This is a genomic window from Actinomadura litoris, assembly GCF_009733595.1.
Lineage (GTDB): Bacteria > Actinomycetota > Actinomycetes > Streptosporangiales > Streptosporangiaceae > Spirillospora > Spirillospora litoris.
In genome coordinates, this window is the sequence record NZ_WOFH01000002.1 from 283,002 (window position 1) to 394,889 (window position 111,888).

Consider the following 111,888-nt stretch of genomic DNA (forward strand, 5'->3'; position numbering starts at 1 on the left):
CATCGAAACCTTCGACGTGCCGAGCAAGGGCGGGCGGCTCGTCTACCTGAACCCCGAGGACCGAACGATCGCCGCGAGCTGGGACATGCCGGCGACCGACCAGGGAAGCACGCTCGGCCTGGCGAAGGTCCACAAGCGGATCAGAATGTTCAGTTAGGCGGGTAGCGGTACGTCACCACGGGGCCATGGTCGCGCCGGAACGGCGGACCGAGGATGGGCCCGTGGCCAAGGACGGGGACCGCCGTCCCCGCGAGTGCGGCGCCTGCCAGGGCGAGGGCGGGCACTGTGCCGACGACGGCAAGGACGAGGACACGGCCCGCGTGGAGCGCTCCTGGGTGAAGTGCCTTACGTGCAATGGGGCCGGGTTGGTCTGATGCAGGACTGGGACGCTTCCGCCTGCGAGCACTGCGGCGGCACCCGGCGGCTGCTGATGGCCGGCCGCAACGGGCGCTGGATCGAGGTGGACTGCTGGCACTGCGGCGGCACCGGCGACCAGGGCGGTCGGCCGCCGGATGCCGGGCCGCCGGATCTGAGCGCACCGCGTCCGCCGGTCGGCCGGCACGCCGTCGTGGAGGAGTCCGGACTGTGTCCGGGCTGCCTCGGCGCGCGGGAGGTCGTGAGCCTTCAACCGGGCATGCGCGGCCGGGCACCTTGCCCGCGATGCGCCGGCCCCGGTGGCAGGGTGCCCCACGCTGTCCTGGCCCGCGCGTCCTTGGGAAGGGCTGTACCGCGTCGGCGCGGCGGCCGTTGGAGGGCGCGGCAGCGGCCGTCCATGTGCGGCTGGACGTCCGACACAGGGATCGCCGTGGACCTGGCCGCATCGGCCCGGACCCGCCGCCCGCCCGGGCATCGTCGTCTCCGGGCGGGCGGCTTTGTCCTTCCTTCCGTAGCCGTGCCGCCGCGTCTTGGAAGCGGGCAGAGACGGGGCGGCGCCGCAGGCTTGATGACCGGCATCGTGCCTCGCCGCCGCCCCGCCCTGCTTCGTGCGGGCCGCTCTCTTATGGGCGAAATGGGCCTTTATCGCGTTGGGCTTAGTCGGGGACGCGGGTGTAGTCGCCCCTTCTGCCGTCGGGGGTGGTGACCGTCAAATGTTTTCCGTCCGAGGATACGATGCAGGTACTGGCGCCCCTGCTCGTTCCGCAGTCGAGGATGGCCCGGTAGGTTCGCTGCTGTTTCTCCGCTTTGAAGGTTCCAATGCAGCCTAGGCTCCCGCCCTGAGCGGACATGGTGCCGTCGTCGCGGAACTCGGCCGTTATCTGGTCGCCCTCATCGCCCTCGTCGCGCCATTTGCCGACGATGGGGCCGGGGCTGTTGGAGCACCCGGAGACCAGTGTGATCATTATTGCGGTGAGCACAAGTAATCCGCGCGGCATCAGACCTCCTGAAATCGGTCCTAGCAGCGTGCCCTATTGGACGGGCGGCCTCAACGAGTTAGCGAAAGTTCATCGTGCGGCGGTAGGGCGGGAGAGGGCCCGCGTTGTTGAGGATGGCGGTGCAGGCGGTGTTCGCCGCGCAGGCCTGGGCCGGATTCTTGGGGTTCAGGAGGGTGTTGTCGGTGAAGGTGAGGTCGTTGGGGTCGCCGCATTCCTGTTCGGCGGTGGGCCAGGCTCCGGGGAAGGTGCGCCGGGCGACCCAGGAGGGGACGGCGTCGTCCCAGAAATTGCCTACATAGCGGACGTTCTGGACTGGGCGGTCGCCCCATACCTCGCTGCATCCGCCGATCGCCGCCGCGTAGTCGAAGGTGGCGTTGCGGTTCACGGTGACATAATTGGTGCTGTCGTCGGTGTAGATTCCGACGTTCCATTCGGGGTGCTTGCTGTCGTTGACGGCGTTTCCGCTGATGACGGCGCCGTCCGCGAACGAGGTGCCCTGTTCGCCGCGCAAATAGATGCCGCCGCCGTCCGGTAGTGCGAGGTTGGTCTGGAAGATCCGGTTGTTCAGAATCCGGTTGCGGTGCATGATCCCGCGCAGGTCGTCGCTCGGGCCCGAGAGGATGCCGCTGTAGGGGACGTGGTCGACCTGGTTGTGGGCGAGCGTGGTCTCGGAGGTCGCGGTGTCCCAGATACCGGACGAGGCGCGGTAGTCCACGCCGATGTGGTGGATCCAGTTGTTGGTGATTCGGTTGCCCCGGTTCACGCCCTTTTCGGCGGGCGGGACGACGCCCAGCAGCACGCCGCCGTCGGACACGTCGGTGATCACGTTGCCGTCCACGACGTTGTGCGAGCTGTTGTCGGAGATCTCCAGGGCCTGCCCGCCCAGGTGCACGAAGCGGTTGCCCTCGAACCTGATCCGCTCGGCGGTGTGGAACGCGAGGTTGCCGGGGACCGTGCGCAGGCCGTCCGGTCGCATGTACATGCTCCAGGCCGACGCGAACCCGGCGGGTTCGCTGGGGGCGAGCCAGGTGGCGTGGGCGAAGGTCAGGCCCCGGAAACCGATGTCGTGCAATGGGCGTCCCGGGCTTCCGGCGCCGTTCACCAGGGATTCCAGGACGGGTGCGACCACGTCGGCGCGCCGCATGTCCTGGTTTTCGCGCGGCATGTACAACAGCGCATGGTGTCCCGGACGGGAGCGGTCGAGATACCAGCCGCCGGGCTCGCGCAGGAAGGTCGGCGAGTTCTCGACTCCGGATACCTCCGCCATTGCTTCGGCCCCGTACAGCTCCTTGGCCAGCGACCAGCAGGGCTCGTCCATGGTGATCGTGGAGTGTTTCGCGTCACCGGTGATGCCTGCTATGCCGCAGCGGCCCTCGGCGTAGCCGTATTCGTAGAGGACCTCTATGTCCCGGGGTGATTTCCACGTCTGCGGGACGGTGCTGTCGGTCTCATAACCGGTCCTGGTCGCCTTGAAATCACCGGGAAGGCGTTTTCTGACGGTGGTGCGGGTGGCGCGCCGGCCGTCCACATAGAGCTGCCGGGTGTCGAGCGAGCCCACCTCGGCGCGCCAGACGCCCTTGAGGCCCGGGTCCGGCCGCCAGTTCGTGATCTTCCGTCCGCCGCTGACGGCCACGGGCTCCTGGTGTCCGGTGCCGTAGCCGGCGGCCTGGTAGATCACGCGGTGCCCGCCGCTTCCGGAGTCGCCCGCCTCCTCCGTCATCCGCAGCGGCGCGTCCAGGGTGTAGGTGCCCGCGCGCAGGTTGACCACCAGGTCGGCCTTCATGCGGGACGTCCGTTCGCGCACGGCCCGCTGAGCCCGCTGGAGGGTCGCGAAGGGCTTCCCGGCGGTGCCCGGACCCGCGTCCTCGCCCCAGGGGGCCACGTACAACTGGTCCGGGCCCGGTTCGGCCCACGCGGGCGGCGGCGCCACCGCGACCAGCGCGCCCGCCGCGAACACCGCTGCGGCACCCCGTTTGACCATCGTCAAGGCTCCTCCTCGGTCGGTCTCGTGCCGCCACTGTCCCGCCGGACGCGCCGGGGCCGCGTCGTCCGAACGTCGATCACGGCCTTCTTTGGTCGCGTACGGGACACGACCATGGTCGAGCCCGCCGACGGGGCGGGGGCGGGCGCTGTGATAGGCGTGATCCCATGGACCTGGAGACCGAACGACTCGTGCTGCACCCCCTGACCATCGCCGAGGCCGAGGGGCTGACCGAGGGACGGCCGTCCGGCGCCGGATGGGCGCCCGGATACCCCACCGACAGCGACCTCGCCGGGGCCCGGCGGTACCTGGCGACCTGCGTGCACGCGGGCGACCCGCAGCCGTTCGGCGCCTACGAGATCCGGCGGCGCGAGGACGGCCTCGCCATCGGCGGCCTCGGCTTCCACGGCGCCGCCGACGAGCGCGGCGCCGTCACCATCGGCTACGGGCTGATCCCGGCCGCGCAGGGGAAGGGCTACGCGACCGAGGCGCTGCGGGGGCTGCTGCGGTTCGCGCGCGACAGCGGGGTCACCGCCGTCGAGGGCGACACCGACCTCGGCAACGTCGCGTCCCAGCGCGTCATGGCCGCCGTGGGCATGGAGTTCGTCGGCGCGGACGACCGGCTGATGTACTACCGCATCACCTGGGAAAACCGGTTGCGCGCCCCCCATACGGTTGAAGCATGAGCGACTTGGAGATCCGGGACATCCCGTTGGCCGACGTCGACCAGATGATGGACCTCGCGGACCTCGTGTTCCACCACCGCACCCCGGCGGAGGACCGCGAGCGCGAGCTGTGGGCCGCCCGCCGCGCCGAACGCCTCGCCGCCTATGTCGATGACGTCAGCGCAGGCCAGGCCGCTGTTCTGCCGATGCGGCTGGCCGTCCCCGGCGCGTTCCTGGACTGCTCGGCGATCACCTTCGTCGGCGTCCTGCCGACCCACCGGCGGCGCGGTGTGCTGACGGCGATGATGGAGCGGATGCTCATGGACGCCGCCGCCGCGAACCGCCCGGTCGCCGCCCTGTGGGCGTCCCAGAGCGCCATCTACGGACGGTACGGATTCGGCCTCGCCGACCGCGCGATCAGCCTGGAGATCGACACCTCCCGCCCGCTCGCGCTGCGCACCGAGCCCGACCCTCGGCCGCTGCGGCTGATCGACCGCGACTCCGCCCCGGAGATCCTCGGCCCCATCCATACCCGCGCCCTCGCGCGGCGGCCCGGCGGCCTCGTCCGCGACGCCGAGTGGTGGGACAAGAACATGCTGCCCGCCGTCGACGATGACGACGAGGACTTCACCGAACCCCGCGTCGCCGTCCTGGACGGCGAGCCCGGCGGCTACGTGATCTACCGGACGCACGGGGAGGGCACGGGCCACGTCCGTATCGACGACCTCGTCGCCGACACCCCGCAGGTCGAGGCCGCGCTGTGGCGCTACCTCGCCTCGATCGACCTCACCACCAAGATCAAGGCGCCGTCCCGCCCGGTGGACGACCTGATCCCGCACATGGTCGCCGACTTCGACCGCGTCGAGGTGACCGGTTCGCACGGCGCCCTGTGGGTGCGCCTCGTCGACGCCCCGGCCGCGCTGCGCGCCCGCTCCTGGGCCACCGGTGACTCGCTGGTGATCGAGTTGCTGGACGAGCGCCTCCCCGCCAACCAGGGCCGCTGGCGCCTCGCCGCCGGAACCTGCGACCGCACGGAGGACGCGCCCGACCTGACGCTGAGCGCTTCTGATCTGGGCGCCGCCTACCTGGGTGGGACGAGCGTGAGCACGCTGGCGCGGATCGGCGTCGTCACGGAGCACACGCCGGACGCGGCCGCACGCCTGGACCGTGCCTTCGCCGTACCGCTGGCCCCGTACACCAACGACGATTTCTGATGGCGGTCAGGATTGGTCCTCGTTGAGGAAGTCGACGTCGATGTCGTAGAACGCCTTTCTGGCCCAGGGGCGGAGATGTTTCGCGTCCTTGATTTCTGTGGCGAACCTTTCGACCACCCTCGCTCGCCACTCCCTGGGCAGTAGGGGCGCCTCCGCCGCGAGTTGGCGGAGCAGCGCGTAGAGGACGAAGTACTCACCGACGAAGTTGAAGCAGGTCTCGTAGGCCTCCACGAGGGAGTCGTTGTCTCCGTCATGGGCATCCGGCCGGCGGTTCCAGAGGTTCAGCAGCGCGTGGGTGATCGAGACGTACCGGTCGTCCCCGACCTTGACGAACGTGGTCGTGTCGAAGTCGTATCCGGCGTAGCCTTCGCGGTTCATGGGTGCCAGGGCGTGGAGCAGTACGTCCTCGGTCTCGTCGCATACGAACTGCGCTGACGCCCGCATCTCGTCCACACCGGGGAACGCGAAATTCGTGATGTCGGGACGGTGGTCGAACGTCCATGACGCGGAGAAGTGCTCAAGGGTCAGCGTCGGGGCCGGGCTGGAGAGCCGGACATCGCGCGTGCCGTGCGCGGCTCGGATGCGGTTCACGCGGATGGCTCCGATCAGGCTCGACCAGCCGGACCTGTGGAGTTGCGACTGCATCAGGCGGGCGCAGCGCCACCATGGGCCGACCGGGTCCCCTTCGCCCGGGAACAGTTCACTCCCGGTCACCGAGCCCTTGATGACCGTCGTGAGGAAGAGGGTGTTCGCCATATAGACGGCGTGGTGGGCGGTGACCGTCTGCCGGACTGGCCTGTAGGCGCTGTGGCCGTCATGCGGTTCCAGCGCCGTGTGGAAACACCCGAGGACGAAATCGCCCATGGCCCGCCGTATCTCGTCCGCGACGCGGGAGAGGAGTTGGGCCAGGAAGTCGACGATCGGTTCGCGCACGGTGAGCGGCGCGTAGGAGATCAGCGCGCGGAGGAACGCGTCGTCCACCACCACATGGCGGGAACGGGCGAGCGTGGCGCGGGCGAGTTCGGTCAGTTCGCGTACCACAAGCCTGGCGACAAGGAACTCGCCGAACGTGGCATGCAGGAACTCGTAGGTGCTCAGCCTGGTCTCTTGGGTCGGCGCCTGCGACTGGTGCACGAAGAAGAAGCGCCCGATGACGGCCTGGCCGGGGGTGATGCGGGCCTTGAAGCCCGCGTCGGGCCGACCGGGGCGGCCCGGGAACAGGGCGGCGAGGTCGTCGGTCAACTCCTGCTCGGTCGTCCATTGGCGTCCCCGGTTGAACATGGCGAAGGCGGTGATGGAAAGCCGGAGCAGTTCCTCGTCCACCGCCTCGGTGAACGCTTGCTCGCTCAGCCCCCGCTCGGTCTTGCCGACCTCACGCCCGGCGAAGCGGTAAAGGAGTCGCTCGTAGAGTTCGGCGAGGTCGAGGGTGGCGTCGCCGTTCTGGAGCGCGTTCGTGTCCGCGTCGTAGAGGGCGAGCATCAGGAGCAGGAGCGGCTGGCGCGCCAGTGCGTCGTGGGCGAGGGCGGTCGCGGCGGGAAGTGGGCGGAGACCTCGACTCGCCAGATACGCGGAATTGGAGGTGTTCCACGTGTGCAGCCACTGGCCGACCTGTCCGTCCGAGAATGGTTCGAGGCGGATCGCGACCACACCGCCGGGCGGGATACGAGCACGGTCCGCGACGGCGGTCCGGCTCGTGACGATGAACGCGACGGGGCGTCCCTGGTCGGACTCGCGCTCCTGGAACCGGACGACCTGCTGAAGGTAGTCCGACTGGTTGACGCCCGTGGCCTGGAGCAGTTCGTCGAAGCCGTCCAGGATCACGACGGGGAGCGCCCCGCCCGCCGTCCGCGCGAGTTCCGGCCAGCTCATCGTCTCGCCGGTGGCGTCGCGGACGGCGTATTCGATCTGCCCCTGGAGGTCGGCGTCGGCCGGGGTCTCGCGCAGGACGACCCGGACGACCATGAAGTCGTTCGCGGGGAGCCGCCCGGCGAGTACCTGGGTGAGCACGGATTTGCCCGACCCCGGCTGGCCGAGCAGCAGAAGTGGCGCCCGCGTCGCATCCGGTGCGGTGAGATGCCCGATCAACGTCTCCTGGAGATCGTCCCGGACGGGGACCACCTCCTCCCACCAGCTCTCACTCGTCAGCTTGTCGGCGTGAACGGCGAACTCTTTGCGGTAGCGCGGATTGACGTAGGCGTCTTGAAGCGTGGGGATGACCATTCCCGTGGGCGCGTCGCCCGACTCGGAGAGCGGACGGCCCAGCCGCGCACAGTAGTGGCGGGACAGCGCGGCACGCCGGTCATCGGGGAGCTGCCGGGCGGCCATCTCGTCCAGGAATCGCTGAAGCCCGGCGAGGCCCGTCCGGATTTCGAGGATCTCAGCGCGGGTCGCCTGGTGGTCGATCCGGTCCACCCAGAACCCGAGTTCGGGGAACTCGCCGGCGAGTCGCTGGAGGTACTCCTCGAATCGCCGGGTGGCGGCCCGGGGCACCGGCTCCAGGAGCGTGTCGGTGAGTCGGTCCTGGTCGGTGGTGCTCAGCCGGTCCCAGACGGCCAGCCCCGAGATGAACCGGACCAGCTCGCGGCTCAGCTTTCGATCGAAGAGCATCACGTCACCGAGCAGGTGCTCGTACGGCCTCGCCGGCGTGATCAGCGGTACGTCCGTGCCGGTCAGGCCCTGGACGAGCAGGGGGGCGGCGGACGGGTCGCCGCCCGCCATCGCCACCTGCTCCGCCTTGCCGATCCGCAGCTCCCGGACGTCGAACGGAAGGTCCACCTCCGCGACCACCTCGAAGAACGCCGTGACCACGAGGACCCGCTGGGCGGCGGCCAGCAGCTCGGTCCGGTCGGTGCGGCCGAGGCCGCGCTTCTTCGCCACCAGTTCCCGGACGAGGTCGTGCCCGTGGCGGAACAGCTCGCCCTTGGCGTCGAAGAGGCTGAGGGCGAACGTGCTCCCGCCGCCGGTCGCGGCGAGCAGCAGGCCGCCGGTCAACCGGTCGAGCGCGGTGACGATCCTGCTCTCGCCGCCGCCGAGCAGGCGGACGGCGTCGGCGTAGGTGAGTCCACGGGCCACGGGTGCTCCAGGGGGACGGGGGAGGAGGGCAATCGTCCCATCGTCCCGAAAACGTCCCCCGCGAGCCCCGCGAATCCGCGATCGCCCCCCCCCGGCCGCGTTCCGCCGCGCGCGGGCGGGCCTCTAGGTCAGGTGCTGAGGAGGGTGGTGACGAGGGCCACCACCACCGACGCGGTCGTCGCCAGGAGGGACAGCACGGTCATGATGTGGCGGAAGCGCTTGTCGAGGTAGGCGTGGGTGACCTGGTCGCGTTCGGCGGCCGTGATGCGGTCGTCGAGTTCGCCGATGTGGCGGATGTGTGCGCGGGCTTGCTGTTCGTGCAGTTCGTTGCGCTGCAGGAGCAGTGCGAACTGGCCTTCCAGGTTGGCGATCTGGACGTCGTGGTCGCGGCGCAGTTCCGACAGCGCCAGCTCCAGGGTGAACGGTCCATCCTCGGTCACGGCGATCCCGCCCCTTCCTCTCGGGGTCCCGCCGCCGGCAATCCGGTCCGCCGGCGGCGGACCCACTCCCCAGACTAGGAACTTACCGGTAATTTATCAAGAGAGAACCGGTAAGTTATAGAAATCTTCGTGCGAGAAAGTTTCTGCCTGTGATTACTGGATGTTCCATAATGTTTCCGTCATGCTGGGCAACATGGCTGGAGAGCTGGACCGGGAGCGGGTCGCCAAGTACGTGGTGGCCCGGCGTGGATCGCTCGGCCTGACCCAGGAGCAGCTCGCCGAGCGCGCCGGGGTCACGGTCAAGACGATCTACAACCTGGAGGCGGGCGACCGCTGGCCGCAGGCGCGGACCCGGAGCGCCATCGAGGAGACCCTTCAGTGGCGGGGCGGTGACCTGGTGCGCATCGGGGAGGGACTGGAGCCGCTCGGCGTGCCGGACGGCGACGGCCCGGACGAGGCGCTCCGCGAGCTCGCGGAGCTCAACGCCTACTTCGCCGACCTGCGGGCCGACGCGGGGGACAAGCGGCGCATGGCCCTGGCGTTCCTGCGCGCGCTGTACGGGGAGCCCGGCGGGCGCTAGGTTTTACGTCGCCGCTGGGTATTTCCACTACTGACCGGTTGTTGCGGATGCGGGGCCGTGGGAACACTAAGGATGTCGGGGCAGGTCAGAACGGTCCCCGGCTTCCCGTGAAGGAGGGACGGCGATGCGCTCCACCCGTGCCCGTGGTGTCACCGGTGCCCTCGCCGCCAGCGTCGTCGCGGCCGGTGCGGGCGCCGCCGCCGTCGCCGTGCTGGGCGGCCGGACGGAACTGCTCGTCCTGATCAACACCGGCCTCGTCATCGCGGTCGCCGCCGTGGCGCTGTCGGCGGCGCACCTGGTCCGCGACGTCCGGGAGCAGCAGCGGCAGATCCTGCGGCATCTGGAGATCCAGACCCGGGTCATCCGCGACGCCGCCCGCGCCGCCCACGCCGCCGACCACTCCGACGAGCCCTGGTGACCGGGCCGGGCCCGCGGGGCCGGACGACCTAGTCGGGCATGTCGTCCTCCTTGGGGGAGACCGCCGTGGGGAAGCCCTCCGTGGGGGAGACCGCCGCGGGGGAGACGCCGACGCGCCACTGGCCGTAGTCGTGGTCCATGGCGCGGTCGTAGTCGACGCCGACGCCGTTGATCTCGTGGTCGTTGGAGTACTGCTGGAGCTGGGCGCGGGCGTCCCACCTGCCGCCCGACCAGGCGTAGGTCTGCCATCCGTAGGTGATCTTCCCGGCGTCGAACGCGCGGCCGACCGGGCCGTGCCCCGCGTAGACGCCGACCCGGTCGCGGCCGAGGACGGACGCGGCGCCGTCCAGGTAGGCGTTGATCTCGTCCTGCTGGTCGGACGTCGCGTCGAAGTCGACCGCGAAGTAGACGGGACGGTCGTCCGGCATGTCGAGCGCGGCGGCCTGCTCGGCGGCGGCCCTGGCGTCCGCCTCACCGGCCTCGCGCCCGCCGAGCGCGCGCGAGGCGGTGGACTCCCAGACGACCACGAGCCACAGGCCCGCGTCCGACAGCTCCTCCGCTTCGGGTCGGGTCAGGTTCTTTCCGGTCTTGTCATGCGAGAGGTAGCGGCACACGAACTTCACGCCGGCGTTGCGCAGCGCGTCGGCGCCGGGGCGTCCCCACGCGTAGTCGACGCCGAAGACGGCCATCTGAACTCCATGGTCGGGAACCGGGTCATCAGCGAGTCAAGGGGCGGTCACTCTACGTTCGCAGCGCGCTCCGTGCGCTGTCCCGTCCTCCCGCCGCCACCATCACGATGCGTGACGACACGCCGACGTGGCGCTAGCGCCAGGGCCGGGCGGTCGCTACAACGGACATCGTCAGCGAAACCGCAGGTCATCGGGGGGAACATGTTCGGGAAGGTGAGGGAGCGCGCCGGGGCACGGGGTCTCGTGCTGCTGGCGGCGACTCCGCTGCTCGGAGTCGTTCCGATGCAGGACGCGAACGGCGGGACCCGCGCTGAGGGGCCCGTGCCCGCCGCGCACGACGGGCGCGCTGACGACCAGCGGTCGGCGCCGGCGAAGCCCGGACCTCCCGCCGAGCCCAAACCCAAGACCGACATCAAACCCAAGGCCAAGCCCAAGACCAAGCCCGGACCCAAGCCCGCGCAGGACGCCGACGCGGTCGTCAGGCTCAGCATGGTCGGCCCCGGTAAGACGGTCGTGCCCGGCCGGACCTACGACTGGCCCTTCGCGGTGACCGTCCAGGCCCCCGCCAAGGGGCGGGCCAGGGCGCATCGCGCGGTGCTCCGGGTGACGTTCCCGAAGACGCTGAAGTTCGTGTCCGGCCAGTCGAACTGCACGTCCGGCAAGGGCGGGAAGGTCACTTGCCGCCTGGGCGTGGTCAAGCCGGGGCGGACCGTGCCCGGGGTGCTGCGGGGGAAGGTGGCCCGGCACGCCGGGGCCGGGCGGACGATCATGCCCGGCGCCACGGTGACCTGGGGCACCGCGCGGGCGAGGCGGATGTTCCCGGCGTCGCGCGTCGCCCGCACGGCCGACCTCGTCATGTCGAAGAAGGCGCCCGCGAAGGCGCGGGCCGGGGCGGTGATCCGCTACGTGATGCGGGTGCGCAACCTCGGGCCGTCGACCGCCGAGAACGTGGTCGTCCGGTCGCGGGGGCACGCCAGGCTCATCGGGCCGGACAACGCGTGCGCCGGGCGGGGCGCCGGGTACACCTGCGCGGTCGGCTCGTTGCGCCCCGGCGAGTCGCGGACGCTGCGCACCAGGGTCAGGCCGGACGCGAGCGCCAGGGCCGGGACCACGCTGGAGTCGCCGTCCACGGCCACGACGTCCACGATCGACGTCAACCCCGCGAACAACCGGGCGGTCGCGCGCACCAGGATCACCGGCGGGTCGACCGGGAAGGGCCGGCCGACCCCCGCGGACGGATCGACGGGCGCGAGCAGGCCCACCGGCGCCCACGGCACCCACGGCGCCCACGGCAGCGGTACCGACGGCCCCGGGGCGACCTCGCGGGCCGTGCCCCCGGCCGCGCGGGAGGGCATGGCCGTCCGGCCGCTGGCGTACGCGCCCGAGGGGCGGGGGCGCCCGGCGGAGGCCGCGGGCGGGACGTCGCTGACCGGGACCCGCGCCGGCACGGTCGTGGAGATCGCGGTCGCGATGGTCGGGGCGGGGTTCGTGCTGACCCGGCTCGGACGGCGCCGCCGCCGGAGCCGCGCGGACGACCGGGGCTGATGGAACGGCCGCGTTCGGAACGGCCGCGTTGACGCACGGGCGCGGGTTCGTACGAGGATGGGCCCATGCGACTTCGGATTTTCACAGAACCCCAGCAGGGGGCGAGCTACGAGACCCAGCTGGCGGTCGCGAGGGCGGCGGAGGACCTCGGCTTCGACGCGTTCTTCCGCTCCGACCACTACCTGGTCATGGGCGGCGGCACCGGGGAGCCGGGGCCGACCGACTCGTGGGTCACGCTCGGCGCGCTGGCCCGCGAGACCAGCCGGATCAGGCTCGGCACGCTGGTGACGGCGGGGACGTTCCGGCTGCCCGGCCCGCTCGCGATCGCGGTCGCGCAGGTCGACCGGATGAGCGGCGGCCGCGTCGACATCGGGCTCGGGACCGGCTGGTACGAGGCGGAGCACACCGCCTACGGGATCCCGTTCCCGAGCCTCGGCGAGCGGTTCGCGCGGCTGGAGGAGCAGCTCCAGGTGGTGACGGGGCTGTGGCGGACGCCGCCCGGCGAGAGGTTCTCGTTCTCGGGCGAGTACTACACGGTGGCCGACTCGCCCGCGCTCCCCAAGCCCGTCCGCCCGGAGGGGCCGCCGGTGATCATCGGCGGGACCGGCGCCCGGCGGACGCCGCGGATCGCCGCCCTGTACGCCGACGAGTACAACGTCCCGTTCCACGTCCCGGAGGACACCGGCGCGGCCTACGAGCGGGTGCGCGAGGCATGCCGGGAGCAGGGGCGGACCAGGCCGCTCGTCTACTCGGTCGCGCAGGTCGTGTGCTGCGGGCGCGACGAGGCGGAGGTCCGGCGCCGCGCCGACGCCATCGGCCGGGACGCGGACGACATGCGGCGGGAGGGGCTCGCCGGGACGCCCGGCGAGATCGTCGACAAGATCGGCCGGTTCGCCGAGCTGGGCGCGGAGTGCGTCTACCTCCAGGTCCTCGACCTGGACGACCTGGAGCACATCGAGCTGATCGCCGCGGAGGTCCTCGCCAAGGTCTGACCCGGCGGCGCACGAGAAGGCCCCCGCCACGGGCCGTTCCCCTTCCGGGGTTGCCGGGCCGGGGGTCTCCGGTACCGCCGGGGGCCGGAGACCATCGGGCCGGGAGCCGCCGGGAGCCGCCGGGAGCCGCCGGGAGCCGCCGGGAGTCCCGGAGGCCGCCGGGGGTCAGGCTCCGGTCGGTGCCTCGACTCCGGCCGCGCGGGCGTCGGCGGGGCCGCCCTCGCCGTCCTCCTCCAGGCGGGCGCGCCGGGGGAGCAGGAAGGCCACGACGACCGTGAGGGCCAGCAGGCCGACCTCGATCCACAGCGTGATCTTCATGGCGCCGCCGAAGCCGGTCTTCGCCGAGCGCTCGGCCTCGTCCGCGACCGCCTTCTGGACGGCGCCCGCCGACTGCGGCGCGGCGGCGACGGCCGCCCTGACCTCGCCCTCCAGCCGGGCGCAGGACGCGGGGACCGCGACGGCGTCCTTGGCGGTCGCGCGGTCGCGGCCGCAGTCGCGCAGCCCGGTGACCACCCGGTCCTGGAGCGGCGCCGGGACGGAGGCGGCGGCGAGCCGTCCGCGCAGCCCGCCCGCGCCGTCGTCTGCGGCGGCGGCCACGTGCCCGCCGAGCAGGCCGAAGAAGATCGTTCCGAGGACGGCCGCGCCGAGCGCGCTGCCGAGCTGCTGGACCGCGGTGAGCGTGCCGCCCGCCGAGCCGGTCTCCTCCGGCTCGACGCCCGCGAGGACGGTGTCGAAGAACGGCGCCATCAGCAGCCCCATGCCGAGGCCGACGACGAGCAGCGCCGGGGTGAGCTGCCACGGGGTGACGTCGATGCCCGCGGCCTGGAGCGTCCCGACCATGCCGGCGACGCCCGCGGCCATGATGAGCGCGCCGCCCTGGATGACCTTGCGGCCGAAGCGCTGCACCGGCTGGGAGACGGCGAAGCCGACGACGATGCCCGCCGACCAGGGGATCTCCGCGAGTCCGGCCTTGAGTGGCGAGTAGCCGAGCCCGAGCTGGAAGTACAGGGCGAGCACCAGCGCGATGCCCGCCATGCCGGTGAAGAACACCACGCCGACGACCAGGCCGCCGGTGAAGCCGCGCTTGCGGAACAGGCTCGGGACGATCAGCGGGTCGCCGCCCGCGCGCTGCTTGCGGGTCTCGTACCAGGCGAACACGGCCCAGACGGCGAGCGAGGCGGCCAGCATGGCGAACGTCCAGGCGGGCCAGTCCAGCTCGCGGCCCTGGACGAGCGGATAGATCAGGAGCCCGGCGCCGGCGGCGGCCAGCAGCGCGCCGACGAGGTCGAGCCGCGTCGCGTGGTCCGAGCGACCGGCCGGCAGGAACTTCATCCCGGCGAGCACGGCCGCGAGGCCGAGCGGCAGGTTGATCAGGAAGATCATGCGCCAGCCGGTGCCGAAGAGGTCGGCGTCGATCAGCCAGCCGGCCAGTACCGGGCCGCCGACCGACGACAGGCCCATGACGGGCCCGAACGTGCTGAACGCCGCGCCCATCTCCTTCGGCGTGAACATCTGCTTGATCATCCCGATGCCCTGCGGCAGCATCAGCGCGCCGAACAGGCCCTGCAGCACGCGGGAGCCGACCAGCATGCCGGGCGATCCGGCGACGCCGCACAGCAGCGAGCCCACCGTGAACCCGGCGGCGCCGATGAGGAACATCTGCTTGCGCCCGTAAAGGTCGCCGAGGCGGCCGCCGGTGATGAGGCCCACCGCCATGGCGAGGGTGTATCCGGCGGCGAGCCACTGGATCGTGCTCGCGGAGCCGCCGAGGTCGGCGCGGATCGTGGGGGACGCGATCGTGGTGATCAACGCGTCCAGCATGTCCATGACCTCCGCGGCGAGGATCACGAAAAGGGCCACCCAGCGCCAGCGGTAGCCCGCCTCCGCGTTCGGCGTGGGCGCCGGTGTCTCGGTCATGGTCGCCTCCGGGGGGAACGGTGTTCGTTAGCTGCGAACACTGTTTTATAGACGAACGACGTTCGTGTCAAGTACGATGTTCGTGTTCGTACCATCAAGACGATATATCTCGATTTTCGGCTGTCAAGATGTATCGCGAGTTTGGAGGCCGCCGTGGGCACCGACATACCGACGCCCCCCTGGCGCAAGCAGCGCAGGGCCGGGCCGGTGCGGCAGCCGCTCACGCAGGAGGTCATCGTCGCCACCGCCGTCCGCGTGCTGGACGGCGAGGGGCTGGAGGCCGTCAGCATGCGCCGCGTCGCGCAGGAGCTCGGCACCGGCGCCGCCTCGCTCTACGCCCACGTCTCGGGGAAGGAGGAGCTGCGCGAGCTGATGCTGGACGCGGTCTTCGCCGAGGTGGAGCTGCCCGAGGTCGACCCGTCCCGCTGGCAGGAGCAGCTCAAGGAGCTGGCGCGCGAGGTCCGCCGCGTCTACACCTCGCACCGCGACATCGCCAAGGTCTCGCTGGGGCTGATCCCCACCGGCCCCAACCTGCTGGCCGTCGCCGAGGTGCAGCTCGCCCTCATGCGGGCGGGCGGCGTGCCGCCGAGCATCGCGGGCCTCGCCGTCGACACGTTCGGCATGTACCTGGACGCCGACGCGATCGAGGACACGATCTACGTCGGGCGGACCCCGCCGGGCGAGGACCCCTGGGAGCACTTCCAGGAGCGCTTCGAGCAGATCCGCGCGTTCATGAAGGCGCTGCCCGTCGACCGCTATCCGCACATCGTGGGCATGGTGGACGACCTGACCGGGGGGTCGGGCGACGACCGCTTCGAGTTCGGCCTCGAAATCCTGATCCGCGGCATCGCCTCCTACGTGCCGGACGCCGACGCGGACCCCTGACGTCCCCGCCCGCCGCCGCCCACGCCGACCTGTGCGCGGTCGGGCCGGCACCCTGCGTGATCGCTCTCCGTGACGTCCAAGTTGTGGGGATTTGCCTCTTACCTGCGCATTGTCGAGAAAAGATCATTTTCTCCCGGGTATCTGGCATGCTGTGCACCGCCATGCCGCCTCCGAGATCACAATCGGGCCGCCGCCGGGCCACGTCCCATCGCCGGGACCCCCGGCCGACGCCCCCACCGCAACCGCCGCCCCCGCCACCGCCAGCGCGGCGCCCGCCCGCGCCGCCGCGGCCGGGGCCGCCTCCGCCCCCGCCTCCGCCCGGCGGACGCCGGCCCGGGACGGTCGGGGGGATCAGCGCCGAGCTGGACCGGGAGTTCGAGGGCGCCCGGCGCAGCCGGACGCGCGGCGTCATCCTCGGGGTCGCGTCCCTGCTCGTGGTGGTCGTACTGGGGATCGGCGGGGTGGTCGTATGGCAGGTCTCCTCGGATTCCACGTCCACCTCGTCCAAGCCGAAGGGCGCCCCGGACCAGAACAGGATGGAGTCCGAGGCGCCGCTCGCCACCCCGAAGAAGCAGCCCTACATCCCCGCCAAGGGGACCGGGAAGTTCATGCGCCCACCGGCGGGCGGACGCGTGTACGGGCACGGCAGGCTGATGCGCTACATGGTCGAGGTGGAGGGCGGCCTCAGGCAGGACCCCGCGGCCTTCGCCCGCAGCGTCGACAGGATCCTCGGCGACAGGCGCGGCTGGACGGCGGCCGGGAAGTGGTCGTTCAAGCGCGTCGACTCCGGCCCCTACGACTTCGTGGTGCAGCTCGCCGCGCCGGACACGGTCGACAAGATCTGCGGCTCCTACGGCATGACCACCGAGGGCAAGGTCAACTGCAGCGGTGGCAAGCAGGTCGTGGTCAACCTGAAGCGCTGGCTCCTGCTCACGACCTACTACAAGGGGCAGCCCGACGCCTACCACGCGCTGACCATCAACCACGAGGTCGGCCACCGGCTCGGGTTCGGGCACGCGACCTGCCCCGGCCGCGGCCGTCCCGCGCCCGTCATGCAGCAGCAGATCTTCGGGATGAAGGGCTGCGTGATCAACGGCTGGCCCTTCGACCGCCGCGGCCGCTACCTGACCGGGCCGGCCGTGCCCTGATCGGGGAGCCGGCGGGCCCGCCGCCGAAAATGGATGGGGGCGCTTCGCCCGTTCCGCCACACTTGAGCCGTGCTTCTGACGATCACCACGACCCTGGACCAGGCGACTGACCTGGGCTTCCTCCTGCACAAGCACCCCGACCGGGTGCACCGGTTCGAGCAGTCCTCCGGCACCGCGCACGTCTTCTACCCCGACGCGGACGAGCGGCGCTGCACGGCGGCGCTGCTGCTCGACGTCGATCCGGTCAAGCTCGTCCGGACGCGCGGCAAGGGCACGCCGGACTTCTCCCTCGGCCAGTACGTGAACGACCGCCCCTACGCGGCGTCCTCGCTGCTGGCCTCGGCCATGGCGAACGTCTTCCGGACCGCCATGCGCGGCCGGTGCGCGGCCCGTCCCGAGCTGGCGCGGACCCCGATCCCGCTTGAGATCGTGCTTCCGGCGCTGCCGTGCAGAGGCGGGCCGGGGCAGGCGGAGCGGTTCTTCGGCCCGCTGGGCTGGGAGGTGTCGGCCGTGCCCGTCCCGCTGGACCCCGAGCACGGCGAGTGGGGCGACTCCCGCTACGTCACGCTCACGCTCACCGGCGAGGTCCGGCTCACCGACGCGCTCAACCAGCTCTACGTGCTGCTGCCCGTGCTGGACGACGCGAAGCACTACTGGGTCGCCTCCGACGAGGTCGACAAGCTGATCCGGGCGGGGGAGGGGTGGCTCGCCGCGCATCCGGACCGCGCCGCGATCACCCGCCGCTACCTGGCGAACCGGCGCGCCCTCGTCCGCGCGGCCCTCGGCCGGCTCGCGGACGCCGACGGCGCGCCCGAGGACGCCCTCGACCCCGTCGAGATCGACGAGGAGCTCGCCGCCGAGAGTCCCGAGGAGAGCACCCAGGAGAGCCCCGCCGAGACCGCGGTCCCGCTGTCGGAGCGGCGCGCCCTGTCCGTGCTGGCGGCGCTGCGCGAGGAGAACGCGCGCCGGGTCATCGACCTCGGGTGCGGGTCGGGCAAGCTGCTCGCGCGGCTCCTCCGCGACGAGTTCTTCAGCGAGATCTCCGGCGCGGACGTCTCCCACCGCGCGCTCGGCCACGCCCGGCGGCGGGTCCGCTTCGACGAGCGACGCGAGGGGTCCCGCGTCCGGGACGTCTTCCAGGGCGCCCTCACCTACGCCGACGAGCGGTTCCGCGGCTACGAGGCGGCCGTGCTCATGGAGGTCGTCGAGCACGTCGACCCGCCGCGCCTGGGCGCGGTCGAGCGCGTCGTGTTCGGCCACGCCGCACCGCGCGTGGTCGTGGTGACGACGCCGAACGCCGAGCACAACGTCCGCTACGAGGGGCTCGCGCCGGGGGCGATGCGCCACCCCGACCACCGCTTCGAATGGACCCGCGCCGAGTTCCGCGAGTGGGCCGACCGGGTCGCCGCCGCGCACGGCTACCGCGTCCGCCACGTGCCCGTCGGGGACGACGACCCGGAGGTCGGCGCCCCGACGCAGATGGGGGTGTTCACCCGATGACCGACGACACACGTGATCACGACAGGACCGTGATCAGGCTTCCGGAGATGGGACTCGTCGTGCTGGTCGGCGTGTCCGGGTCGGGCAAGTCGCACTTCGCGCGCAAGCACTTCGCGCCCACGCAGGTCGTGTCCTCCGACGCCTGCCGCGCGATGGTGTCGGGCGACGAGAACGACCAGTCCGCCACCGCCGACGCGTTCGACCTGCTGCACTACATCGTCGGCAAGCGGCTGCGGCGCGGCCTGCTGACCGTCGTGGACGCGACCAACGTGCAGAGCAGGGCGCGGCAGTCGCTGCTCCAGCTCGCCAAGGCGCACGACGTCCTCACGGCCGCGATCGTCCTGGACGTGCCCGAGCACGTCGCCGTCGAGCGCAACGCCGCCCGCCCCGACCGCGACCTGCCCGAGCACGTCGTGCCCCGGCAGCGCCGCGAGCTGCGGCGCGGGCTGCGGAGCCTCGGCCGCGAGTTCCGCCGCGTCCGCGTGCTGACGGGCACCGAGGAGATCGACGCCGCGACGATCCGCTACGACCGGTCGTGGAACGACCGGCGCGACCTGACCGGCCCGTTCGACGTCGTCGGCGACGTCCACGGCTGCCGCGCCGAGCTGGAGGACCTCCTCTCCGGCCTCGGCTACGAGATCGTCCGGGACGCCTCCGGCCGCGCCGTGGACGCGAACCACCCGGGCGGGCGCACGGTCCTGTTCGTCGGCGACCTCGTCGACCGGGGCCCCGACTCGCCCGGCGTGCTGCGCCTGGCGATGGGCATGGTCGCGTCCGGGAACGCGCTGTGCGTGTCGGGCAACCACGAGGCGAAGCTCGTCCGGGCGCTGCGGGGGCGCAAGGTCCGCGTCGCGCACGGGCTCGCGGAGTCGCTGGAGCAGCTCGCCGCCGAGCCGGAGGAGTTCCGCGCCGACGCGCTGCGCTTCATGGACGGCCTCATCAGCCACTACGTCCTGGACGAGGGGCGCCTCGTCGTCGCCCACGCCGGGCTGAAGGAGGACTACCACGGGCGCGCCTCCGGGCGGGTGCGGTCCTTCGCCCTCTACGGCGACACCACCGGCGAGACCGACGAGTACGGGCTGCCCGTCCGGTATCCGTGGGCGCGCGACTACCGGGGCAAGGCGACGGTCGTGTACGGGCACACGCCCGTCCCCGAGCCGGAGTGGGTCAACAACACCATCTGCCTGGACACGGGCGTGGTGTTCGGCGGGAAGCTCACCGCGCTCCGCTACCCCGAGCGCGAACTGGTCTCCGTCCCGGCCCGCGAGGTCTGGTACGAGCCCGTCCGGCCCCTGGACGCGCCCGCGTCCGCGGGGTCCGTCGCGGGAGGGCACCGGGAGAGCGACGTCCTCCGCATCGAGGACGTCATGGACAACAGCGGCGTCGAGACCCGCCTCATGGGGCGCGTCACCGTCCGGGAGGAGAACGCGCTGGCCGCGCTGGAGGTGATGAGCCGGTTCGCCGTGGACCCCCGCTGGCTGGTCTACCTGCCGCCGACCATGTCCCCGGCCGCGACCTCGGCGCTGCCGGGGTACCTGGAGCACCCCGCCGAGGCCCTCGCCGCCTACCGGGACCGGGGCGTCGCCCGCGTCGTGTGCGAGGAGAAGCACATGGGCTCGCGGGCCGTCGCGGTCGTCTGCCGCGACGAGGCGGTCGCCGCCGCCCGCTTCGGCGTGGACGACGGGACGACCGGCGCCCTGTTCACCCGCACCGGGCGCGCGTTCTTCCGCGACCCCGACCGGACGCGCGAGGTGCTCGACCGGGTCCGCGCCGCGATCGGCGCCGCCGGGCTCTGGGACGAGCTGGACACCGGCTGGCTCGTCCTCGACTGCGAGCTGCTGCCCTGGTCGGCCAAGGCCATGGACCTCATCCGGACGCAGTACGCCGCGACCGGCGCCGCCGCCCGCGCCGCCCTGCCGATGGCCTCCGGCGCGCTCGCCCGCGCGCAGGCGCGCGGCCTGGACCTCGGCGGCCTGCGCGAGCACGTCGACCGGCGCGCCGCCAACGCCGCCCGGTTCCGCGACGCCTACGCCCGCTACTGCTGGCCGGTCGACGGGCTGGACGGGCTGCGGCTCGCCCCGTTCCAGGTGCTCGCGGGCGACGGCACGGCGTGGGCGGCCGCCCGCGACCACGACTGGCACCTCGACATCGCCGGGCGGCTCGCGGACGCCGACCCCGGCGGCCTCATCCGGCGGACCGGCTCGATGGTCGCCGACCTCGCGGACGCGGCGTCCGAGGAGGCCGTGACCGGCTGGTGGGAGGGGCTGACCGCGTCCGGCGGCGAGGGCATGGTGGTCAAGCCGCTCGGCCCGCTCCCGGAGGGCACGAAGGTGCAGCCGGGCGTCAAGTGCCGGGGGCGGGAGTATCTGCGGATCATCTACGGCCCCGACTACACCGAGCCGGAGCACCTCGACCGGCTGCGCGGCCGGTCGCTCGGCCGCAAGCGGTCACTGGCGATGCGCGAGCACGCGCTGGGCCTGGAGGCCCTGGACCGGCTCGCCGCGGGGGAGCCGGTGTGGCGCGTCCACCAGGCCGTGTTCGCCGTGCTGGCGCTGGAGTCAGAGCCCGTGGACCCGCGGCTGTAGCGGGATTCGGACGCGGTCGTGCGGCCCGCCTCGCCCGGGGCGGGCCGCCACGCGGTCGTTCCGACCGGTCAGGTCGAGAACAGCATGTGGAAGACGCTCCCGTGGTGGGGGCGGTGGTGGTGCCCACCGTGGTGATGGTGGTGCACCGCCGGGGCCGGGGTCCCCCAACCGGGCGCGGCGGCCGGAGGGGCCGCCCGGTACTGGGACTCCATCTGGCTCAGGGCCTCAAGCTCGCCGTAGTCGAGGAAGATGCCCCGGCAGCTGTCACATTGCTCGATGTGGACGCCGCTGCGGGTGTAGGTCCGCATCACGCCACGACACTTAGGGCAGTGCATCGCCTTGTCGTCCTTCCGGTATGGATCCCCAGGTAGAGGCTAAATGTAGGGCAGGTTCGCCGCCACGTCATGCGGGCGTGCCCGCCGCGGCGATTCTCGCGCAGGCGTCCACCACCGCCTGCTCCGCTCCGTCGAGCGGCCGATCATCCCTCCCCGCGGATATGACGCAGGTGGCGGCGATCTGGATCGCCAGAGTTCGCGCGGGGACCTCCAGCGCCGCCCACGGATCTCCGCCGGCGGGCACCGCCGGGCCCCCGGCGCGTGTGTAGGCCCCCAGGAACCGCCCCCACTCCTCGGGGCTCAGGACGCCCGCCGAGAACAGCGCGGCGGGCCGCGCCAGATCCCACGCCGGGACGCCCGTCCCGAGATCCTCGATGTCTATCAGCCGCCACCGACGATTTCCATCAGGGGCGCCGGGGAGGCGGACCATCTGGCCGAGGTGCCAGTCGCCGTGGATCAGGTGGGCGTGTCCGGGCGGCTCCGGCGCCTCGCCGCGGATCCAGGCGGGCAGCGTGGCGAACGCGCGGCGCACCACGTCCTCGGCCGGGCCGTCGCCCAGCCGCGACACCAGGCGGGCCACGCGGGTGGGGCGCCCCCAGGACGGCGCGTCCGCGGGAACGGGCGTGGAGTGCAGCGCCGCCAGCAGGCGGGCCCCCTCTTCCCAGGGGAGTTCCTCCCGCGGGTCCACGGGTTCACCGTAGGGGGAGACGGTGACGGTGCGCCCGTCCACGTCCACGGGCGGGCCCAGCGGGCCCACCAGGAGGTGCGGCAGGGCTTCGGCCAGGCGGATCCGCCCGAGAAAGGGAACCCCGTACTCGCGGTCGGGCTGGTGCGCCTTCACGGCCACGTCCCCGACCCGCACCACGAGCACGCCGTGCCGGTCGTACAGCACCTCGGGCGCCGCGGACGGGTTCGCGGCGCCGGCCGGGCCGCGTCCGATCTCGGCGAGCCGGGCGAAAAGCCCGGACGGGGCGGTCTCGGTGTGCACGCGCACAGTCAACCACCTCGGCCGTCATCCGTGCCGCGCGACGGGACCGGCGGCCTCGTCCCGGAGCCGCCGCCGGACCACCTTCCCCCGCTCGTCCCTGGGCAGATCCGCCCGGGGGACGAACGCGCCGGGCACCTTGTAGCGCGACAGGTGGCGCTCGCAGTGGCGGCGCAGCTCGTCCGCCGAGAAGAGGTAGGCCGGGTGCTCCACGACGTACGCGACGACCCGCTCGCCGCGCCGCGCGTCGGGGACGCCGACCACCGCGCACTCGTGCACCGCCGGATGCCGCCGGAGCACGCCCTCCACCTCGGCCGGGACGACGCTGAACCCGTTGACCTTGATGAGGTCCCGGTGGCGGTCCAGGAGGGTGAGGAAACCGTCCTCGTCCATCACCGCGATGTCACCCGTGCGGAGCCAGCCCTTCGACAGCACCCGCGCGGTGGCCAGCGGCGCGTTCCAGTACCCCGCGAACACCTGCGGGCCGCGCACGACCAGCTCGCCCGCCTCGCCCGGCGGCAGGATCCGCGTCGGCCGCTCGGCGTCGACGACGACGGCGTCCGTCATCGGCAGCGGCAGCCCGACCGGGAGGTCTCCTCCCGGACCCGACCGGCGGCGAGTGTCCCCGAGCGGGTTCGCGGCGACGGCGGGGGACGCCTCGGTAAGGCCGTAGCACTGGATCAGCCCGCGCGCGCCCAGCCGCTCCAGCCGCTCGGCGGTGGCCCTCCCGAGCCCCGCCGCGCCCGAGATGAGGACCCGCGCCGACCGCAGGTCCGAGGGGCGGAAGCCGGGGCTGTCGATCATCCGGTCGTACAGCGCGGGCACGCCCGGGACGATCGTCGGCCGGTGCCTGCGCAGGGCCGCCAGCACCTGGCCGGGCTCGAAGCGCGGCACCAGCACCACCGCCCCCGCCGCCAGCACCGGCGCGACCAGGCAGCTCATCAGGCCGAAGGAGTGGAACAGCGGCAGCACGCCGAGCGTGACGTCCCGTCCGGGCCGCCCGCCGGGGTCCCACGCCCGCTGCTGGCACGCGTTCGCGACGAGGTTGCGATGGGTCAGCATCGCCCCCCTGGGACGCCCCTCGTCCCCGCCCGTGTACTGGATCACCGCCAGGTCCCGCGCGGGCTCGACCGGAAGCTGCCGGACGCGCCACGCGGGCCGCTGCAACTCCCGGAACGCGATCACCCCGGGCCCGTCCGGGACCTCCGCCGCCGCACGCTCGCGCCAGGTCCGCGCCCGCGCCGCCGCCCGCCGCGCGGCCGGGAGGTAGTCGGCCAGGGACGTGACGACCACCTGCTCCAGCGGCAGCCCGTTCCGGACGGACCGCACGGTCGGATAGGAACGATCCACCACGACCGCGACGCGGGCGCCGCAGTCCGCGAGCCGCAGGCGCATCTCCTCCGGCGTGTGCCGGGGGTCCTGCGGCACCGCGACCGCCGCCCGGCGCAGCACGCCGAAGAACGCGATGACCTGCTGCGGGCAGTTCGGCAGGACCAACGCGACCCGGTCGCCCGGCTGCACGCCGAGCCGGTGCAGCCCGTCGGCGAACCGGTCCGCCGCGTCCCGCAGCTCCCGGTACCCGATCCGCCGGCCGTAGAAGATCAGCGCGGGCCTGCGCGGATACCGCTCGGCGGCGTCGTCGAGCAACCGCGTGAGCGGGACGTCCGGGACGGTGATCTCGGTGGGAACCCCCGGCTGGTACCAGCGCCGCCATGGACGTGATCGTTGTGACGAGGGCCACATGACCGTGAATTCAACCACCGTCCGGCCGCGCGCGCCCCCCGAACGATCACCTCACCGCGCGCGGGCGGAGGATTCAGCCCGCGGTGCGGTAGTGGTAACCGCAGATTTCCTTGAATCCCGCCCGTCCGTAGAGGGCGAGCGCGGCGTCGTTGCGCCGTTCCACCTGCAAATACATGCGGTCGGCGCCTTGCGCGCGGGCGAACCCGGCCAGTGCCGCGAGCACGGTGCGGGCGGCGCCCCTCCCGCGCGCCCGGGGAAGCGTGGCCATGCCGAACAACCCCGCCCAGCCCGTGTCGGCGACCGCGCGGCCCACCGCGACGACCTCGTCCCCGAGCATCGCGCCGGCGTAGGCGCTCGGCCGCTCGACGCGCGCGAGCATGTCCCGTTCGTGGCGGGCGTCGTCGCCGTGGCCGCTCGCCGCGGCCCAGACCTCGAACCAGGCGTCCGCCGGTCGGTCGTCCAGCCGGACGCGGAGCGGGCCCGGCCGCACCAGCTCCAGGACGCGCGCGGTCGGCGCGCCCTGGAGCGACATCGCGTCGTGCCGCCGGTAGCCGCGCCCGGCCAGGATCGCGTCGAGCGCGTCCGCGCACGCCGGGGGGCTGATCTGGAACCGGGCCGCGACGCCGTGACCGGCGTAGAACGCCTCGGCCGCGGCGATCCCGCGCGCCAGCTCGTCCGGCGCGGCGCCGCCGTGGGGCAGCGCCGACCGCACCCACCACGCGCCGCCGCGGGCGTGGCGCAGCCACCACCCTCCGGCGTCCTCGACCAGCTCCGCCGGGAGGGCGCGGGCCGCCCGCTCGTGCAGGCCCCTGAGCGACTCCGGGCTCACCGCCATGCCGGGGTCAGTGGCCCGTGGCGCCGTCGATGCGCTCGCGGAGCATGTCGGCGTGGCCGTTGTGGCGCGCGTACTCGACGAGCATCGCCTGGTAGACCCATCGGAGGCTCATCTCGGTGCCGCGCCGGGGGTCGAGGTAGACCTCGTCCAGCGCGTGGCCGGACGTCGCGCGGCGGCACAGCTCGACCTCCCGCCGGTAGGTCGCGAGGTCGCGTTCCGCGTCGGCGCCGTCGAGGTCGAACTCCGCGGTCATGTCGTCGTCGGTGCAGTACAGGTAGCCGGGGGTCTCACCGGCGAACCTCGTCCGGAACCAGTCGCGTTCGACCTCGGCCATGTGCCGGACGAGGCCGAGCAGGGACAGGTTCGACGGCTCCACGCAGCGCAGCCCGAGCTGCTCCTCGGTCAGCCCGCCGCACTTCCAGAGCAGCGTCTCGCGTTGCAGGTCGAGCCACGCCTCGGTGAGCGCGCGCTCGTCCGCGGTCGGCTCGCTCAGCGGCGCCAGGACACGGTCGATCGTCGGGGCGGTCCACACCATGACGGCAGTATGTCGGACATGTGCCCGCCGCGCGGGTCAGATGGGCTGCCGGGAGCCCTCGATCCGGCCCCGGACGAGGCGCGGGTGGAAGTAGCTGATGCCGACCCGGGCCGTGCCGGTGACGCAGAAGATCTGGTAGCCGTTGCGGCCGTCCTCGTCCGGGACGGCGAAGTCCTCGGGATCGAACATGCCCTCCGCCGTCATCGCCGCGAACCAGCGGCCGAGCGCGTACTCGTCGGCGAAGCTCTCCAGCCCCGTGCCGCGGCGGCCGAGCGTGTAGCGGACCTCGTAGGAGCAGCCCTCGGGGGGGAACCTCATATGCGCCCCGCCCCGCGGCAGACGTTGCACCGCACGCCCGTGGCGGTGCTGGTGCCGGTGCCGTCGCAGCCGGGACAGGGCCGCGTCGCCGGCTTGGTGTGCTTGCCCATCCGCGCCATCGTAGGGCCCCGACCGGCGGACCGCCGCCGTTTCGCGGGCGATCCGCCGGGCGCGGGTCAGGCGTCCGCGAGCTTCAGCACGAGGTCGGTGACCCAGTCGTCCGGGTCGGGCACCTCCGCGGGGTGGGTCTTGAACACCTCCAGGCGGCAGGCCCACCGCTCGCCCTGGTCGGTGTGCTCCATGTCCCAGGCGAGGCCCCGGGAGGTCCCCCACGCGAGGACGGCGGCGGTGATCTCCACCAGCCGTTCGGGATGCCCCACGTGGGTGTAGGTGACATAGCGGCCCGCGGGGAGCGTGGCCGGGTGGATCTCGCCCTCGCCCTCGACGGGCGCCGCGAGGGGCACCCCCGCCTCGACGCCCAGGGTGCCCGGCATGTCGATGATCTCGTAGCGGAGGAAGGGCGCCCCCGCCGCCGCGACGCCCCGCGCCGCGAGCCACCCGAGGATCACCGGGACCCGGTCGGCGATCTCCGCGAACGTGGCGGGTGTGACGTTCCTCCGCACCGCGACGTAGGGGACGGCGGGTCGCTTCTCGACGGCCGGGTCCACCGGCAGGTTCGTGGTCATGGACAGGTGGACCGCCGCGTCCTGGGAAACTCATCGCCGTCCGCCCGGCGTGCGCCGTGCCTCGTGCGGGGCCGGGATCTCCTATCCTCGGCTGACGGCGCCGGTCCCCGGGGAGCGGCGCCGCCCCTACGCTGATTTTCTTGATCGATCCGGGAGGCCCGCACCGTGGTGACGACGGGCGGTGCCGTGCCCATCTCCGTGAGCCCCGACCGCAGGAGCCCTACCGTGCAGACGACCGTGCCGACCACCGCGCCGATGGCCCTCACGACGTCGATCCGCTCCTACGACTGGGGGTCGGCCACCGCACTGCCGGAGCTGCTCGGCACCGCGCCGACCGGGCGCCCGCAGGCGGAACTGTGGGTCGGCGCGCATCCGGCGGCGCCCTCGTCCGCCGACGGGACGCCGCTCACCGAGCTGATCGCGGCCGACCCGGAGGGCATGCTCGGCGCGCCCGCGGCGGAGCGGTTCGGCGCGTCGCTGCCCTACCTGCTGAAGATCCTCGCGGTCGAGCGGCCGCTGTCGCTCCAGGTCCACCCGACGGTCGCGCAGGCCGAGGCCGGGTTCGCGGCGGAGGAGGCGCGCGGCATCCCGATCGACGACCGGGCCCGAAGCTACAAGGACCCTTACCACAAGCCGGAGATGATCTGCGCGATCACCGATTTCCACGGCCTGTGCGGGTTCCGCGAGCCGTCGGCCACCGCCGACCTGCTCGAAAATCTCGGCGTGGACGACCTGCTTCCGTGGGCCGCGATGCTCCGCGAGGAACCGGCGGAAAAGGCGCTGCCCACCGTTCTCGCGGAGATGCTGGACGGCAGGGTCCCGGTGTCCCGCGTGGAACGCTCTCTCGGACCCGTCCACGCCGGTATCGCGCGTGCCCACCCGGACGACCCGGGAATTCTCGCGGCGCTGCTGCTGAACCATTTCACGCTGCGGCCCGGCCAGGCGATCTTCCTGGACGCGGGCGTGCCGCACTGCTATCTCGGCGGCCTCGGCGTCGAGGTCATGGCGAACTCCGACAACATCCTGCGGTGCGGCCTCACCGGCAAGCACGTGGACGTCCCCGAACTGCTGCGCGTCGTCGACTTCGCCCCCACGACCCCGCATCAGGTGGCGCCGGACGCCGGGCCGGGCGGCGAGTTCCGCTACAGCCCGCCGGTCCGCGACTTCGCCCTCGTCCGCCACGACCTGGACGGGACGGCGCACGAACTCCCCACCGGCATTCCGCAGGCGCTCCTGTGCGTGCAGGGCGAGGCCCGCCTCACCGGCCAGACCGGCGCGCTGACTCTGCGTCCGGGTGAGGCGGCCTTCGTCCCGGCGAACGCGTCCACCCCGAAGCTCACCGGCGAAGGCACCCTCTACCGCGCCGTCCCCGGCGACCACTGACCCCCGGGGGGCCGCGTTCACCGATTCGAGTGGCCTCCCCGTCGCTGTCGCGCGTACATGGTCATTTTCAAGCCGAGATATGCGAGCCAATACCCGCAGAGCGCGCCGATGGCCAGGACGATGTACACGACGATGTTTCCGCCGGGAGTCGTCCCGGTGGCGGACGCCGCCAACATCATGGTCAGAGCAACGGCGGCCAGAAGGAACCCGGCCATGAAGATGGCATACCGGTATGTGGGCATCAGTGCGGAGTCGGGGATCTCGCGCTTCGGGCGCCACCGGGCCATGGTTTCATCCTTTCATCGAGGGTGAGGGGTTCGGTCCGGCCATGTGGATACCGCCGCAAAGACCTAGGCGGCTTTGGTTAGGCGAGCCTCGCCTCTGTTTCTCCTTCCCCTTCCCGTACCAGACGTCGACGGCTATTCCGCCTACGCCGAACGGTATTCCTACGGTGGTCGGCCAGGCGGGTATCGAGTGACCTCGCGCGTTGTACGCGGAGGGCAGGGGCACCAGAACAAAGCGGATGATCGCCACGGCAGCGTAAACGGCTTCGCGCATTGGTCACCATCCGTCACTCTGAGGTAAGGAGGGGTGCGCTGTTGTGTCCGCAGCGGGCATTTGCCCGCGGAGCGGCCGGTTAATCTGATATCGCTTCCGCTGTCCGCCGCCCGCCGGGAGCCGGGTGCGGCATCAGCGGGGAGATCGGGTGATGCGGGCGCAGTCTTCGCAGGCCCGCACGATGGTGCCGTCGGGCAGGGTGCCGACCGGCACGCGGGGCAGCGGGAACCGCTTGTGGCACACCACGCAGGCCCGGCCGAGGCGCTGGCGGGCCGTCAAGGACGCGGGGTCGATGATCACCGGATCGGCGAGCCGCACGGGACGGCCCGGCCCCGAGTGCCGACGGCGATGGGGAGCATTCTTCCCGGTCTCCTGTTCTGCGGGGTCGCAGGCGGTGGCCGCTGAACGGCCAAGGATCGACTGCCAAGATCATGAGGTACGGTCCCGCACCAGTAAAGACCCTTTTCGGTTATCGAAGGCGACGGAGAGTCAAGTGGGGAGTGCGTGTCGCGCGGTATTGAATAACCGAACGGTAAACTGTGCTGATCATGGTGAGAATTTCGCCGAAGCGGGCGCTTTGTCGGCCCGGACGACGGTGGTCGGCGCCTGGGCGGTGTGATACGCGCCACAGCGCTGTCGTCAGGGTGAGCGATCCTGCTCGGCCCGCCTCGGCGGCGCTGGACGGGCCCTCGGCTTCCCGGCTCTGCGTTTGCGCAGGTGGGTGGTTGCCGGGGGGCGTGGTCGGGGCCGTTCCTCAACGCTTCCTTAACGGGGGCATAAGCGGCGCGCCCTGGGTGGCGGGGGGTGCGACGTTCGAGGTGTGGCACTGCGAATGGGCAAGGAGACCGCTTCGCCCGCGTCCCGCGCCGCGGTCGTCCGGGCGTTGCGGGCGCTGCCGCCCGCGCACCGCGAGATCCTCGCCGAGACCGTCTTCCGGGACCGGTCGGTCAACGAGGCGGCGGCGGCGCTGGGGGTGCCGGTGGAGGTGGTGAAGGACCGCGTCTACCGGGCGCTTCGCGCGCTTCACGGCGCCCTGGGATAAGTGTGCGGAAAAGGTGTTGCCGATGGTGGTCCGGGCTGTCAGGGTTGGTCTCGAACAGGGTTGGTCTCGAAAGGGACGCCGGGGTGAGAGGAGCGGGGTTATGAGTCGCCATCGACGGCACAGCCGAAGCCGCTCCGGTTCCGGGAGCCGCCGCCGGACGTGATTCCCGCGTTCTGACGGCGACCGCCCGCGGACCCGAGGTCCGTCCGGGCGGTTTCGTGTTCTTCTCCGGAGGGTTGGCCGAGCGGAAAGGCATCGGCTTGCTAAGCCGTGGTCAGGGGTCACCCTGCGCGAGTTCGAATCTCGCACCCTCCGCGAGCATGTCTCCGTGGCGCAGCGGAAAGCGCGTCGGGTCGCGGACCCGGAGGGCGCAGGTTCGAATCCTGCCGGAGACACGGCGTCCGTGGTGTGGTGGCCTGCACGTCAGGTTGTGATCCTGAAGGTTCCGGTTCGATCCCGGGCGGACGCCCTTTTATCGTGCCCTGTGCGGCGATGGCGCAGGATATTGCGCACGCCAGATATTGCCCGCGGGATTACCTTGCGATGGGCCGATTCCGGAAACACCTCGCGCCATGGACTTCTCTGCCGCCAAGGCCGTGCGCCGCCGGTTCCCGGCGTTCGGCATGCCGGTCGCGTTCGCGCTGACCCTGGCCGGCGCGCCCCTCGACGCGAGCGCCGCCCCCGTGCCCTACCTCGATCCGGCGCGTCCCGTGGTGGAGCGGGTCGAGGACCTGCTCGCGCGGATGAGCCTGGACGACAAGATCGGCCAGATGACGCAGCCCGAGCGGCGGTCCATCGCGCCCGCGGAGGTCGCCCGGTTCAAGATCGGGTCGGTGCTGTCGAGCGGGGGGTCGGCGCCCAGCCCCAACAACGCGCGGACCTGGGCGGACATGTACGACGGGTTCCAGAGGGCGGCGCTCGGCACGCCGCTGCGCGTCCCGATGATGTACGGCGTGGACGCGGTGCACGGCCACAACAACGTCGTCGGCGCGACGATCTTCCCGCACAACATCGGGCTCGGCGCGACCCGCGACCCGGCGCTGGTGCGGCGGATCGGCGCCGCGACCGCCGAGGAGATGACCGGCACCGGGGTGGACTGGGACTTCGCGCCGTGCGTGTGCGTCGCCCGCGACGACCGGTGGGGACGGACGTATGAGTCGTTCGGCGAGGTCCCGGGGCTGCCGTCCGGCATGACGACGCTCATCGAGGGGCTCCAGGGGAGCAGGCTCGGCGCCGGTCCGACGTCGGTCCTCGCGACGGCGAAGCACTATGTGGGGGACGGCGGCACGGCCGGCGGCGACGACCAGGGCGACACGCGCGGGTCGGAGGCGGAGCTGCGCGCCGTCCACCTGCCGCCGTTCCGGGAGGCGGTGCGGCGGGGCGTGGGGTCGGTGATGGCGTCCTACAGCTCGTGGAACGGCGTGAAGCTGCACGGGAACCGCTACCTGATCACCGAGGTGCTGAAGCGCGAGCTGGGGTTCTCCGGGTTCGTCGTGTCGGACTACAACGGCATCGACCAGATCGACGGCGAGCCCGGTTTCACCCGCGCGGAGGTCGCCGCCGCGGTCAACGCCGGGATCGACATGGTGATGGTGCCGGAGAAGTGGCGCGCGTTCATCGACGACCTGCGCGCGGCGGTACGGGCCGGCGAGGTGCCGATGGCGCGGATCGACGACGCGAACCGGCGGATCCTCGCCCAGAAGTTCCGGCTCGGGCTGTTCGAGCGGCCGCTGGCCGACCGCCGCTACCTGGACACGGTCGGCGGCGCCGCGCACCGCGCCCTCGCCCGGCGCGCGGTCGCCGCCTCGCAGGTGGTGCTGAAGAACGACGACGACGTGCTGCCGCTCGACCGGGACGACGAGAAGATCTTCGTGGCGGGCCGCAGCGCGGACGACATCGGCCGCCAGTCCGGCGGCTGGACGATCACCTGGCAGGGCGCGCCCGGGGCGACGACGCCCGGCACGACGATCCTGGAGGGCATCCGGCGGGCGGCGGGCAGGTCGCGGACCGTCACCTACTCCGAGGACGGCAGCGGCGCCGACCCGTCCTACGACGTCGCAGTCGCCGTCGTCGGCGAGCGCCCGTACGCCGAGTACAAGGGCGACCGCACCGACGACCTGCGGCTCACCGGAGCCGACCTGCGGACCATCGCGCGGCTGCGCGGCGCCGACGTCCCGGTCGTGGTGGTGCTGGTCTCGGGACGGCCGCTGGACGTGACGTCCGAGCTGCGGCACTGGGACGGGTTCGTCGCGTCCTGGCTCCCCGGCACCGAGGGCGCGGGGGTCGCCGACGTCCTGTTCGGCACGTCCGCGCCGTCGGGGCGCCTGCCCGTCACCTGGCCCCGCTCCGCCGCGCAGGAGCCGATCAACCTGGGCGACGGCAAGCGCCCCCTGTTCCCGATCGGCGCCGGCCAGACCTACGACGATGACGACTGACCGGCGCGACCGGGGCCCTCAGCGGGCGAAGACGCCGAGGGCGTCGAAGACGTGCCAGGAACCGGTCCTCTTCCTGATCACCACCGCGTTCCTGCCCTTGCGCATCGCGGCGCGGGGGAGCGCCAGCTCGACGTAGGACGGCTTGAGCAGCGTCCCCGGCACGGTCGCGTCGCCTTCGAGCGACCCGCGCGTCGCGCCGTTCTCCAGCTTCACCTCCGGGACCGCGGTGCCGTTGGCCGAGATCAGCAGCGACCCCGGGAGCGTCGCGTGCGTGTCGATCAGCCAGATCGACAGCCACGTCTCGGCGGGCACGGTGTCCAGGTTGAACCGGAACGTGGTGCTGCTCTCCCGGTTGCCCGCCCACCCGTCGGCCGGGCCCGGCTGGATGTAGGACCAGTCGGTCTCGGGCTTGCTCGTGCCGTAGGTGTAGTCGACGCCGTTCGGGAACCGGTCCTTGTACTGGGCGTATCCGGCGGGGGCGAGCGCGAACCCGAGGCTCCTGTGGTCGTACTTGCCGACCCGCGCGATCGGCTTGGCCGACAGCGCCACCGACTCGGCGCTGTGCCCCTCGACCAGCGCGGACGGTTCGCTCCGCGCGCCCGAGGCGTCCACCGTCACGATGCGGTAGTACCAGTCCTGCCGGTGGCCGCCCTGCCGGTCGTGCAGGAACGAGGCGTAGACGGTCTTGGTGAGCAGCGTGTCGGGGCCGACGGTGAAGTCCCTGGACCGCGAGGCGTAGAGGGCGTAGTGGTCGACGAGCGGGTGGTAGGCCTCGCCCTCCCAGGTCAGCCGGACCCGGCCCACCTCGGCGGCGGCGCGGATCCGCTCCACCGGGCGCGGCTCGTCGGCCGCCGCCGCCCTGCCGGAGGCGGCGAGGACGGCCGCGGGGACGGCCGCCGCGGCGGTGCCGAGCGCGGCGCGCCGCGAGAGCGGTCGCGAGATGGAGTGGGACATGGCTCAGACCTCCCGGTTCAGACCGGGGCGTCCGGCCTCGGTGACGAAACGCGCCGCGGTCGCCAGCGGGGCGCCGGGCCTGCTGACGTAGGGCACGGTCATGAACTCCGACGTCAGGGCCGTCGGGGTCATGCGGCAGCGCAGGTAGCCGCGCCGCGCGTTGTAGAGCTTGACGTGCGGGTTGGCCAGCCAGACCTTGGCGCTGGAGTCGGTGTCGGCACCGTCCCCGTCGGAGGCGGCGGAGCCGCACACCAGTTCGGTGCCGACGGTCGCCGACGCGGGGTTCTCCCAGGTGGCCTTCAGATCGGCGGCGACGTGCCGGTGGATGTCGCCCGACAGCACGACCGGGTTGGCGACGCCGTGGCGCTTCCACGCGGAGAACAGCCGGTCGCGGTTGGCGGGGAAGCCGTCCCACATGTCGTTGCTGAACGTGGAGCCCGCGCCGGGGGTCCGGTCGATCTGCGCCATGACGACGCCGGTGACGTGCAGGTTCCAGGTCGTGTCCGAGACGCGCAGCCCGTCGTAGAGCCACTGCTCCTGGCGGTCGCCGAGGATCGAGCGGCGCGGGTCGTGCCGCTCCGGCGAGTCGTCGACGACCTGCCCGGCCGGGTACTTGTCGCGGTACTGCCGGTTGTCCAGGAGGTCGAGCTGCGCGAGCCGTCCCCACCGCCGCCGCTGGTAGAGGTCGATGGCGGGGCCGTTCGGAAGGGACGCGGCGCGCAGCGGCAGGTTCTCGTAGAGCGCGCGGTAGGCGACGGCGCGGCGGCGCAGGAAGTCGGCCGGCGCGATGCCGGTCTCCGACCAGTCGTCGGCGTAGTTGTTCTGCACGTCGTGGTCGTCGGTCGTGAACACCCACGGCGCGGCGGCGTGCGCGGCCTGGAGGTTCGCGTCGGACTTGAACAGGGAGTACCGCAGCCGGTACTGCTCCAGCGTCGTGGTCTCGACGGCGTGCTCGGGGCCGGGCAGCGGGACGCCCTCCCGCCACATGTTCGTGCCGGTGATGCCGTATTCGTAGATGTAGTCGCCGAGGAAGACGACGAGGTCGGGGTCCTCCTTGGCGAGGTGCTCGAACGCGGTGAAGTGGCCGTGGTACCAGGCCGCGCACGACGCGGCGACGAAGCGCAGCTCCGCGGGGCCGGACGCCGGGTCGGGCGCGGTGCGGGTGCGGCCCACCGGGCTCAGCTCCGTCCCGGCGCGGAACCGGTAGAAGTACTCCCGGTCGGGGCTGAGCCCGTTCACCTCGGCGTGCACCGAGTGGCCGAGCTCCGGCGAGGCGACGGCCTGCCCGCGCTGGACGACGCGGGCGAACCCCGCGTCCTCGGCGACCTCGTAGTCGACGGTGTAGGGGCTGCGCGGCATGCCGCCGTGGCCGTCGGGGGCGAGCGGGCGCGGGGCGAGCCGCGTCCACAGGACGACGCCGTCCGGCAGCGGGTCGCCGGACGCGACGCCCAGCGTGAACGGGTCGGCCGGGACCTTCCCGCCGACGGTCTCCTTGGCGGCGGCGTGCCCGGTGCCGAGCGCGAACGCCGCGGCTCCGGCACCGGTCGCCGCCAGGAACGAGCGGCGCGCGGGCAGGGGGGATCTCATGGGCGGTGCTCCAGAATGCGGGGAGGGGGGAAGGGGGTGGACGGTCAGTCGGCGAGGGCGGTGAGCGCCTTCTGCAGGTCCTCGGCGGCGCGGTCGACGCTCTTGCCGCCGGTCAGCGCGGCCGTGACCTGCTCCTGGACCGCGACGCTGACCTCGTTGTAGCGGACGACGACGGGGCGCGGCCGGGCGCTCTCCATGCCCTCGCGCAGCGTCGGCAGGTAGGGGTACTTCTTGATCATCCCGGGGTCGTCGTAGAGCGCGGCGAGCGACAGCGGGAACGACTGCGCCCGCCCGTACTCGCCCTGGACGGACGGCGACACGATGTAGGCGATGAAGTCGCGGGCGCTCGCCTGGTGCTTGGAGAACGCCGACACCGCGAGGTTGTTGCCGCCGAGCACCCCGGAGCCGGGGCCGTGCTCGCCGGGGATCGGCGCGACGTCGAACCGTCCGGCGACCTCGGAGCCGTCCTTCTCCGACGCGAGCGCGTACACGTAGGCCCAGTTGCGGTGGAAGAGGAGCGACCCCTCCTGGAAGGCGCGGCGTCCCTCCTCCTCCTTGAACGTGACGCCCTTGCCGGGGATCGTGCCGTTGCCGAAGCCGTCCACGAGGAACCGGAGCCCGGCCTTGGCCTGCGGCGTGTTCACCTGCGGCTTGCCCGAGGCGTCGAACACCTGCCCGCCCGCCGACTGCACCGCCTCCGCGTAGTTGACGGTGAGGCCCTCGTACTTGGCGTACTGGCCCGCGTAGCAGTCCACGCCCTTGCCCTCGGGCAGCCGCTTCACCTTCGCGCAGTCCTCGCGCATCTCGGCCCAGGTCTTCGGCGGGGCCTTCACGCCCGCCTTGGCCAGCAGGTCCTCGCGGTAGTACAGGACGCCGGTCCCGGTCAGCCACGGCTCGGCGTACAGCCGTCCCCGGTACATGCCGGTCCGCAGCGCCGCCGGGACGAGCGTGCGGGCGTCGGCGAGGTCCTTGGGCAGCTCCTGGATCCAGCGGCGGGCGGCGAACTCCGCCGTCCACACCGCGTCCAGCCGCACGACGTCGTAGGCGTCGGACTTGATCCGCATGTTCTGGACGAGCTGCTGCCGCGCCTGGTCGCCGTCCTCGGGCAGCTCGACCAGCCGGGCCCTCTCGTTCGGGTGCGCGTCGTTCCACCGCGCGACGAGCCTCGGCACCGTCCGCGTGAGGTCCTTGCCGAGGGCGAGCGTGATCGGGCCCCGGGCGTCGTTCCCGGCCGGGGCCGCCGCCTTGCCGCCGTCGTCGCCGGAGCCGCACGCGGCGAGGCCCACCGCGCCGAGGGCCAGGACGAGCGCCGCCGCGCCGGCCCGCAGGGATCTGGTCGTCATGGGCGGACCGTGCCTTTCGCCTGGGGGTGGATGGATGGTGCGGTCGGCTCGCCCGAGGTCAGCTCCACGACCGTTCCGCTCCGGCGGGCGTGCTCGGCGGCCCAGACGACGCGGTGCGAGGCGAGGCTCTCCCGGCCGCCCGAGTGGAGCGCGGACGGGTCGCCGGTCGCGATCGCCTCGACGAACGCGTCGGCCAGCACCTCGTCGGCCTCGTCGTGCCGCCCGTCGGGCGGCGGGTCATCAGGGCTCTTCCGGGGGGCGTGGGGGGCCGTCCCCCCATGGGACACCGCGCCGGTCTCGGTCTCGATGACCTCCAGCCCGCCGGTGCGGAAGTCGCGGACCGCGAGCCGCGTCCCGTCGCCCTCGACGCTGCCGAGCGTCCCGAAGATCCGGGTCTGGCGCGGCGCGGCGGCGGCGAACGCGGTCATCGTGAACACCCCGGTCGCGCCGGACGGGAACTCCATGTTCACGACCTGGTGGTCCACGACGTCGTTGTCGCAGTCGTAGACGCAGCGGCCGTAGGGGCCCTCGCGCAGCGCCCGGAGCACGCCGTCCTCGGTGTGGTCGTGGGTGACCGCGTCGAGCGGCCACACCTCCAGCCTCGGATCGCCCAGGCACGACAGGTAGAGCCGCTTCGCCGAGTACGGGCAGGACGCCTCGACCGGGCAGTCCAGGCAGCGCGCGGCCGCGCCCTCCGGACGGTTCTCGGGGCGGAAGTGCGACAGCCGCCCGAACGAGCCGACCCGCGCGGGCACCTCGCCCATCACGTGGACGAGCCAGTCGATATCGTGGCAGGACTTCGTCATCAGCATCGGCCCGGACTCGTCCTCGCGGCGCCAGTGCCCGCGGACGTAGGAGTGGGCGTGATGCCACCACCCGACCGGCTCCAGGTGCTGGACGCTGACCGGCGTGCCGATCCGCCCGGCGCGGATCAGGTCCCGCAGCGCCCGGGTGTAGGGGGTGTACCGCAGGACGTGGCACACCGCGAGCATGACCCCGGCCCGCTCGGCGGCCTCGACGACGCGGCGCGCGTCCTCCTCGGACGTCGCCATCGGCTTCTCCAGCAGGATGTGGCAGCCCAGGCCCGCGAAGGCGATCGCGGGCCCGGCGTGCTCGGCGTCCTGGGTCGCGATGATCACCCCGTCGGCGATCCGGCCGGCGGCGGCCATCTCGCGCCAGCCGGGGAACGTCCGCTCCGGCGGGACGCCGTGCTCGGCGGCGAACCGGGCGCGCCGGCCGGGGTCGGCCTCGGCGACCGCGACGATGCGCCCCCGGCCCTCGCGGGCGATGCGCCGGGCGTAGGCCGCGCCCCGCAGCCCGGCTCCGGCCACGGCGATCGCCGGTCCCGTCATCTCCAACTTGGGTGCCTCCTGACCTGGGTGGATACCCTGGAACCGGTGCTCGTCCGGACTTAAGAAAACACATTTCATAAGTAGATTTGGCAATAATGTCGTCTGTCCGCCGATCTCTGTCAAGAGGTGCCGTGTCCGAACACTCCCTGCACGGGGGCGACCCGTCGGTCCTCCGCCGCCTCAACTCCGCCGCGATCCTGCGGGCGCTGCGCGAGGGCGGCGAGTCGACGCTGACCGAGGTCGCGAACCTGGTCGGGCTGTCCCGGCCCACCACCGAGGGCGTCATCGGCGCGCTCGCCGAGCGCGGCCTGGTCGCCGAGGCCGCGCCCCGCCAGGGCACCGGCCTCGGCCGGCCCGCCCGCCGCTACCGGTTCCGCGCCGAGGCCGGGTACGCGCTCGGCATCGAGATCGACGCGCACCGGGTGCGGCTCATGGTCGCCGACCTGGCCGGGGAGGTCGTCGGCGGGCACCGCGCCGACCTGGACGTCGCCGGCACGCCCGCCGAGCGGATCACCGCCGTGCGCGCCGCCGTCAAGGCGTGCCTGGCCTCCACCGGCATCGCGCGGCACGACCTGCGCGCGGTCGCCGCCGGGACCCCGGGCGTCGTCTCGCCGGACGGCACGATCGCGTTCTGCACCGTCGTCCCGGGCTGGGAGGGCGTCAACCTCGCCCGCGAGCTCGCCCGCTCGTTCAGCTGCCCGGTCATGGTCGACAACGACGCCAACCTCGCCGCGCTGGCCGAGCGGTGGCGCGGCGCCGCCCGCGAGGCCGACGACGTCATCTGCGTCCACGCGGGCCTGCACACCGGCATCGGCGCGCTCATCGGCGGACGGCTGCACCGGGGCCGCTACGGCGCCGCCGGGGAGATCGGCATGCTGCCCGAGCTGGGCCTGCGCGACACGACCGCGGGCCTCATCACCGGCTCGGACGTGGGCCCCGAGGCCGCCCTCGCCGCCCTCGCGGGGATCGCCGCCGCCGGTCCCGCGCTGGACGACGCCGAGCGCGTCCTCGCCGTCGCCGGGTGGGGCGGCGCCGAGGCGCAGGCCGTCGTAGAGCGGCTCGCCGGGCGGATGTCGCGCGGCATCGCGGCGATGGCGCTCGCCCTGGATCCCGAGGTCATCGTGGTCGGCGGGCCGCTGATCCGGGCCGGCGACCTGCTGATCGCCGAGCTGCGCCGGCAGGTCAGGCCGCTGTGCCTCAGCCCCGTCCGGATCGAGGCGTCCGAACTCGGCGACGAGTCGGTGGGGCTCGGCGCCCTGCGGCTCGCGCTCGACCGCGTCGACGAGGACCTGTTCCGCCTCGACCCGAGGACGGAGGCCGGAGAGGTCCGCCGCACCGGCGACGCGCGCCGCACCGGTGACACGCGGCGCGCGGGCGAGGTCCGCCGAGCGCGGCCGTCGCGGTCGGCATGAACCGCCCGGCCCCGCTCGACGACCTCGACCGCGCGCTCTATCCCTTCGCCCGCGTCCGCAACCCGGGCTGGAACACCCTGCACGTCGACCACGCCGTCACCGGGGTCGGCGACACGCCGAATCCAGTCCGTCCCGAATACCGGGTCCGCGCCGATACTGGATACAGCCACACCACCATCCTCCGCCCTCCGACCCCGCGCGAGGCGATCACGAGGCGTCCACATCGTTGACCGTCCGTACTGACGGAGGGGCCCAGTAGGGTCTCCCTCGTACGGGTGAGCAGGGGACCGAACCCGACGACGAGGAGTCAGGTGAGCGCACAGCCGGCGGAACCGCCCATGCTGCCGGGGCAGGTCCCGCCCATCCCGCGCACGATCAAGGGCATCAGCGATCGGCTGAGCGAGGAGCGGCGCGCCGAGTTCCTCGGCGAGGTCACGCGGGCGGAGCTGGGGCCCGACCTGTCCAACCTGCTCTCCGGTTGGTACGCCGAGGTCATGTTCGCGCAGCTTCCCGACCGGGAGGAACGCCGTGCCCGGGCTCGGGAGCAGATGAGAGACGGCAGAAAGATCTCGCTGGAGGAGATCGGGGACAGGCGGCGGTCCCGAAGCGGCGGCGAGTGATCGCGAAGAGGAACTGGACGGTCTTCTGCTCGGAGATCGCGGGCGGGGTCCTGCACTCGCTCCCGGACCGGGTCGAGGGCGTGATGACCCTGTTCCTCCGTGATCTGGCCCGGCGGGGCGGCGCCGCGATCGACGCGGGACTGCCGCCGCCCGGGAAGCCGCGCGACACGAAGGGGATCGAGTGGAGCGTCTCGGTGGACGACCTCGACGCGTGCGTCGAGTACGTGGTGATGGCCGACATCAAGGAGCTCTACATCGAGGACATCGTCTGGACCGGCTGAGTGACGACCGAGGGCCAGGTGGTCGGCGGGAGCGCCGAGCACCTGGCCCTTCGGTCCGGGGTCAGGCGACGATGAGGACGGGGTTCTCCAGCAGCTCGGCCAGCCGCGCCAGGAACCTGGCGCCGGTCGCGCCGTCGCAGGCGCGGTGGTCGACCGAGAGCGTCACGGCCATGCGCCTGCCGGGCACGACCTGCCCGTCGCGGACGACCGGCTCGTCCCGGACGGCGCCGACGGCGAGGATCGCGGCCTCCGGCGGGTTGATCACCGCCGAGAACGAGGCGACGCCGAACATGCCGAGGTTGCTGACGCTGAACGTGCCGCCGCTCATCTCCTGCGCCGACAGCTTGCCGTCGCGCGCCTTGCCCGCCAGCTCGCGGGTCTCCCGTCCGATCTCCGAGACGCTCTTGCGGTCGGCGTCCCGGACGACGGGGACGAGCAGCCCGTCCTCCACCGCGACCGCGACGCCGACGTGCACCCGCTTGTGGAAGAGCAGGTTCTCCTCGGTGTAGGAGACGTTCACCGCCGGGTGCTCGCGCAGCGCGGTCGCGACCGCCTTCACGACCAGGTCGTTCACGCTGACCTTGGCGGGGGCGAGCGCCTCGTTCAGCGTCGCGCGGAAGGCCAGCAGCGCCCCGGCGTCCACCTCCCGGTTCAGGTAGAAGTGCGGCGCCTCGCGCTTGCTCTCGGTGAGCCGCCGGGCCGCCACCTTCCGGAACCGGTTCAGCGGGACGGCCTCGACGTCGGGGTCGTCCACCCGCGCCTGGACGGGCGCGGCGGCCGGGGCCGGGGCGGCCGCCGGAGCGGGGGCGGCGGCCGGAGCGGCCGGGGCGCCGTCGCGGATCGCGGCCTCGATGTCGGCGCGGACGACGCGTCCGCCCGGTCCGGTGCCGGTCAGGGCGGCCAGGTCGATGCCGTGGTCGCGCGCCAGCCGCCGCGCCAGCGGGGACGACGGCGGACGCGACGCCCCGGTGCGTCCGGCGGGCGCGGGAGCAGGGGCCGGGGCGGCCGGGGCCGCGGCTGGCTTCTCCGCCGAGGCGGGCTTCTCCGCCGGGGTGGGCTCCTCGGCGGGAGCCGCCGCCGGTGCCTCCGGAGCGGGGGCGTCCGGGGCCGCCCCCTTCGGGGTGACCACGGCGATCGGCGCGCCGATCGCGGCGGACTCGCCCTCGCCGACCAGGATCTTCTCCAGCACGCCGGCCTCGTAGGCCTCGTACTCCATGACCGCCTTGTCGGTCTCGATGTCGACGATGACGTCGCCCACCGCGACCTCGTCCCCCGGCTGCTTCTGCCAGGAGCTGATCACGCCCTCCTCCATCGTGTCGGAGAGCCGGGGCATGAGGATCTCGGTCATCGGGCGTTCTCCAGGGCGAGACGGCCGGTCGCCCGGAGCGTGTCGCGGGCGGCGGCGAGCAGGGATTCGGCGGACGGCAGCGCCGCCGTCTCCAGGGACTTGGCGTAGGGGAGGGGCACCTCGGCCATCGCGACGCGGCGGACGGGGGCGTCCAGCCAGTCGAAGGCGCCCTCCTGGATGGTCGCGGCGATCTCGGCGCCGATGCCGTAGGTCAGCCAGTCGTCCTCGGCGACGACGGCGCAGCCGGTCCTGCGGACCGAGTCCACGACGGTCTGCCGGTCGAGGGGGCGCAGGCTGCGCAGGTCCACGACCTCGGCGGAGATCCCCTCGGCGGCGAGGGTCTCGGCGACCTCGGCGGCCACGCGCGCCATCCGGGAGTAGCCGATGATCGTGATGTCGGTGCCCGGACGGGTGACGGCGGCGCGCCCGATCTCGGCGGGCTCGATGGCGTCGATCTCGGCGGGGAGCTCGCCCCTGGTGTTGTAGAGGGCGAGGTTCTCCAGGAAGAGCACCGGGTCGTCGTCGCGGATCGCGGCCTTCAGCATCGCCGACGCCTCGGCGGGCGTACTCGGCGCCACGACCTTCAGGCCGGGGATGAAGGAGTAGAACAGCTCGACGTTCTGCGAGTGGGTGGCGCCGAGCTGCTGCCCGCCGCCGCCCGGCGTGCGGATCACCATCGGCACGCTGGCCTGCCCGCCGAACATCCCGTAGATCTTCGCGGCGTGGTTGACGATCTGGTCCAGCGCGAGCAGCGAGAAGTTGATCGTCATGATCTCCACGACCGGGCGGAGGCCGAGCATCGCGGCGCCGATCGCGGCGCCGACGAAGCCCTCCTCGGCGATCGGGGTGTCGCGGACGCGGCGCGGCCCGAACTCCTTCAGCAGCCCCTCGGTGATCTTGTAGGAGCCCTCGAAGAGCCCGATCTCCTCGCCGATCAGGAAGACGTTCTCGTCCCGCAGCATCTCCGAGCGCAGCGTGTCCCGGAGGGCCTGGCGGTAGGTGACGGTTGCCCGTTGCGTGGCGGTGGTCATGGGGACGGGCTCCTCAGGCGCGGAAGACGGGGTCGGCGGGGAGGCGGCGCAGCTCGCCCGGGACGGGGGTGGCGTAGGTGTAGTCGAACAGCGTCGACACGTCGGGCGCGGGGCTCGCGTCGGCGAACGCGGCGGCGGCGTCGACCTCGGCGGTGACCTCCGCGTCGAGCTCGTCGCGGGCCTCGTGGGAGAGGATCCCGGCCTCCTCCAGCTCCAGCGCCATCCGGGCGAGCGGGTCGGCGGCCTTGAGGGACTCCTTCTCCTCCTTCGACCGGTAGCGGGCCGGGTCGACGACCGAGTGGCCCTTGAGCCGGGGGCTGACGGCCTCCAGCAGGTACGGCTTGCTCTCGGCGCGGGCGCGCTCGACGGCGAGGCGCGCCGCGTCCCGCACGGCGACCACGTCGGTGCCGTCCACGCGGGCGCTCTCCATCCGGTACGCGGCGCCGCGCTTGTACAGCTCGGGCTCGGCGGAGGAGTTCTCCACGGTGGTGCCCATGCCGAGGCCGTTGTTGATCACGACGAAGACGACGGGCAGGTCCCAGAGCCCGGCGATGTTCAGCGACTCGTGGAACGCGCCGATCGCGGTCGTCCCGTCGCCCATGTGGCACATGACGACCTCGTCGCCGCCCTTGTAGGAGACGGCGAGCGCGGCACCGGCCGCCAGCGGCACCTGGCCGCCGACGATGCCGTAGCCGCCGAGCAGCCGCGCCTCGGCGTCGAACAGGTGCATCGACCCGCCCCAGCCCTTGGACACGCCGGTCGAGCGCCCGTACAGCTCCGCCATGACGCGGTCGGCGCTGATGCCCTTGGCCAGCGCGTATCCGTGCTCGCGGTAGTTGGTGAAGAGGTAGTCGGTCGGGCGCAGCGCCTCCAGCAGCCCGACGACGGTCGCCTCCTCGCCCAGGTTCAGGTGGCAGTAGCCGCCGATCTTGGCCTCGGTGTAGGCGCGGGCCGCGCGTTCCTCGAACCGGCGGATCAGCAGCATCTGCCGGTAGTAACCGGTCAGCTCCTTGGCATCGGCCGGGGGGACGGCCGCCGCGGGACGCGGCGTCCGGGTGCCGCGCGCTCTGCGGGTACGGGCCGGGGCGGCCGTGCCCGCCGACTGGGTGGTCTCAGTCATCGGCGACCTTCCTCTGTCCGGGGGGAACGCCGTAGGATCACCACGACGCTCACCGATCATCATTGATCAATGATCGATCATATTCTACCCCGGGCCACCCCGCCTACCATCGCGCCGTCTAATATCTAGGGCGTGAACGCGCCGATCCCCGCCCCGCTGCTCCGTACCGGGCTCGCCGTCCAGATCCGCGAGTTCATCGTGGACGGCATCAGCGCGGGACGCTGGGAGCCGGGCGAGCGGATCGTCGAGCGGCGCATCGCGTCCGAGCTGGGGGTCAGCCAGGGCCCCGTCCGCGAGGCGCTGCGGCAGCTTGAGGCGCAGGGGCTGATCGAGTCGCTGCCCAACCGGGGCGCCCGCGTCCGCGCGTTCACCGAGCAGGACCTCGCCGAGATCTTCCCCGTCCGCGCCGGGCTGGAGCGGACGGCCGTCGAGCTGGCCCTGCCGCGCCTGTCCGGCTGCCTGGACGCGCTGGAGGAGCACAACCGCCGCCTCTGCGAGGCCGCCCGCAACGCCGACCTGCCCGAGCAGATGCGGCTGAGCATCGCCTTCCACCGCGAGATCGTCGAGACGGCCGGGAACCGGCTGCTGGTCTCGGTGTGGGAGGGCCTCGGCATCGAGCTGTGGACGACGCTGTCCCTGCGCCTGCACCAGACGGAGATCTACTCCAAGTCGGCCGAGCACGCCGAGCTGATCGAGGCCTTCCGCCGCCGCGACCCCGAGGCCCCGCGCCTGCTCCACGACCACGTCATGAACTACGCGCCGTCCTGACCGGGCGCGCCTTCGGCCCGCCCGGTCACTCCGACTCGCGGAACGCCTTGGTCAGCTGCGCCTCGGCGTCGTCGAGGTAGGCGCGCAGCTCCCGCTCGGCCTCCCCGATGGCGCCGCCCGCGAGAAGGTCGTAGATCCGCCTGTTGCGGGCAAGGTAGGGCTCATGGAACTCCCGCGGCGATCCCATCTCATGGAACACCAGGCGCATCTCGGCCAGCAGGTGCCGCATCAGCTCGTCCACCCGGGGGCTGCCGACCAGGGCGGACAGCGCCCGGTGGAAGCGGATGTCGGCGGTGCCGACGGAGGGCCAGTCCCCGGCGGCGGCGGCGCGCTCGCCGTCGGCCACGGCCGTGCCGGCCGGCTCGATCGCCTCGGGCGGCGCCTCGGAGGCGCACCGCACGCCCTCGCACTCCATGATCCGCCGGACCCGGTAGAGGTCGGCGAGGCCGTCGGCGGTGACGCGGCGGACGAACACGCCCCGGTTGAACTCGTGGACGAGCAGCCGCTCCTGGACGAGCAGCCGGAACGCCTCGCGGGTGGTGTTGCGCGACACCTTCACGGCGCGGCAGACGTCCTCCTCGGGGAGCCGCTCGCCGGGGACGAGGCGCCCGTCGGTGATCTGCTCGCGGAGCAGGTCGGCCACCCGTGCGGCCGTGCTGGATCGATCCAGACCGTGCCGGGCCGCCGCCATGCTGTCGAGCCACGACTCCCGCTCCGGCATCGACGCGCCTTTCCTCCTCGGCGGCGCGGGCGGATCGCCCGTGGGGGCCTCCCGTCCCGCGCGGGGGACATCTGCCAAGCAAGCGTATCCCTCCGCTGCGCGAAATACCTCAACGAGGGGATTGCTGGATTGTTGAACAATCCATACGCTGTCGGAAAGCCGAACCCCCAGAAGGGGCAGTCATGACCGACACCGTCGACACGACGCCGCCGCCCACCGCCACCTCGCGCCGGGCCGCGCTCGTCGGGGCCATGTTCCTGATGGCCACCAGCGCCATCGGCCCCGGATTCATCACCCAGACCACGACCTTCACCGCCAGGCTCGGGGCCGCGTTCGCGTTCGCGATCCTCGTGTCGGTGCTGGTGGACGTGGCGATCCAGCTCAACGTGTGGCGGATCGTCGGGGTCTCGGGCCGCCGCGCCCAGGACCTCGGCAACAGCGTCGTCCCCGGCGGCGGGTACGCGCTCGCCGCGCTCGACGTCTTCGGCGGGCTGGTGTTCAACATCGGCAACGTCGCCGGCTGCGCGCTCGGCCTGAACGCGCTGTTCGGCCTGAACGTCAAGGTCGGCGGCGCCGTCTCCGCGCTCATCGCGATCACGATCTTCCTGAGCAAGCGCGCCGGGGTCGCGATGGACCGGATCGTCGTCGTGCTCGGCGCCGTGATGATCCTCATGACCCTGTACGTGGCGATCGTGTCCGACCCGCCGCTCGGCGACGCGCTGCGCGAGACCGTCGCGCCCGGCGAGGTCGACTTCCTCGTGATCACCACGTTGATCGGCGGGACCGTCGGCGGCTACATCACCTACGCGGGCGCGCACCGGATGATCGAGTCCGGGCTCACCGGGCAGGAGAACATCCGCGAGATCAACCGCAGCGCCGTCACCGGCATCCTCGTCACCGCGCTGATGCGGATCCTGCTGTTCCTCGCCGTCCTCGGCGTCGTCGCCGGCGGCGTGAAGCTCGCCGCCGACAACCCCGCGCCCTCGGCGTTCGAGCACGCCGCCGGGGAGACCGGGCTGCGCCTGTTCGGACTGATCATGTGGTCGGCCGCGATCACCTCGGTGATCGGCGCGTCCTACACCTCGGTGTCGTTCCTGGTCTCCTTCTCGTCCTGGATCGAGCGCAACCGCAACTGGCTGGTCGTCGGGTTCATCGTGGTGTCCACCGCGATCTACCTGATGATCGGCACCACCCCCGCGAAGCTGCTCGTGCTCGCGGGCGCCCTGAACGGGCTGATCCTGCCGTTCGGCCTCGCGGTCCTGCTGTGGGTGGCGGCCCGGCGCCGCGACCTGCTCGGCGGCTACCGCTACCCGCTGTGGCTGCTCGCCCTCGGCGCCGCGGCCTGGCTGCTGTCGCTGTACCTCGGCTGGAACTCCCTGTCCGACCTGGACGACCTCTGGAAGTAGGTGAGAACCATGACCGCCCCCATCGACCCGGGCGCCCTGTCGCCGGACCAGGCCCGCGCGCTGTTCCGCGCCGGGCTCGACGTCCCGACGGCCGGCTGGTGCGCCGGATGGACCCAGGCCAACCTCATCGCCGTGCCCCGCGACCAGGCTTATGACCTGCTGCTGTTCGCGCAGCGCAATCCCAAGCCCTGCCCCGTCCTGGACGTGACGGAGCCCGGCGAGGTGTCGGCGTCGCTGTTCGCCGGGGACCTGCGCACCGACCTGCCCGGCTACGTCGTCTACGAGCACGGGGAGCCGGTCGCCCGGGTCGGCGACGTCACCTCCTACTGGCGCGACGACCTGGTCTGCTTCCTCATCGGGTGCAGCTTCACCTTCGAGGACGCGCTCCGTGAGGCGGGCGTGCCCGTCCGCCACATCGAGCAGGGCGTCAACGTCCCGATGTACCGGACGAGCCGCACCTGCCGCCGCGCGGGCGAGTTCGGCGGCCCGCTGGTGGTGTCGATGCGCCCGGTCCCGGCCGCGCAGGTCGCCGACGCCGTCCGGGTGACCTCGCGCTACCCGTCGGTGCACGGCGCGCCGGTGCATGTCGGTGATCCCGTCGAACTCGGCATCACCGACCTGGACCGCCCCGACTTCGGCGACCCCGTCGAGGTCCGCGTGGACGAGATCCCCGTCTTCTGGGCCTGCGGCGTGACGCCCCAGGCGGCCGTGATGGCGTCCCGTCCGAAGCTGGCGATCGGCCACGCGCCGGGCCACATGGCCGTCACCGACGCGCGCGACACCCGCTACCTCGTGCCCTGAGCCTCCGGCTCGGCCAGCCGCTCGGCGCAGTAGGCGGCCACCGATTCGAGCATCCGGAACCGTCCCGCCTCGTGGATCAGCAGCGACCGGTCCACCAGGCGGGACAGCAGGTCGGGGACCCGGTCGGCGGGCGCGCCGGGGCCGGCGGCGATGGCCTCGGCGGACGCCGGCGACCAGCCGCCGGGGTGCGCGGACAGCCGCCCCAGCACGGCCCGCTCGTCCGGCGCCAGCAGTTCCCAGGCGCAGTCGAGCGTGTCGCGCAGCGTCCGCTGCCGCTCGGGCACGCCGCGCGCCCGCGCCGCGAGCAGGGCGCACCGGTCGTCGAGGTAGGCGGCCAGCCGCTCGGGGGTCATCGTCCGCAGCCGGGGGGCCACGAGTTCGAGCGCCAGCGGGACGCCGTCCAGCCTGCGGCAGATCCTGGCGACGGCCCGCGCGTTGCCCTCGTCCAGGACGAACCCGGGCACCGCGGCCGCCGCCCGCTCCGCGAACAGCTCGACGGCACCGGTCCGGGCGACCGCGCCGGTCGGGCCGGGCAGGGCCAGCGGCGGCACCGGGCGCACCAGCTCGCCGGGGATGCCGAGGGGCTCCTGGCCGGTGGCGAGCAGGTGCGCCCCGGGCGCCGCCGCCAGGACCGCCCCGGCCAGCTCGGCGGCGGCCTCGACGACGTGCTCGCAGTTGTCCAGCACGATCAGCAGCCGCCGGTCCGCGAGCGCCCGGCAGAGCCGCGCCACCGCGTCGGGCCCTCGCGGGGGGACGACGGGCTCCGACGCCGCCAGGTGGTCCAGCGTCTTGAGGGCCTGTCCGGCGAGGTCGTCGGGGGTGGAGCCGGTTCCGAGACCGGCCAGCTCGACCAGCCACACCCCGTCGGCGAACCGCCCGGTCATCCCGCCCGCCGCCGCGACCGCCAGCCGGGTCTTGCCGATCCCGCCGAGGCCGGTCAGCGTGACCAGCCGGGTGCCCGCGCCCGGGGCGAGCCGTGCCCGCAGCTCCTCGACCGCGTCCTCCCGGCCGACCAGCGCGGTCAGCGGCGCGGGCAGGTTGGAGCGGCACGGCGCCCGTCCGGCGGGCGGCGCCAGGTGCGGCTCCTGGCGGAGGATCGCCGTGTGCAGCCCGGCGGCCTCGGGGCCGGGGGACACGCCCAGCTCGTCCGCCAGCCGCCGCCGCAGCTCCTGGAACGTCTCCAGCGCCTCCGTCTGCCGTCCGGCCCGGTACAGGGCGCGCATCTGGATCGTCCGCAGCCGCTCGCGCAGCGGGTGCCGCGCCACCGCGTCGCCCAGCTCCGCCGCCAGCGCCGCGTGCCCGCCCACCTCCAGCCGCGCCTCGGCCTGGTCCTCCAGGGCCGTCAGCCGCAGCTCCTCCAGCCGGGCGACCTCGCCCAGCGCGAACAGGGACCCGGCGACGTCGGCGTAGGCCGGGCCGCGCCACAGCGCCAGCGCGTCGGCGAGCAGACCGCACCGCACCGCCGGCTCCTCCTCGGCGCCCGCGCGCTCGACCAGCTCCTGGAACCCGAACGCGTCGACCTCGTCGCCCTCCAGCACCAGCCGGTACCCCGCGGGCTCGCGGACCACCCGCTGGCGCCCCAGCACGCGCCGGAGCTGGGAGATCTTGGTCTGGAGCGCGCCCGCCGCCCCGGAGGGCGGGTCGCCCGCCCAGATGTCCTCGACGAGCCGGTCCGCGGGGACCGGCCCGCCCCGGTGGACCAGGAGGTCCGCCAGCAGCGCGCGCACCTTGGCCTCGGGCACCCCGACCGGCCGTCCGTCGGCGTCCCAGACGGCGAGCGGTCCGAGCACCCCGTAGCGCATGGAACCGAGGCTACCGCCAGCGGACCATGAGGTTTCCGTGAGCGCGGGGCGGCAGCGTGGCACCGCCACGTCCCCGTGAACGGAGTCCGATGAGCACCCCGCACCGAGCCGGCCCCCGCGAGTGGGCCGGGCTCGCCGTCCTGTCCCTGCCGACCGCGCTGCTCGGCCTCGACGTCACCCTGCTCTACCTGGCGCTGCCGTCCATGGTCGAGGATCTGCGCCCGAGCGGCACCGAGGCGCTGTGGATCATGGACGCCTACGGCTTCCTGATCGCCGGGTTCCTGGTCACGATGGGCACCCTGGGCGACCGGATCGGCCGCCGCAGGCTGCTGCTGGCCGGTGTCACCGCCTTCGCCGCCGTCTCCGTGGTGGCCGCCTTCGCCACCAGCGCCCCGATGCTCATCGCCGCGCGCGGCGCGCTGGGGATCGCCGGCGCCACGCTGATGCCCTCCACGCTCGCCCTGGTCGGCACGATGTTCCCCGACGCGCGCCGGCGCTCGCTGGCGATCGGCGTCTGGGCGATGAGCTTCGCGCTCGGCATGGCCGCCGGGCCCCTGGTCGGCGGCGCGCTGCTGGCGCACTTCTGGTGGGGCTCGGCGTTCCTGCTCGCGGTGCCGGTCGCCGCCGTCACGCTGGCCGCCGCGCCGAGGCTGGTCCCCGAGTACCGCGCCCCGCGCGGGGGCCGCCTGGACCTGCCCAGCGTCGCGCTGTCGCTGGCAGCCACGCTGCCGCTCATCTACGCGGTGAAACGCGCCGCCGAGCACGGCCCGGACGTCCCGGTCCTCGCCGCCGCCCTCGCCGGGACGGCGTTCGCCGTGCTGTTCGTCCGGCGCCAGCGCGGCCTGGAGACCCCGCTGCTCGACCTCACCCTGTTCACCAACCGCACGTTCACCGCCGCCCTGGCGATCCTGCTCGCCGGGCTGGTCGGCGTCGGCGGCGTCCTGCTGCTGGTCACCCAGCAGCTCCAGTTCGTCCAGGGGCTCTCGCCGACGGCGGCGGGCGCGTGGATGGCGCCGCCCGCCCTGATGATGCTGGTGGCCGCGATCGGATCACCGCTGATCGCGCGCCGGGTGCCCCCGGGACTCGTGGTGGCCGGCGCGCTCGCCCTCTCCGCCGTCGGCTACCTCCTGCTCGCCCGGCTGGACGCCGATGACGGCCTCACGCCGCTCGTGACCGGCTTCGGGCTGGTCTACCTCGGCCTCGGGACGATCGCGGCGCTGGGCACCGACCTGGTGGTCGGCGCCGCGCCGCCGGACCGGGCGGGCTCGGCGTCGGCGCTGTCGGAGACCGTGCAGGAGCTCGGGGTCGCCCTGGGCGTCGCGACCCTGGGCAGCCTGGCCGCCGCCGTCTACCGCGACCGCGTGGCCGGGGCCGTCCCCGCCGGAACCCCGCCGGACGTGGCGGACCCGGCGCGCGACAGCCTCGCGGGCGCGTCCTCCGTCCAGGACCGGCTGCCCCCGGGCCTGCTCGACCAGGCCCGGGAGGCCGCCACCGAGGGCCTGAACGCCGCGACCCTGACCGCCGCCCTGGGCGTCCTGGCCCTGGCGCTCCTGTCCGCCGCCGCCCTACGCCGCACCGCCCCCATCACCGGTCCACCAGAGGGTGGTGTCGGGGGGGAGGACGGCGCAGGTGGCGTCGGTCTGGATGGGGGCGCTGGACAGGAGCGGGGTGCCGTTCAGGGGGATCCGGGCGGTGCGGGTGCCCATGTTGACCGCGCAGGTGAGGGTCTGGCCGTCGGGGGTCTCGCGGGTGAAGAACAGGGTGCCGGGGGGCCCGACGAGCCAGCGGAGGGGGCCGTCGCCTAGGGCCGGGTGCTCGCGGCGGACGCGGAGCGCGTCGCGGTACAGGGAGAGGATCGAGCCCGGGTCGTCGGTCTGGGCGGCGACGGTCAGGGCGCGCCAGGACGGGGGCATCGGCAGCCAGGACGTGGCGCCGAAGCCGAACGGGGGCTCCTCGCCCTCCCAGGGCAGCGGGACGCGGCAGCCGTCGCGGCCCGCGTCGTCGGCGCGGGCGCGCTGGGGGTCCTGGAGGAACTCCTCGGGCAGGTCCAGGACCTCGGGCAGGCCCAGCTCCTCGCCCTGGTAGACGTAGGCGGAGCCCGGCAGGGCGAGGGTCAGCAGCGCCGCCGCGCGGGCGCGGCGCAGGCCGCGCTCGCCGTCGCCGTAGCGGGTGACGTGCCGCTTCACGTCGTGGTTGGACAGCACCCAGGTCGCGGGCGCGCCGACCTCCGCGGCCAGGCGCAGGGACTCCTCGATGACCTCGCGCATCGCGGGGGCCTCCCACGGCGCGGTGAGGTAGTGGAAGTTGAACGCCTGGTGCAGCTCGTCCGGACGGGTGTAGTGGGCGAGGCGCTCGGGGGTCGGCGCCCACGCCTCGGCGACGCCGATGCGCTCGCCGGGGTAGGAGTCGAGCACGCGGCGCCACCGGCGGTGGATCTCGTGGACGGCGTCCTGGTCGAAGTAGGGCAGGACGGCGGTCCCGAGCATCTCGGCCTGGCCCGCGCGGCCGACGTCGGGCAGGCCGGGGGCCTTGGCCATGCCGTGCGCGACGTCCACCCGGAAGCCGTCCACGCCGAGGTCGAGCCAGAAGCGCAGGATGTCGTCGAACTCGTCCTGGACCTCGGGGTTCTCCCAGTTCAGGTCGGGCTGCTCGGGCGCGAACAGGTGCAGGTACCACTGGCCGTCCGGCAGGCGGGTCCAGGCGGGGCCGCCGAAGACCGACTCCCAGTCGTTGGGCGGGGCGTCGCCGCGGCCGTCGCGGATGATGTAGCGGGCGCGCTCGGGGGAGCCGGGCGGGGCGGCGAGTGCGGCCTGGAACCAGGCGTGCCGGTCGGAGGTGTGGTTCGGGACGACGTCCACGATGATCCGCAGGCCGTGCGCGTGCGCGTCCTCGATCAGCTCGCGGGCGTCGGCGAGGGTGCCGAACATGGGGTCGACGTCGCGGTAGTCGGCGACGTCGTACCCGAAGTCGGCCATCGGGGAGACGTAGAACGGGGTCAGCCACAGCGCGTCCACGCCGAGCCGCGCCAGGTAGGGCAGCCGGGACCGGACGCCGGGCAGGTCGCCGACGCCGTCACCGCCCGAGTCGGCGAAGCTGCGCACGTACACCTGGTAGATGACGGCGTCGCGCCACCAGCGGGCGGCGTCCCCGGCGGGGGAGCCCGAGGAGGCGGCGAGGGTGTCCTGCGTCATGTACGTCCTCCGGGGTTCTCGTGGCTACTTGACTCCGCCGGCGGTGAGGCCGGCGACGATGCGGCGCTGGAACACCAGTACCACGGCGATCAGCGGGACGGTGACGACGACGCCCGCCGCCATCTGCGTCCCGAACGGCTGGTCGAAACCGGACACGCCGGTGAACTTGGAGATCGCCACGGTCGCGGTCTGCATCTCCTTCCTGTTCACCATCGACAGCGCGATGAGGAACTCGTTCCACGTGGCGATGAACGTCAGTATCGCCGTGGTGAACACCCCGGGTGCCGCCAACGGGACGATGATCTTGCGGAACGCCTGGCCGCGGGTGCAGCCGTCCACCATCGCCGCCTGCTCCAGCTCGAACGGCAACTGCCGGAAGAATGCCGTGAGCAGCCACACCGACAGCGGCAGCGCGAACCCGAGGCTCGGCAGCACCATCGCCTGGTAGCTGTTGATCCAGTTGAGGTCCGTGAAGAGTTTCAGCAAGGGGACGAGCTGCGAGATTCCCGGGAACATCGACGCGGCGACGACGAGCCCGAGCACCGCGTTCTTGAACCGGAAGTCCAGCCGGGCCAGCGCGTAGGCGGTCGAGGTGCCGATGAGCAGCGTCAGCGCGGTCGTGCAGCCCGCGACGACCAGGCTGTTCAGCAGCGCGCGGCCGAACCCGTTGCCGCCGGAGAACACGGCCGTGAGGTTCTCGGTCGACCACCGGGACGGGACGGGCGAGTCGTCGAACTGGTCCTGGGGCCGCCGGAACGCCGACACGACCATCCAGTAGAACGGGGCGAGGCAGTACGCCACCACCGCCACGACGCCGACGACCGACAGCACGCGCCGCGCCATCACGCCACCGCCTTCGCGCGCCGGGCGGACGCCTTCCGCGCCTCGCCGATGATGTCGGCGCCGAGCAGCTTGACGAACAGGTAGGCGATCAGCGCGATGTAGAGGAACAGCACGGTCGCGTACGCCGCCGCCGACCCGTACCTCAGGTCGGACGCCTCGGACCAGGCGAGCATCGTGAGCGTCTCCACCGACCGCTGGTTCACGCCGACCAGCACGGCGGGCAGGTCGAACATGCGGAGCACGTCCAGCATGCGGAACAGCACCGCGACCAGCAGCGCGGGCCTGACCAGCGGCAGCGTGACCCACCAGAACCGCTGGAGCGGCCCGGCGCCGTCCACCCGGGCGGCCTCGTGCACCTCGCGGGGGATCATCTGGAGCCCGGCGAGGACGAGCAGCCCGATGAACGGGGAGGTCTTCCACACCTCGGCGATGATGACGGCCGCCTTGGCGGGGAACCCTCCGGCGGTCCACAGGATCTCCCGCCCCAGGACGGCGTTGGCCACGCCGTCGGCCTGGAAGATCCACCGCCACAGCAGCCCGGAGATCGCGGTCGGGATCGCCCACGGGACGAGGATGCTCGCGCGCACCAGCGCCCGCCCCCGGAACGCCTGGTGCATGATCAGCGCCATCCCCACGCCGATCCCGGTCTCCAGCACGACGGTGGTGAAGGTGAAGAAGGTGGTGTTGGACAGGGCGTTCCAGAAGGCGTCCGACCGGTCGCCGCCGAAGATCGAGGTGTAGTTGTCGAGGCCCGCGAACCGCTCGCCCTCCACCACGAACCCGTCGGCGTCGAGGCCCTGCCCGCGCGCGTAGAGCGACTCGCGGAACCCGGCGAGCACGGGATAGCCGATGACCAGGGCCAGCACCAGCAGTGTGGGGGACAGCAGCAGCGCCGCGAGCCGCCGCGTTCCCTGGACGTCCTTCGTTGTGCCACGGGGGGCGTCCGCCTCGGCGGGGGCCGGGGCGGACGGTGCGTCGTCCGTCATGATGATCATTGTGCGGTGCGGGCCCACCGCCGGGTCAATGGCGAAGATCGTTTTGTAGGTCCGACAGCGCCCGCCCGACCGGGACCCGCCCGGTGACGGCGCCGTACGCGGCGTCCTGGATCGCGGCGGACACCTTCGGATACCCCGGCCCGGCCGGCCGGGGCCGCGCGGTCGTGATCGCCGTCCGGAGCGCCGGGAGGTAGGGGAAGCGCCGCACGAGCTCCGGGTCGTCGTAGAGCTCGGTGAGCGCCGGGGGCCGCGAGGTCGCCATCAGCCCGGCGCGCTGGGCCGCCTGCCCGGTCAGGAACCGGACGAAGTCGAGCGCGGTCAGCTTGTGCTCGGCGAACGCGGAGACCGCCAGGTCGCGGCCGCCGAGGGCGGCGGCGCCGGGGCCCTCCGGGCCGGGCAGCGGCGCGACGGCGTGGCCGCCCGCCACCCGGGAGGCGCCGTCGTCCTCGCTCGCGGGCACGTCCTGGTCGGCGGTCCACTGCCGCAGGAACAGCAGCCTCCCGGACTCGAAGCGGCGGCGCGCGTCGGCGGCGTCGAGCGCGGCGGCGTCCTTCGGCATCCGCCCGTCCGCGCGAGCCCGCGAGAGGAACTCCAGGCCCCGCCGCGCGGCCGGGGTGTCCAGCGCGGGCTCGCCGTCCGGGGCGAGGAGCGCGCCGCCCGCGCCGCCGACCGCCTCGGTGAGGCTGACCGTGAGGTCCTCGCTGCGGTCGACGCCGGTGAGGTAGCAGTCGACGTTCCGGCCCTCGGGGAGTCTCCGCACCCTGTCGCAGTCGTCCCACATCTCGGCGTAGGTGCGGGGCGGCGCGGCGATCCCGGCCTTGTCCAGCAGGTCCTTGCGGTAGGAGAGCATCCCGGCGTCGGACGAGGACGGCACCGCGTACAGCCCGCCCTGGTACCGGCCCGTGGCGACGGCGGCGGGCAGCGTCCCGGACAGGTCCAGCCTGTCCTCGGGCAGCCGGGCCAGCCAGCCGTTCGCCGCGAACTCCGCCGTCCACACCACGTCCAGGTCGAGGACGGCGTACACGCCCGACTTGGCCTTGGCGTCCTCGACCAGCCGCCGCCGCTGCTCGGCGGGCCCGCCGTTCAGCTCGACGACGTGGACCCGCTCGTCGGGGTGGTCCTCGTTCCAGGTGTCGAGCTGCTTGCGCAGGTACCCGGAGTGGTCGATGGCGGTCACGAACGTGATCGGGCCGCGCCCCTCCAGTCCGGCGGCGATGGCGCCCGCCCGCACGCGGTCGTGGGCGCCGCACGCGGACAGCGCGAGGGCGGCGCAGGCCACGACACCCGCGAGGGTGCCGCCTGGCCAGGGGATGCGCCGCATGTGTCCTCCTCCACGGGACGGGTCGCGCCGCCCTCCGGCGGGGTCCGGGAACGACGGGGACTCGACGGGACGCTAGCAAACGCGTTCGCGGGGGATGAACCTTCCCGGTGCCCCGCCCCGTGTCAGAGGTGACGGAGCGACAGCAATTGATTCATGGCCTGAATGGTTCATGGATAGGCTGATCTCGTGTACGGCCGGGCGGCGGGGCGTCCGCGTACCGGGTGTGAGCAGGCCGAGCCGGGAGGGGAACGATGCACGATCGCGGCGCCGACGGAGGAGACCATGGGATCGGGCCGGGCGATGTGGCGGAGGCCGACCTGACGACGCGGCGCGGCCTGTTCCGCGCCGTCGCGTTCCGCGACCCGGTCGACGGGCACGAGCACCTGGCGCTCGTCCGGGGCGACGTCGGCGGCCGGGAGGGCGTGCTCGTCCGGATGCACTCCGAGTGCATGACCGGCGACATCTTCGGCGCGACCCGCTGCGAGTGCGGCGACCAGCTCGGCGCCGCCCTCGACGCGCTCGTGCGCGAGGGCGCGGGCGTCCTGGTCTACCTGCGCGGGCACGAGGGACGCGGGATCGGGCTGGTCGCGAAGGTCCGCACGCACGTCCTCCAGGACGACCACGGGCTCGACACCGTCGACTCCGCCACCGCGATCGGCCTGCCCGTGGACGTGCGCGACTACGGCGCCGCCGCGCGGGTGCTGCGCCACCTCCGGGTCGGGTCGGTGCGGCTGCTGTCCAACAACCCGGCCAAGGTCGCGGCGCTGGAGTCCTACGGGATCGAGGTGGCGGCGCGGCTGCCGCTGCTCGTCCCGGTCAGCGACGACAACGTGCGCTACCTGACCGCCAAGCGCGACCGGCTCGGCCACGACCTCCCCCAACTCGACGAGGAACGGCTCGACGAGGCGCGCGGATGACGCGGATGACGCGCGGGCGCGACCTCGCGGCGGCCGCCGCGGCGCAGGTCGGGCTGCTGGCGACCCTGCGGCCCGGCCCGGTCGGCTGGGCGGCCGGGATCGGCTGCGCGGCCGGGTCGTGGGCCGTGCTGGCGGCGGCGTTCCGCGCGCGGCGCGCACTCGGCCCCGCCGACCGCGTGACGCTCGTCCGCACCGTCCTGGCCGGGGGAGCGGCGGCGCTGGTCGCCGCGCACCTGGCGGGGGAGGGCGGCGGGGTCGCGGCGCTCGTCGCGCTGTCGGCCCTGGCGCTCGTCCTGGACGGGGTGGACGGCCGCGTCGCCCGCCGCACCGGCACCGCCTCCGCGCTCGGCGCCCGGTTCGACATGGAGGTCGACGCGTTCCTGATCCTCGTCCTGTCGGTGCGGGTCGCGGAGTCGGCGGGGGCGTGGGCACTGGCGATCGGCGCGATGCGGTACGCGTTCGGCGCCGCGGCGCTCGCGCTGCCCTGGCTGCGGGCGGCGCTCCCGCCGAGCCCCGCGCGCAAGGCCGTCGCGGCGCTCCAGGGCGTGGCGCTCGTGGTGGCCGCCGCCGGGATCGTCCCGCACGCCGAGGTGCTGGTGGCGGTGGCGCTGGGCCTGCTCACATGGTCGTTCGGACGCGATGTCCGGTGGCTGTTCGTCCGGCGGCCCAGGCGGCGCTCCGGAAGGAGGACGCATGAACCGCGACGCACGCGCGTACTGGATCCGATCGCCCGGTGACGGCGGGATCCGCGCCGAGACCCTGGACGACCCCGGGCCGGACGACGTCCTGGTCAGGACGCTGTTCTCCGGCGTCAGCCGGGGCACCGAGGCGCTGGTGTTCCACGGCCGCGTGCCCGCGAACCAGCACGAGGTCATGCGGGCGCCGTTCCAGGAGGGCGCGTTCCCCGGCCCGGTCAAGTACGGCTACCTGAACGTGGGCGAAGTGGAGCACGGGCCGCCCGCGCTGCTCGGCCGCCCGGTGTTCTGCCTCTACCCGCACCAGACCCGCTACGTCGTGCCCGCGTCGGCGGTCACCCCCGTCCCGGACGACGTGCCGCCCGCACGCGCCGTGCTCGCCGGGACGGTCGAGACCGCCGTGAACGCCCTGTGGGACGCGGCGCCCCTGGTCGGCGACCGGATCGCGGTCGTCGGCGGCGGGATGGTCGGCTGCGCGGTCGCGGGGGTGCTCGCCGGGCTGCCCGGGGCGTCGGTGCGGCTCGTGGACACCGACCCGTCCCGCGCCGCCGTCGCCGCGGTCCTCGGCGTGGGCTTCGCGGCGCCCGAGGATGCCGAGGAGGGCTGCGACCTGGTGTTCCACGCCAGCGCCACGGAGGCGGGCCTCGCCCGCTCGCTCGACCTGCTCGCGCCCGGCGGCGAGGTGATCGAGCTGAGCTGGTACGGGGACCGGCGCGTCGCCGTCCCGCTCGGCGAGCACTTCCACTCCCGCCGCCTCGCCGTCCGGGGCAGCCAGGTCGGCACGATCGGCCCGCGCCGGGGGAGCCGGACCTTCGCCGACCGGATCGCGCTCGCGCTCCGCCTGCTCGCCGACCCCGCGTTCGACGCGCTGATCACCGGGGAGAGCCCGTTCGACGACCTGCCGGAGACCATGCCCCGGCTGGCGGGCGGCGACCTGCCCGCCCTCTGCCACCGCATCATCTACTAGTGCACCACCACGAGGAGGCCCCGTGTTCGCCGTCACCGTCCGCGACCACGTCATGATCGCGCACAGTTTCCGGGGCGAGGTGTTCGGGCCCGCGCGGCGCCTGCACGGCGCCACCTACGTGGTGGACGCGGCGTTCCGCCGCGCGGAGCTGGACGCCGACAACCTCGTCGTGGACATCGGCCTCGCCACCCGCGAGCTGAACGGCGTGCTCGCCGCGCTGAACTACCGCAACCTCGACGAGCTGCCCGAGTTCGCCGGGGTCAACACCTCGACGGAGTACCTCGCCAAGGTCGTCGCGGACCGGCTCGCGGACCGCGTCCGCGACGGCGCCCTCGGCGAGGGGGCGCGCGGCCTGGCGGGGATCACCGTGACGTTCCGCGAGTCCCATGTCGCCTGGGCGAGCTACGAATGCGCGCTGTGATCGTCGTCCCCGGGGACGTGGACGCGCCGAGCGGCGGCAACGTCTACGACCGCCGCCTGCGCGCGGGGCTCGGGGCGTCCGCCGGGGAGCTGCGCGTGCCGGGGACGTGGCCCCGGCCGGACGCCGCGTCCCGCCAGGGCCTCGCCCGCGACCTCGCCGCCCTCCCCGACGGCGCGGTCGTCCTGCTGGACGGCCTGGTCGCCTGCGGCGTCCCGGAGGTCGTCGTCCCGCACGCGGACCGGCTGCGGCTGGCGGTCCTCGTGCACCTGCCCCTGGCGGACGAGACGGGCCTGCCCCCGCACGTCGCCGCCGACCTGGACACGCGCGAGCGCGCCGTCCTGCGCGCCGCGCGCGCCGTCGTGGCCACGAGCCCGTGGGCGCGGCGGCGGCTGGTCGACCACCACGGCCTGGAGCCGGGGCGCGTCCACGCCGTCCCGCCGGGGACCGACCCGGCGCCGCTCGCGCCCGGCGGCGACGGCGCGTCACGCCTGCTGTGCGTGGCCTCGCTGACCCCGCGCAAGGGCCACGACCTGCTGGTCGAGGCCCTCGCCGCCGTCGCGCACCTGCCCTGGACCTGCGCGCTGGTCGGGCCCCTCGACCACGACCCCGGCCACGTCGCCCGCCTGCGCCGCGACATCGGGCGGCACGGCCTCGCCGACCGCGTCCACCTGGAGGGCCCGCGGACCGGCGCGGCGCTCGACGCCGCCTACGCGGGCGCGGACCTCGCCGTGCTGCCCTCCCGCGCCGAGACCTACGGCATGGTCGTGGCGGAGGCGCTCGCGCGCGGCGTGCCCGTCCTCGCCACGGCGGCGGGCGCCGTCCCCGACACCCTGGGGCGCGACCCCGAGGGCGGGGTGCCCGGCCTCCTCGTCCCGCCCGATGACCCCGGGGCGCTCGCCGCCGCCCTCCGGCGCTGGCTGGTCGAACCCGCGCTGCGGTCGCGCCTGCGCGCCTCCGCCCGCCTCCGGCGCGGCGCCCTCCCCGGCTGGGACGAGACGTCCCGCGCCATGGCCGCCGTCCTGGACTCGCTCCAGGAGGACGCGCGGTGACCGGGTTCACGGCCTCCTGGCTCACGCTGCGCGAACCGGCCGACGCCGCCGCCCGCGCCACCGACCTGCTGCCCCCGCTCCGCGCCGCGCTCCGACCCGGCCCCCTCGTGATCTGCGACGTGGGCTCCGGCACCGGCTCCATGGCCCGCTGGCTGGCGCCGCGCCTGCCCGTCCCGCAGCACTGGATCCTGTGCGACTCCGACCCGGGCCTGCTCGCCCACGCGCACGCGCCCGCCCCCTTCCAGACGCACGTCGGCGACCTGGGCACGGTCGATCTGGAGGGCGCGTCGCTGGTCACGGCGTCCGCGCTGCTGGACATCCTCACCTTCGCCGAACTGGACGGCCTCGCCGCCGCCGTCACCGCCGCCGGGATCCCCGCGCTGCTGACGCTGTCGGTCGTCGGCCGCGTCCGGCTGACGCCGCCCGACCCGCTCGACGCCGACCTCGGCGCCGCGTTCGACGACCACCAGCGGCGCGGCGGGCTGCTCGGCCCCGGCGCGGTCGCCGCCGCGATCGAGGTGTTCGGCCGGCGCCACGCCGTCGTCCGGACCCGTCCGAGCCCCTGGATCCTCGGCCCCGCGCACGCCCTGCTGGCCGCCGAGTGGCTGCGCGGCTGGGTCGCCGCCGCCGTCGAGCAGCGCCCGGACCTCGCCCCGGCCGCCGCCGGATACCTCGCCCGCCGCCTCGCCGACGGCTTCGACGCCGAGATCGAGCACGCCGACATCCTGGCCGTTCCAGGGAGCGCCGCATGAGGCCGCGGTCCATGGCGCGGCGGTACACGGCACGCCGGTACATGGCACGGGGGCTCCGGCCGCTCGCCGGGCTCGGCATCCTCGCCGCGCTGCTGTGGTGGCACAGCACGAGCGCGTTCACGGCCGCGCTGCGCGCCGTCGACGCGCCCTCGATCGCCCTCGCGCTCGGCATCGGCCTCGCGACCACCGTGCTCAGCGCCGCCCGCTGGCGCGCCGTCGCCCGCCGCCTCGGCCTCCACCTGCCGCTGCGCCGGGCCGTCGCCGACTACTACCGCTCGCAGTTCCTCAACGCCGTGCTCCCGGCGGGCGTCCTCGGCGACGTGCACCGCGCGGTCAGCCACGGGCACCGGGAGCGGGACGTGGCGGGCGGCGTCCGCGCCGTCGTCCTCGAACGGGCCGCCGGGCAGGCCGTGCTGCTCACGGCGGGCGCGGCGGTGCTGCTCGCGCGCCCGTCCCTGCTCCCGGCGCTCGGCCCCGCCGTCGTTCCCGGGCTCGCGGCGCTGGGCGTGCTCGCGGGGGTGCTGGTGGTCGCGCGCCGCCGGTCGTTCGACGTCCGCCCCGTCCTGGACGCGTGGCCGCTCGTCACCGCCCTGTCCGCCGGGGCCCTCGCCGGGCACGTGACGCTGTTCCTCGTCGCCGCCCGCCTCGCCGGTGCGACCGCCCCGCTGGCCGACCTCGTCCCGCTCGTCCTGCTCGCGCTGCTGGTCATGGCGCTGCCGATCAACATCGGCGGGTGGGGCCCGCGCGAGGCCGTGCTGTCGCTGGCGTTCGGCGCGGCCGGGCTCGGCGCCGAGCGGGGCCTGACCGTCGCCGTCGTCTACGGGGTGCTCGCGTTCGTCGCGAGCCTGCCCGGCGCCCTCGCGCTACTGCTCCAGGACCGCCAGGCACCGCCCGAACGACCCGACCAGGTGCGCGAGGACGTCCCGGCCCTTGCGGGCCGAGGCCAGTGACGGCCGCCCCACCACCCCCGAGGCGGTGTAGGGCGCCATCCCCGCCGTGAGCAGGTGCCGCCGGTCGTCGGCCAGGTGGTCGCCGTTCTCGTACCCCTCGCGGACGAGGTCGGGGCGCGCGTGCAGCAGGATCGAGGTCTCCAGCTCCCCGGCGTGCATGTCGCTGTCGCCGGTGGTCGCGAGCCCCGCCGCCCGGCGCGCATCCTCCCAGTCGTCCGCGACGGGGAAGAGCGCCATGTCGCCGCCCGCCTCCTGGACGACGTTCCCCAGCACGTAGTTGCCGCCGTGCCCGTTCACCAGCACCAGCTTCGGCACCCCGGCGCTACGCAGCGAGTCGGCCACGTCCCGCACGATCGAGATCAGCGTCGCCGCCGACACGCTCACGGTCCCCGGCCAGCCCGCGTGCTCCTGCGAGCACGAGATCGTCACCGGCGGCAGCGTCCGCACCGCATGGGACCGCGCGATCTCCGCCGCGACCAGGCAGGCGATCACCGTGTCCGTCGCCAGCGGCAGATAGGGCCCGTGCTGCTCGTGGCTCCCGACCGGCAGCAGCGCCACGGACGCCGAGCGCTCCTCGCCACTGGTGTGCAGCGGAATCATGCAGCCATTTGACCACGAGCGTCGCCCCGGCCAGCAGCAGCGCCGCGACCAGGCCGTCCGTCCAGTAGTGGTTCGCGGTCACCACGACCACGAACACCGTGATCGGCGCGTGCAGCGCCACGACCCACCGCCACCTGCTCGCGGACACCCGCACCACCGTGATCGCGACCAGCAGCGCCCACCCGATGTGCAGCGACGGCATGGCCGCGTACTGGTTGGCGATCCCGTCGGCCGCCGCCGGATACGCCGACGGCCCCACGGTCAGCATCGTGTCCACCGCGCCGACACCGGCCAGCCTCGGGGGCGCCAGCGGGAACAGCAGATGCACGACCAGGCCCGCCCCCGTCAGCACGACCAGTTCGTTGCGGACCCGGCGGTAGGAATCCCGGTGCCGCGCGTACACCCACACCAGCAGCAGCGCCGTACCGGGGAAATGCACCGACACGTAATACAGGTTCGAGAGGAACGCGGTGTGGTCCCATTCCAGCGCCCAATGCTGCAACGACACCTCATTCGGCAGCCACGAGCGCTCGAACCCCCACAGCCGGTGCGCGTTGGAGAGCGCCTCACCCGGGCCGTGCTCCACGAGCGTCCGCCCGTACTTGTAGAACGCGAACAGACCGAGCAGCAGCGCCACCTCCGTCATCAGAGGCCGCGCCGACCGCCATGTCCGTCCCCCGCGAATCACACCGTTAGCCATGCCGTCCTCCGTGCCGGGTTCTCCAACCACAACAACCCTGTCGCCCGGAGGACTCCCGCACATTGGGCCCAACCACCCGCCGCCGGGAGCCCAACCCCCTGGCCGGGGGTGGGGCTAGCCCCACCCTGCCTGCGTGCCCTGGGCGAACCCGGAATGGCCAACTCCCAAAGTGCGATCGCCCTACGGGCTCACGCTCGACCGATCAGGCGGACGAACGACGACGGCAACAGATCGGAGACATCACCGACGACCATGTCCGCCTGCCCGAGATCGGCCTCGCCATGCGTGGAGGCCACCGCGACGCAGCGCATGCCCGCCGCCTTCGCCGCCGCCACCCCGGCGGGCGTGTTCTCGACCGCGACGCACGCCCGGGGATGGTGGGCGAGCAGCCGCGCGGCGGCCCGGTGGGCCACCGGGGAGGGCCGCCCCCGCGGGACGTCGTCGGCGGTGAGGATCAGGTCGAACGCGTCGTCCAGGCCGAGGAACCGGAGCGCGGCCGCCGCCTCCGGGGCGGGCTCCTCGGCCACCAGCGCGAGCCGGTAGCCCTGCCCGCACAGGGCGATGACCAGTTCGGCGCCGCCGGGGCAGCGCCGCAGCTCCTCGCCGCCGAGCCGCTGGAACGCGCGCGAGGGGGTCTCCGGACGCCCGGACGGACGCGGGCCGAGGAACGTCCGCCGCCCGCCCTCCTTCAGGAGATCGAGCCGGCTCACCACCTTGGCGAGGCTCCGGCGGCGCGCGTCCACATGGAAAACGAGGACGCCCTGCAAGGCGAACATGATGGCTGGGGGCATATCGCTACCTAGGGTCGTTGGGTTGATGGGACGGGTTACAGGGGCATGAGCGCCCAGAAGACCTTTCCCACGCCGGTGGCGGACGGGCGGACACCCGCGTCCTTGGCATAGGCGCCGATAATCGCGAGACCGCGCCCGTCCATCGCGTCCGGTCCCGCCTCTCGCGGGCGGGGGAGTTCGGGATCGGGATCCCAGCACTCCAGAAGCGGCGCCCCATCCTGGACGGCGATCCGGACCCGGATCGGACGGCCCCGCGCCGCCCGTACCGCATTGGTCACGATCTCGCTCGCCACCAGCACCGAATCGTCGATCGCCGCCCGGGGGTAATCCCAGTTCGTGAGCGCATATCGAACCAGTTCACGCACAAGTGAGACTGAGGATCCCACCCCGAGTAGAGTCATCCGAATTTCGCCCGATTTGCGGGATAGGAGAGTCCCGGATTGATCATTCATCTCCGCCGTCCTGTTCGAGGAACTGGCGTACAGACTCGACCCCGGAGAGTTAATGTGCGATGGATCGCCAATAAATCAATACATGGGAGTCACAGATGAGCGTCCGCGAAACGATCGACCCGAACTCGTCCCACTGGGCCTGGCTGGCCTTCGACCTGTGGTTTCACCGCACCCAGCGCGGCCTCTCGCTGGCCCAGACGGCATTGATCGTCCGCGTCACGCGCGCGACCGTTTCGAACTGGGAGGCCGGACGCTTCCGCCCCGGTGACGAACATATGGCGCTACTGGACAAGGCATGGGACACCGGCGGCCACTTCCAGCGCCTGCTGTACTACGCCCGCACCGGCCACGACCCCGACTGGTTCAAGCAGTACATCCAGTACGAGCGGGCCGCCGAGATCATCAAGGTCTATCACGGAAAGGTCATCCCCGCACTGGTCCAGACGGAAGACTACAGGTGCGCCCTGCTGGTAGTCGCTGGCCGTGAACACGAGATCGACGCGGAGACCGAGGCGCGAAAGAAGCGGCAGGAGATTCTTGAGAGGTCCGACTCGCCCTACGTGTGGATCTTGTTGGACCAGGAAGCGGTGGAGTGTCAGGTCGGAAGCCGCGATGTGATGCGGGCCCAGCTGCAATCGCTCCTCGATCTAGTTGATCACCCCCGTGTCGTGATTCGTATCATCCCGCGATCGGCGGGCGCTCACCCGGGCCAGGACGGCGCGTTCCACATCCTGACGCTTGGGCCCCGGACGATCGCCTACGCCGGTGCGCAGATTGGAGGTCGTCTGATCGAGGCGGGTGACGAGGTTAGTACCCTCGCGGTACGGTTTGACCAGATTGGTGCTCACGCTTGGAGTAAGAGCGCGTCCCGAGAGTTCATCGAGCAAGAGATGAGGAAGTACGAGTGACCGCATGGCGTAAGAGTTCATATACCGGTGGCATGAACGACGATGCGTGTGTGGAGCTGGCGCGGTTGGACGGCCCGACCACCAGCAGTGACTCCAAGGACGAATGGCGGAAGACTTCTCGTAGCGGTGGTGTCACCGACAATGCGTGTGTGGAGACGGTGCGACTAGATGGATTCATCGGGGTCAGGGACTCGAAGGACCCGGAGGGGCCTCGGCTTGCGTTCGGGGCGGGGGAGTTCGGTGGGCTGGTCGCGCGTATCCGGCGTGGTGAGCTGGACCTCGGTTAGGAGCCCTGGAGGAGTTCGGGCAGGCGGTCGACCACCTCGGCCGGGGACGGCTGGGCCGCCATCTCGGCCTGGAGGTCCCCGGCGGCCTCGCGCATCTTGTCGCTGGTCAGGGCGTCCGTGATCGCCGACCGGACGAGGCCCGGGGTCGCGGTCGCGACGGGGATGTTGGTGCCCGATCCGGTGGCGGCCATCCGGTCGCAGTAGGCGATCACGTCGGGGGTCGCGGTGAGGGACACCTGCGGGACGCCGTGGTGGGCCGCCGTCATCATCGAGCCGCTGCCGCCGTGGTGCACGATCGCGTGGCAGGTCGGCAGGATCTCGTTCAGCGGGACGCTCTCCACGACCCTGACCGTGGACGGCAGGCTCTCGGTGAACTCGCGGTCCCGGCCCGCCACGGTGAGGACGACCTCCACGTCGAAGTCCGCGAGGGAGTCCATCACGTCGGTTAGCGGGAAGCTCCCGATGCCCTCCCGGCGGACCAGCATCGACCCCCAGGTGACCAGGACCCGCCGTTTCCGGGGCGGGCGCACCAGGTCCGGCGGGATGGCGTTCGCGCCGTTGTAGGGGACGAACCGCATCGGCACCCGGGACGGGATCTCGCCGACCTGCAAACGCGGCGTGCACGCGTCGAGCGTGGCGGCGGCGCTCTCCGGCTTCGGGTCGCACCCGTACTCCGCGTGGAGGGCCCGCAGCGACTCGGGCCAGTCGTCCACCGGCTGGCCCGCGCCGGGGTAGCCGAACATCCGCATGATGTCGGCTCCCCACAGCTGCGTCACCAGCGGCGCCCCGGCCTGAGCGGCGACGATCGGGGCGGCGAGCATCAGCGGATCGCCGACGACCAGGTCGGGGCGCCAGTCGCGGGCGAGCGGGACGGCGTCGGCCGCGACCGCGCGGGCCAGCGCGGTGTGCGACTCGGTCATCGCGCGGAACATCGCCATCGGGTCGCTGCCCGCCTCGTCCAGGAGCCGGCGGTTCCGGCGGACCTCGGCCGCCATGTCGTAGGACGCGGCGACCGGCACGACCGGCAGGCCGGACCCGACGACGGCCGCCGCGATGGACGGCTGCGCCGCCACCCGGACGGTGTGGCCCGCCGCGCGGAAGGCCCAGATCAGCGGCACCATCGGCATGTAGTGCGAGGGCGCCGAGAACGGCAGGAGAAGGATGCGCATGAATCGACGTTGTCCGATGGCGTGACCGGGGGCAATCGGGAGTTTTGGGGGGTAGGCGGGCCCCGGCGCGGGTGCTAGCCGATTGACGAGTGGGCGAATGCCCTCCTAGAGTGGGCGCATGACCACTCAACGGCCGGAGAACACGCCCGCCTCCGTTTTCACGCCCGCGGAGGCCAAGCGGGCGGCGGAGTCGTTCGGCGTGGACGCCGAGCGGTACGACCGGACGCGGCCCCGCTACCCCGACGCGATGGTGGCGGCGATCGTGGACGCCGTTCCCGGGCGGAGCCTGCTCGATGTGGGAATCGGCACCGGCATCGCCGCCCGGCAGTTCCGGGAGGCCGGGTGCACGGTGCTCGGGGTCGAGCCGGACGAGCGCATGGCCGACTTCGCGCGGGGCACCGGGTTCGAGGTCGAGACCGCGACGTTCGAGGAGTGGGACCCCCGGGGCCGGACCTTCGACGCGATCGTCTCCGGGCAGACGTGGCACTGGGTCGATCCGGTCGCCGGTGCGGCCAGGGCCGCCGAGGCGCTGCGCCCCGGCGGGCGGCTGGCGGTGTTCTGGAACGCCGCCCGGGTGCCCTCCGACCTCGGTGAGGCGTTCGCCGAGGTCTACCGCCGGGTCATGCCCGACTCGCCCGCCGCCCGCCTGGCCGCGCCGTCCGACACCGGCGGGTACGCGGTGCTGGGCGACAAGGCCGCCGACGGCATCCGGCAGGCGGGCGCGTTCGGCGACGCGGAGCGGTGGACCTTCACCTGGGAGCAGACCTACACCCGCGACGAGTGGCTGGACCAGCTCCCGACGACCGGCCTGCACACCCGGCTCCCGAAGGACGTCCTGGACCAGGTGCTCGCGGGCGTCGGCGCGGCCATCGACGCGGCGGGCGGCGGCTTCACCAACCACTTCACCACGCTCGTGGTGACGGCCGTGCGCGACGGCGCCGCCTGACCACGCGGCACCGCCCCTCCCCCCGGGCGGTGCCGCGTTCAGACCTGCTGGACCCGGGCGTACTCCGCCTTGTCGCGGATGTCGTCGAGCAGCTCCGCCCGGCGCAGCGACTCCTCGTGCCAGGACGTCAGGTCGCCGCCCTCCCGGACGGCGGCGGCGAAGAGGCCGACGACGTTCGCGAACTGGTCCGCCGGTGGCAGGACGATCTCCTCCCGGTGGTCCTGGCGCTCGACCCGGACGACCGGGCCGTAGGCGGGCGGCGGCGTGAACACCCGCTCCAGCACGAGCCTGCCGGAGCTGCCCCGCAGCTCGTAACCGGAGTGGTAGGAGTGCTCCATGCCGAAGGTGAGCTGGGCGGTCACCCCCCGCGGGTCGGAGAGCAGGGCGCTGCCGCCCACCACGGCCCCGCCCGCCCGGTCGACGCGGAGCACCGCGCCGACCAGGCGGAGGCGCGGCCCGAGGAACCGGAGCGCGGCGGCGACCGGGTAGACGCCGATGTCCACCAGCGCGCCGCCGCCGACGTCGGGCCGGTAGCGGATGTCGCCGCGCGGCTTCGGGGGGATCGTGAAGGCGGCCGCGAGCGCCCGGACCTCGCCGATCGCCCCGTCCGCGACCAGCCCGTCCACGCGGGCGTGCTGCGGGTGGTGCAGGAACATCATGTTCTCCAGCAGCAGGCGCCCGCGCTCGCGCGCCAGGGCGATGAGCCGCGCGGTGTCCCGTCCCTCGGTGGTGAACGGCTTCTCGACGAGGACGTGCTTGCCCGCCAGCAGCGCCCGCTCGACCCACTCGGCGTGCAGCGCGGCCGGGAGCGGGATGTAGACGGCGTCCACGTCGTCGCGTTCGAGCAGCTCCGCGTAGCCGCCCAGCGCGGCGCCGATGCCGTGGGCGGCGGCGGACCGCTCGGCCTTCGCGAGGTCGCGGCTCGCGATGGCGCGCACCTCGACGCCGGCGTCCGCCCGCATCGCGGGCAGGGTCCGCCGCAGCGCGATGTCAGCGCAGCCGATCACCCCGAACCGGACCGGGCCGCGTCCGTCCGCCATGAGCCTCCCCCTCTCCGGGTAGGGTGCCGCCCGGCCGGTAGCGGGGCAGCAGTCCGGCCGCCGCCGCCTCGGCGAGCGTCGGCGCCGCCGTGTCCTTGTCCGACCGGATCGGCTCGCCGTCCAGGTTCCACGGGATGCCGAGCTCCGGGTCCAGCGCCTGGATGTCGAGCATCGTCCCGTGGATGTACTCGGTGTCGCACAGGTAGTTCATGCAGGTGTCGTCGGTCAGGGCGAGGAACCCGTGGCCGAGGCCGTCCGCCAGGCAGACGGCGACGCCGGAGTCGGCCTCCTGCGGGGTGATGTCGAACCGCCCGAAGGTCGGCGACCCCACCCGCAGGTCCACCACGACGTCGAGCGCGGCCCCCCGGACGCAGGTCACCAGCTTCGCCTGCCCCGGCGGGCTGGTGGTCCCGTGGATGCCCCGCAGCGTGTTGCGCCTGGACGCCGAGAAGTTGGCCTGCCGCACCACGAACGGGTGGCCGAGGTGGGCGGCCAGCTCCTCGAACCGCCACGACTCGTAGAAGCTGCCGCGCCGGTCCTCGTGGTGCGTCGGGGTGATGCGGTAGGCGTCCAGGACGGACATCGGCTCGATCTTCATCATCGCGGCGTGGACGGCGAGGACTCGAAGAGCCGCCCGACCGCGGGCGCGATGCCGCCCTCGGCGTTGTGGCCCTTCTCGATGAACGCGATGTTGTGGTAGACGTGCACGCCCACCACGCTCCGGGCGATGTCGTCGCCCTCGTCCCCGGCCCGCTCCTGGTAGTGCAGCTTGTCGAGGAGCGCCTGGAGCATCCCGATCGAGGTGGTCGGCGGGGAGACGGGGCCCTCGTCGCCGCCGAACTTCGCGCAGTAGGCGGTCCAGATGTCCTCGATGATGTAGAAGCCGCCCGGCCGGACGTAGGAGAACAGCGCCTCGAACGAGGTGCGGATGTGCTCGTTGACGTGGCTCCCGTCGTCCACGATGACGTCGAACGGCCCGTGCTCCTCGCCGAAGGCCCGCAGGAAGTCCGGGTCGTTCTGGTCGCCCTTCACGGTGCGCAGCCGGGGCTCGTCCAGGCCGTGCTTGGCGTGGACGTCCAGCCCGGTCATGAGGCCGCGCGGGAAGTAGGCCTTCCACATCTTCAGCGACCAGCCGCCGAGGTCCGGGTCGTCGTACCCGCCGATCCCGATCTCCAGGAGCCGCACCGGCTCGCCGCGCAGGGCCCGCAGGTGCCGCTCGTAGTGCGGGGTGTACCAGTGCCAGGTGCCCCACTTGTCGGTGCCGTGCCGCACCGACAGCTCGCCGAGGTCGGACGGCCCGGCGGAGCAGCCGCTGAGCACCGTGTCGACCGCGCGTCCGACCGAGTACCAGTCCCCGCGCAGCGGCCCGTCGTACAGCGCCTTCGCCGTGGGCCGCTCCACCAGCAGCCTGCTGCGGTGTGTGCCCGCGCGACGCTCCCGCAGCGGGCCGTACAGGCCGCGGACCAGCTCCGCCAGCTCGAACTCCAGCAGGTAGACGGCGGTGTCCAGCTCGCCCTCGTGCAGCGTGACCGGCTCACCGGCCCGCACGCCGACCGTGTGGGTGAACCGCTCGCCGCCGTGGAGCAGGTCGAGCTGGATGTGGACGTGGGTCTTGTTCGACGGCAGCCGGCAGCGGAACACCAGCTCTTCCACGGCGAGGGAGCTGACGGCCTTCGCCCCGACGTCCTCGATGGCGGCGAGCAGCTCGGCTTCGCGTCCACCGGCGGCGAGAATGAGAAGTTCGGCCTGTTCCGTTGTGACTTGCATAGATGCCTCCCGGCGGTAGGGAAGGGGACGGCTCAGACGGGGGAGCGCGCGCCCGTCCCGGCGGGAGCCGCCATGCGGTTCCGGAGCTCCCGGGTCAGGTGCCGCGCCGGCTCGTCGGCCAGAAACGCGCGGTTGTAGATGAGGTCCAGGTTCAGCGAGCCGTTCACGGTGTTGGAGACCAGGGCGGGGACGCGCATGAAGGGCATGGTGGCGACGGAGCGGATCGCCTCGAACCGGAGGCCGCCCGCGGTCGCGGGGAAGGACAGCCGGCCGAGGTTGGAGATGCTCACCGAGATCTCCTGGGTGCCGGACAGGTCGAGGGTCCCGGCGGCGAGCAGCCGCGCCTGGTGGAGCGCGCGGTCGGCGGCGGCCTCCATCTCGCCGTCCACCCGGAGGCCCACCTCGACCGGGGTCGCCTCCCGGGCCACCGGCAGGTTGATGATCACGCTGCCGACCGCGCTCATGGCCGCCTCCGGCGGGATCGGCGGCGACATGCGGGCGCGCAGGTCCACCTGGAGGCACAGCGCCAGCGTCAGCGGCCCCCCGGTCTCGTGCAGGGTCCGCAGCGAGGTCGCCATGGCGCCCGCGACCAGGCTGCTGACCGACAGCCCGTGCAGTTTGGCGGCGGCGACGAACCGGGCCGTGGCCTCCGGGTCGAACCGCAGGTTGGTGAAGCCGAAGCTCGCCGGTCCGTTCGGCTGGACGGTGCGCGGCGCCAGCGTGGCCACCTCCGGCGGCGGCGCGGGCCGCGGCGGGGGAGCGGGATCCGGGGGGCCCTCGCGGCGCAGGACCTCTTCGAGCGGCGGGTCCAGTCCGTCCCGGTCGGCGGCGGGCACCGGGACGCCGGAGACCAGCGCGTCGTAGTGCTCGACGAGCCGCTGGAGAAGCGCGGTGATCAGCCGTCCGTCCGCGACCGCGTGGTGGACCGCCAGGACGATCGTGCAGCGCCGCCCCTCACGGAGGACGACGAGCCGCGCCGCCCGCTCGCCCACCCGCCAGGGCGCGGTGACCACGTCGGTGAACGTCGTGCCGTCCTCGTGGAGCACGAGCGGCGGCCGACCGGCGGCGACGCGGAGCACGAACCGCTCGCCGCCGGTCCGGACGATCTCCGTCCGCAGGATCGGATGGGCCCGCGCGAGCAGCCCCATCGCGCGGTCCAGCGCGCCGGCGTCGAGATCGCCCTCGGCCGTGACCGTGATGAACGCCGGGCTGGCCCCGGACGCCACGATCATCGACTCCCGGGGGGTGAGGACGCGTTCGTCAGCAGGCATCGGGACTCCTTTCCTGGCGCGTCACGGCTGGGGGGCGAGGACGGTCCGGGTGCCCGCCGCGCGGACGAGGATCGCCTCGACCGGGCAGAACTCGGCGGCGTCGAGGACGGCGTCCTCGGGGGCGATGACCTCGGCCGTCGGCCGGGAGCGCCCCTCGTCCAGTGTGAAGTGCCCCTCGGCGATCGCGGTGCACAGCCCCGAGCCGATGCACGTGCGCCGGTCGACCTGCACCCGCCACTGCTCGTCGTCCATGGCCGCCCCCTCACCAGCTCACCGGGAGGGCGTTCGGCCCGCGCACCAGCAGGCCGGTCTTCCACGGCACGTCCTCGGCCGGGACCGCCAGCCGCAGCGCCGGGAAGCGCCGCAGCAGCGAGCCGATCGCGACCTGGAGGATCAGCCGGGCCAGCTGCGCGCCGAGGCAGTGGTGCAGGCCGTGCCCGAACGTCAGGTGCGGGTTGCGCCCCCGGGTGAGGTCCACCTCGTCGGGGTCCTCGAAGACCGTCCCGTCCCGGTTGGCTGCCTGGGCGTTGACGAACACCGCCTCCCCGGCCCGCACCAGGACGCCGCCGACCTCGACGTCCTCGGTGGCGATCCGGGCGAACGAGCCGCCCGTGCCGAACTCGACGTAGCGCAGCAGCTCCTCGATCGCGCCGGGCACCAGATCGGGCTTGTCGCGCAGCAGCTCCCAACTGCCCGGACGGGTGAGCAGCACATAGGTGAAGTTGGAGATCTGGTTGGCCGTCGTCCCGTGGCCCGCGATCAGCAGCCCGACGCCGAGGTTGACCAGCTCCTCCTCGCTCAGCCGGTCCTCGTCGTCGCGGGCCGCCACCAGCGCGCCGAGCAGGTCGTCGGCGGGGTGTTCGCGGCGCCGCCGGACCATGTCGGCGAGGTAGGTCAGCAGGGCGTCGCGCACGGCGAGGATCTCGTCGCGCGTGTAGGCGGTGGTGGACAGGATCGCGTCGGAGAAGTCGCGGAACCGGTCCTGGTCCTGAGGTGGGACGCCGAGCATCTCGCAGATCACGGTGATCGGCAGCGGCAGCGCGAGGCGGCTCACCAGGTCGGCGGGCGGGCCGGAGCGCTCGATCGCGGTCAGCCGCGCGTCCACGATCTCCTGGACGCGCGGCCGCAGCCGCTCGACCCTGCGGTGGGTGAACGCCTTGGCGACCAGCCTGCGCACCCTGCTGTGCTCCGGCGGGTCCATGCTCAGCAGGAAGCCGCCGCCCGCCGGTTCCGGCGTGGTCCTCGGCACGTCCTCGCGGCCCACGGTCGCGGCGCGGCTGAACCTCGGGTCCGCGAACACCTGCTTGGTGTCCTCGTAGCGGGTGACGAGCCAGCCCTCGCCGCCGTAGGGCAGCCGGATGCGCGACACCGGCTCCTCGCGGCGCAGTTCGGCGTAGAGCGGGTCCACCTCGACGCCGGTCGCCTCGCCGATGAACGGATAGTCGCGCACCTCGGATTCTGCGGCCATGGAATTCTCCTTACCGAGGCCCCTCAAATGCCTGTTCGCCTTGGGAGCCACTCTGCCGGACGCCGATTTCGGCAACAATCCGCGATTAGCGGGGATGGTCACTCGCCGGTGGTTGTGCTACGGGCCGTCCGTGTGAACCGGCCGAGCTTCCATTCCAGGTTGAGCCCGCGCGCCGTTCCGGCGGGGCCGTCCATCAGTTCGGGCAGCACCCGGTCGAGCAGGAGATGGCGGATCACCCCCTCGCGCAGATCCCGGTCGGGGATCTCCGCCAGGAACTCCTGCTGGTTGGCCGGGACGAGCGCGGTCATCAGGCATTCCTCGGCCAAAATCTCGTAGGTGCGCCGTTCGGCGGTCCCGGAGAAATACGGGGCCAACTCGGCGGCGACCGCGTCGATGTGCCGGGGCGTCGGCAGGATGCGGCGGTCCGCGCGCCGCTGGGCGCTGGAGCGCGACACCTCGCGGGCGCTCGCCGCCGCCTCCCGCAGCACGGGGGCGAGGCCGTCCGTGCGCGCGCCGTCGAGGGCCGCGAGCCAGTACCGGCGCATCAGGCGGTTGGCGTCGTGGAACAGCAGGGAGCTGCCGGTCGGCGCGGCGAGGTCGGGCGCGCTGAACGCGAGCACGCCGCCCGGCCGCAGCACCCCGGCGATCGAGGGCGCGGCCTTCCGCATCGCCTTGCCGTCGAGCAGGTGGAAGACCATGTTCGCGAGCACGGCGTCCATCCGCAGGCCGCCGGTGACGTCGAGCAGCGGGCGGAACCGGCCGTCGGCGCCGCGCAGCGCGTGGAACCGCGTCCAGGAGAGGTCGCGCAGCAGCGCGTACCCCTGGGCGAACCAGCTTCCCGGGATGTCGACGAGATGCAGCTCGAACGAGGCGCCGCGCTCGGCCAGCCGGCCCGCGACGTCCCGCTCGGCGCACGCCTTGACCAGCTCGATGGACGCCAGGCCGGTCCCCGCGCCGTAGTCCAGCACCCGGACGGCCTCGCCCGGCCCCACCCGTCCGACGCGGGCCTCCACGGCCTCCAGCACGTGCCGCACGACGATCCCGGTCGCCCCCGCGCACCAGCCCCGGGGGCGGGCCAGGTCGCCGCCGGTGAACAGCAGGTCGTGCAGGCCCCGGCCGTCGGTCAGGTCCGTGCCCGGGTCCGGCCGCCAGGTGTCGCGGCGCTCGCCCGGCGCGTGCCGGGGGAACGGCCTGGCGGGCACCAGGTGGTTGAGGGACACCGCGACGAAGGGGCGGTCGCTCGGGTAGCGGCGCTCCAGGTGGCCCACGGGCTCCAGGCCCGCCAGGCGGCAGCAGTGCAGGAACGCGGAGTGCTCCACGAGGTACTGGTGGGACAGGGCGTGGTAGGTGTCCAGGGCCACCGAGTGCAGCGCCCCGGGGTTGCGCGCGGCCAGCCGGGGCGCCACGCCGTGCGCCTCCAGCACCACCAGGCCGTGCTCGCGGACGTGGGGCGCCCAGCGCCGGAGGTGGGCGACGAGGTCCGACTCGACCTGCGCGGGGCTCAGCGGCGCGCCGGCCGGGGAGACGTAGGCGCCCGAGGACCAGCCGGGCGCGCCGCCGCCGGGGTCCCCGCCCACATAGGTGCGGTCGTGGTCGATGAACGACCGGATGTGCAGCCCGTCCTCGATGGCGAGGCCGTGCCGGGCGAGCATCCCCGCCAGCGCGTCGGGGTCGGTGACGTCCCCGAGCAGCAGCAGCGGGTCGGACACCCCGGCCGCCCGCAGCACGGCGCGGGCGCGGTCGAGCGCGACCGGGCTGACGTCGACGCCGACGTAGCGGACGCCGTCGCCGAGCAGGCCGTGCAGGTGGGCCAGCCAGCTCCCGTCGCCGCACCCCATGTCGGCGACGAACACGGGCCGCGACCTGCGCCGGAAGACCTCCTCGATGACGGGGTCGGCGTCGGCGAAGTACCGCCGGTGGGCCGCCGCGCTCGCCTCGACGTTGATCCGGCGCTGGCAGTGCCACTCGCCGTCCCCCGGGGCGACGAGCAGCTCGCCGCGCAGCAGCGGTTCCAGGCGGCTCAGCATCGGCAGGTAGGAGCCGATGAGGCCGCAGTGGTCGGCGAAGTCGAGGGCCGCGCCGCCCCGCGGCGTCCACGCGCCGTCGAGGTCGAGCCAGCCGAGCAGCCGGAAGAGGCGGGCGAAGTCCCCCTCGGGCCGGTGGAGGCGTCCCGTCCCGCGCAGGGTCAGGATCGCGGGGACGGCGAGGGCGGCGTCGAGGTGGGCGGTGCCCGGCGCGCCCGCGTCGGCGGTGGCGCGCCACTTCTCGTGCGCGTCGAGCGCCTCGGCGAAGGCCGCCCCGGTCGGGGCGTCCCAGGGCCGGGCCCAGGAGTCGGGCGCGTTGTCGTCGAAGCGGGCCAGGAAGCGGTGGCCGGCGACATAGCGCGCACGGTGCGCGAGCGCGTTCCGGCCCCGTTCGGTCCAGGCGGGGGTGGGATCGATCCAACCGGCGGCGGCCAGGCAGCGCCAGAGGGCGCGCAGGTATCCGGTGTCGGGGAGGCCGCCCCGGCCGCCGGGCGCGCCGTCGAGCAAGCCGGCCGCGTCCAGTGCCCCGACGGCGGAAGCCAGCATCACCCCGTCCTGGAAAAGGAATGCGGTACGGCGCGCCTCCGCCCGGAGGGCGCGGTCGCCTAAGCCGGCCGGGGCGACGACTACTGCCGGTGGGTCATGTAGCATCAGAAGATCTCCAGGATGGGTTGATTCTGGCGCTCGTCGCGAAAGCAACATTGCCAGGAGCCGCTCGGGCGGGCCATTACCGATTAGCCGGGGTGGCCGTTCCAAAAGACGCGTGTTACGCTTCCGCCGCTTTATTAGCCCTGGCCGGCTAGCACGCGTTCCCCCGGATGCCACCCCCTCTTTGTCGGGGTGGCCCGTGCGCACGGATCTGCGGCACTGTTGCGGAATCATGCCTACGGATCACATCATCGACTATCCGAGTTCCGCCGATCACGCGGGCGAGCTTCCCCCGGAGTTCGACGCGGCGCGCGGGCCGGGGCCCCTGCCCCGGGTCCGCCTGCCCGACGGCCGGACCGCCTGGCTGGTGACCCGCCACGAGGACGTCCGCACGGTGCTCGCGGGCGGCTCCTTCACCCGCGATCTCTCGGAACCGCGCGACGGCGGCGGCGCGAGCCCGGTGCGGACGGTGAACATGGACGGCCGCCCGCACCTGGAGCTGCGCGGCCTGGTGTCGCGGGCGTTCACCGTGCGGCGGGTCGAGGCGATGCGCCCGCGCGTCCAGGAGGTGACCGACCGGCTGCTCGACGCCATGGAGGAGCAGGGGCCGCCCGCCGACCTGGTGCGGCACCTCGCCGCCCCGCTGCCGTCCATCGTCATCTGCGAGCTGCTCGGCTTCCCCCACGCCGACCACGCGATGCTCGGCGACTGGTGCGACCGCATCACCGCCGTGGGCGGGGAAGGGCTCGACCAGTCGGCGGGCCGCGAGCTGGGCGCCTACATCGACCGGGCGGTCCGGGCGCGGCGCGCGGGCGCGGACTCGGGCACCGACCTGCTGAGCACGCTGGTCCAGGCCCACGACGAGGAGGAGCGGCTCGGCCACGAGGAGCTGATCTCGCTCGCGATCGTCCTGCTCGCGGGCGGGCTGGAGACGACCCAGACCGCGATCAGCGCCGGGCTGGTCAGGCTCCTCCGGAACCCCGAACAGCTCGGGAGGCTGCGCGCCGACCCCGGCCTGCTCGGTTCGACGATCGAGGAGCTGCTCCGCTTCCAGCCGGTCATCGACCTGAACCGGGTCCAGAAGGCCACCGAGGACGTGCGGCTGGGCGGGCGGCTCGTGCGCGCGGGCGACCTCGTCCAGATCTCCATCAACGCCGCCAACCGCGACGAGGACGCCTTTTCCTGCGCCGCCCGCTTCGAGATCGCGCGGGAGCCGAACCCGCACCTGGCGTTCGGCCACGGCGCGCACCACTGCCTCGGCGCCGCCCTGGCGCGGGCCGAGCTGCGGGCCGCGTTCGCGACGCTCCTGCGCCGCTTCCCGCGCCTGGACCTGGCGGAGCCGCCGGAGAGCCTGCGCTGGCGCGGCGGCCACGTGACGCTGCGCCTGGAGGAGCTGCCCGTGACCTGGTGAGACGCGTCCCGTCCGGTCCGCGGGGAAGCCGCGGGGAACCCGCAGGGAAGGAGCGCACATGCTCGTCTGCCGATACGCCGACGGCGGCCGGCGCGGATACGGGCGCGTCGACCACGACCACGTCGTCCCGGTCGAGTACGACCCGGGGGCCGGACGCTGGGTGCCGCGCCCCGGCCCCGCGCGGCCCCTCGGCGAGGTGCGGGTGCTGGCCCCCGCCGAACCCACCAAGATCGTTTGTGTCGCGCTCAACTACCGGGCCGAGGGGGCGGCGGGGGCCGGGCGTCCGGCGGACTCCGCCTCCATGGCCGTCGTCCTGAAGCCGCCGTCCTCGCTCGTCGGGCCCTGGGCCCCCGTCAGCCATCCGGGGCGCTCCTGGGTGCTCAAGCACGAGGCGGAACTCGCCGTCGTGATCGGAACGCGCTGCAAGAGGGTCTCCCCGGGGCGGGCGGAGGCGGTCGTGGCGGGCTTCACCTGCGCGAACGACATCACCGCCTACGCCCGTGACGGCGCCGGGCCGGGCGGGCACCCGGTGTGGGCCAAGCACTTCGACGGCTGCACCCCGCTCGGGCCCTGGCTGGCGACGGACCTGGACGCGGCGGACGCCGAGATCACCTGCCGCGTGGACGGCGAGCTGCGCCAGCGCGGCAGCACCCGCGACCTCCTCACCCCGGTCCACGACGTCGTCGCCCTGGTCAGCGAGCACATGACGCTGCTGCCCGGGGACGTGATCCTCACCGGCACCCCGGGAGGCTCCGGCCCGCTGCCCGTCGGCGGCCGGGTCGAGGTGGCGATCGGGGGCGTCGGCACCCTGTGCAACACCATCGGCGAGCCGTCCGGCGCGGCCGGGGAGACCGGCGCCGCCGGAAGCGAACGAGAAGGAAGGTCCACACCATGAGCGCGATCGACGAAGGCGCACACTTACGCGCGGCCGACCGGCCGAACCCGGTCGGGTTCCTGGACGGCCGCGACCTCCTGGAGCGCGACCTGCTCCGGCTCTGGCAGGGCCGCGACGGCAACCTGCTGGACCGCATCTCGCACTACGCCCTGGTACCGGCGGGCAAGATGCTCCGCCCGCTGCTGGTGCTGGAGTCGGCGCGCTGCGTCGGCGGCCGTCCCGAGGGCCTCGCCCGGCCGGCCCTCGCCCTGGAGTACCTGCACGTCTCGACGCTGGTGCACGACGACATCATCGACGAGGACGACATGCGCCGGGGGCGTCCCTCCGTCCAGGCGGCCTTCGGGCTCGCGTCCGCCATCGTCGCCGGGGACGGGCTGCTGCTGGAGACCTTCGCGGCCCTCACGGACGCGCCGCCCGAGGACGTCCCGGCGGAGGCCGTCGTCGCGCTCGTGAACACCACGGCCGAGGCCGGGCTGAGCGTGTGCCGAGGGCAGCTCATGGAGACCGAGCTGGTCGGCGACCTGGACTGCGGGGTCGAGCGGTACCTGGCCATGGCCGGGCTGAAGACGGGCGCGCTGTTCGAGGCGTCCTGCCGGGCGGGGGCGATCCTCGGCGGCGCCCCGCGGGAGTGGATCGACGCGCTGGGGGGGTTCGGGAGCCGGCTCGGAGTCGCCTTCCAGATCCGGGACGACCTGCTGGCCTTCGACGGCCCGCTCGCGCTCATCGGCAAGCCGCAGGAGAGCGACCTGCACAACCACCGCCCCACGCTGCCGATCCTGCTGGCCTACCAGCGCGCCTCCGCCGCCGACCGGGAGCGGCTGGAACGTGCCTTCCACGAGGACCAGCCGGTGGAGAAGTCCTACGCCGTCGTGAGCGAGGTGCTGGAGGCGACGGGCGCGCGGGCGGCGGCCGGGGAGGTCGCCGCCGGGCTGATCCGCCAGGCCAAGGACCGCCTCGCGGCGCTCCCGGCCGGGGAGAGCGTGCTCGCGCTGGCGGAGATCGCGGACTACGCGGCCCGGAGGCGGTTCTGAATGCCCGGCCGCCGGCTCGGCAGGACGCTCACGGCCCACCTGCGGACGTGGCGCCCCTACACCCTCTGGTACGTCGGCCTGGTGGGGCTGGCCGGCGCGACGCTGACCCGCGAGATCACCGGCGGCGACCGGCGGGAGACGGCGGGGCCGGTCGTCGCGTGGCTGGTCCCGACCCTGGTCTGGGTCGCGGCGCACTACCTGGGCGACTACCTCGACCGCGACCTCGACGCGATCGACAAGCCGCAGCGGCCGATCCCGTCCGGGCGGATGCGGCCCGCGACCGCGCTCGCCTGCGGGGCGGTCCTCGCGGCGGGGGCCTGCGCGGTCGCGCTGAGCGTCAACTGGCGGACGGTGCTGGTCCTGGCGGGCGGCATCGGCGGCGCGGTCGCCTACAACGGCTTCTTCAAGGCGCGGGGGCTCTGGGGCAACCTGGTGCGCGGCGCGCTCACCGGCGCCGCGCTCCTGTTCGGCGCGATGACGGCCGCCTCCGCCCCGCCGGTCGAGCTGCTCCCGTTCGTGCTGGTGTTCGCGGCGCACGACGCCGCCTCGAACCTGGTCGGGACGCTGCGCGACGTCGCCGGGGACCGCGAGGGCGGCTACGCCACCTTCGCCGTCCGGCACGGCGTCCGGGCGGGGGCGTGGACCGCCGTCGCGCTCTACGGCGCGGCCGTCGCGGCGGTGCTCGCGGGGCTGCCGCTCCTGCCGGGCGACCGGTGGGCGCCGCTCCCCGTGCTCCTCGTCGCGGTGGCGCTCGCCTGCCACGCGTTCAGGATGCTCTTCGCCAACGGGCGCGTCCCGCCGCCGCGCGTCGCGCTGCGCTCGCACGGGGTGCTGGTGGTCGAACGGCTCGTGCTCGCGGGCGCGCTGCTCGTGCCGGGCCTCGGCCTGCCGGCGGCGGTGGCGCTCCTGCTGCCGATGCTCGCCGTCACCCTCGGCACCCAGCGTGCGATGCGCTCCGCGCACGAGTTCCCCTCCGGGGGCCCCGAGCCCACGCGCGGCGCGTCCGAACTGACCGGTACGAAGTGAGGAAGGCGAGGACGCCCCCGTGCGCGCATCCCTGAGCAGTCGAGTCGAGCGTTCGGTCGCGCGGGCCGCCGAGGCCCTGTTCGCGGCGCAGCGCCCGGACGGGTCGTGGCCGAACCGGCGGCCCACCGCCGTGCTGGGCACGGCGGGCGCGGTCGTCGCCCTGCACCTCGCCGACCCCGAGCGCTCGCGCGACCTGGTCGAGCGCGGCGCCCGCTGGCTGGTGGAGGCCCAGAACGCCGACGGCGGCTGGGGCGGGGTCGCGCGGGCCCCCACGCAGTTCGTGCCGACCGTGGTCGCGGCGTCGGCCCTGCACCTGCTGGATCCGCGGGGGGCGCGGGAACCGGTGCGGCGGGCGCGGGACCTGCTGGACCGGCGCGGCGGCGTGCGCTCGCTCACCGACCCCGGCATGGCCCACATGGCCGCGACGTTCCTCACGCTCGCGGGCCTCGGGGACATCCAGGGGTCGCGGCGCATCCCGCTCGAACTGCTCATGCTGCCCCGGCGGTTCTGGCGGCCCCGGCTGTCGTTCCGGGTGGCGCCGTTCGTGGCGATGGCGTTCGTCCAGGCCCGCCACGACCCGCCGAAGGGCCTCGCGCGCCTGCTGCACCGGCTGGCCGTGCCCGCCGCGTACCGCGCGCTCGCGGAGGTGGAGCGCGGCGAGAACGACCGCGGCGGCTACGGCGGGGACAACTGGCTGGTCTCGGTGGTGTGCATCGGCCTGAGCCGCGCCGGCGCCCCGGAGGAGCTGGTCTCCGCGACCGTCGGCTACCTCCGGTCGAACGTGCACCGGGACGGCTCCTGGCACATCATGCAGGGGCTCGACCTGATCGGCGGCTCCTACGTCGCGCGCGGCCTGGCCGACGCCGGGTTCGCCGCCGACCCCCGGCTGGCCCGCGCGCGGGCGTGGCTGCGCGGATGCCAGCAGGACGAGGCGTTCCCGATCTTCGACGCGCCGCCCGGCGGCTGGGGCTGGGAGGGGCCCCGGGGCTGGCCGAACATCCTCGACAGCGCCAACGTGCTGTCCGCCCTCGTGGCGGCGGGCGGGGAGGGTGACGGGGAGGAGAGCCTGCGGCGCGGGCTGCGCTGGCTGGAGTCGCGGCAGGACCGCGCGGGCTCGTGGGGGACCTTCGTCCCCGACACGACGCTCGCGAACGACGGCCCCTGCCCCTATGTCACCGCGCAGTCCGTGGAGGTGCTCCTCGACGGCGGCGTGTCCCGACAGGACCCGAGGATCGCCAAGGCGCTGGAATGGCTGCTCGCCGCCCAGCGCGCCGACGGCGCCTACGAGGCGCTCTGGTACCGCGGCCTCACCCCGGGGACGTCCATGGCGCTCGTCGCGTTCGGCCGCGCCGGGCTCACCGGCCACCCGGCCGCGACGCGCGCCCGCGAGGCCCTGTTGGACGCCCAGCTCGCGGACGGGTCGTGGGGCCCCGGCGAGACCGGCGTCCCCGGCGACGACGCCTCGGCGGGGACCGTCGAGGAGACCGCGTGGGCCCTGCGGGGCCTGCTCGCCTGCGGCGTCCCGGCGGACGACCCCCGGCTCCGGCGCGCGGCCGAGTGGATCGTCGCCGCCCAGCGCGGCGACGGCCTGTGGGAACCGAGCCCGGTCTGCATGCACATCCGCGACCTCGCCTACTACGTGGACGGTCTGATCGTGAACGGCCTCGCCCTCAAGGCGCTCGGGAGCTACCGGGACGCGGCGGCGGGCAGCCCGCTCGAAGAACAGGGGGCGCCATGACGGCGCGGCACCCGGACGCCGACGTCGTGATCTGCGGATCGGGCGTCGCGGGCCTGGCGGCGGCCAACGCGCTCGGCGGGCTCGGGCTGGAGGTGATCCTGCTCGACAAGAAGCGCAGCCAGCCGCCGATCGCGAAGGGCGAGGTGCTCCAGCCCGGCTCGCTGGACATCCTGGAGGGCTGGGACGTGCTGCGCGTCCTGGAGGCCAGGGGGGCGGCCCGCATCGACCGGCTCGTCGCCCGCGAACCGGACGGCGCCGAACTGCTGGCCATGGACTTCGGGGCGCTCGGCGGCGCGCGGCCGTGGATGCTCTCCCACTACTACACGACGATCCTGGACTGCCTCGGGGAGTCGCTCGGTCGGACGGTGCGGTGGCGGCGCGGCGTCCTGGTGGACGACGTCGTCCGGGACCCCGCCGGGCGCGTCACCGGGGTGCGGACCATCGAGGACGGCGCCGCGCGGGAGATCGGCGCGCGGCTCGTCGTGGCGGCGGACGGCATGTCCTCGCGGCTGCGCAGGCTGTCGGGGATCACGGCGGAGCCGCTCGCCTACGACCACCGGCTGCTGACCTTCGAGCTGCCGTGCGCGCCGCCGGTCCCCGACGAGGTGTCCGCCTACGTGACCGGGCGCGGACTGGTCATGGTCTACGCGCTGCCCGACGGGGCGACGCGCCTCTACGTCCAGGTGGCGGCCGACGAGCTGCGCGGGATGGGGGCCGACCGGCTGCGGGAGTGGGTCGCCGGTCTCGTCGGCCAGGTGCCCGCGCTCGGCCCGCTCGCGCCCGCGATGCTCGACGGCCTGGACCGCCGCCAGCTCCTGAAGGTCTGGCGGTACGTGGTGCCGTCGCTGGTGCGGCCGGGCATCGCGCTGATCGGCGAGGCCGCGCACAGCGTCCACCCGCTGGCCGCGCAGGGGATGAACACCGCCATCGGCGACGCGCACGCGCTCGCCGCCCGGCTCTCCGGCGTCGACGTCGAGGACGGCGCGGCGGTGGACGCCGCGCTGCGCGGCTACGAGGACGGGCGGATGCGCAGGATCGGCGACGTCCACGCGATGAGCCACAACGCCGCGCGCATGATGACCTCCACCTCGCGCGGCGGCCGGCTGCTCGGCCGGAGGCTGCTGCACAGCACGGCGAGGAGCGCGCGGCTCCGCTACCTGACGACCTACAACATGTCGGGCCTCGGCATGCGCCGGCTCGGGACGCTGGACCGGCTCTTCCAGCTCGGCGTCCTGCCCGACCGCCGGGGAGCGCCCTCGCTCGCGCCGGAGTGAACCACGGATGCACCGACGACAGAACGGAAGTGTTGCGAGATGGCGGAGTCAGCCACGACGGCGTTCGACGTCCGGCCGCTGTCGGGCGCGCTGGGCGCCGAGATCCACGGCGTGCGGCTCGCGGAGATCACCGATACGGAGTTCGCGGAGCTGCGCCGCCTGCTGCTGAGATATCTGGTGGTCTTCATCCGGGACCAGCACGACTGGCCGCCCGAGTCGCGCGTCGCGTTCGGCCGCCGGTTCGGGGAGCTGGAGGTCCACCCCTACCTGCCGCACCTGGAGGGCCACCCGGAGATCCAGATCATCGACTCCGAGCAGGACGGCAAGATCCCCATCTGGCACACCGACATGACCTACTCGCCGAACCCGCCGATCGGGTCCGTCCTGCAGATCGTGCGCAGCCCCGGGACGGGCGGTGACACGATGTGGTCGAACCAGTACCTGGCCTACGAGGCGCTGTCGGCGCCGCTGCGCGGGCTGCTCGACGGCCTCACCGCGATCCACGCCATCCACATCCCGGGGCTGGACAGCAGGGCGGAGCACCCCGTCGTCCGCGTGCATCCGGAGACCGGCCGGCGGTCGCTGTTCGTCAACCGGGCCCACACCTCGCACATCGCGCAGCTCAGCCGCAACGAGAGCGACGCGCTCCTCCAGTTCCTCTACGAGTTCTCCACCGCGCCGGAGTTCACCTGCCGCCACCGGTGGCGGGACGGGGACGTGGCGATCTGGGACAACCGGGCCACGCAGCACTACGCCGTCGACGACTACGCCGAGCGCCGGACGGGCCTGCGCGTCGTCGTCCTCGGCGACAGCCCGAGCGGCGACCCGCCCCGGTGGGACCACTTCCAGCCCCGGCCGGGCGAGCGCTACGCGCCCTTCCGCGTGAACGCGAAGGAGCCCTACTGATGGCGCGGGCGCCGGCGGAGCCGGCGTCCCCGGAACCCCGCTACGGGGACTTCCTGCGGCTGGACACGCTGCTGTCCCTGCAACGGGAGTCGGAGAAGGCGCACGACGCGCACTTCTTCTTCACCGTGCACCAGGTGTACGAGCTGCAATTCAAGATCATCCTCTATGAGCTGGACGCGGCCGTCGCGGCGGTGGCGGCCGACGACGTCCCGCGCGCGGTGTACTGCCTGCGGCGCGTCCGCGCGGTGGAGGAGATCCTCGTCGCGCAGGTCGCCACGCTGGAGACGATCAGCCCGGGGGGCTTCGCGGTGCTGCGCGGGACGCTGGCGAGCTCCAGCGGCCTCCAGTCGGTCCAGTTCCGCGAGATCGAGTTCCGCTCCGGGCTGAAGGACCCCGGCTACCTGGCCACGACCCGCATGTCGGGGCCCGAGCGGGCCCGGCTGGAACGCCGGCTGAGCGAGCCGTCCCTGGGGGACGAGTTCCGGTGGCTGCGCCTGCGGCGGGGCGATCCCGACCTGGTGGAGCTGTACCGCGCGGAGGTGCCCGGCGACGGGCTGGTCGCGCTGGCCGAGGCGATGATCGAGCACGACGAGGGCTTCGGGCTCTGGCGGTCCCGGCACGTCCCCATGGTGGAGCGCCTCATCGGGCGGCGGCGCGGCACCGGCGGCTCCGCCGGGGTGGACTATCTGCACGCCACCACCGCCAAGCGCTTCTACCCCGAGCTGTGGGAACTGCGGGCGCGGGTATGACCCGGCGCTTCACCGATCCGCCGAAGAGAGAACACGGAGAAGGGCAGAGAACTGTGAGAACCCTGGACAACCGCATCAAGAAAATCGTCATTCTCGGCGGCGGGACGGCGGGTTGGATGGCCGCGTCCTATCTGGGCAAGGCATTACAGGGAACCGTGGACATCACGGTCCTGGAGGCGCCGTCCATTCCGCGCATCGGCGTCGGCGAGGCGACCGTCCCGAACCTCCAGCGGGCGTTCTTCGACTACCTCGGCATCCCCGAGGACGAGTGGATGCGCGAATGCGACGCCGCCTTCAAGATCGCGGTGAAGTTCGTCAACTGGCGCACCCCCGGCGAGGGCCAGAGCACCCCGCGCGACCTCGACGGCCGCCCCGACCAGTTCCACCACCCGTTCGGCCTGCTGCCCGACGAGGACCAGGTCCCGCTGTCGCACTACTGGTTCCAGCGCCGCCACGCCGGGCGGACCGACGAGCCCTTCGACTACGCCTGCATGGCGGAACCGGCCATGATGGACGCCAAGCGCGGCCCCCGGTGGCTGGACGGCCGCCGCGCCACCCGGTACGCGTGGCACTTCGACGCCCAGCGCGTCGCCGACTTCCTCTGCCGCTTCGCCACCAAGAAGCAGGGCGTCGAGCACGTCCAGGACACGATGGAGGAGGCGCTGCTGGACGAGCGCGGCTACATCACCGGCCTGCGCACCGCGAGCGGCAGGGTCCTGGAGGGCGACCTGTTCGTGGACTGCTCGGGGTTCCGCGGGCTGCTCATCAACAAGGCCATGGGCGAGCCGTTCGTGGACATGGGCGACCACCTGCTGTGCGACCGGGCGGTGGCCACGGCGGTCCCGCACGACGACGCGAGCCTCGGGGTCGAGCCGTACACCTCGTCCATCGCGATGAGCTCCGGCTGGACCTGGAAGATCCCGATGCTGACCCGGTTCGGGACCGGCTATGTGTACTCCAGCCAGTTCACCACCCAGGACGAGGCGACCGAGGAGTTCAGCCGGATGTGGGGCCTGGACCCCGAGAAGGAGGACTTCAACCAGGTCCGGTTCCGCGTCGGCCGCAACCGCCGCGCGTGGGTGCGGAACTGCGTCAGCGTCGGGCTCGCCTCCTGCTTCGTCGAGCCGCTGGAGTCCACCGGCATCTACTTCACCTACGCCGCGCTGTACTGGCTGGCCAAGCTCATCCCGAACGGCGACTTCGACCCCGTCCTGGTGGACCGCTTCAACCGCGAGATCCAGGTGATGTTCGACGACACGCGCGACTTCCTCCAGGCCCACTTCTACTGCTCGCCGCGCGTCGACACCGAGTTCTGGAAGGCCAACAAGGAGCTGAAGCTGTCCGACTCCATCCAGGAGAAGATGGCGCTCTACAAGGCCGGGCTCGCGATCAACCAGCCGGTCACGGGCGAGAGCGACTACTACGGCAACTTCGAGGCGGAGTTCCGCAACTTCTGGACCAACGGAAGCTACTACTGCATCTTCGCCGGGATGGGCTACTTGCCCGACCGGCCGCTCCCGGCGCTGGCCTACAAGCCCGAGTCGGTGCGCGCGGCCGAGCCGCTGTTCGAGGAGGTCAAGCGCCGCCAGCGGGAGTACGCCGAGACGCTGCCCAGCAACTACGAGCTGCTGCGGGCCATCCACGGCCGCTGACGCGGCGCCGGTTCCTCGGACGGGTGCGGCGGACCCGTCCGGGGAGCCGGCCGGGCGCGAGCGCCTACCGGCGGGGCGGCAGGAGCCGGGCCAGCTCCTCGGCGATCCGCGTCCAGGCCGCCGTGCCCGGGGTGATCACGTCCATGTGGTCGGTGTCCGGCAGGGTGAGCAGCGTCGCCGCGCGGCCCGCCGCCTCGGCGTACGCCTCGCTCAGCCCGATCGGCACGTCCTCGTCGGCGGTGCCGTGCACCACCAGCTGCGGCACGTCGATCGGGGCCAGCGCCGCCGGGTCGGCCCACCGGTAGACCTCGGGCACCTCGTCCGGGCCGCCGCCGAGCAGCGTGCGCACCGCGTCGTCGCTCAGCCCCAGCCGCGCGGCCGCCGCCAGGTCGCACACGCCCGCGAGCGAGACGACCGCGGCGGGGGAGAGGCGTCCCGGCCCGGCCGCCCGGTGCGCCGCCCACAGCGCCAGATGCCCCCCGGCCGAGTGGCCGACCAGGGCCACGCGGGCGGGATCGACCGCCCCGCCGCCGAGACCGGCCATCGCGTCCAGCGCGGCGGAGACGTCGTCGAAGGTGCCGGGCCGGCCGCCGCCCGGCATGTCCATCCGCCGGTACTCGATGTTCCATACGGCGTAGCCGCGGGCGTTGAGGTCGGCGGCCATCAGGCGCATCAGGTCGAGCCGGTAGCGCGCGCGCCAGTAGCCGCCGTGGATCAGGACCGCGGCCGCCCCGTCGCCCCCGGGCCAGTACTCGCCGAACTGCTCCGGCGAGGGCCCGTACGGGACGGTCCGGTACGCGCCCTCCGGCGCGCTCGTCAGCCGGGCCAGCCGGGCGGGGTAGGGCTCCGGCGCTCCGCCGTCGCTCGTGGTCGTCACGTCAGCCCCTTCGGATCGTCCGGGAAGTCCCGGTACCGGCCGGACGCCGCGACCTCGCGCAGCCGCGACAGCCCCTCGTGCACGTCGATGTGGCGGGTGTACAACGGCGGGAAGCCGAGTCTGAGCCGCTCGGGTGCACGATAGTCCGGGACCACCCCGGCCGCCTTCGCCGCCTGGCACACCGGCCAGGCGGACGGGTGGCGCAGGGTGAGGTGGGCGCCGCGGCGCCGCCCGTCGCGGGGCGAGGCCGCCCGGAACCCGAGCGGCGCCAGCCACGCGTCGGCCAGCCGCAGCGCGTACCCGGTCAGGCTCCGCGCCTTGGCGGCGACGGCCTCGATCCCGGCCTCGGCGGTCAGGCGCGCCCCCTCCAGCGCCGCGTACCCGGTCAGCACCGGGGGAGTGCCGACGAGGAAGCGCTCGATCGCGGGCACCGGGCGGTAGTCCGGGCCCATCGCGAACTGGTCGCTCTGCCCGAACCAGCCCCAGATCGGCTGCTCCAGCCGCGGCTGGAGGTCCCGCCGCACGTACAGGAACGCGGGCGAGCCCGGACCGCCGTTCAGGTACTTGTAGGTGCAGCCGACCGCGAGGTCCGCGCCGGCGGCGGACAGGCCGACCGGGACGGCCCCGGCGGAGTGGCACAGGTCCCACAGCACCAGCGCGCCGTGCCGGTGCGCCGCCGCCGTCACGGCGGCCAGGTCGGCCACCGCGCCGGAGCGGTAGGCCACGTGGGACAGGCACACCAGCGCGACCCGGGCGTCCAGCGCGGCCTCCACGTCCTCCGGCCGCACGCCGTCGTCGAGGCCGGGGCCGATCCGCCGCACCTTGAGCCCGCGCGCCGCCGCGACGCCGTCCAGGATGTACCGGTCGGTGGGGAAGTTGTCGTCGTCGGTGACGATCACGTCGCGTCCCGGCCGGGCGTCCAGCGCCGCGACGGCCAGCTTGTACAGGTTGACGCCGGTCGAGTCGGACAGCACGACCTCGCCCGGCTCCGCGCCGACGATCCGCGCGACGAGGTCGCCCGCCTCGCGGCCGACCGGCAGCCACCGCCGCCAGCCGTCGATCAGCTCCTCGCCCCACTCGTCGGCGACCGCGCGCAGCCGGTCGCGGGTGGCGCGCGGCAGCCGGCCCAGCGAGTTGCCGTCCAGATAGACAATGGCGGGATCGGCGATGACGAACCTGTCCCGGAAAGCGGCCAGCGAATCGGCCGCGTCTAATCGCCCGGCCTCTTCCACATACGGATCGGTCATCGCCTCACAATACGGCCCGCCGTGCGCACGCAAAACCCCTAGCGCGTGGAACGCGATTTGGAAAGCCCTCACTCTTCAGGGTATTCGCGGCCGCCGCCGTCGGGCAACGTGGCTGATTGGTGGAATCGCAGGACGAACGGAGAGTCGCGATGGACTTACGCAGGATGGGACGCCGGCTGCTGCATGAGTTCAACTACGCGATGGCGCTGAACTGCATGACGATGGGCTTTCCTTTCGACATGGTGCTCTATCTGCGCCAGGAGCGGGACGACTTCATCGGCGAGGGCCGGGCGGAGGAGGCGCCGCCGGTCCAGCCGCCTCCGGACGGCCATCCCGAGCGCCTCGTTCCCTACGCCGCGCTGAGTCCTTCGGAACGCGAGTTCTGGTCCCATCTGGACCACCGGACGTGAACTCCATTGACGAGTGGGCAGTCGCCCATTTAGAGTGGGCATATGCCCACTAATCCTTCCGCACGCGTCCCGCTCTCCGAGAAAGAGCTCCATCGACACAGGCAGGTGGCCGAGGCGTTCGGGTCGGACCCCGCGCGCTACGACCGCACCCGGCCCAGCTACCCCGGGGCCCTGGTGGACCGGATCGTCGCGGGCCGCGCCGGGCTCGACATCGTCGACGTCGGCTGCGGCACCGGCATCTCCGGCCGCCTCTTCCAGGCGGCCGGGTGCGCGGTGCTCGGGGTCGAGCCGGACGCGCGGATGGCGGAGTTCGCCCGGAGCCGCGGGCTGGAGGCCGAGGTGGCGGCGTTCGAGGACTGGGAGCCGTCCGGCCGGGCCTTCGACGCGGTCGTCTCCGGCCAGAGCTGGCACTGGCTCGACCCGGCCGCCGGGGCGGCGAAGGCCGCGCGGGTGCTGCGGCCCGGCGGGCGGCTGGCGGTGTTCTGGAACGCCGAGACGCCGCCGCCCGACCTGCTGCGGGCCTTCGGCGAGGTCTACCGGCGGGTGCTGCCCGACTCGCTCGTCGCCCGCCAGTGGACGGCGACGGCCATGGACGGCTACGCGATGCTGTGCGCCAAGGCCGCCGGCGGGATGCGGGAGGCCGGCGCGTTCGGCGAGCCGGAGGAGTGGCGGTTCGCGTGGGAGAAGACCTACACCCGCGACGAGTGGGTGGACCAGCTGCCGACCCACGGCGACCACGGCCAGTACCCGGTGGCCGAGGTGGAGGAGGTGCAGGCGGGGATCGGCGCGGCCGTCGACGCGGCGGGCGGCGCCTTCACCATGCGCTACACCACGATCGCGATGAGCGCGGTGCGGGCGTCCGCCTGACGGCCCGGCACCAGGAGGGAGACCACCACGATGGCCTGGATGGCGCAGTTATCGGAGCGGGGCCGGCAGCGCCACGGTGAGCGCGTCGCGGTCGTCGACGGCGACCGGCGCGTCACCTACGCGGAGCTGGACCGCCGGACCGACGGCCTGGCCGCCGCGTTCGACGCGATGGGCGTCGGACGCGGCCACCGGGTCGCGGTCCTCTCGCACAACCGCCTTGAGGTGCTGGAGACCTACTTCGCGCTCGGCAAGCTCGGGGCGGCGGCGGTCCCCGTCCACTACGGCGCGGTGCCGGACGAGGTGGCCGCGATCGCCGGCGGGTGCGAGACCTCGGTCATCGCGGGCGAGGAGGAGCTGCTGGGAAGGCTCGCCCACCCGCCCGGCCGCGCCGTGCTCGCGTTCGAGGGCGACCGGTACCGGGAGGCCGCCGCGAGCGGGGAGCGGCCGCCCCCGCGCGACGTCCCCGACGACGAGCTGATGTTCATCCTGCACACCTCGGCGACGACGGGCCGCCCGAAGGGCGTCTGCGTCGACCACCGGTCGCTGCGGTCGGTGGCGACGGGGTACCTGGCCGACGTCGAACCCGGCCGCGGCGTCGTGTTCCTCCAGTGCGGCCCCCTGTCGCACGGGGCGATGGTGCTGCCGCTCGCCTACATGGCGACCGGCGCGACCGTCGTCCTCATGCGCATGTTCAGCCCGCCCGAATGCCTCGCCACGATCCGCCGGACGGAGGCGACGCACCTGTTCCTGGTGCCGGAGATGCTGCGGTTCATCCTGCAGGCGGCGAAGCGCTCGCCGGTGGACCTGCCCAGCCTGCGGGAGGTCATCTACGCGGCGGCGCCGATGCCGCGCCCGCTGCTCCTGGAGGCGCACGCGGCGCTCGGATGCGGGTTCCGCCAGGTCTACGGCATCACCGAGGGCGGGGGACCGGTGGCGACCCTCGCCCCGTCCGAGCACGACTACGCGCCGGGAGAGCCCGCGGGCGCGGGCGCCTCGGTCGGCCGGGCGATCATGGGCACGGTCGTGGAGCGCCGCGACGGCGGCGAGCTGTGGGTGCGCGGCCCGGGCCGGATGCGCGGGTACTGGAACGACCCCGCCGCCACCGAGGAGGCCGTGCGCGACGGCTGGGTGCGCACGGGCGACCTCGGCACGGTGGACGAGCACGGCTACGTCCACCTCGCCGGGCGGGTGAAGGACGTGATCAACCGCGGCGGGCAGAAGGTCTTCCCGGCGGAGGTCGAGCGCGTGCTGCTCGGCCACCCCGGGGTGCGCGAGGCGTGCGTCGTCGGCGTCCCGAGCGAGGAGTGGGGCGAGCTGCCGTTCGCCTACGTCGTCGCCCCCGACGGCGCCGATGCCGCCGAGGAGTTCGTCGCCTCGCTCAAGGACCTGGTCCGCGAGCGGCTCGCCCGGTACAAGCGCCCGGTCGGATTCGAGGTCGTCGGGGAGCTGCCTCGCAACCCCGCGGGCAAGGTGACCCGGCGGCACCTTCGCACGCAAGCGGCGCGCCGCGCCGCCGAGCCCGCCGGCCCCCGCTCGTGACAGGAGGATCCATGAGCACGAAAGGCGCCGAACTCGACCACGTCCTCGACCGCCTTCGAGCGCTGCTGCGGGAGGTCTGGGACGAGCATCCCGCCGACCTCCCGGTGGACGGCGACGCGACGCTGCTGAGCCTCGGCGTCGACTCGCTGACGCTGGTGTCGCTGCTCGACCGGGTGGAGGCGGAGTTCCACACCGCGTGGGACCCCGACGACCCGCCCGGCGCCTACAGCTCGCTGCGCTCCATCGCGGTCGCGGCCTCGCCCGCCGCACCGCCCGCGGCACCGCCCGCCATGCCGCCCACCGGGCCGCCGCTCGCGTCCGGGCTCGCCGCGTCCGGGCTCGCCGCGTCCGGGCGCCGCCATGTCGCGGTCGAGGACTACCGGTCGCTGATGAGCTCGTTCCCGACCGGCGTCGCGGTCGTGACCGGCGTCGGCGCGGACATGCTGCCGCGCGGCGCCACCTGCTCCGCGCTGTGCAGCGTCACGCTCGCGCCGCCGACCCTGCTGGTGTGCCTGAAGACCGGGAGCACCACGCTGGAGGCGATCGCGGCGCGGCGGAGCTTCGCGGTCAACCTGCTGAACGCCGGGGCCCGCCGGACCGCCGAGGTCTTCGCCTCCCCGGTGGCCGACCGGTTCGCCCACGTCGGCTGGCGGCCGACGGGGGCGGAGGGGCTGCCGTGGCTGGAGCGCGACACCCTCGCCGTGGCCGAGTGCGCGGTGGTCGGGACGTTCGCCGTCGGCGACCACACGGCGGTGCTCGGCGAGGTCGTCGGCGCCGAGATCCTGCCCGGCGAACCGCTGCTGTACGGGATGCGCCGGTTCGCGGCGTGGACGGCGGGAGGGCGGGCGCGATGACCACCACCGAGCGCGGGACCGGGCTGGCCGACCAGGCCGGCGACGCCGCGGCGGTGCTCTCCTGGTTCCGGCGGATGCGGGAGAGCGAGCCCGTCAGCCACGACGCGGAGGCGGGCGTCTGGCACGTCTTCCGCCACGCCGACGTCGAGCGGGTCCTGGACGACGCGCGCACCTTCTCCTCCGACTTCAGCCCGCTCATGCCCGCCCAGGAGGACGTCGACCGCTTCATCAAGGGCAACATCCTGCGGAAGGACCCGCCCCAGCACCGCAAGCTGCGCACGCTGGTGAGCAAGGCGTTCACCCCGCGCGTGGTCGCCCGGCTCGAACCGCGCGTCGCCGCCATCACCGACGAGCTGCTGGACGCGATGGGCGGCGCGGAGCGGATCGAGCTGGTCGCGGACCTCGCCTATCCGCTGCCGGTGACCGTCATCGCCGAACTCCTCGGCATCCCGGCCGGGGACCGCCCGACGTTCGGCCGCTGGGCCGACTCCCTGGTGGCGCCGGAGAGCCAGACGGGCTTCATCCCGAACGCCGAGCGCACCCAGGCCATGGCGGTGGTCATGCGCGAGATGAACGCCTACTGCCTGGAGCACATCCGGAGCCGCCGGGTCCGGCCGCGGGACGACCTGACCAGCGCGCTCGTGGCCGCCGAGGTGGACGGCGAGCGCCTGGAGGACGAGGAGATCGTCGGGTTCGTCGGGCTGCTGCTGCTCGCGGGCCACATCACGACCACGGCACTGCTGGGCAACGTCGTCCAGACCCTGGACGAGCACCCCGGGGCCGCCGCCGCGCTGCGCGCGGACCCCGCCGGGCTGCCCGCCGCGATCGAGGAGGTGCTGCGCCTCCGCACGCCGCTCGCGCCGAGCATGCGCCGGACCACCGCCGACGTCCGGTTCGGCGAGCACGCCATCCCGGCGGGCACGATCGTCCTGGCGTGGCTGGCCTCGGCCAACCGGGACGAGCGGCGCTTCGCCGACCCGGACCGCTTCGTCCCCGGCCGCGAGCACAACGCGCACCTGAGCTTCGGGCACGGGATCCACTTCTGCCTGGGCGCGCCGCTCGCCCGGCTGGAGGTCCGGATCGCCGTGGCGAGGATGCTCGCCCGGTGGAGCGAGATGTCGGTCGGCGAGGGGGCCGAGTTCCACGACGCCCGGGGGATCTCCGGCGCCCGGCGGCTGCCGCTCCACGTCCGCTGGGTCTGAGAGGAGACCTGCCATGGCGAACGACGAACCGCGGTCCCGGTACCTGGAGGTGCCGGGCGCGCGGCTGTACCACGAGGTCCGCGGGTCCGGCCCGCTGCTCGTGCTTACCGGCGTGCCCATGGGCACCGGGGGCTTCGCGCAGATCGCGCCGCTGCTCGCGGACGCCTTCACCGTCGTCACCCACGACCCGCGCGGCACGTTCCGCAGCACCGTCGAGGACCCGTCGCGGGAGACCTCGGTCGAGGTGCTGGCCGACGACCTGCGGCGGCTGCTGTCCTCCCTCGGCGCCGGGCCGGCGCACGTGTTCGGCAACAGCGGCGGGGCCGTCACCGGGCTCGCGCTGGTCGCCCGCCACCCCGGCCTGGTGCGCGCGTTCGTCGCCCACGAGCCGCCGCTGCCCGCGCTCCTCCCCGACGGGGAGCGGCTGCGCGCGGCGATCGGCGAGGTGTGCGACGCCTACGAGAGCGAGGGCCGGGCGGCGGCGCTGAAGAGGTACGCCGCCGTCACCGGCATCGAGCGCTTCTCCCAGCCGCCCCGGGCCCGCCAGGCGGCGTCCCACCCCGAGGCGTTCACGCCGCCGACCGACACGCGGGCGATCCTCGACCGGTTCTTCCGGCACCTGCTGCGGCCCGTCGCGTCCTACCGCCCCGACCTCGCGGCGCTGCGGGCCTCCGCCACCCGCGTCGTGGTGGCGGGCGGGAGCACGTCGCGCGGGCAGCTCGCCCACCGGGCCTCGGTCGCGCTCGCCGCCGGGCTCGGCGCCGACGTGGTCGACTTCCCCGGAGGCCACACCGGCTTCCAGGAGGAGCCCCGGGAGTTCGCCCAAGTCCTGACCCGCTCGCTCACCGCGCCGGTGTGAGGGGCCCCGAGGATCAGCGGGACGCGTCCCGGACGGAGTCGCCGAGCGTCGTGGTGACCAGCCGGTGGACGGCGGCGGGCTCGGGCGGCGCGCTGCCCCGGTCGGCGAACAGCAGGTGCCCGGCCCCGATCAGCGTGAACGCCAGGGTCTCGACGTCGGCCTCGGGGGCGAGGCGCCCGAGCTCGCGCTCCGCGGTGAGGTAGTCGCCGAACATCGTGGCCGCCTCGGTGAGCACCGGGACCCCGGCCGGCCAGGTGTCGCGCAGCCGGTCCCGCAGCTCGTCGCGGAAGGTGACGAGCGCGACGACCGCGACCGCGACCGATCCGTAGAGCGCCGTCAGCGCCTGGCTGAGGTTGCCCGCGATCGTGCCGGTTCCGGCGGCGTCGCGCAGGGCGGCGGTCTGGGCGTCCATCCGCTGGACGCGGTCCAGCACGAACTCGGCGAGGAAGGCGTCGAAGTTGGCGAAGTGCCGGTGCAGGACGCCCTTGGCGACGCCCGCCTCCGCGGTGAGGGCCCGGCTGGTCAGGGCGTTCGGCCCGTCCCGCAGGAGCACGCGCTCGGCCGCGCTGAACAGCTGCTCGCGTGCGTCGCGGATGGCGGTCCCGGTAGGCACCCGCGCCCCTCCCTCGCTCGCCCGGCTCGGCCCGGCCCACGAGTGGCCGGGCGCCCGCTTTCACGGGCGCCCGGTCATGATACCTCCGAGCTGGGGACGGGCGGAGGGGGCGGCGGGTTAGGGACGCCTGTCCAGCCAGAAACGGACCGGCGCGGGCTCCTCGAAGTTCTTGGCCCCCCACTGCTTGCGCGCGAGCTTGCGGAACACCCCTCCGACCGGGCACTCCCCGGAGAGGAACGCGTCGATGCGCCCGGCGCGCGCCGCGGCCTGCATGTCCAGGTAGCCCTCGACGAACCGGTCCTCGTCGAAGGGCGCGGCGGCGGACCCCCCGACGGCCCGCGACCCCTCGGCCATCCGGGCGATCCGGCCCCGGTCCAGGTCGGCGCCCATGAGGCCCGCGAACCTGTCGGCGGCGACCAGGCCCATGACGTAGGAGCCCCACTCGGCCCGGGTGGCGTGGGCGCGCGCGTCGACCGCCCCGCGGAGGACCCAGTCCGCGATCTCGAAGGCGAGGATGCCGAAGGCGTACTGCTCGGGCGGGTTGAAGACGTCCCGCTGGTCCGCGAGGTTCGTGCACACCGTGACGCAGAACGGCTCGGGGGCGTTCGGGTAGGCGAGCGAGACCGCCCACCAGCCGAACGCGTAGTGGCCCACCGCGCGGACGCAGTGGTCGGCCGCGTCCGGCTCCCCGGCGAGGTGGACGCCGAACCCGACGCGGAGGCCGCCGCGGGCGCTGGTCCGGGGCGCCAGCACCGTCTCGGAGACCTCGCCGCGCAGCCGGCCGCCCGGACCGGTGAGCGCCAGCATCAGCGCCGTGAAGTCGGCGGGGGTCGTCACCGCCCCGACGGAGTGGTAGGTCCCGCACTCGTGCCAGGGCAGGGGGACGGCGCGGTCCCCGAACACCATGTGGCCCGTGGTGCAGCGGGCCCGCACCTCGTCCCAGTTCGGGCTGTCCGGCCAGGCGGTGTCGCGCATGCCGAGCGGATCCAGGATCTCGGCCTTCACATACCGGCCCAGCGGGACACCGGTCACGGCCTCGGCCGCCAGGGCGGCCACCTGGTACATGAACGAGGAGGAGCGCCACTCGCCGGTGCCGGCCGGGCCGGCGAAGCGCGGCGCGCCCGTGCCGTACTCGCGGACCACGCCGCGCTTCAGCTCGCGCTCGATGTAGCCCATCGCCGGTTCGTGGCGCTCGACCCAGTCGTATCCGTCGGTGGCGGCGCCCGTGAGCATGGCCAGCGCCCCGGTCAGCGTCACCGTGCCGCCGTGCGGGTTGGCGACCGGGAACGGCAGGTGCCGGTCGATGGGGGCGTCGAGGTCGAGGTCGCCCGCGCGGGCGAGGTTCGCGATCGCGGCGGCGACCAGGACCTTCCCGAGGCTGCCGACCCGCATGGTGTGCGCGGCGGTCACCGGGGCGCCGGTCCCCACGTCGGCCACGCCGAACGGCAGGGTGAGCGGGGCCCGGCCGGCGAACCCGATGGTGACGAGGGCGCCGGGCGCGCCGGTGGTCTCCAGCACGGCGGGGGCGATCCGCTCGACGCCCTCCCGCAGCGCGCTCGACGTCAGGCTCATGGGAGCTCCTCTCGGTCCCCGGCCTACCAGGCGACGGGGATGGACTCGGGGATGGCGGCGAACGAGGCCCGGCGCACGGTCAGCTCCCCGGCCGGCACCGTCAGCTCCATCTCGGGGAAGCGCCGGGTCAGCTCGGTCAGGGCGGTCTGCAACTCCAGCCGCGCCAGCGGCGCCCCGATGCAGTACCGCAGGCCGAACCCGAAGGAGAGATGGGGGTTGTTCTCGCGGGTGACGTCGAACCGGTCGGGATCGTCGAAGACGGTCTCGTCGTGGGCCGCCGCGTACATGTCGAGCATCACCAGCTCGCCGCGCCCGACGGCGGCCCCGGCGATCTCCAGGTCCGCGCGCGCGTAGCGGATGTCGGGAGGGAGCAGGCGGCTGACGACCCGCAGGCTCTCCTCCGCCGCCGCCGGGGCGAGGCCCGGGTCGCCCCAGAGCGCCCGCCACTGGTCCCGGGAGTCCAGTAGCAGCGTCGTGCCGACGCAGAGCGCCGCCGCCGTGGTCTCGTACCCGGCGAACAGCACGCCCATCGCGAGCTGGGCGATCTCGTCGTCGGTGAGCGACCCGTCCGCGCCGAGCCGGGAGACCACGTCCTCGCCCGGGTCCGTCCGCTTGCGGGCCACCAGCTCGCGGCCGTAGGCGTTGAGGCTCGCCAGGCCGCTCGCGGACCGCTCCCGGTCGCTCGCGTCGCTGATCGCCGTCGTCCACCCGTCCAGGGCCGCCCTGTCCTCCGCCGGGACGCCCAGCAGGTCGCCGATCACCTCGCGCGGCAGCGCCAGCGCCAGGGACCGGGCCAGATCCGCCGGGGGGCCCTGCTTCGCCAGCAGGTCCAGCAGGTCGCCGGTCAGCGCCTCCACGCGCGGGCGCATCGCCTGCACGTGCCGCGGCGAGAAGAAGGGCTGGAGGCGCGAGCGCATCGTCGACACCCACGCCTGCTCGGTCTCGTAGTCGCCGCGCGGCCCGTCGAGCAGCACCGACTCGCCGCTGCGCGGGGCGTTGTCGGGGTCGGGGTGGCTGCGGCCGAGCCGCGCGTCGCCGAGCAGCCCCCTGATCTCGTGATAGCCGGTCACCAGCCACGCGGGGGCGCCCACGGCGGTGGTGACCCGGTGCACCGGGGCCCGTTTCTGGAGCTGGCGGAGGTTGCGCTGCGGGCGCGCCGGATGCGGCAGGTCGAGCGGAAGCTGGATCTGGTCGGTCATGCCGGAGCACCTCTTCCTGTGATCACAGGAACCCACTCTCGCGGACCTCGACCACCCCGAAAATCCTGATTTACCAGGGGTTTCCCGGCTGCGGCGGGTGTGTTAGGCGTCGTCCCCCTCGCGCAGGACGCGCAGGGTCTCGGCCTGCTCGACGGTGACGCCGCGCTCGCGCTGCTCGACCGCCTCCCGGGCGGTCAGCCCCGCGCCGATCCAGGACGCCGCCTCCTCGAACGGGATGCCCGCCCGCCACCACTCGCGCGCCACGGCCATCGGGCTCAGCCCCCGCTGGATGAACCGGCGGGCCTCCGCCGGGCGCAGCCCCAGGTCCTTCCAGGTCCGGGCGGTCGCGGCGTCGATGTCGCAGCGCACCCAGGCGATCGCCTCGTCGTCCACCCACTCGGCCTGGAGGTAGGTGTACATGGTGACGCCGGTCGCGCCGCTCGCCCGCTTGATGAACCGGTCGGTCTCCTGCTGCGCCTCGGAGGCGTTGAACGACATCAGGTCGAGGAACGCGTCGGGGGAGCGGCCCTCCCCGTCCCCGGCCGCCCTCGGCTCGCGTCCGCAGCTCACCTCGTACGCCTGCTCCGGGGTGTGGCCCTGCGCGCGGTAGGCGATCGCGGACTCCAGGTCCAGCCCGAACTCGTGCCAGCCGATCGCCTCCGCCGCCGGGATCCCCGCCGCCCGCCACCCGGCGACGGTCGCCGGGGTGACGCGGGCCGTCTCCCACTGGGCGGCGGTCAGCGGGGAGGTCACCCGGGCGGCGCGCCAGGTCGCGGCCCGGCGCGGGCCGATGCGCCAGCCCCACCACGCCCGCGCCTCCTCGGCCGAGAAGCCCAGGGCGGTGTAGACCGCAGGGTCGAACCCGTCGGAGCCGCCGTGCTCTGCCATCACTCTGCCCTCACTCTGCCATCACTCTGCCCTCGGCCCCTCGTCGCTGATCAGTACGGTCGTCGCCCAGCCGGGGGTCCGCCCCGCCGGGTCCAGCAGCCCGGCCACGACCCGGGTTCGCGGCGGCGGGTCGTCCGGCCAGGGGGTGTGGCCGTCGGTGAGCGCGATGATGAGATCGGGCACCGGCCCGCGGGCGAGCGCCGCGTCGAAGCCCGCGCGGATGTCGGTGCCCCCGCCGCCGCCGAGCCGCAGGTCGGAGAGCCGGCGCGGGGTCTGCGCCCGGTAGGCCCGCGCGTCCACGGAGATGACCGTGAGCCGGTCGCGGCCGATGCCGACGGCCCGCAGCACGCCGTCCACCTCGGCCAGGCACCGGCCCAGCATGGTGTCGCTCATCGAGCCGGAGGTGTCGATGAGCACGGTGACCGCCGGGAGCGGCTGGTGCGGGCTGGGCAGCACGACGCCGGGCGTGCTCGCGGCCCGCCGCGACGGCCTGCGGTAGGTGAAGTCGACGCGTCCGGCCGTGCGGGCGACGCAGCGGCGGATCCGCGCCGCCAGTTGCCGCCGCCAGTCCACGGTCGGCTCCAGGACCTCCTCCGCCCAGCGCCGCCAGCCGCCGGGCACGTCCTCGCGGGTGCGCAGGTGCTCGCGGACGCGCCGCGCGGTCTCCAGCGCGGTGAGCCTGGCGCTGGTGCGCGGCAGCGGGGGCAGGTCGCAGTTCCAGGGCCGCGGCTGCCCGTCGCAGCCGCTGCCGCAGTCGCCCGCCGCCACCGCCGGGTCGAGCGGCTCGGCGCGGGCGCGGAGCAGTTCCCAGTACCGCCGGGCGAGCCCGTCGCCGGGCAGGCCGAGGGCGTGCGGCGGGGGCGGGTCCGCGGGCGGTTCCGTCCAGCCGATGGAGAGGTCGTCGTACAGCTCGGCGTCGGCGGCGACGTTCCACGTCCGCTGGTCCGGCGTGCGGTCCGCGCCCGGGGCGGCGGCGTCCGGGAGCGGCGCGGCGGCGCCCGGGTACCGCGCGGCGTGCTCGCGCAGCAGGTGGGCGAGCTGGTGCAGGACCCAGAACCCGACGCGCGGCACGCTCTGCCGGTCGAGCTCGGCCGGGCTGATGTGCAGGTGCCAGCCGGTGTCGGCGGGGAACCTGCGCAGCGCGGCGCCGCCGCCGGTGACCTCGGTGTCGGGGACGACGACCGGGTCCAGCGTCAGCAGCGCGTCGGCCAGGTAGGGCGCCCGGTGGGCGGCCCACACCCGCGCGGCGGCCCACTTGCGCCGCGGACCCGGCGGCAGTGCGTCGAGAGGCAGACCGGACATGGGATCAGGCTCGCTCCGGCGCTAGTCGATCAGTCCTGCGTCGCGCAGGATCGGGGTCAGCTCCAGCAGCGCCGCCGGTATCCGCGCGCCCTCCGGGCGCCGGGCGGCCAGCGTGCGCGCCACCAGCGTCGCCACGTCCGGCGCCGCCCGCGCGGCCTTGGCGACCACCCGCCAGCCCGCCTCCCAGACGTCCTTGTCGTCCGCCGCCACGGCCACCGCCGCGACCGAGGTGAGCGCCGCGAACGCGCGGTCGCTGCGGCGGGGCAGCTCGAAGGAGTCCGGGTCGGCGAGGACGGCCGCCGGGTCGGGCAGGTCGAGGTTCTCCGTCCAGGACAGGAACTCCAGCGCCGCGCCCTCGCCGACCGCGCCCGCGACCAGGGCCGCGCGCACGTCGGGCCCCGCCGCCGCGGCCTCGCACGCGGCCAGCAGCGTCGCGGTGAACTCCCACGAGCGGGGGCTCGGCCAGCCCCGTCCCGCCGCCTCGCCCTTCGGCATCCGCAGGACGAGGGCGGGGCGCACCTGGAGGAACGCCGACACCGCGGCCCGCGCCACGAGGGCCTGCCGGGGGGTGGCGGGACGGTCGAAGCCGGACAGCGAGGGACGTCCGAACCCGACGGCCAGGCCGCGGGCGACCCGCTCGGCGTGCACCGGCCAGTCCAGGTGCACGAGGCGGTTGGCGAGCGGCGGGGCCAGCTCCCACCCGTCGGCCGCCTCCCCGGGCGGGTTGGCCGCGGCGACCACGCGCACGCCGGCGGGCAGCGGGACGTCGCCGACCACGCGCTCCAGCACCACGCGCAGCATCGCGGCCTGCACGGCGGGCGGGGCGGTGGTCAGCTCGTCCAGGAACAGCAGCCCGCGCCCGGCGGCGGCGAGCCGCTGCGCCCACGCGGGCGGCGCGAGCCGGACGGCCCCGCCGGACACGACGGGGAGCCCGGCGAAGTCGCTGGGTTCGCGAAGGGATCCGATGACCACCTCGACCGGCCAGCCCAACGACTCCGCGAGGGCCTTCACCGCGGACGTCTTGCCGGTGCCGGGGCTGCCCCACAGCAGGGTCGGGACGCCCGCCGAGACGGAGAGGGAAAGCGCCTCTAGCACCACTCTGGTGTCCACTGGAGGAAGGCCCCCGCGTTTCTGTCGTGTGTCCGGTCGGTCGGCTACTTCGGCGCCACGGTGCTCGACGCCCAGTTCAGAAGGGTGGAGTAGACGAGCGGCGCCGTCGTCGCGAGGCCCATGACGTGGCCGGTCGAGGGGATCATCGAGACCTTGAGCTTCGCCTCGGGCAGGTAGAACTGCGACTCGTAGGCCAGCACGCTCGCGGGGTCGCCGCAGTCGTAGACGGTGACGCCCTGGCAGGTCAGCCAGTCCTCCGCGCCGCCGACCAGGAGCACCGGCACCCGGATCCCGTAGGGGATCCGCGGCGGGACGATCGCCGCGGACGGGTAGACGTCCTTGAGCTGCTCGTCCTTGGCCACCACCGCCGGGTCGGTCGTGGCCGGGTAGTAGAACATGGAGCCGCGCGTGCCGGGCTTGGTGGTGATGTACCCCCGGTCGAGGCCGGCGTTCGCGAACTTCGGGTCGTCGGGCGCCGGGTAGGCGTTGGCCGCCCCGATCTGGCCGTGCTGGGCGTTGAAGCCGTGCAGCGAGCTGGTCAGGATCGCCGCGTCCACGTCGCCGTACCGGGGGATCTCGCTCCAGGCGTAGTACGAGCCGAGCGCGTGCCCGACCCAGAGGACCTTGCCGAAGCCGTGCCCGTCGAGGGTGCCCGCGCGCAGCGCGGAGATGGCGTCGTGCAGCGCGACGGCGCCGGCCTCGGAGGTGACCTGGCCGCTCTGCGGATGCGAGCTGTCGCCCGAGCCGATGAGGTCGACGTTGAACGTGGCGTATCCGGCCGAGGTCGCGGCGCGGACGTAGGAGTAGTAGCCGTTGCCGACAGGGAAGTTCCAGTAGGCGCGGTTGTAGTACCCGCCGTGCACGAGGAACTGCACGGTGCTGGGGCGGCGGTAGGCGGGGTAGCAGAGCTCTCCCGCCATGGTCTCGGTGGCCGGTCCGGGGTCGGCGAGGCGGACGGGCAGCTCGTAGGTCTCGCAGATCGGGCCGTGGCCCGCGGCGGCGGGCGGGGCGGTGACCAGGGTGGATAACGCCGCGGCGGCCGTGCATGCCGCGATGAGGAGGGACTTCAGCTGGGGACGAGTCATAATGGGCACTGGCCCACTATGGTGGGCGGGTGCCCATTATGTCAAGGGCCCGCCCAGGGAGGCGGCGTTAACACAGACGGGGGCGGGCCAGTACCCCCATCAGCCGGGATGGTCGCGGGCCGGGCGGGTCGGCAGAGTGGACGCACGCTCACGTCCGCTGGCGAGATGGGGTTTCGGATGCGCGTCCTGTTCGTTCCGGCTTCCGCGCCGTCGCACTACTTCCCGATGGTCCCGCTGATCTGGGCCTGCCGGACCGCCGGCCACGAGGTCTGCGTGGCCGCGCAGCCGTGGGGCGGCTCGGTCGTCCCCGGGTCCGGCGTACCGATGGTCACGATCGCCGAGTCGTTCGACATGACCGCCGAGCTCGCGCGGCACCGGCCGCGCGTCCCGGCCGCGACCCCGGCCGCCCCCGTCGGCCCGCTGCACGCGGCGATGATCGACGCCCAGATCCGGTTCGCGGCGGAGGCCGCGCGGGACCTGGTCGCCCTCGCCCGCGACTGGCGGCCCGGCCTGGTCGTCGCGGACCCGCTCGTGCTCGCGGCGGCGCCCGCGGCCGCGGCGGCGGGCGCGCCGCTCGTCCACCACCTCTGGGGCCCGGACATGCTGCGCGCCCACGAGTACGGCTATCCGGGCTGCGGGATCCCACTCTCCGCCTGGCCCGAGGCGCTGCGCGGGCTGTACGCGCGGCACGGCTGCGAACCCCGGGTCGAGAACGCCGTCGCGACCGTCGACCCCTGGCTCGGGGCGATGGGGATCGCCGAGACGCCGTCGCGGATCCCGATCCGCTTCGTCCCCTACAACGGGAGCGGTGTGCTGCCGCGCCCGCTCCTCGCGCCGCCGCGGGGACGGCGGGTCCTGGTCACCTGGGGCTCCCTGCTGGCCATCCGCGAGGGCATGGCGGCCTTCCCGGTCGCCGAGGTCGTCGGGGCGCTCCGGGCGCACGGCGCCGAGGTCGTCGTCGCGGTCACCGGCGCCGACCGGCGCTGGACCCGGGACCTGCCGCCGGAGGTCACCGTGGTCGAGAACGTCCCGCTGAACGCGATCATGCCGTCCTGCGACGCGGCGGTCCACCACGGCGGCGGCGGGACGATCATGACGGCCGCCTACCACGGCGTCCCGCAGCTCACGCTCACCGCCACCCTCGACACGCGGACCTGCTGCGAGCGGCTGGCCGCCACGGGCGCGGGCGTCTCCCTCGACCTGCTGGACCTCACCCCGGACGCGCTCTCCGACGCCGTCGGGGAGGTCCTGACCGGCGACCGGACGCGCAAGGCCGCGGCCGAGCTGCGCACCGAGGTCCTGGCCCAGCCCGCCCCGGCCGACGTCGCCGCGCGCGTCACCGCCCTCGCCTAGCGGCCCCGCGCCGCTGAGCCCCCACCCCTGGTCAGGGGCGGGGGCTCAGCGGCGTCGGTCACCGGGTGAGGGCGTCCACCACGCCTGCCAGACCGTCCGCCCGGCGGACGCGCGGTCGCCAGCCCGTGGCCGCGATCAGGGCCGACGGGTCGGCGGGCAGGTCCCCGAGGTCGGCGGCGTCGGCCCAGTCCGGCGGCGGCACGGTGACCACGGGGACGGGCGGACGCCCCGTCCGCGCGGCGACCAGGGCGGCCAGCTCGCGGAACACCTCGCCGAGCCGCGCGGGCGTGCCGGTGCCCACCGGCCACCGGCCGCCGACCAGGCCCTCGGGGGCGCGCAGCGCGGCGGCGAAGGCGCGCGCCGCGTCGGTGACGTGCACCAGGTCCCGCTCGACCGTGCCGTCGTGCCACATGGTGATCGGCTCGCCCGCGAGCGCCTTGCGGGCCATCGCGGTGACGACGCCGCGTCCCGTCGCGCCGGTGAGCGGGACGCACCCGTAGACCGTGGCGGGGCGGAGCACGATCCCGCGCACCGCGCCGTCCCCGGTCGCCTTGGCCAGCAGTTCCTCGGCCGCCGCCTTGTGCCGCACGTAGTCGTTGAGCGGCGTCCCCGGAGGGGCGGACAGCTGGAGGGTGCTGGCGAACACCACGACCGGCGGCGGCGCCCCGGCCGCGCGGACCGCCTGCACGAGCGTGTCGAGCAGGGCCGTGCCCAGGCTCTCCGACCCGGCCCCCGGCGTCCGCCACGAGCGCTCGCCGGGGATGTGCGCCGCCAGGTGGACGACGGCGTCCGCCCCCGCCACGGCGTCGCGCACCGCCGCCGGGTCGGTGAGGTCGGCGAGGCGGACCTCGGCCGAGGCGTCCGGGAGCGGGAGCCGCCGCTCCCGGGAGACGAGCCGCAGCCGCACCGGGAGCCCGGCCAGCTCCGCGGCGACCGCGCCGCCGAGGAACCCGGACGCGCCGAGCACCACGACCAGCGGCCGGTCCGTGGACGAGGGGACCACGATCACTCCTTGTCTAGACGGCGACCGTCTCGCCGGGCACGATCTGCATCTCCGGCAGCGGGAAGACCAGCCTGCCGCCGCCCGCGAGATACCCCTGCTCGCGCGAGAGGAAGTCGTCCCGGAACGTCCACGGCAGCACGAGCAGCTGGTCGGGGCGCAGCGCGTGCGCGTCCTCCTCGGACACGATCGGGATGTGCGTCCCCGGCGTGAAGCGGCCGGACTTGTCGGCGTTGAACTCGCCGATGCAGGGCAGGTCGTCGGGCGTGAGCCCGCAGTACTGGAGGATGACGTTCCCCTTGGTGGAGGCGCCGTAGCCGACCGTCAGCCTGCCCGCCGCGCGCGAGTCGTCGAGGAAGCTCCGCAGCGCCGCCCGCTGCCGGGCCGCCGTCGCCGCGAGCGTCTCGTAGGGGCGCAGGCCCTCCAGCTCCAGCGCGCTCTCCCGCCTGCGCAGCTCCGCGACGGCGGGGGAGGCGGTGCGGTGGCGCCCGCCCCGCTTCGCCATCGTCAGGTTGAGGCTGCCGCCGTAGACCGGCGTGATCTCCGCGTCGACGACGGTGAGCCCGACGCGTTCGGCCATCCACTCGAACTGGCGCAGCGCGTAGTACTCCAGGTGCTCGTGGCACACGACGTCGTAGGCGTTGTCGGCGAGCATCGAGGGCAGGTAGCTCTGCTCGGACACCCAGACCCCGTCGTCGTCGAGGATGTCGTGGATGTCCCGCATGACGTCCATCGGCCGGGGGAGGTCGTAGAACATCGCGATGGAGGTGACCACCTTCGCCTTGCGGTCGCCGAACTCGGCGGCGAACGCCTCCCTGGAGAAGTAGGTGGGGATCAGGTCGATCCCGTCCGGGTACAGCGGCCGGAACTGCTCGCCGGTCGGGTCGATGCCGACCAGCCCGATCCCTTCCCCGATCCCTTCGCGCGGGTAGGCGCGCAGCAGCGTCGAGTCGTTGCTGCCGATGTCCACGACGAGGTCGCCGGGGACGAGGTCGACGCGGTCGAGGACGCCGCGCACGATCCCGCGCAGATGGTCGACCATGAACGGCCGGATACTCGACCGGTAGCCGTAGGAGCCGGTCGTGTACATCGCCCCGGCGTCGGTCGTGTGCCGGAGCTGGACGAGCCCGCAGCCGCCCGGACCGCACTTCACCAGTTCGAGCGGGACCCGGGGGACCGGATCGCCGGGCGTGCGCGGGAACACGCTCGTGATCGCCTGGACCCCCAGGTCGAGGACCGGCACCAGCTCGCCGTTCCCGCAGATGCGGCACTCGGAGATCACCATGTCTTCCTCGCTTCCTTGCCGGTCATGTCCGTACGGAGGGGCCGGCGTAGCGCGGCAGCAGACCGGCCGCGGCGGCCTCCCGCAGGCCAGGCGCGGCCCGGTCCTTGTCCGAGAGGATCGGTTCCTCGTCGAGCGCCCAGGGCAGGGCGAGCTCGGGGTCCAGCGGGTTCACGTCGATCTGGGTGCCCGGGACGAACTGCTCCGCGCACAGGTAGCTCATCCGGGTGCCCTCGGCGAGCGCGTGGTAGGCGTGCCCGAGGCCCTCGGCGAGGAGCACCAGCTCGCCGGACTCCTCGGTCAGGGCCGTGCTGTCGAACGCCCCGAAGGTGGGCGACCCCACCCGCAGGTCGACGACGACGTCGAGCGCCGCCCCCGCCACGCAGCTCACCAGCTTGGCCTCCCCGGACCCGGCCCGCGTGCCGTGCACGCCGCGGATCGTCCCGCGCCGGTTGACCGTGATGTTGCCCTGGCTGATGCGGAAGGGCACGCCGGTCAGTCGGGCGACCTCCGCGGTCCGGAACGTCTCGAAGAAACTCCCCCGGCGGTCGCGGTGCTTCTCCGGGGTGATGCGGAACGCGCCCGCGATCGCCAACTCCTTGATCTCCACCGGCCGGGAGCCTCCTTCGAAGAGCACGGGTTCGAGGACACGGATTTCGTGAGGACGGGGGCCCGCCGTCATTTTGCTTCGCGGGAGGCCGCGGGATCTTCCCCCATTCATCGGGGTTGCGCGCCGCCCGCCCGGCTGACCTGGTCGAGGACGCGCCGCTCGACATGCGGGTCCAGCCACCGGTGGGTGTCCTGCCACGGCGGCTCGCCCTCGGCGCGCAGCCAGGCCCAGCCGTCGGCGAGCGTGTCGCGCAGCGGGCGGCCCGTGTCGAGCCCGGCGCGGCGGGCGGCGGAGGCGTCGATCTCGTGCATGCCGCCCCGCATGGACGCCGGGAGCCACATCGGGATGTCGAGGTAGGGGCGGATGCCCGCGGCCACGACCATCTCGTCGGGGACCCAGACCAGCTCGGCGTCGGACCCGACCACCTCCCGCATCGTGTCCAGGTACTCGCCCATGGTGTGCCTCCCGCGCGGGGACAGCGTGGTGAACGTGCCGCCGACGTCGCGGTCCGCCGCGTCCAGCATCCAGCTCGCGAGGTCGCGGACGTCGACGTAGCGCAGCGGGTCGGACGGGTCGCCGGGCGCGAGGATCGCGCCGCCGCGCTCGATCCGGCGCATCCACCAGGTCATCGTCCCGACGTCCTCGCGCGGGCCGAGCGTCGGCCCGGCGCGGGCGATCAGCGCGTGGTCCCCGAACGCCTCCAGCGCGGCGAGTTCGGCGCCGCGCTTGGCGGTGGGGTAGAAGCCGTGCTCCTCGTCGCCCGGATCACCGCCGATCACCGCGGCGCTCTCGTCGGCGCCGGGGGGCAGCGGCCGCTCGTACACCACCCAGCTCGACACGAACCCGAAGTGCCGGGCGCGGCCGGCGAGCAGCGCGCACGTGTCCCGGACGACGCGGGGCGCCCCCATCCAGGTGTCCACGACCGCGTCCCACTCCCGGCCGCCGAGCGCGCGCCGCAGCGCGCGCGGGTCGGTCCGGTCGGCGACCAGGGGGAGCGCGCCCGCGGGGGCGGGACGGCTGACGCCGCGGTTGAGGACGGTGACCTCGTCGCCGCGCGCCAGCGCCGCGTCGACGACCGCGCGTCCCACATAGCGCGTTCCGCCGAGCACCAGAACCTTCATGATCATCACCTCTCGCCGGTCGCGTCGGGGCGTTCACCAGGTGACGGGCAGCGCCCGCAGCCCGGTGATGAGGAAGCCGTGCTTGTAGGGGACGTCCTCCACGGGCACGGTGAGCCGCAGCCCGGGGAACGCGGCGAGCACGGCGCCGATCGCCACCTCCAGCTCCAGCTTGGCGAGCTGGGCGCCCAGGCAGCGGTGCATCGCGTACCCGAACGCGACGTGGTCGGCGGCGCCCTCGCGGGTGACGTCGAACCGGTCGGGATCGGGGAACGCCTCCGGGTCCAGGTTGGCGGCCGGGAGGCAGGCGTGGACCACCGAGTGCGCGGGGATGGTCGTCCCGTCGAGGTCGACGTCGCCGACGGTCGCGCGGATGTGGCCGCCGTAGGGGTGCACGCCCAGCGTCGCGTACCGCAGCACCTCGTCCACGGCGGACGGCACGAGCGACGGGTCGGCGCGCAGCAGCGCGAGCTGGCCGGGGTTGTCCATCAGCGCGACGAGCCCCTTGCCCAGCATGGTCGCGGTGGACTCGCCGCCGGCCAGCAGCAGCCCGCAGCCGAGCGTCACCAGCTCGTCCTCGCTCAGCCGGTCCCGCTCGTCGCGGGCGGTGATCAGGTCCTGGAGCAGGCTCTCGTCGGGGTCGCGGCGCTTGGCCTCGACCAGTCCTTCCATGTAGCCGACCATCGCCTTGAGGGCGGCGAGCGCCTCCTCGGGCGGGTAGGCGCCCGTGGACACCACGCGCTCCGCCCAGCCCCGGAACCGCTCCCGGTCCGCGTCCGGGACGCCGAGGATCTCGCAGATCACGGTGACCGGCAGCGGATAGCACAGCCCGGCGGCCAGGTCGGCGGGCGGCCCGGCGGCCACCAGCGGCGCGATCAGCTCGTCGGTGATCTGCTGGACGCGCGGCCGCAGGGCGCGGATCCGGCGCGCGCTGAACGCCCCCGCCACGAGGCGGCGCAACCGGGTGTGCTCGGGCGGGTCGAGGTCGTTGATCCCGGTGTTGCGGAAGACGGCCGCCGGGCCGATCGCCGCGCCGAGCCGGCGCGCCTCGGCGCGGCTGAACCGCGGGTCGGCCATGACGGCGCGCACCTGCTCCATCCCGGTGACCAGCCAGCGCCGCTCCCCGGACTCGGTCGTGAACGCGCGCACCGGCGCCTGCCGCCACAGCTCGCGCACCGCCGCCGGGGTGGTGTAGCCGGAACGGTCGGCGTGTTCAGCGGTCATGTCTCCTCGCTTTCGGGAAGGGGGTCGCCACGGCGTCGGGACGGCCGGGACGGCTAGCCCGAGACGAGCCCGGCGGCGACCGCCCAGCCGACCAGGTGGGACTTGGTGACGGCTCCGACGCGCCGCCGCGCCTCGCTCAGGTGCTCGTCCACGGTGTTCTTGGAGATGCCCAGCTCGCGCGCGGTCTCCTTCGCGGTCAGGCCCAGCGCCGCGAGCCGGACCACCTCGGTCTGGCGCGCGGTCAGCGCCTGCGCGCCGACCGAGATCTCCTGCCCTGACACGGTCATGGCGGTCCTCTCCTTCCAAGCGTCGATGTGGGCGGTCGCGTGGGGGGGCACGGACCGTCGCGTCCGGCCGGGCTCACACCTCGGGAACGGCGTGTCCCATCTCCTCCGCCAGCTTGAGCGCCTCGTCGATCAGCGTTTCGGGGATCCGCGACTCCGGGACCGTCCGGACGACCCGGCCCCGGACGAAGATCTGCCCCTTGCCGTTGCCGGAGGCCACGCCGAGGTCGGCCTCGCGGGCCTCGCCCGGACCGTTCACCACGCAGCCCATGACGGCGACCCGCAGCGGGACGTCCATGCCCTCCAGGGCGGCGGAGACCTCCTCCGCCATCTTGTAGACGTCCACCTGCGCCCGCCCGCAGGACGGGCAGGACACGATCTCCAGCCCGCGCTCGCGGAGGTTCAGCGACTCCAGGATCTGGAGGCCGACCTTGACCTCCTCGACCGGCGGCGCCGACAGCGACACCCGGATCGTGTCGCCGATCCCCTCGGCCAGCAGCGCGCCGAACGCGGTGGCCGACTTGATCGTGCCCTGGAACCTCGGCCCGGCCTCGGTGACGCCCAGGTGCAGCGGGTAGTCGCACCGCCGCGACAGCAGCCGGTACGCCGAGACCATCACGACCGGGTCGTGGTGCTTGACGGAGATCTTGAGGTCGCGGAAGCCGTGCTCCTCGAACAGCGAGCACTCCCACAGCGCCGACTCCACCAGCGCCTCGGGCGTGGCCTTGCCGTACTTCTCCAGCAGCCGCTTGTCGAGCGAGCCCGCGTTCACACCGATCCGGATCGGGACCCCGGCGTCCTCGGCCGCACGGGCGATCTCACCGACCCTGTCGTCGAACCTCTTGATGTTGCCCGGGTTCACCCGGACCGCCGCGCACCCCGCGTCGATCGCCGCGAACACGTACTTCGGCTGGAAGTGGATGTCGGCGATCACCGGGATCCGCGACCGCCGCGCGATCGCGGGCAGCGCGTCGGCGTCGTCCTGCGACGGCACCGCGACCCGGACGATCTGGCAGCCCGCCGCCGTCAGCTCCGCGATCTGCTGGAGCGTCGCGTTGACGTCGGCGGTGGGGGTCGTGGTCATCGACTGCACCGACACGGGGGCGTCCCCGCCGACCGGCACGCCTCCGACCCGCACCTGCCGCGTTCGGCGGCGCGCCGCCAGCCGCGCCGGCGGAACCTGCGGCATGCCTAAGACGGTGCCCTTCATAGGATCTCCTCCTCCTGGTCGGTCGCGCGGAGCCGGGCCAGCGCGTCCGTCACGTCCCGGGCGATGCCCTGGGCGGTCAGGCCCGCCTGCTCCAGCACCTCGCCGCGGCCCGCCTGCGCCAGGAACTCCTGGGGCAGGGCCGCCTGGCGCAGCGGGCGGTGGATCCCGGCGTCCCGCATCGCCTGCGCGAGCGCGGCGCCGACCCCGGCCACCCGGCCGTTGTCCTCCACGGTGACGATCAGCTCGTGCGCCTCCGCCAGCGTCAGCAGCCCGGTGTCGAGCGGCTTCACCCAGCACGGGTCCACGACGGTCGCGGCGACGCCCTCGGCGGCGAGCTTGCCGGCCGCGCCCAGCGCGGCCGCCGCCATCGGGCCCACCGCCACGATGAGGACGTCGCCGGGGCCGTCCGGCAGGGCCAGGATCTCGGCCGCCCCGGCCCTGCCGACCGGCTCGATGTCCGCCGCGACGGGCCCCTTGGGGTACCGGACGGCCGTCGGGCCGCCCTCCACGGCGACCGCCTCGCGGAGCTGGGCGCGCAGCCGGGCGCCGTCGCGCGGCGCCGCGATCCGCATCCCCGGCACCAGTTGCAGCATCGACAGGTCCCACATGCCGTTGTGGCTCGGGCCGTCCGAGCCGGTCACCCCCGCCCGGTCGAGCGCGAAGGTGACACCGCACCCGTGCAGGGCGACGTCCATGAGGACCTGGTCGAACGCGCGGTTGAGGAACGTGGCGTACAGCGCGACGACCGGGTGCGCGCCGCCCGCGGACAGGCCCGCCGCCGAGGTGACCGCGTGCTGCTCGGCGATCCCGACGTCGAACACCCGGTCCGGGTAGCGCTCGGCGAACGCCTGGAGGCCGACCGGCTCCAGCATGGCGGCGGTGACGGCCACCACCTCGGGACGCTCGGCCCCGATGCGGACCATCTCCTCGGCGAAGACCGACGTCCAGTCCGCCGGGGGCGGGGCGCCGTCCGCGGAGCGGGGCCGGACGACGTGCATCTGGTCCAGCTCGTCCTGCTCGGCCGCCGCGAAGCCGTTGCCCTTGCGGGTGACGCAGTGCACCACCACGGGCCCGTCGAAGCGGGCGGCCTGCCGCAGCGCCTCCTCGGTCGCGGCGATGTCGTGCCCGTCGACCGGGCCGACGTACTTCACCCCGAGGTCCTGGAACAGGCCCTGCGGGGCGAGCACGTCCTTGATCCCGGCCTTCACCCCGTGCAGCGCGCCGTACAGCGGCGCGCCCGCCACCGGGACCTCGCGCAGCCGCTTGGCCCGCGCGAGCATCCGCTCGTAGCCGCCCGCGGTGCGCCGCGCCGACAGGTGCCGGGCGAGCCCGCCCCGGGTCGGGGCGTAGGAGCGGCCGTTGTCGTTGACCACCACCACGACCCGCAGGTCCTGGTCGACGAGGCTGTTCAGCCCCTCCCACACCATGCCGCCGGTCAGCGCGCCGTCGCCGACGACGGCGACGACCCTGCGGTCGGTGCGCCCGGCCAGCCGGTAGGCCTTGGCGAGCCCGTCGGCCCAGCCGAGCGCGGTGGAGGCGTGCGAGTTCTCGATGAGGTCGTGCTCGGACTCGGCGCGCGAGGGGTAGCCCGACAGGCCGCCCTTGGCCCGCAGCCGGGAGAAGTCCTTGCGGCCGGTCAGCAGCTTGTGCACGTACGCCTGGTGCCCGGTGTCCCACAGGATCCGGTCGCGCGGCGACTCGAACACCCGGTGCAGGGCGATCGTGAGCTCGACGGCGCCGAGGTTGGGGCCGAGGTGCCCGCCGCTGCGCGAGACCTCGGCGATCAGGAACTCCCGGATCTCCGCGGCCAGGGCCGCCAGCGTGCTCCCGTCCAGGCCCCGCAGGTCGGCGGGGCGGTGAACGCGGTCGAGTAACGGCGTGCCGCCGCCCCGGCCGGGTTCCGGTCCGATGTCAGCCAAGGTTCACTCCTGTGTGCTCACGCGCGGTCTCGTTGGGCGGTGCCGGTCCCGCCGCCGGCCCGGCCGGGGCCGGCCGCCAGGGACGAGGGCATCGCGAAGTCCACGTCCTCCACCGAGGTGACGTCGGTGGTGATGTCGCCGTAGCCGAGCGCGGCGAGCCGGTCCACCAGCCGCTCGACGAGGACGTCCGGCACGCTCGCGCCGGAGCTGACGCCGACCGAGGTCGCGCCGCGCAGCCACGCCTCGTCGAACTCCGAGACGTCGGGCACGAGGTGCGCGCGGGTCCCGGCCTCGCGGGCGACGTCCACCATGCGCAGCGAGTTGCTGGAGTTGCGCGCCCCCACCACGAGGATGAGGTCGCACCGGCGCGCCAGCGACTTGACGCCGTTCTGCCGGTTCTGGCTCGCGTAGCAGATGGTGTCGGCGCCCGGCGCGGCGACGTCGGTGAACCGGGCCCTGATCCGCTCGATCACCCCGGCCGTCTCGTCCACCGACAGGGTCGTCTGCGTCAGGTAGGTGACCGGGGTGTCGGCGGGCAGGTCCAGCCGGTCGACGTCGGCCGCGGTCTCGATCACGATCGTGCGGTCCGGCGCCTCGCCGCGGGTGCCCTGGGTCTCCTCGTGGTCGGCGTGCCCGACGAGAAGCACCAGCCGCCCGTCCCGCGCCCCGCGCCGGGCGTGCTGGTGGACCCTCGACACCAGCGGGCAGGTCGCGTCGATCACCCGCAGGCCGCGGCCGGCGGCGTTGGCGCGGACGAGCGGGGAGACGCCGTGCGCGGAGAAGACGCAGACGGCGCCCTCCGGCACGTCCTCCTCCGAGTCCACGAACCGCGCGCCCCGGCGGCGCAGTCCCGCCACGACGTGCCGGTTGTGGACGATCTCCTTGCGCACGTAGACCGGCGGCCCGTGGATGTCGAGCGCCCGCTCGACCATCGCGATCGCCCGCACCACTCCGGCGCAGAACCCGCGCGGCTCGGCGAGCACCGTTCGTTTCGTCCCGGCATTCC

At 73.9% G+C, this 111,888-nt stretch carries 105 protein-coding genes, 3 tRNA genes and 2 pseudogenes (2 of these 110 running past the window's edge); 52 read left to right on the top strand and 58 right to left on the bottom strand.

Annotated elements, in window-relative coordinates:
• Positions 1-157: the 3' portion of a hypothetical protein gene (locus tag GNZ18_RS05740; protein WP_156215047.1), read on the top strand. 452 nt of this gene lie to the left of the window's left edge; 157 of the gene's 609 nt are visible here — the last part of the coding sequence; the start codon falls outside the window, past its left edge; its stop codon occupies positions 155-157.
• A 64-nt stretch (positions 158-221) separates the two neighbouring features.
• Complete coding sequence (locus GNZ18_RS05745; protein WP_156215049.1) at positions 222-374, top strand: hypothetical protein; 153 nt, start codon at positions 222-224, stop codon at positions 372-374.
• Between the two features lie 657 nt (positions 375-1,031).
• Here the strand turns inward: GNZ18_RS05745 and GNZ18_RS05750 are convergent.
• Together GNZ18_RS05750 and GNZ18_RS05755 are read right to left on the bottom strand one after the other, a co-directional pair.
• Positions 1,032-1,373, bottom strand: a complete 342-nt coding sequence (locus GNZ18_RS05750; RefSeq protein WP_156215050.1) for a hypothetical protein — start codon at positions 1,371-1,373, stop codon at positions 1,032-1,034.
• A gap of 58 nt (positions 1,374-1,431) precedes the next feature.
• Positions 1,432-3,354: a right-handed parallel beta-helix repeat-containing protein gene (locus GNZ18_RS05755; RefSeq protein ID WP_156215052.1), complete on the bottom strand. Its 1,923-nt coding sequence runs from the start codon at positions 3,352-3,354 to the stop codon at positions 1,432-1,434.
• 167 nt (positions 3,355-3,521) lie between these two features.
• On the opposite strand from GNZ18_RS05755, the gene GNZ18_RS05760 reads away from it, so the two are divergent.
• Positions 3,522-4,040 (top strand): GNAT family N-acetyltransferase, encoded by a 519-nt coding sequence (locus tag GNZ18_RS05760; protein WP_156215054.1) that lies wholly within the window; start codon positions 3,522-3,524, stop codon positions 4,038-4,040.
• The gene (locus GNZ18_RS05765; RefSeq protein ID WP_156215056.1) at positions 4,037-5,233 is read left to right on the top strand and encodes a GNAT family N-acetyltransferase; all 1,197 of its coding nucleotides are present in this window, start codon (positions 4,037-4,039) and stop codon (positions 5,231-5,233) included. Before GNZ18_RS05760 ends, GNZ18_RS05765 begins: the two co-directional genes overlap by 4 nt.
• Before the next feature lie 6 nt (positions 5,234-5,239).
• Here the strand turns inward: GNZ18_RS05765 and GNZ18_RS05770 are convergent, their stop codons facing one another.
• Together GNZ18_RS05770 and GNZ18_RS05775 are read right to left on the bottom strand one after the other, a co-directional pair.
• Positions 5,240-8,305 carry an NACHT domain-containing protein gene (locus GNZ18_RS05770; RefSeq protein WP_156215058.1) on the bottom strand — a complete coding sequence of 1,022 codons (3,066 nt, stop codon included), beginning with the start codon at positions 8,303-8,305 and terminating at the stop codon, positions 5,240-5,242.
• Between the two features lie 128 nt (positions 8,306-8,433).
• Positions 8,434-8,745: a hypothetical protein gene (locus GNZ18_RS05775; RefSeq protein WP_156215060.1), complete on the bottom strand. Its 312-nt coding sequence runs from the start codon at positions 8,743-8,745 to the stop codon at positions 8,434-8,436.
• A gap of 181 nt (positions 8,746-8,926) precedes the next feature.
• Here GNZ18_RS05775 and GNZ18_RS05780 point away from each other — a divergent pair, with 181 nt between their 5' ends.
• Entirely contained in the window at positions 8,927-9,325 is a 399-nt protein-coding gene (locus tag GNZ18_RS05780) for a helix-turn-helix domain-containing protein (protein ID WP_173390661.1), read from the top strand.
• Between the two features lie 124 nt (positions 9,326-9,449).
• Positions 9,450-9,743 (top strand): hypothetical protein, encoded by a 294-nt coding sequence (locus tag GNZ18_RS05785; RefSeq protein WP_156215064.1) that lies wholly within the window; start codon positions 9,450-9,452, stop codon positions 9,741-9,743.
• 28 nt (positions 9,744-9,771) lie between these two features.
• On the opposite strand, the gene GNZ18_RS05790 is transcribed toward GNZ18_RS05785, so the two are convergent.
• Entirely contained in the window at positions 9,772-10,431 is a 660-nt protein-coding gene (locus GNZ18_RS05790) for a glycoside hydrolase domain-containing protein (RefSeq protein WP_156215066.1), read from the bottom strand.
• 201 nt (positions 10,432-10,632) lie between these two features.
• Here GNZ18_RS05790 and GNZ18_RS05795 point away from each other — a divergent pair, with 201 nt between their 5' ends.
• Together GNZ18_RS05795 and GNZ18_RS05800 are read left to right on the top strand one after the other, a co-directional pair.
• Positions 10,633-11,976: a DUF11 domain-containing protein gene (locus GNZ18_RS05795; RefSeq protein ID WP_173390662.1), complete on the top strand. Its 1,344-nt coding sequence runs from the start codon at positions 10,633-10,635 to the stop codon at positions 11,974-11,976.
• 65 nt (positions 11,977-12,041) lie between these two features.
• Complete coding sequence (locus tag GNZ18_RS05800) at positions 12,042-12,968, top strand: LLM class F420-dependent oxidoreductase (RefSeq protein ID WP_156215070.1); 927 nt, start codon at positions 12,042-12,044, stop codon at positions 12,966-12,968.
• 165 nt (positions 12,969-13,133) lie between these two features.
• On the opposite strand, the gene GNZ18_RS05805 is transcribed toward GNZ18_RS05800, so the two are convergent.
• The gene (locus tag GNZ18_RS05805; RefSeq protein ID WP_156215072.1) at positions 13,134-14,885 is read right to left on the bottom strand and encodes an MFS transporter; all 1,752 of its coding nucleotides are present in this window, start codon (positions 14,883-14,885) and stop codon (positions 13,134-13,136) included.
• 153 nt (positions 14,886-15,038) lie between these two features.
• Between GNZ18_RS05805 and GNZ18_RS05810 the strand changes: the two genes are divergently transcribed.
• The 4 genes from GNZ18_RS05810 (at position 15,039) to GNZ18_RS05825 (ending at position 21,003) form a co-directional block, all read left to right on the top strand.
• A complete protein-coding gene (locus GNZ18_RS05810) occupies positions 15,039-15,770 on the top strand; it encodes a TetR/AcrR family transcriptional regulator (RefSeq protein ID WP_312874320.1) in 732 nt (243 codons plus the stop codon).
• Between the two features lie 434 nt (positions 15,771-16,204).
• Entirely contained in the window at positions 16,205-16,918 is a 714-nt protein-coding gene (locus GNZ18_RS05815; RefSeq protein WP_214618789.1) for a DUF3152 domain-containing protein, read from the top strand.
• A 69-nt stretch (positions 16,919-16,987) separates the two neighbouring features.
• Positions 16,988-18,418, top strand: a complete 1,431-nt coding sequence (locus GNZ18_RS05820; protein ID WP_312874321.1) for a 3' terminal RNA ribose 2'-O-methyltransferase Hen1 — start codon at positions 16,988-16,990, stop codon at positions 18,416-18,418.
• Positions 18,415-21,003: a polynucleotide kinase-phosphatase gene (locus GNZ18_RS05825; protein WP_156215075.1), complete on the top strand. Its 2,589-nt coding sequence runs from the start codon at positions 18,415-18,417 to the stop codon at positions 21,001-21,003. Before GNZ18_RS05820 ends, GNZ18_RS05825 begins: the two co-directional genes overlap by 4 nt.
• 68 nt (positions 21,004-21,071) lie before the next feature.
• Here GNZ18_RS05825 and GNZ18_RS05830 read toward each other — a convergent pair whose 3' ends face one another.
• From GNZ18_RS05830 to GNZ18_RS05860, 7 genes are all read right to left on the bottom strand, one after another.
• Entirely contained in the window at positions 21,072-21,338 is a 267-nt protein-coding gene (locus GNZ18_RS05830) for a TFIIB-type zinc ribbon-containing protein (RefSeq protein ID WP_156215077.1), read from the bottom strand.
• Positions 21,339-21,405: 67 nt separating this feature from the next.
• Positions 21,406-22,332: a phosphotransferase family protein gene (locus tag GNZ18_RS05835; RefSeq protein WP_312874322.1), complete on the bottom strand. Its 927-nt coding sequence runs from the start codon at positions 22,330-22,332 to the stop codon at positions 21,406-21,408.
• A gap of 18 nt (positions 22,333-22,350) precedes the next feature.
• Positions 22,351-24,066 (bottom strand): AMP-binding protein, encoded by a 1,716-nt coding sequence (locus GNZ18_RS05840; RefSeq protein WP_156215079.1) that lies wholly within the window; start codon positions 24,064-24,066, stop codon positions 22,351-22,353.
• 73 nt (positions 24,067-24,139) lie between these two features.
• Positions 24,140-24,901 (bottom strand): GNAT family N-acetyltransferase, encoded by a 762-nt coding sequence (locus GNZ18_RS05845; protein ID WP_156215081.1) that lies wholly within the window; start codon positions 24,899-24,901, stop codon positions 24,140-24,142.
• Positions 24,902-24,908: 7 nt separating this feature from the next.
• The gene (locus GNZ18_RS05850; RefSeq protein ID WP_156215083.1) at positions 24,909-25,436 is read right to left on the bottom strand and encodes a DinB family protein; all 528 of its coding nucleotides are present in this window, start codon (positions 25,434-25,436) and stop codon (positions 24,909-24,911) included.
• A 36-nt stretch (positions 25,437-25,472) separates the two neighbouring features.
• Positions 25,473-25,754 carry a hypothetical protein gene (locus tag GNZ18_RS05855; RefSeq protein WP_156215085.1) on the bottom strand — a complete coding sequence of 94 codons (282 nt, stop codon included), beginning with the start codon at positions 25,752-25,754 and terminating at the stop codon, positions 25,473-25,475.
• A 176-nt stretch (positions 25,755-25,930) separates the two neighbouring features.
• The gene (locus GNZ18_RS05860) at positions 25,931-26,440 is read right to left on the bottom strand and encodes a GyrI-like domain-containing protein (RefSeq protein ID WP_156215087.1); all 510 of its coding nucleotides are present in this window, start codon (positions 26,438-26,440) and stop codon (positions 25,931-25,933) included.
• Between the two features lie 225 nt (positions 26,441-26,665).
• Here GNZ18_RS05860 and manA point away from each other — a divergent pair, with 225 nt between their 5' ends.
• A complete protein-coding gene (manA, locus tag GNZ18_RS05865; protein WP_312874323.1) occupies positions 26,666-27,823 on the top strand; it encodes a mannose-6-phosphate isomerase, class I in 1,158 nt (385 codons plus the stop codon).
• 17 nt (positions 27,824-27,840) lie between these two features.
• Here the strand turns inward: manA and GNZ18_RS05870 are convergent, their stop codons facing one another.
• The gene (locus GNZ18_RS05870; protein ID WP_156215089.1) at positions 27,841-28,110 is read right to left on the bottom strand and encodes a hypothetical protein; all 270 of its coding nucleotides are present in this window, start codon (positions 28,108-28,110) and stop codon (positions 27,841-27,843) included.
• Between the two features lie 403 nt (positions 28,111-28,513).
• Positions 28,514-28,699, bottom strand: a complete 186-nt coding sequence (locus tag GNZ18_RS05875) for a hypothetical protein (RefSeq protein WP_156215091.1) — start codon at positions 28,697-28,699, stop codon at positions 28,514-28,516.
• Between the two features lie 502 nt (positions 28,700-29,201).
• Here GNZ18_RS05875 and GNZ18_RS05880 point away from each other — a divergent pair.
• The 5 genes from GNZ18_RS05880 (at position 29,202) to GNZ18_RS05900 (ending at position 31,858) form a co-directional block, all read left to right on the top strand.
• Positions 29,202-29,423 carry a sigma factor-like helix-turn-helix DNA-binding protein gene (locus tag GNZ18_RS05880; protein WP_242886439.1) on the top strand — a complete coding sequence of 74 codons (222 nt, stop codon included), beginning with the start codon at positions 29,202-29,204 and terminating at the stop codon, positions 29,421-29,423.
• Between the two features lie 230 nt (positions 29,424-29,653).
• Positions 29,654-29,738: transfer RNA gene (locus GNZ18_RS05885), tRNA-Ser, on the top strand.
• 7 nt (positions 29,739-29,745) lie between these two features.
• Positions 29,746-29,818, top strand: a tRNA-Arg gene (locus GNZ18_RS05890).
• Between the two features lie 2 nt (positions 29,819-29,820).
• Positions 29,821-29,892, top strand: a tRNA-His gene (locus GNZ18_RS05895).
• A gap of 103 nt (positions 29,893-29,995) precedes the next feature.
• Positions 29,996-31,858 carry a glycoside hydrolase family 3 protein gene (locus GNZ18_RS05900; RefSeq protein ID WP_156215093.1) on the top strand — a complete coding sequence of 621 codons (1,863 nt, stop codon included), beginning with the start codon at positions 29,996-29,998 and terminating at the stop codon, positions 31,856-31,858.
• Positions 31,859-31,876: 18 nt separating this feature from the next.
• On the opposite strand, the gene GNZ18_RS05905 is transcribed toward GNZ18_RS05900, so the two are convergent.
• The 4 genes from GNZ18_RS05905 to GNZ18_RS05920 are packed head-to-tail and all read right to left on the bottom strand — an operon-like array spanning position 31,877 to position 37,094.
• Complete coding sequence (locus tag GNZ18_RS05905; protein ID WP_156215095.1) at positions 31,877-32,812, bottom strand: polysaccharide lyase family protein; 936 nt, start codon at positions 32,810-32,812, stop codon at positions 31,877-31,879.
• A gap of 3 nt (positions 32,813-32,815) precedes the next feature.
• Positions 32,816-34,399 carry an alkaline phosphatase D family protein gene (locus GNZ18_RS05910; protein ID WP_156215097.1) on the bottom strand — a complete coding sequence of 528 codons (1,584 nt, stop codon included), beginning with the start codon at positions 34,397-34,399 and terminating at the stop codon, positions 32,816-32,818.
• A gap of 44 nt (positions 34,400-34,443) precedes the next feature.
• Positions 34,444-35,742 carry an ABC transporter substrate-binding protein gene (locus tag GNZ18_RS05915; protein WP_156215099.1) on the bottom strand — a complete coding sequence of 433 codons (1,299 nt, stop codon included), beginning with the start codon at positions 35,740-35,742 and terminating at the stop codon, positions 34,444-34,446.
• Positions 35,739-37,094 carry a Gfo/Idh/MocA family protein gene (locus GNZ18_RS05920; RefSeq protein ID WP_156215607.1) on the bottom strand — a complete coding sequence of 452 codons (1,356 nt, stop codon included), beginning with the start codon at positions 37,092-37,094 and terminating at the stop codon, positions 35,739-35,741. Before GNZ18_RS05920 ends, GNZ18_RS05915 begins: the two co-directional genes overlap by 4 nt.
• 131 nt (positions 37,095-37,225) lie before the next feature.
• Here GNZ18_RS05920 and GNZ18_RS05925 point away from each other — a divergent pair, with 131 nt between their 5' ends.
• The 4 genes from GNZ18_RS05925 (at position 37,226) to GNZ18_RS05940 (ending at position 39,407) form a co-directional block, all read left to right on the top strand.
• Positions 37,226-38,506, top strand: coding sequence for an ROK family transcriptional regulator (locus GNZ18_RS05925; protein WP_214618800.1), 1,281 nt, complete (start codon positions 37,226-37,228; stop codon positions 38,504-38,506).
• Positions 38,503-38,736 carry a hypothetical protein gene (locus tag GNZ18_RS05930; RefSeq protein WP_156215103.1) on the top strand — a complete coding sequence of 78 codons (234 nt, stop codon included), beginning with the start codon at positions 38,503-38,505 and terminating at the stop codon, positions 38,734-38,736. The genes GNZ18_RS05925 and GNZ18_RS05930 overlap by 4 nt, the downstream gene beginning before the upstream one ends.
• Before the next feature lie 81 nt (positions 38,737-38,817).
• A complete protein-coding gene (locus GNZ18_RS05935; protein ID WP_156215105.1) occupies positions 38,818-39,126 on the top strand; it encodes a hypothetical protein in 309 nt (102 codons plus the stop codon).
• Complete coding sequence (locus GNZ18_RS05940; protein ID WP_156215107.1) at positions 39,123-39,407, top strand: hypothetical protein; 285 nt, start codon at positions 39,123-39,125, stop codon at positions 39,405-39,407. The genes GNZ18_RS05935 and GNZ18_RS05940 overlap by 4 nt, the downstream gene beginning before the upstream one ends.
• A 61-nt stretch (positions 39,408-39,468) precedes the next feature.
• Here the strand turns inward: GNZ18_RS05940 and GNZ18_RS05945 are convergent, their stop codons facing one another.
• From GNZ18_RS05945 to pdhA, 3 genes are read right to left on the bottom strand one after another with little or no spacing between them, the layout of a single operon-like run.
• The gene (locus tag GNZ18_RS05945) at positions 39,469-40,755 is read right to left on the bottom strand and encodes a dihydrolipoamide acetyltransferase family protein (protein ID WP_156215109.1); all 1,287 of its coding nucleotides are present in this window, start codon (positions 40,753-40,755) and stop codon (positions 39,469-39,471) included.
• The gene (locus tag GNZ18_RS05950) at positions 40,752-41,786 is read right to left on the bottom strand and encodes an alpha-ketoacid dehydrogenase subunit beta (RefSeq protein WP_156215111.1); all 1,035 of its coding nucleotides are present in this window, start codon (positions 41,784-41,786) and stop codon (positions 40,752-40,754) included. The genes GNZ18_RS05945 and GNZ18_RS05950 overlap by 4 nt, the downstream gene beginning before the upstream one ends.
• Positions 41,787-41,799: 13 nt before the next feature.
• On the bottom strand, positions 41,800-42,906 hold the full coding sequence (gene pdhA / locus GNZ18_RS05955) for a pyruvate dehydrogenase (acetyl-transferring) E1 component subunit alpha (protein ID WP_156215113.1): 1,107 nt from the start codon (positions 42,904-42,906) through the stop codon (positions 41,800-41,802).
• Between the two features lie 132 nt (positions 42,907-43,038).
• Between pdhA and GNZ18_RS05960 the strand changes: the two genes are divergently transcribed.
• Positions 43,039-43,674, top strand: a complete 636-nt coding sequence (locus GNZ18_RS05960; RefSeq protein WP_214618807.1) for a GntR family transcriptional regulator — start codon at positions 43,039-43,041, stop codon at positions 43,672-43,674.
• 25 nt (positions 43,675-43,699) lie between these two features.
• Here the strand turns inward: GNZ18_RS05960 and GNZ18_RS05965 are convergent, their stop codons facing one another.
• The gene (locus tag GNZ18_RS05965) at positions 43,700-44,395 is read right to left on the bottom strand and encodes a GntR family transcriptional regulator (protein ID WP_156215115.1); all 696 of its coding nucleotides are present in this window, start codon (positions 44,393-44,395) and stop codon (positions 43,700-43,702) included.
• A gap of 182 nt (positions 44,396-44,577) precedes the next feature.
• On the opposite strand from GNZ18_RS05965, the gene GNZ18_RS05970 reads away from it, so the two are divergent.
• Both GNZ18_RS05970 and GNZ18_RS05975 read left to right on the top strand, forming a co-directional pair.
• The gene (locus GNZ18_RS05970; RefSeq protein WP_156215117.1) at positions 44,578-45,801 is read left to right on the top strand and encodes an NRAMP family divalent metal transporter; all 1,224 of its coding nucleotides are present in this window, start codon (positions 44,578-44,580) and stop codon (positions 45,799-45,801) included.
• A 9-nt stretch (positions 45,802-45,810) separates the two neighbouring features.
• Positions 45,811-46,602 carry a putative hydro-lyase gene (locus GNZ18_RS05975; RefSeq protein ID WP_156215119.1) on the top strand — a complete coding sequence of 264 codons (792 nt, stop codon included), beginning with the start codon at positions 45,811-45,813 and terminating at the stop codon, positions 46,600-46,602.
• Here GNZ18_RS05975 and GNZ18_RS05980 read toward each other — a convergent pair.
• Complete coding sequence (locus GNZ18_RS05980) at positions 46,587-48,404, bottom strand: AfsR/SARP family transcriptional regulator (protein WP_156215120.1); 1,818 nt, start codon at positions 48,402-48,404, stop codon at positions 46,587-46,589. The genes GNZ18_RS05975 and GNZ18_RS05980 overlap by 16 nt on opposite strands.
• An 89-nt stretch (positions 48,405-48,493) precedes the next feature.
• Between GNZ18_RS05980 and GNZ18_RS05985 the strand changes: the two are divergent.
• Positions 48,494-49,996: pseudogene (locus GNZ18_RS05985) on the top strand (MFS transporter); the annotation flags it as partial.
• Here the strand turns inward: GNZ18_RS05985 and GNZ18_RS05990 are convergent.
• From GNZ18_RS05990 to GNZ18_RS06005, 4 genes are read right to left on the bottom strand one after another with little or no spacing between them, the layout of a single operon-like run.
• Entirely contained in the window at positions 49,970-51,595 is a 1,626-nt protein-coding gene (locus tag GNZ18_RS05990) for a glycoside hydrolase family 13 protein (protein ID WP_156215122.1), read from the bottom strand. The pseudogene GNZ18_RS05985 and the gene GNZ18_RS05990 sit on opposite strands and share 27 nt — an antisense overlap.
• A gap of 24 nt (positions 51,596-51,619) precedes the next feature.
• A complete protein-coding gene (locus GNZ18_RS05995) occupies positions 51,620-52,438 on the bottom strand; it encodes a carbohydrate ABC transporter permease (protein WP_156215609.1) in 819 nt (272 codons plus the stop codon).
• Positions 52,438-53,424 carry a carbohydrate ABC transporter permease gene (locus tag GNZ18_RS06000; RefSeq protein WP_156215124.1) on the bottom strand — a complete coding sequence of 329 codons (987 nt, stop codon included), beginning with the start codon at positions 53,422-53,424 and terminating at the stop codon, positions 52,438-52,440. The genes GNZ18_RS05995 and GNZ18_RS06000 overlap by 1 nt, the downstream gene beginning before the upstream one ends.
• 34 nt (positions 53,425-53,458) lie before the next feature.
• On the bottom strand, positions 53,459-54,754 hold the full coding sequence (locus tag GNZ18_RS06005; protein ID WP_156215126.1) for an extracellular solute-binding protein: 1,296 nt from the start codon (positions 54,752-54,754) through the stop codon (positions 53,459-53,461).
• A gap of 251 nt (positions 54,755-55,005) precedes the next feature.
• Here GNZ18_RS06005 and GNZ18_RS06010 point away from each other — a divergent pair, with 251 nt between their 5' ends.
• The 7 genes from GNZ18_RS06010 to GNZ18_RS06040 are packed head-to-tail and all read left to right on the top strand — an operon-like array spanning position 55,006 to position 60,505.
• A complete protein-coding gene (locus GNZ18_RS06010) occupies positions 55,006-55,671 on the top strand; it encodes a GTP cyclohydrolase II (protein WP_156215127.1) in 666 nt (221 codons plus the stop codon).
• Entirely contained in the window at positions 55,668-56,408 is a 741-nt protein-coding gene (locus GNZ18_RS06015) for a CDP-alcohol phosphatidyltransferase family protein (RefSeq protein ID WP_156215129.1), read from the top strand. The genes GNZ18_RS06010 and GNZ18_RS06015 overlap by 4 nt, the downstream gene beginning before the upstream one ends.
• Entirely contained in the window at positions 56,365-57,333 is a 969-nt protein-coding gene (locus GNZ18_RS06020) for a zinc-dependent alcohol dehydrogenase (protein WP_156215131.1), read from the top strand. Before GNZ18_RS06015 ends, GNZ18_RS06020 begins: the two co-directional genes overlap by 44 nt.
• A gap of 22 nt (positions 57,334-57,355) precedes the next feature.
• On the top strand, positions 57,356-57,754 hold the full coding sequence (locus tag GNZ18_RS06025) for a 6-pyruvoyl trahydropterin synthase family protein (protein ID WP_214618819.1): 399 nt from the start codon (positions 57,356-57,358) through the stop codon (positions 57,752-57,754).
• Entirely contained in the window at positions 57,742-58,803 is a 1,062-nt protein-coding gene (locus GNZ18_RS06030; protein ID WP_156215133.1) for a glycosyltransferase family 4 protein, read from the top strand. The genes GNZ18_RS06025 and GNZ18_RS06030 overlap by 13 nt, the downstream gene beginning before the upstream one ends.
• Complete coding sequence (locus GNZ18_RS06035) at positions 58,800-59,555, top strand: class I SAM-dependent methyltransferase (protein ID WP_312874324.1); 756 nt, start codon at positions 58,800-58,802, stop codon at positions 59,553-59,555. The genes GNZ18_RS06030 and GNZ18_RS06035 overlap by 4 nt, the downstream gene beginning before the upstream one ends.
• Complete coding sequence (locus tag GNZ18_RS06040; RefSeq protein ID WP_246249455.1) at positions 59,552-60,505, top strand: lysylphosphatidylglycerol synthase transmembrane domain-containing protein; 954 nt, start codon at positions 59,552-59,554, stop codon at positions 60,503-60,505. Before GNZ18_RS06035 ends, GNZ18_RS06040 begins: the two co-directional genes overlap by 4 nt.
• On the opposite strand, the gene GNZ18_RS06045 is transcribed toward GNZ18_RS06040, so the two are convergent.
• From GNZ18_RS06045 to GNZ18_RS06060, 4 genes and pseudogenes are all read right to left on the bottom strand, one after another.
• Positions 60,419-61,105, bottom strand: coding sequence for a creatininase family protein (locus GNZ18_RS06045; protein WP_156215134.1), 687 nt, complete (start codon positions 61,103-61,105; stop codon positions 60,419-60,421). The two genes, GNZ18_RS06040 and GNZ18_RS06045, sit on opposite strands and share 87 nt — an antisense overlap.
• 31 nt (positions 61,106-61,136) lie before the next feature.
• Positions 61,137-61,868, bottom strand: a pseudogene (locus GNZ18_RS41845) (phosphatase PAP2 family protein); the annotation flags it as partial.
• A 125-nt stretch (positions 61,869-61,993) separates the two neighbouring features.
• On the bottom strand, positions 61,994-62,596 hold the full coding sequence (locus GNZ18_RS06055; RefSeq protein ID WP_156215136.1) for an HAD-IA family hydrolase: 603 nt from the start codon (positions 62,594-62,596) through the stop codon (positions 61,994-61,996).
• Between the two features lie 35 nt (positions 62,597-62,631).
• A complete protein-coding gene (locus GNZ18_RS06060) occupies positions 62,632-62,961 on the bottom strand; it encodes an ATP-binding protein (RefSeq protein WP_173390664.1) in 330 nt (109 codons plus the stop codon).
• Between the two features lie 182 nt (positions 62,962-63,143).
• Between GNZ18_RS06060 and GNZ18_RS06065 the strand changes: the two genes are divergently transcribed.
• Entirely contained in the window at positions 63,144-63,956 is an 813-nt protein-coding gene (locus GNZ18_RS06065; RefSeq protein WP_156215140.1) for a helix-turn-helix domain-containing protein, read from the top strand.
• On the top strand, positions 63,953-64,243 hold the full coding sequence (locus tag GNZ18_RS06070) for a DUF397 domain-containing protein (protein WP_308198635.1): 291 nt from the start codon (positions 63,953-63,955) through the stop codon (positions 64,241-64,243). Before GNZ18_RS06065 ends, GNZ18_RS06070 begins: the two co-directional genes overlap by 4 nt.
• Here the strand turns inward: GNZ18_RS06070 and GNZ18_RS06075 are convergent.
• The gene (locus GNZ18_RS06075; RefSeq protein ID WP_156215143.1) at positions 64,240-65,412 is read right to left on the bottom strand and encodes a nucleotide disphospho-sugar-binding domain-containing protein; all 1,173 of its coding nucleotides are present in this window, start codon (positions 65,410-65,412) and stop codon (positions 64,240-64,242) included. The genes GNZ18_RS06070 and GNZ18_RS06075 overlap by 4 nt on opposite strands.
• A 118-nt stretch (positions 65,413-65,530) precedes the next feature.
• Between GNZ18_RS06075 and GNZ18_RS06080 the strand changes: the two genes are divergently transcribed.
• Positions 65,531-66,358, top strand: a complete 828-nt coding sequence (locus tag GNZ18_RS06080) for a class I SAM-dependent methyltransferase (RefSeq protein ID WP_156215145.1) — start codon at positions 65,531-65,533, stop codon at positions 66,356-66,358.
• A 38-nt stretch (positions 66,359-66,396) separates the two neighbouring features.
• Here GNZ18_RS06080 and GNZ18_RS06085 read toward each other — a convergent pair whose 3' ends face one another.
• The 7 genes from GNZ18_RS06085 to GNZ18_RS06115 form a co-directional block, all read right to left on the bottom strand.
• Entirely contained in the window at positions 66,397-67,398 is a 1,002-nt protein-coding gene (locus GNZ18_RS06085) for a Gfo/Idh/MocA family protein (protein ID WP_156215147.1), read from the bottom strand.
• A complete protein-coding gene (locus GNZ18_RS06090) occupies positions 67,349-67,996 on the bottom strand; it encodes a dTDP-4-dehydrorhamnose 3,5-epimerase family protein (protein ID WP_156215149.1) in 648 nt (215 codons plus the stop codon). The genes GNZ18_RS06085 and GNZ18_RS06090 overlap by 50 nt, the downstream gene beginning before the upstream one ends.
• The gene (locus GNZ18_RS06095; protein ID WP_156215151.1) at positions 67,996-69,165 is read right to left on the bottom strand and encodes a class I SAM-dependent methyltransferase; all 1,170 of its coding nucleotides are present in this window, start codon (positions 69,163-69,165) and stop codon (positions 67,996-67,998) included. The genes GNZ18_RS06090 and GNZ18_RS06095 overlap by 1 nt, the downstream gene beginning before the upstream one ends.
• A gap of 32 nt (positions 69,166-69,197) precedes the next feature.
• Complete coding sequence (locus GNZ18_RS06100) at positions 69,198-70,436, bottom strand: phthiocerol/phthiodiolone dimycocerosyl transferase family protein (protein WP_156215153.1); 1,239 nt, start codon at positions 70,434-70,436, stop codon at positions 69,198-69,200.
• 21 nt (positions 70,437-70,457) lie between these two features.
• Positions 70,458-70,688, bottom strand: a complete 231-nt coding sequence (locus GNZ18_RS06105) for a ferredoxin (protein ID WP_156215155.1) — start codon at positions 70,686-70,688, stop codon at positions 70,458-70,460.
• 10 nt (positions 70,689-70,698) lie between these two features.
• Positions 70,699-71,904, bottom strand: coding sequence for a cytochrome P450 (locus GNZ18_RS06110; protein ID WP_156215157.1), 1,206 nt, complete (start codon positions 71,902-71,904; stop codon positions 70,699-70,701).
• A 98-nt stretch (positions 71,905-72,002) separates the two neighbouring features.
• Positions 72,003-74,474, bottom strand: a complete 2,472-nt coding sequence (locus GNZ18_RS06115) for a class I SAM-dependent methyltransferase (protein WP_216651175.1) — start codon at positions 74,472-74,474, stop codon at positions 72,003-72,005.
• Between the two features lie 334 nt (positions 74,475-74,808).
• Between GNZ18_RS06115 and GNZ18_RS06120 the strand changes: the two genes are divergently transcribed.
• Genes GNZ18_RS06120 through GNZ18_RS06160 form a run of 9 tightly spaced genes read left to right on the top strand, consistent with a single transcriptional unit; the run spans position 74,809 to position 85,258 of the window.
• The gene (locus GNZ18_RS06120) at positions 74,809-75,987 is read left to right on the top strand and encodes a cytochrome P450 (protein WP_156215161.1); all 1,179 of its coding nucleotides are present in this window, start codon (positions 74,809-74,811) and stop codon (positions 75,985-75,987) included.
• A gap of 58 nt (positions 75,988-76,045) precedes the next feature.
• Positions 76,046-76,882 (top strand): fumarylacetoacetate hydrolase family protein, encoded by an 837-nt coding sequence (locus tag GNZ18_RS06125; protein ID WP_156215163.1) that lies wholly within the window; start codon positions 76,046-76,048, stop codon positions 76,880-76,882.
• Entirely contained in the window at positions 76,879-77,913 is a 1,035-nt protein-coding gene (locus tag GNZ18_RS06130) for a polyprenyl synthetase family protein (RefSeq protein ID WP_156215165.1), read from the top strand. Before GNZ18_RS06125 ends, GNZ18_RS06130 begins: the two co-directional genes overlap by 4 nt.
• A complete protein-coding gene (locus tag GNZ18_RS06135) occupies positions 77,914-78,939 on the top strand; it encodes a UbiA family prenyltransferase (RefSeq protein ID WP_156215167.1) in 1,026 nt (341 codons plus the stop codon).
• 19 nt (positions 78,940-78,958) lie between these two features.
• The gene (locus GNZ18_RS06140) at positions 78,959-80,677 is read left to right on the top strand and encodes a prenyltransferase/squalene oxidase repeat-containing protein (RefSeq protein WP_216651176.1); all 1,719 of its coding nucleotides are present in this window, start codon (positions 78,959-78,961) and stop codon (positions 80,675-80,677) included.
• Positions 80,674-81,951, top strand: a complete 1,278-nt coding sequence (locus GNZ18_RS06145) for an FAD-dependent oxidoreductase (protein ID WP_156215169.1) — start codon at positions 80,674-80,676, stop codon at positions 81,949-81,951. The genes GNZ18_RS06140 and GNZ18_RS06145 overlap by 4 nt, the downstream gene beginning before the upstream one ends.
• Before the next feature lie 39 nt (positions 81,952-81,990).
• A complete protein-coding gene (locus tag GNZ18_RS06150; RefSeq protein WP_156215171.1) occupies positions 81,991-82,857 on the top strand; it encodes a TauD/TfdA dioxygenase family protein in 867 nt (288 codons plus the stop codon).
• Complete coding sequence (locus GNZ18_RS06155) at positions 82,857-83,606, top strand: tryptophan 2,3-dioxygenase family protein (protein WP_156215173.1); 750 nt, start codon at positions 82,857-82,859, stop codon at positions 83,604-83,606. Before GNZ18_RS06150 ends, GNZ18_RS06155 begins: the two co-directional genes overlap by 1 nt.
• A 53-nt stretch (positions 83,607-83,659) precedes the next feature.
• Positions 83,660-85,258: a tryptophan halogenase family protein gene (locus tag GNZ18_RS06160; RefSeq protein WP_312874325.1), complete on the top strand. Its 1,599-nt coding sequence runs from the start codon at positions 83,660-83,662 to the stop codon at positions 85,256-85,258.
• A 64-nt stretch (positions 85,259-85,322) separates the two neighbouring features.
• Here GNZ18_RS06160 and GNZ18_RS06165 read toward each other — a convergent pair whose 3' ends face one another.
• Both GNZ18_RS06165 and kynU read right to left on the bottom strand, forming a co-directional pair.
• The gene (locus GNZ18_RS06165; RefSeq protein WP_216651177.1) at positions 85,323-86,135 is read right to left on the bottom strand and encodes an alpha/beta hydrolase family protein; all 813 of its coding nucleotides are present in this window, start codon (positions 86,133-86,135) and stop codon (positions 85,323-85,325) included.
• Positions 86,132-87,382 (bottom strand): kynureninase, encoded by a 1,251-nt coding sequence (gene kynU, locus GNZ18_RS06170; protein WP_156215177.1) that lies wholly within the window; start codon positions 87,380-87,382, stop codon positions 86,132-86,134. Before kynU ends, GNZ18_RS06165 begins: the two co-directional genes overlap by 4 nt.
• Positions 87,383-87,531: 149 nt before the next feature.
• Here kynU and GNZ18_RS06175 point away from each other — a divergent pair, with 149 nt between their 5' ends.
• From GNZ18_RS06175 to GNZ18_RS06200, 6 genes are all read left to right on the top strand, one after another.
• Positions 87,532-87,792: a DUF6059 family protein gene (locus tag GNZ18_RS06175; RefSeq protein WP_156215179.1), complete on the top strand. Its 261-nt coding sequence runs from the start codon at positions 87,532-87,534 to the stop codon at positions 87,790-87,792.
• Positions 87,793-87,897: 105 nt separating this feature from the next.
• Positions 87,898-88,659 (top strand): class I SAM-dependent methyltransferase, encoded by a 762-nt coding sequence (locus GNZ18_RS06180; RefSeq protein WP_308166148.1) that lies wholly within the window; start codon positions 87,898-87,900, stop codon positions 88,657-88,659.
• Positions 88,660-88,698: 39 nt separating this feature from the next.
• The gene (locus tag GNZ18_RS06185) at positions 88,699-90,198 is read left to right on the top strand and encodes a class I adenylate-forming enzyme family protein (RefSeq protein WP_216651178.1); all 1,500 of its coding nucleotides are present in this window, start codon (positions 88,699-88,701) and stop codon (positions 90,196-90,198) included.
• 11 nt (positions 90,199-90,209) lie between these two features.
• Complete coding sequence (locus GNZ18_RS06190) at positions 90,210-91,052, top strand: flavin reductase (protein ID WP_156215185.1); 843 nt, start codon at positions 90,210-90,212, stop codon at positions 91,050-91,052.
• The gene (locus GNZ18_RS06195; protein ID WP_156215186.1) at positions 91,049-92,254 is read left to right on the top strand and encodes a cytochrome P450; all 1,206 of its coding nucleotides are present in this window, start codon (positions 91,049-91,051) and stop codon (positions 92,252-92,254) included. The genes GNZ18_RS06190 and GNZ18_RS06195 overlap by 4 nt, the downstream gene beginning before the upstream one ends.
• A gap of 13 nt (positions 92,255-92,267) precedes the next feature.
• Positions 92,268-93,113: an alpha/beta fold hydrolase gene (locus tag GNZ18_RS06200; RefSeq protein ID WP_156215188.1), complete on the top strand. Its 846-nt coding sequence runs from the start codon at positions 92,268-92,270 to the stop codon at positions 93,111-93,113.
• Positions 93,114-93,126: 13 nt separating this feature from the next.
• Here the strand turns inward: GNZ18_RS06200 and GNZ18_RS06205 are convergent, their stop codons facing one another.
• The 7 genes from GNZ18_RS06205 to GNZ18_RS06235 all read right to left on the bottom strand — a co-directional run bounded on the left by GNZ18_RS06205 (position 93,127) and on the right by GNZ18_RS06235 (position 100,882).
• Positions 93,127-93,726 carry a TetR/AcrR family transcriptional regulator gene (locus GNZ18_RS06205; RefSeq protein WP_214618844.1) on the bottom strand — a complete coding sequence of 200 codons (600 nt, stop codon included), beginning with the start codon at positions 93,724-93,726 and terminating at the stop codon, positions 93,127-93,129.
• Positions 93,727-93,843: 117 nt separating this feature from the next.
• Entirely contained in the window at positions 93,844-95,298 is a 1,455-nt protein-coding gene (locus GNZ18_RS06210; RefSeq protein WP_156215190.1) for a serine hydrolase domain-containing protein, read from the bottom strand.
• Between the two features lie 23 nt (positions 95,299-95,321).
• Positions 95,322-96,497 carry a cytochrome P450 gene (locus GNZ18_RS06215; protein ID WP_156215191.1) on the bottom strand — a complete coding sequence of 392 codons (1,176 nt, stop codon included), beginning with the start codon at positions 96,495-96,497 and terminating at the stop codon, positions 95,322-95,324.
• Positions 96,498-96,599: 102 nt separating this feature from the next.
• Positions 96,600-97,385: a hypothetical protein gene (locus GNZ18_RS06220; protein WP_156215193.1), complete on the bottom strand. Its 786-nt coding sequence runs from the start codon at positions 97,383-97,385 to the stop codon at positions 96,600-96,602.
• Positions 97,386-97,406: 21 nt separating this feature from the next.
• The gene (locus GNZ18_RS06225) at positions 97,407-98,687 is read right to left on the bottom strand and encodes a vWA domain-containing protein (protein WP_156215195.1); all 1,281 of its coding nucleotides are present in this window, start codon (positions 98,685-98,687) and stop codon (positions 97,407-97,409) included.
• Positions 98,688-98,708: 21 nt separating this feature from the next.
• The gene (locus GNZ18_RS06230; protein WP_312874326.1) at positions 98,709-99,782 is read right to left on the bottom strand and encodes an AAA family ATPase; all 1,074 of its coding nucleotides are present in this window, start codon (positions 99,780-99,782) and stop codon (positions 98,709-98,711) included.
• A gap of 59 nt (positions 99,783-99,841) precedes the next feature.
• Entirely contained in the window at positions 99,842-100,882 is a 1,041-nt protein-coding gene (locus GNZ18_RS06235) for an alpha/beta hydrolase (protein ID WP_156215198.1), read from the bottom strand.
• Between the two features lie 165 nt (positions 100,883-101,047).
• On the opposite strand from GNZ18_RS06235, the gene GNZ18_RS06240 reads away from it, so the two are divergent.
• Entirely contained in the window at positions 101,048-102,235 is a 1,188-nt protein-coding gene (locus GNZ18_RS06240; RefSeq protein WP_173390665.1) for a nucleotide disphospho-sugar-binding domain-containing protein, read from the top strand.
• A 58-nt stretch (positions 102,236-102,293) separates the two neighbouring features.
• Here the strand turns inward: GNZ18_RS06240 and GNZ18_RS06245 are convergent, their stop codons facing one another.
• The 9 genes from GNZ18_RS06245 to ispH form a co-directional block, all read right to left on the bottom strand.
• A complete protein-coding gene (locus GNZ18_RS06245) occupies positions 102,294-103,238 on the bottom strand; it encodes an NAD-dependent epimerase/dehydratase family protein (RefSeq protein WP_308166150.1) in 945 nt (314 codons plus the stop codon).
• Between the two features lie 13 nt (positions 103,239-103,251).
• Entirely contained in the window at positions 103,252-104,520 is a 1,269-nt protein-coding gene (locus GNZ18_RS06250; protein ID WP_156215202.1) for a class I SAM-dependent methyltransferase, read from the bottom strand.
• A 22-nt stretch (positions 104,521-104,542) separates the two neighbouring features.
• Positions 104,543-105,154 (bottom strand): dTDP-4-dehydrorhamnose 3,5-epimerase family protein, encoded by a 612-nt coding sequence (locus tag GNZ18_RS06255; RefSeq protein WP_308166151.1) that lies wholly within the window; start codon positions 105,152-105,154, stop codon positions 104,543-104,545.
• An 80-nt stretch (positions 105,155-105,234) separates the two neighbouring features.
• Positions 105,235-106,248: an NAD-dependent epimerase/dehydratase family protein gene (locus GNZ18_RS06260; protein ID WP_156215205.1), complete on the bottom strand. Its 1,014-nt coding sequence runs from the start codon at positions 106,246-106,248 to the stop codon at positions 105,235-105,237.
• A 33-nt stretch (positions 106,249-106,281) separates the two neighbouring features.
• The gene (locus tag GNZ18_RS06265) at positions 106,282-107,469 is read right to left on the bottom strand and encodes a cytochrome P450 (RefSeq protein ID WP_156215207.1); all 1,188 of its coding nucleotides are present in this window, start codon (positions 107,467-107,469) and stop codon (positions 106,282-106,284) included.
• A gap of 53 nt (positions 107,470-107,522) precedes the next feature.
• Positions 107,523-107,756: a response regulator transcription factor gene (locus tag GNZ18_RS06270; protein WP_156215209.1), complete on the bottom strand. Its 234-nt coding sequence runs from the start codon at positions 107,754-107,756 to the stop codon at positions 107,523-107,525.
• Between the two features lie 73 nt (positions 107,757-107,829).
• The gene (gene ispG / locus GNZ18_RS06275; protein ID WP_156215210.1) at positions 107,830-108,963 is read right to left on the bottom strand and encodes a flavodoxin-dependent (E)-4-hydroxy-3-methylbut-2-enyl-diphosphate synthase; all 1,134 of its coding nucleotides are present in this window, start codon (positions 108,961-108,963) and stop codon (positions 107,830-107,832) included.
• Complete coding sequence (gene dxs / locus GNZ18_RS06280) at positions 108,960-110,873, bottom strand: 1-deoxy-D-xylulose-5-phosphate synthase (protein ID WP_312874371.1); 1,914 nt, start codon at positions 110,871-110,873, stop codon at positions 108,960-108,962. The genes ispG and dxs overlap by 4 nt, the downstream gene beginning before the upstream one ends.
• Before the next feature lie 26 nt (positions 110,874-110,899).
• Positions 110,900-111,888, bottom strand: the 3' portion of a protein-coding gene (gene ispH / locus GNZ18_RS06285) for a 4-hydroxy-3-methylbut-2-enyl diphosphate reductase (RefSeq protein WP_156215214.1). It continues 37 nt past the right edge of the window; the window shows 989 of its 1,026 coding nt (coding positions 38-1,026); the start codon falls outside the window, past its right edge — the gene reads right to left on this strand; the stop codon is at positions 110,900-110,902.

Bases quoted from the DNA above. Each gene is read 5' to 3' on its own strand.
- GNZ18_RS05750 (WP_156215050.1), bottom strand. From the start codon at position 1,373: ATGCCGCGCGGATTACTTGTGCTCACCGCAATAATGATCACACTGGTC.
- GNZ18_RS05755 (WP_156215052.1), bottom strand. From the start codon at position 3,354: ATGGTCAAACGGGGTGCCGCAGCGGTGTTCGCGGCGGGCGCGCTGGTC.
- GNZ18_RS05760 (WP_156215054.1), top strand. From the start codon at position 3,522: ATGGACCTGGAGACCGAACGACTCGTGCTGCACCCCCTGACCATCGCC.
- GNZ18_RS05765 (WP_156215056.1), top strand. From the start codon at position 4,037: ATGAGCGACTTGGAGATCCGGGACATCCCGTTGGCCGACGTCGACCAG.
- GNZ18_RS05780 (WP_173390661.1), top strand. From the start codon at position 8,927: ATGCTGGGCAACATGGCTGGAGAGCTGGACCGGGAGCGGGTCGCCAAG.
- GNZ18_RS05785 (WP_156215064.1), top strand. From the start codon at position 9,450: ATGCGCTCCACCCGTGCCCGTGGTGTCACCGGTGCCCTCGCCGCCAGC.
- GNZ18_RS05790 (WP_156215066.1), bottom strand. From the start codon at position 10,431: ATGGCCGTCTTCGGCGTCGACTACGCGTGGGGACGCCCCGGCGCCGAC.
- GNZ18_RS05795 (WP_173390662.1), top strand. From the start codon at position 10,633: ATGTTCGGGAAGGTGAGGGAGCGCGCCGGGGCACGGGGTCTCGTGCTG.
- GNZ18_RS05800 (WP_156215070.1), top strand. From the start codon at position 12,042: ATGCGACTTCGGATTTTCACAGAACCCCAGCAGGGGGCGAGCTACGAG.
- GNZ18_RS05805 (WP_156215072.1), bottom strand. From the start codon at position 14,885: ATGACCGAGACACCGGCGCCCACGCCGAACGCGGAGGCGGGCTACCGC.
- GNZ18_RS05825 (WP_156215075.1), top strand. From the start codon at position 18,415: ATGACCGACGACACACGTGATCACGACAGGACCGTGATCAGGCTTCCG.
- GNZ18_RS05830 (WP_156215077.1), bottom strand. From the start codon at position 21,338: ATGCACTGCCCTAAGTGTCGTGGCGTGATGCGGACCTACACCCGCAGC.
- GNZ18_RS05840 (WP_156215079.1), bottom strand. From the start codon at position 24,066: ATGTGGCCCTCGTCACAACGATCACGTCCATGGCGGCGCTGGTACCAG.
- GNZ18_RS05845 (WP_156215081.1), bottom strand. From the start codon at position 24,901: ATGGCGGTGAGCCCGGAGTCGCTCAGGGGCCTGCACGAGCGGGCGGCC.
- GNZ18_RS05850 (WP_156215083.1), bottom strand. From the start codon at position 25,436: ATGGTGTGGACCGCCCCGACGATCGACCGTGTCCTGGCGCCGCTGAGC.
- GNZ18_RS05855 (WP_156215085.1), bottom strand. From the start codon at position 25,754: ATGAGGTTCCCCCCCGAGGGCTGCTCCTACGAGGTCCGCTACACGCTC.
- GNZ18_RS05860 (WP_156215087.1), bottom strand. From the start codon at position 26,440: ATGACCACGAACCTGCCGGTGGACCCGGCCGTCGAGAAGCGACCCGCC.
- GNZ18_RS05870 (WP_156215089.1), bottom strand. From the start codon at position 28,110: ATGGCCCGGTGGCGCCCGAAGCGCGAGATCCCCGACTCCGCACTGATG.
- GNZ18_RS05900 (WP_156215093.1), top strand. From the start codon at position 29,996: ATGGACTTCTCTGCCGCCAAGGCCGTGCGCCGCCGGTTCCCGGCGTTC.
- GNZ18_RS05905 (WP_156215095.1), bottom strand. From the start codon at position 32,812: ATGTCCCACTCCATCTCGCGACCGCTCTCGCGGCGCGCCGCGCTCGGC.
- GNZ18_RS05910 (WP_156215097.1), bottom strand. From the start codon at position 34,399: ATGAGATCCCCCCTGCCCGCGCGCCGCTCGTTCCTGGCGGCGACCGGT.
- GNZ18_RS05915 (WP_156215099.1), bottom strand. From the start codon at position 35,742: ATGACGACCAGATCCCTGCGGGCCGGCGCGGCGGCGCTCGTCCTGGCC.
- GNZ18_RS05920 (WP_156215607.1), bottom strand. From the start codon at position 37,094: ATGACGGGACCGGCGATCGCCGTGGCCGGAGCCGGGCTGCGGGGCGCG.
- GNZ18_RS05930 (WP_156215103.1), top strand. From the start codon at position 38,503: ATGAACCGCCCGGCCCCGCTCGACGACCTCGACCGCGCGCTCTATCCC.
- GNZ18_RS05945 (WP_156215109.1), bottom strand. From the start codon at position 40,755: ATGACCGAGATCCTCATGCCCCGGCTCTCCGACACGATGGAGGAGGGC.
- GNZ18_RS05950 (WP_156215111.1), bottom strand. From the start codon at position 41,786: ATGACCACCGCCACGCAACGGGCAACCGTCACCTACCGCCAGGCCCTC.
- pdhA (WP_156215113.1), bottom strand. From the start codon at position 42,906: ATGACTGAGACCACCCAGTCGGCGGGCACGGCCGCCCCGGCCCGTACC.
- GNZ18_RS05965 (WP_156215115.1), bottom strand. From the start codon at position 44,395: ATGCCGGAGCGGGAGTCGTGGCTCGACAGCATGGCGGCGGCCCGGCAC.
- GNZ18_RS05970 (WP_156215117.1), top strand. From the start codon at position 44,578: ATGACCGACACCGTCGACACGACGCCGCCGCCCACCGCCACCTCGCGC.
- GNZ18_RS05975 (WP_156215119.1), top strand. From the start codon at position 45,811: ATGACCGCCCCCATCGACCCGGGCGCCCTGTCGCCGGACCAGGCCCGC.
- GNZ18_RS05980 (WP_156215120.1), bottom strand. From the start codon at position 48,404: ATGCGCTACGGGGTGCTCGGACCGCTCGCCGTCTGGGACGCCGACGGA.
- GNZ18_RS05990 (WP_156215122.1), bottom strand. From the start codon at position 51,595: ATGACGCAGGACACCCTCGCCGCCTCCTCGGGCTCCCCCGCCGGGGAC.
- GNZ18_RS05995 (WP_156215609.1), bottom strand. From the start codon at position 52,438: ATGGCGCGGCGCGTGCTGTCGGTCGTCGGCGTCGTGGCGGTGGTGGCG.
- GNZ18_RS06000 (WP_156215124.1), bottom strand. From the start codon at position 53,424: ATGACGGACGACGCACCGTCCGCCCCGGCCCCCGCCGAGGCGGACGCC.
- GNZ18_RS06005 (WP_156215126.1), bottom strand. From the start codon at position 54,754: ATGCGGCGCATCCCCTGGCCAGGCGGCACCCTCGCGGGTGTCGTGGCC.
- GNZ18_RS06010 (WP_156215127.1), top strand. From the start codon at position 55,006: ATGCACGATCGCGGCGCCGACGGAGGAGACCATGGGATCGGGCCGGGC.
- GNZ18_RS06015 (WP_156215129.1), top strand. From the start codon at position 55,668: ATGACGCGGATGACGCGCGGGCGCGACCTCGCGGCGGCCGCCGCGGCG.
- GNZ18_RS06020 (WP_156215131.1), top strand. From the start codon at position 56,365: ATGAACCGCGACGCACGCGCGTACTGGATCCGATCGCCCGGTGACGGC.
- GNZ18_RS06030 (WP_156215133.1), top strand. From the start codon at position 57,742: ATGCGCGCTGTGATCGTCGTCCCCGGGGACGTGGACGCGCCGAGCGGC.
- GNZ18_RS06040 (WP_246249455.1), top strand. From the start codon at position 59,552: ATGAGGCCGCGGTCCATGGCGCGGCGGTACACGGCACGCCGGTACATG.
- GNZ18_RS06045 (WP_156215134.1), bottom strand. From the start codon at position 61,105: ATGATTCCGCTGCACACCAGTGGCGAGGAGCGCTCGGCGTCCGTGGCG.
- GNZ18_RS06055 (WP_156215136.1), bottom strand. From the start codon at position 62,596: ATGCCCCCAGCCATCATGTTCGCCTTGCAGGGCGTCCTCGTTTTCCAT.
- GNZ18_RS06065 (WP_156215140.1), top strand. From the start codon at position 63,144: ATGAGCGTCCGCGAAACGATCGACCCGAACTCGTCCCACTGGGCCTGG.
- GNZ18_RS06075 (WP_156215143.1), bottom strand. From the start codon at position 65,412: ATGCGCATCCTTCTCCTGCCGTTCTCGGCGCCCTCGCACTACATGCCG.
- GNZ18_RS06080 (WP_156215145.1), top strand. From the start codon at position 65,531: ATGACCACTCAACGGCCGGAGAACACGCCCGCCTCCGTTTTCACGCCC.
- GNZ18_RS06085 (WP_156215147.1), bottom strand. From the start codon at position 67,398: ATGGCGGACGGACGCGGCCCGGTCCGGTTCGGGGTGATCGGCTGCGCT.
- GNZ18_RS06090 (WP_156215149.1), bottom strand. From the start codon at position 67,996: ATGAAGATCGAGCCGATGTCCGTCCTGGACGCCTACCGCATCACCCCG.
- GNZ18_RS06095 (WP_156215151.1), bottom strand. From the start codon at position 69,165: ATGCAAGTCACAACGGAACAGGCCGAACTTCTCATTCTCGCCGCCGGT.
- GNZ18_RS06100 (WP_156215153.1), bottom strand. From the start codon at position 70,436: ATGCCTGCTGACGAACGCGTCCTCACCCCCCGGGAGTCGATGATCGTG.
- GNZ18_RS06105 (WP_156215155.1), bottom strand. From the start codon at position 70,688: ATGGACGACGAGCAGTGGCGGGTGCAGGTCGACCGGCGCACGTGCATC.
- GNZ18_RS06110 (WP_156215157.1), bottom strand. From the start codon at position 71,904: ATGGCCGCAGAATCCGAGGTGCGCGACTATCCGTTCATCGGCGAGGCG.
- GNZ18_RS06115 (WP_216651175.1), bottom strand. From the start codon at position 74,474: ATGCTGGCTTCCGCCGTCGGGGCACTGGACGCGGCCGGCTTGCTCGAC.
- GNZ18_RS06120 (WP_156215161.1), top strand. From the start codon at position 74,809: ATGCCTACGGATCACATCATCGACTATCCGAGTTCCGCCGATCACGCG.
- GNZ18_RS06125 (WP_156215163.1), top strand. From the start codon at position 76,046: ATGCTCGTCTGCCGATACGCCGACGGCGGCCGGCGCGGATACGGGCGC.
- GNZ18_RS06130 (WP_156215165.1), top strand. From the start codon at position 76,879: ATGAGCGCGATCGACGAAGGCGCACACTTACGCGCGGCCGACCGGCCG.
- GNZ18_RS06135 (WP_156215167.1), top strand. From the start codon at position 77,914: ATGCCCGGCCGCCGGCTCGGCAGGACGCTCACGGCCCACCTGCGGACG.
- GNZ18_RS06145 (WP_156215169.1), top strand. From the start codon at position 80,674: ATGACGGCGCGGCACCCGGACGCCGACGTCGTGATCTGCGGATCGGGC.
- GNZ18_RS06150 (WP_156215171.1), top strand. From the start codon at position 81,991: ATGGCGGAGTCAGCCACGACGGCGTTCGACGTCCGGCCGCTGTCGGGC.
- GNZ18_RS06155 (WP_156215173.1), top strand. From the start codon at position 82,857: ATGGCGCGGGCGCCGGCGGAGCCGGCGTCCCCGGAACCCCGCTACGGG.
- kynU (WP_156215177.1), bottom strand. From the start codon at position 87,382: ATGACCGATCCGTATGTGGAAGAGGCCGGGCGATTAGACGCGGCCGAT.
- GNZ18_RS06175 (WP_156215179.1), top strand. From the start codon at position 87,532: ATGGACTTACGCAGGATGGGACGCCGGCTGCTGCATGAGTTCAACTAC.
- GNZ18_RS06185 (WP_216651178.1), top strand. From the start codon at position 88,699: ATGGCGCAGTTATCGGAGCGGGGCCGGCAGCGCCACGGTGAGCGCGTC.
- GNZ18_RS06190 (WP_156215185.1), top strand. From the start codon at position 90,210: ATGAGCACGAAAGGCGCCGAACTCGACCACGTCCTCGACCGCCTTCGA.
- GNZ18_RS06195 (WP_156215186.1), top strand. From the start codon at position 91,049: ATGACCACCACCGAGCGCGGGACCGGGCTGGCCGACCAGGCCGGCGAC.
- GNZ18_RS06200 (WP_156215188.1), top strand. From the start codon at position 92,268: ATGGCGAACGACGAACCGCGGTCCCGGTACCTGGAGGTGCCGGGCGCG.
- GNZ18_RS06210 (WP_156215190.1), bottom strand. From the start codon at position 95,298: ATGAGCCTGACGTCGAGCGCGCTGCGGGAGGGCGTCGAGCGGATCGCC.
- GNZ18_RS06215 (WP_156215191.1), bottom strand. From the start codon at position 96,497: ATGACCGACCAGATCCAGCTTCCGCTCGACCTGCCGCATCCGGCGCGC.
- GNZ18_RS06220 (WP_156215193.1), bottom strand. From the start codon at position 97,385: ATGGCAGAGCACGGCGGCTCCGACGGGTTCGACCCTGCGGTCTACACC.
- GNZ18_RS06225 (WP_156215195.1), bottom strand. From the start codon at position 98,687: ATGTCCGGTCTGCCTCTCGACGCACTGCCGCCGGGTCCGCGGCGCAAG.
- GNZ18_RS06235 (WP_156215198.1), bottom strand. From the start codon at position 100,882: ATGACTCGTCCCCAGCTGAAGTCCCTCCTCATCGCGGCATGCACGGCC.
- GNZ18_RS06240 (WP_173390665.1), top strand. From the start codon at position 101,048: ATGGGGTTTCGGATGCGCGTCCTGTTCGTTCCGGCTTCCGCGCCGTCG.
- GNZ18_RS06250 (WP_156215202.1), bottom strand. From the start codon at position 104,520: ATGGTGATCTCCGAGTGCCGCATCTGCGGGAACGGCGAGCTGGTGCCG.
- GNZ18_RS06260 (WP_156215205.1), bottom strand. From the start codon at position 106,248: ATGAAGGTTCTGGTGCTCGGCGGAACGCGCTATGTGGGACGCGCGGTC.
- GNZ18_RS06265 (WP_156215207.1), bottom strand. From the start codon at position 107,469: ATGACCGCTGAACACGCCGACCGTTCCGGCTACACCACCCCGGCGGCG.
- GNZ18_RS06270 (WP_156215209.1), bottom strand. From the start codon at position 107,756: ATGACCGTGTCAGGGCAGGAGATCTCGGTCGGCGCGCAGGCGCTGACC.
- ispG (WP_156215210.1), bottom strand. From the start codon at position 108,963: ATGAAGGGCACCGTCTTAGGCATGCCGCAGGTTCCGCCGGCGCGGCTG.